Below are 114,352 nucleotides of genomic sequence, written 5' to 3'. Positions count from 1 at the left end.
CGCGTAGGTAGCGGAACCGCTGCTCGGCGGTGAGCGTGGAGAGCAGCGCCTTGCCGAGCGCGGTTGCGTGCGCCCCCTCGTCGAATCCGGGGACCAGGTCCTCCAGGTACGGTGAGCGGGGTCCCTCGGCGACCGCGGTGACCGCCACCTGACCGCCGACGAACCGGCCGAGGTAATGGCTGTACCCGGTCTCCGTGGCAGCGCGGCGGAGGGTCTCGCCGACCGCCGGCGGGCCGCGGAACGCCGCCACCAGCTCCCGGTAACGGTCGGCGACCTCCAGCCCCACGATGTACGTGCCGTCCTCGCGACGGATGACGTAGCCCTCGTACGCCAGTGTGCGGACAAGGTGGTACGTCGTGGCGACTGTCAACTCGCACCGTCGGGCGATCTGCTTGACGGTCAGTCCTCTGGGCGCACGACCGACCGACTCGAGTACTCGTAGCGCGCGGGAGACGCTGCGGATGAGATCCGAAGGTTCCGCCAGGGGGTCGCGCACAACCACCTCCGCCGCCGGGGACTTACACCATATGAAATTCCGAGCCGCCGCGAAACGCCTGTTCGGGTCGAGGATGCCAGATCGTCATCAACGGCCTGTGTACTCACGGACACGATCCGTGGTCCGTGGAGGGGCTGGCGTAGGTTTGCCAGACGATGACCGAGACTGCCGCCACCCCGCTCACCGGCACCGCTCCGACCCGCCCTGTCCGGGCTGGCGCGAGTGCGATCGTCGTCACCATCGCCTGCGTCCTGCCCGTCTTCCTGGTCGGCGGTCTCGCCGTACAGCTGGGCGAGGACCTGCACTTCTCCCCGGCCGGGCTCGGCCTCGTGGTCTCCGTGTACTTCGGGGTGGGCGCGCTCGCGTCGGTGCCGTCCGGCGCTCTCGCCGAACGGTACGGACCGGCGGTGGTCGCCCGCACCGGCATCCTGCTCTCGGCCGCCTGCCTGCTGGCCGTGGCGGCGCTGGCTCACTCGTACCCGGTCCTGCTCGGGCTGCTGGCGGTCAGCGGTGTCGCCAACGCGCTCGGTCAGCTCGCCAGCAACGTTGCGCTCGCCCGGCACGTCCCGCCGCACCGGCAGGGGCTCTCGTTCGGGATCAAGCAGGCGGCCATCCCGGTCTCCACCCTGCTGGCCGGGGCGGCGGTGCCGACGATCGCGCTCACCGCCGGCTGGCGGTGGGCGTTCGTCGCCGCGGGCGCCGCCGCGCTGGCCGCCTTGCCGGCCGTGCCCGCCCGTGAGGGCCGGGAGACGCGGCGGACGCGCCGCACACGGGCCGGTCGGGGCACCGGCGCCCTCGTGGTCATCGGGGTCGCCGCGACGCTGGCCGCGGCGGCCGCCAACGCTCTGGGCACCTTCGTGGTCGACTCTGCCGCCGCACGCGGGCTGGCGCCGGGACTGGCCGGGCTGACGCTCACGCTCGGCAGTGCGGTCTGCATCGTCGCGCGGATCGGCTCCGGGTGGCTGGCCGACCGCCGGTCCGGTGGGCACGTCGTCGTCATCGCCGCCATGCTGCTGGTGGGCGCGGGCGGGCTCGGTCTGCTGGCGACGGCCGGGGCAGTGCCGTTGGTGGCGGGCGTCGTGCTCGGCTTCGGGCTCGGCTGGGCATGGCCCGGGCTGATGAACTTCGCGGTGGTGCGGCTGCACCCGCAGGCACCGGCCGCCGCCACCTCGATCACGCAGACCGGGGTGTACGCGGGCGGCTGCCTCGGCCCCCTCGGCCTCGGTGCGGTGGCCACCCGGATCGGCTATTCCGCCATGTGGAGCACGGCCGCGCTGTCGATGCTCGCCGCCGCGGCCCTCATGCTCACCGGCAGCCGCCTCCTCACCCGCCCCTAACCCCGCCCCAGGTCCCCCGGCGCCCCGCCCCGCCCCGGGTCCCCCGGCTGCCCGCCCCGCCCCGGGTCCCCCGGCGCGACGATCAAGATGGTTGCGTCATCGTCAGCCCGATCTCTGACGCAATCCTCTTGATCACCGCGCTTGATGGCGGAAGAAAGGGGTGGGGGTCAGCTGGTGCGGTCGGCTACGAAGTCGCAGAGGGACTCGAGGGCGCGGCGGGCCGGATTCTCCGGCAGCGGGGCAAGCTTCGAGCGGGCGTCCTCCGCATAGCTGCGGACGGTCTCCCGGGCCCGCTTCATCGCGGGGCTCTCCCGCAGCAGACCGAGCGCCTCGGAGTGCAGATCGTCGTCGGTCACCGCACCGGCGGAGAGGATCTCGCGCAGCCGAACGGAGGCGGCGTCGGAGTCGTCGCCCGACCGGGCGTACAGCACCGGCAGGGTCGGTACGCCCTCACGCAGGTCGGTGCCGGGGGTCTTACCGGACTGGACCGACTCGGACGCGATGTCGAGCAGGTCGTCGGAGAGCTGGAAGGCGACGCCGATCGTCTCGCCGTAGCCGGCCAGCGCCTCGACGTGCTCCGGCGACGCACCGCCGAACAGGCCGCCGAAGCGGGCCGAGGTGGCGATCAGCGAACCGGTCTTCCCGGCGATCACCTCGAGGTAGTGCGCCACCGGGTTCTCACCGGAGCGCGGCCCGACGGTCTCGGCGATCTGGCCGTGCACCAGTTGCGAGAAGGTGCGCGCCTGCAGGCGTACCGCTTCGGTGCCCAGGTCTGCGGCGACGTCGGCCGCCCGGGCGAACAGGTAGTCACCGACCAGGATCGCCACCGAGTTGGTCCACCGGGAGTTGGCACTGGGTGCGCCCCGGCGCACGACCGCCTCGTCCATCACGTCGTCGTGGTAGAGCGTCGCCAGGTGGGTGAGCTCCATCACCACAGCGGCCGGTACGACCGGCGCGGCACCCGGGTCACCGAACTGCGCGCCGAGCGCGACCAGCAGCGGCCGGAACCGCTTGCCGCCGGCCTCGACCAGATGCCGGGCGGCCTCCGTGACGAACGGGTCCGCGCTGGCGACACTCGCCCGCAGCTCGACCTCGACGGCCTCCAGGACGGCCAGCACGGACTCCTCGAGCCGGGGATCGGCGAGATAGAGGCCGAGCGCCCCGAACTGACCCGTGCCATGCCGGTTCCGGCGGCCGCCGGAGCCGGTGGCACCTGTACCCTCGCCAGCCGGTTTCACCACGCCTCAACCATGCCACACGCGTTCGACCAGCCCCGGGCGGGGGATGCGTGCGACGGGCGGCACCGATCGCACTCGCGAGAGACCGTGCGGACACGCGAAGGCCGGTACGCATTGGCGTACCGGCCTTCGGGCGGAGCTGATCGTCATCTGACGAATTCGGCGGCCCCTGTGGCCAGATCGAGCAGCGGCGCCGGAGCGACACCGAGAACCAGGGTGGCCAGCACGCCGATCATCAGCGCCGCCGAGGTGAGCCCGCCCGGCACCGCGACGGTCGGAGTGGATTCACCCGGCTCGGACAGCCACATCATCACCACGACCCGCAGGTACGGGAACGCCAGCACCATGCTGGTCAGCACACCGGCGACCACGAGCCACGCCCGGCCTTCGGCCAACGCCGGTCCGAAGACCGCGAACTTGCTGGTGAAGCCGCTCGTCAGCGGGATACCGGCGAAGGCGAGCAGGATGAACGTGAACACGCTGGCGAAGAACGGTGAGCGTCGCCCCAGCCCGGCCCAGCGGGACAGGTGGGTGGCCTCCCCGTCACCGTCACGCACCAGGGTCACCACGGCGAACGCGGCGAGCACCGAGAAGCCGTACGCGACCAGGTAGAACATCGTGCCGGAGAGTCCGTCCTTCGACGGCGCGAGCACCCCCACCAGCAGGTAGCCGGCGTTGGCGATCGAGGAGTACGCCAGCAACCGCTTGATGTCGGTCTGGGTCACCGCGAGCACCGCGCCGACCAGCATGGTCAGCACCGCCACGACCCCGAGCACCGGCGTGAAGTCCCAGCTGGCGCTGGCGAACGCCACGTGGAAGACCCGCAGCAGGGCGCCGAACGCGGCGACCTTCGTGCAGGCGGCCATGAACGCGGTGACCGGCGTCGGCGCGCCCTGGTAGACGTCCGGCGTCCAGACGTGGAACGGCGCCGCGGCCGCCTTGAACAGCAGGCCGATGGCGAGTAGCGCCATCCCGGCGAAGAGCAGCACCCGGCTGGCCGGCGACTCGTTCACCGCCGCGTTGATGGTGGCGAAGTCGACCCCGGCCGACCGGCCCGGGATGCCGGAGGTGAAGCCGTAGATCAGCGCGACGCCGAAGAGGAAGAACGCCGAGGAGTACGCACCGAGCATGAAGTACTTCAGCGCCGCCTCCTGGCTGAGCAGCCGCCGGCGACGGGCCAGCGCGCAGAGCAGGTAGAGCGGCAGCGAGAAGACCTCGAGCGCGATGAACATGGTCAGCAGGTCGTTCGCCGCCACGAAGATCAGCATGCCGCCGATGGCGAACGTGGCGAGCGGGTACACCTCGGTGGTACCGCCGGCGCTCTCGGCCTGCCGCCGGTCTTCTGCCGACTCGGCGGTGATCGCGGCGTGCGCGACGAACGCTCCGCCGCGCTCCACCGCGCGCTCACCGATCAGCAGCAGCGCCATCGCGGCGAGCACCAGGATCGCGCCCTGGAGGAAGAGCGTCGGCCCGTCCACCGCGATCGCCGAGCCGGCGGTGATCAGCCGGTCGTCGGCGTTGAGCACCACCATGGTCAACGCGGCGAGCACCGCGAGCAGCCCCACCGACAGCTGCACCAGGTGCCGCCTGTGCCGCGGCACGAACGCCTCGACCAGGACACCGACCAGTGCGGCCCCCAACATGATCAGGATCGGGGCGAGCGCCGCGTAGTCGATCGACGGCAGCTTCAGTTCACTCACTGGGCCAACCTTCCGTTCGCGACTGGGTCGCTGTTTGCTCGCGACTGCGGGGCTCGCTCCGCGCGCTCCGCGGGCCCGTGGGTGGACTCGCTCACGGTCGCTCGTTCACTCCTCGCGCTCACCGGCTCGCCTCCTGGACGCTCGTGCCCGGTGACGGGGCGGGGTCGGTCTTGCCGATGTCGTTCATGGTCGCCTGCACCGCCGGGTTGATCACGTCGGTGACCGGCTTCGGGTAGAAGCCCAGCAGCACGATCAGCGCGACCAGGGGCGCGATCACGAACTTCTCGCGCAGGTTGAGGTCACGCCGCATCCCGTCGATCTCCGTCAACGCCGGGTTGAGGGTGCCCTGCGTGGTGCGCTGCACCATCCACAGCACGTACGCCGCCGCCAGGATGATGCCGAGGGTGGCGATCACCGCGACCGGCTTGTTCACCGTGAACGAGCCGATCAGCACCAGGAACTCGGAGACGAACGGCGCGGTGCCGGGCAACGCCAGCGAGGCCAGACCGGCGAAGAAGAGCACCCCGGCCAGCACCGGGACCAGCTTGCCGGCACCACCGAAGTCGCTGATCAACGCCGAGCCACGGCGCGCGATCAGCATCCCCACCACCAGGAAGAGCAGGCCGGTGGCGAGACCGTGGTTGACCATGTAGAGCACCGCTCCGGTGCCGGCCTGGGTGGTGAAGGCGAAGATGCCCACGCCGATGAAGCCGAAGTGCGCGATCGAGGTGTAGGACACCAGCCGCTTCAGGTCGTTCTGCCCGACCGCGAGGAGCGCGGCGTAGATGATGCCGATCAGCGCGAGCGCGAGCGCCCACGGCGCGAACCACTTGGCCGCGTCCGGGAAGAGCGGCAGGCAGTACCGCAGGATGCCGAAGGTGCCGACCTTGTCGAGCACGCCGACCAGCAGCGCCGCCGCACCGGCCGGCGCGGCGCCACCGGCGTCCGGCAGCCAGGTGTGGAACGGGAAGAACGGCGCCTTGATCGCGAACGCGAGGAAGAAGCCGAGGAAGAGCCAGCGCTCGGTACCGGTGGAGATGTCCACCTGAGACAGCGCCTGCCAGTCGAAGGTCTTACCGCCGACCACCCAGAGGCCGATCACCGCGGCGAGCATGAACAGGCCGCCGACCAGCGAGTAGAGGAAGAACTTGACGGCGGCGTACTGCCGCTGGTGACCGCCGTAGCTGCCGATGAGGAAGTACATCGGCACCAGCATGACCTCGAAGAACACGTAGAAGAGGAAGACGTCGGCGGCCGCGAAGACACCGATCATCGTGCACTCGAGGACGAGCAGCAGCGCGAAGTAGGCCGGTACCGACCGCCGAGAGGAATCAGCGTCGTGCCACGACGCCAGGATCACCAGCGGCACCAGCACGGCGATCAGCATCAGCATGACCAGCGCGATGCCGTCGGCCGCGAAGGTGAAGTGGACGCCCCAGTTCGGGATCCACGGGTACGACTCGCGGAACTGGAACCGGTCACCGTCGATCTTGAAGGCGATCCACATCAGGACCGAGAGCACCAGTACGAGCAGCGACCAGCCGAACGCCACCTGCTTGGCCAGGTCCGGCCGCCGCCGCGGCAGGAGAGCCACCACCAGGGCACCCACCAGCGGCGCCACGGTCAGCACCGAGAGGAACGGGAAGTTGGACATTATGCGGCCTTACCTCCGTCGTCACTGCGTGGTCCGCCGGCGGGGGCGGCCGGAAAGAGGTCGATCACGCCAGCCACCCCGCCTGTACGGCCAGGAACGCCGCCACCACCAGCAGCGCGCCGGTCAGGATCGAGGTCGCGTACGACCGGACGAAGCCGGTCTGCAGCCGCCGGAGCCGGCCCGATCCTCCGCCGACAGCGGCGGCGAGGCCGTTGACCAACCCGTCCACTCCCCGGTTGTCGAGGAAGACCAGCGCCCGGGTGAGGAAGATGCCCGGCTTCTCGAAGACCGCCTCGTTGAAGGCGTCCGTGTAGAGGTTGCGGCGGGCGGCGGTGACCAGCACCCCGGCCGGCTGCGGCGCGGTGGCCGTGCCGTTGCGGAACAGGAACCAGGCCAGCCCGGCGCCGAGCACGGTCACCACCAGCGACAGGGTGGTGATCACGATGTGCGACAGGACCGGCTCGTGCTCCGCGTGCTCCCCGCCGAGGCCCGCCGTCGCGGTCAGCCAGTCGGGCACCGAGGTAGAGAGCAGGAAACCCGCGCCGATCGAGCCGATCGCCAGCAGGATCAGCGGAACGGTCATCAGCCTGGGCGACTCGTGCGGGTGTTCGATCTCCTCGGTCCAGCGCTTCGGCCCGTGGAAGGTGAGCACGAAGAGCCGGGTCATGTAGAACGCGGTCAGCCCCGCGCCGAGCAGCGCCGCCCCGCCGAAGAGCCAGGCGGTCCAGTCCTCCCGCTCGAAGGCGGCCACGATGATCGGCTCCTTCGAGAAGTAGCCCGACAGCGGCGGGATGCCGATGATGGCCAGCCAGCCCATCATGAACGTGATCCAGGTGATCCGCATGTGCTTGGCCAGCCCGCCGAAGCGGCGGATGTCCACCTGGTCCTTCATCCCGTGCATCACGGACCCGGCCCCGAGGAACATGTTGGCCTTGAAGAAGCCGTGCGCCAGCAGGTGGATGATGGCCAGCGCGTACGCGCCGCCGCCGAGGCCGACACCGAGGAACATGTAGCCGATCTGGCTGACCGTCGACCACGCCAGCACCCGCTTGATGTCGTCCTTCGCCGCGCCGATGATGCAGCCCAGCAGCAGGGTCAGCGCGCCGACGCTCACCACCACGAGCTGGAGCGTGGTGTTTGCCGAGAAGACCGGGTTGGACCGGGCGATCAGGTAGACACCCGCGGTGACCATGGTGGCGGCGTGGATGAGCGCCGACACCGGGGTCGGGCCCTCCATCGCGTCCGGCAGCCACGCCTGGAGCGGGAACTGGCCGGACTTGCCGGTCGCGCCGAGCAGCAGCAGCAGACCGAGCACGAGTACGGTGCCGCCGGTCAGCGCACCGACGTTCGAGAAGACCTCGTCGTACTGAGTGGTGCCCAGGGTGGCGAACATGATGAAGATGCCGATGGCCAGGCCGGCGTCGCCGACCCGGTTCATCAGGAACGCCTTCTTGCCGGCCGTGGCCGCGCTCGGCCGCCCGTACCAGAAGGAGATCAGCAGGTACGACGCCAGACCGACGCCCTCCCAGCCGAAGTAGAGCATCACGTAGTTGTTGCCGAGCACCAGCAGCAGCATGGCCGCGACGAACAGGTTGAAGTACGCGAAGAACCGCCGCCGGCCTTCGTCGTGCGCCATGTACTCGACCGCATACAGGTGGATCAGGAAACCCACCCCGGTGATCAGCAGTACGAAGACCGCGGCCAGCGGGTCGAAGAGCAGGCCGAAGTCCACGTGCAGGCCGCCGACCGAGATGAAGTCCCAGAGGCTCAGCTCGACGGACTTGTTCTCCAGACCACGCAGCTGGAAGAACGAGGTGAGGCCGAGCACGAACGACGCGCCGATGGCGGTCACCCCGAGCCAGTGCCCCCACCGGTCGGCGCGCCGGCCGAGCAGCAGCAGGATCGCCGCGCTGACCAGCGGAATCGCCACCAGCAGCCAGACGCCGCCGAGCAGGCCGTCCGCCGTCGCGTAGGTGACGGCCCCCGCCGGCTCCGCCGGGGCGTTCGTCAGAATCTCTCCCACCGCAGGCCCCTCTAGTACTTAAGCAGGTTGGCGTCGTCGACGCTCGCCGAGCGCCGGGTCCGGAAGATCGCCATGATGATCGCGAGGCCGACCACGACCTCCGCCGCGGCCACCACCATCACGAAGAACGCCATGATCTGGCCGTTGAGGTCACCGTTGATCCGGCTGAAGGTGACCAGCGTCAGGTTGGCCGCGTTGAGCATCAGCTCGACGCACATGAACAGCACGATCGCGTTGCGGCGGATGAGCACCCCGGCGGCGCCGATGGTGAAGAGGATCGCCGCGAGCACGAGGTAGTAGTCAGGAGTCACTTTTCTGTGCCCTTCAGCGAGGTCTCCTGCGCGGTCAGCTCGCGGACCGGCAGGATGTCCGGCGTACTCCGCTCGGTGAGTCGGCCGTCCGGCAGCCGGGCGGGCGTCGCGACCGAACTGGAGGTGGCGAAGACACCCGGGCCGGGCTTCGGGCCGGGGTAGTTGCCGGGCCGGAAGCGGGCCTTCATGGTGGCGACCTGGTCCATCTTGTCCTGCTTGCGCCGCTCGATGTGCGCCAGCACCATCGCGCCGACCGCCGCCGTGATCAGCAGCGCCGAGGTCAACTCGAAGGCGAAGACGTACTTGGTGAAGAGCAGCCGCGCGATGCCCTGGACGTTCCCCTCGGCGTTCGCCTGCGTCAGGCCGGCCGCCGTGGTGCCCTCCATCGCCCGGTAGACGCCGCCGCCGATCAGGCCGGCGAATCCGAGACCGAGCAGGATCGCGGCGGTCCGCTGCCCGCGCAGCGTCTCGATCAGCGAGTCGGACGCGTCCCGTCCGACCAGCATGAGCACGAACAGGAAGAGCATCATGATCGCGCCGGTGTAGACGATGATCTGCACCATGCCGATGAACGGCCCGGCCTGGAGCACGTAGAACACGCCCAGGCAGAGCATGGTCAGCACCACCCAGAGCGCGGAGTGCACCGCGTTGCGGGCGGCCACCGTCCCGATCGCGCCGATCAGCGCGAGCGGTGCGAGGATCCAGAAGGTGACCTCCTCACCGCCGGACACCCCGCCCGCGGCGGCGAGCACCGTCTGCGTGGTCATGCCTTGTCCCCCTTGCCCGCGGCGGCCCGCTGGGCGTGCTGCTCGGCGCCGGGGAAGGTGACACCGGGGTGCTCCTCCACCTGGTACCGGCCCGGGCTGTTGGCCGCGTGCTCGGCGCCGGCCGAGGTGCCCGGGTTGGTCAGCCCACCGACGTAGTAGTCCTTCTCGCTGTCGCCGAGCCGCATCGGGTGCGGCGGCTGCTCCATGCCCGGCAGCAGCGGCGCGAGCAGCTGCTCCTTCGTGAAGATCAGGTCCTGCCGGTTGTCCCGGGCCAGCTCGTACTCGTTGCTCATGGTCAGCGAACGGGTCGGGCAGGCCTCGATGCAGAGACCGCAGAAGATGCACCGCGCGTAGTTGATCTGGTAGATGCTGGCGTACCGCTCACCCGGGGAGAAGCGCTGCTCCTCGGTGTTGTCGCCACCCTCCACGTAGATCGCGTCGGCCGGGCAGGCCCAGGCGCACAGCTCGCACCCGATGCACTTCTCCAGCCCGTCCGGGTGCCGGTTGAGGATGTGCCGCCCGTGGTAGCGCGGCGCCGGGACCGGCGGCTTGAACGGGTAGTCGGTCGTGACCACCTTCCTGAACATGTGCGAAAAGGTGACCCCGAAGCCCTTGAACGTTCCGGTGATCGCGCCCACGTCACACCTCCCTGGACTCCGAGCCGGCGGTGACGTTGGCCGGCTCCCGCTCGGCGACCACGCGCCTGGTGCGCGGGCTCGGTGGGACCTGAAGGTCCATCGGCGGCAGCGGGAAGCTGCCGTGCGGACGGTTGTTGACCTGCTCCTGGACCGTTTCCTTCGGCTGCGGCCTGCGGCTCGGCCAGAGGAGCGTGAGCAGCAGCAGCGCGCCGGCCGGGATGCCGACCGCGATCAGCTTGCCCTGGGTGTCCCAGTCCTCGATCGACCGCAGGCCGCTGAGCACCAGGATCCAGACCAGGTTGATCGGCAGCAGCACCTTCCAGCCGAACCGCATGAACTGGTCGTAGCGCAGCCGGGGCAGCGTGCCGCGCAGCCACACGAAGACGAAGACCAGGGCGATGACCTTGCCGAAGAACCAGATCATCGGCCACCAACCGGAGTTGGCGCCCTCCCAGAGGGTGATCGGCCAGGGTGCTCGCCAGCCGCCGAGGAAGAGCGTCGTGGTGACCGCGGACATCGTCACCATCGAGACGTACTCGGAGAGCATGAAGAGCGCGAACTTCAGCGAGCTGTACTCGGTCATGAAGCCCGCCACCAGCTCGGACTCCGCCTCCGGCAGGTCGAACGGCGCCCGGTTGGTCTCGCCCACGGTGGCGATGAAGAAGATGACGAAGCTCGGCAGCAGCAGGATCGCGTACCAGCCGGGGGCCGGGATCTGGGTGCCGAAGAGGCTGAGCTGGGTGCCGTCACCCTGCTTCGCGACGATCCCGCTGGTGCTCATCGTGCCGGCGGTCATGAAGACCGCGACGATGCTCAGCCCCATCGCGACCTCGTACGAGATCATCTGGGCGGTGGAGCGCAGGCCGCCGAGCAGCGGGTAGGTGGATCCGGACGCCCAGCCGCCGAGCACGATGCCGTAGATGCCCATCGACGAGCAGGCCAGCAGCACCAGCACCGCCACCGAGACGTCGGTGACCTGCAACGGAGTCCAGTGGCCGAAGATGCTCACCATCGGACCGAACGGCACCACCGACAGCGCGGTGACCGCGCAGATCACCGAGATGGTCGGGGCGAAGAAGTAGACGACCTTGTCGGCCGTCCGCGGGAGGATGTCCTCCTTGAAGGCCATCTTCAGCCCGTCGGCCAGGGTCTGCAGCAGGCCCAACGGTCCGACCTGGTTGGGGCCGGGCCGCACCTGCATGTAACCCACCACGCGACGCTCGAACCAGACGCCGAGCAGGGTGGCCAGGACCGCGAAGACGAAGGCGAAAGCGACCTTGATGAGGACCAGCCACCACGGGTCCTTGCCGAAGTCGGCCAGGGTCGGGTCCTGGGCCAGGTAGACCGCGTTCATCGTGCCCACCTCTCGTTCACGACTGCGGGGCTCACTCGCGCACTCCTCGCGCTCACTGGGACGTACCCCCGGAGTTGAGCAGCGGACCCGGAAGGCCGGCCTCGTCCGCCGCCACCCGGCCCGCGGGAACGGACGCGGTCGGGGCGGGGACGGAGATCCGGACCACCGCTCCGGACGCCGCGCCGAGGCTGCGCCGGACGGTCGCACCGGGCGAGTTGGTGGGCAGCCAGACCACACCGTCCGGCATCTCGGTGATGGCGGCCGGGAGCGTCACGGCACCCCGGTCGGTGCCGACCGTCACCGCGTCACCGTCCGCGACACCCAGCGCCTCGGCGGTGCCCTTGCCGACCCGCACCACCGGCGGGCGGGCGGTGCCGGCGAGGTGCTCGTCGCCGTCGAGGAGGCTGCCCAGGTCGATCAGCTGGTGCCAGGTGGCGAGCACCGCCTCCCCGGCACCCGGCTGCGGCACGGCCGCCGGGTCCACCGACGGGGCGGCGGGACGGGTGGTCCGGGTGGGCGGCAGTGAGCCCAGCTCGCGGCGGATGCTGGGTACGTCGCCGGTGCCCAGCCGCACGTCGAGCTGCGCGGCGAGCGCGTCCAGCACCCGACCGTCGGTCATCGCGGCCGTCTGCAGCACCGCCTCGAAGGTGCGCAGGCGGCCCTCCCAGTCGACGAAGCTGCCCGCCTTCTCGTCCACCGGGGCGACGGGGAAGACCACGTCGGCCCGTCGGGCCACCGCGCTGTTGCGCAGCTCCAGGCTCACCAGGAACGGCACGTTCTCCAGGGCCTGCTCGGCCAGGCGCGGGTCGGCCAGGTCGGCCGGGTCGACCCCGGCCACGACCAGGGCACCGAGCTGACCGTTGGCGGCTGCCGCGAGGATGCCGTCGGTGTCCCGGCCGGCCTGGCTCGGGATCACCCCGGCCGCGATGTCCCAGGCCTCACCCAGTTCGGCGCGGGCGGCCGGCTCGGTGACCAGGCGACCGCCGGGAAGCAGGTTCGGCAGGCAGCCGGCGTCGACCGCGCCGCGGTCACCCGCACGCCGCGGCACCCAGGCCAACTTGGCACCGGTACGCCGGGCCACGTCCACGGCGGCGGAGAGTCCACCGGGCACCTCGGCGAGCCGCTCACCGACGATCAGGATCGCGCCCTCGATGCTCAGCGCCTCGGTGACCGTGGCGTGCGCGGCGAGGACGCTCGCCTCCTCACCCGGCACCACTCGGGCCAGCTTGGCACCGAGCTTCTCCAAGCCACGGGTGGCGAACGGGGCGATCGCGTACACCCGGAGGCCGCGCTTGGTGTACGCCTTGCGCAGCCGCAGGAAGAGGACCGGGCACTCCTCCTCCGGCTCGATCCCGACCAGCACCACCGCCGGCGCCTTCTCCACGTCGGCGTACGTCACGTCGGTGACGCCGGCGACCGAGCTGGCCAGGAAGTCGGCCTCCTCCCGGGAGACCGGCCGGGCCCGGAAGTCGATGTCGTTGGTGTTCAGGGCGACCCGGGCGAACTTCGCGTACGCATAGGCGTCCTCGACGGTCAGCCGACCACCGGTGAGCACCCCGGCACCCTGCCCGGAGTCCCGGGCGGCCCGCAGCCCTTCGCCGGCCACGGTGAGCGCCTCACTCCAGGACGCCTCCCGCAGCTCACCGGTGCGCTCGTCGCGGACCAGCGGGTTGGTCAGCCGGTCGTGCGCGCGGGCGTACTGGAAGCCCCACCGCCCCTTGTCGCAGTTCCACTCCTCGTTCACCGCCGGGTCGTCGCCGGCCAGCCGGCGCAGCACCTTGCCCCGGCGCCAGTCCGTACGCTGCGCGCAGCCTGCCGAGCAGTGCTCGCACACGCTCGGGCTGGAGACCAGGTCGAACGGGCGGGCCCGGAACCGGTACTGCGTGCCGGTCAGCGCGCCGACCGGGCAGATCTGCACGGTGTTGCCGGAGAAGTAGGAGTTGAACGGCACGTCACCGGCGTCGCCCTCCGCACCGTACGCGTCGTCCCGGTAGATGTTGATCTCCTCGGCGGACGACCGGTTCATCAGGTCGATGAACTTGTCGCCGGCGATCTCCTCGGAGAACCGGGTGCACCGCTGGCAGAGCACGCAACGCTCCCGGTCGAGCAGCACCTGGCTGCTGATCGGCAGCGGCTTCGGGTACTCCCGCTTGTGCTCGTGGAACCGCGAGTCCGTCCGGCCGGTGGACATCGCCTGGTTCTGCAGCGGGCACTCGCCGCCCTTGTCGCACATCGGGCAGTCGAGCGGGTGGTTGAGCAGCAGCAGCTCCATGACCCCCTCCTGCGCCTTCTTGGCCACCGGGGAGCTGAGCTGGGTACGGACCACCATCCCGTCGGCGACGGTCTGGGTGCAGGAGGCGACCGGCTTGCGCTGCCCCTCCACCTCGACCAGGCACTGCCGGCACGCGCCGGCCGGGGCCAGCAGCGGATGGTCACAGAACCGGGGGATCTCGGTGCCCATCTGCTCGGCGACCCGGATCAGCAGCGCCCCCTTCGGAGCGGTGACCTCGACCCCGTCGATGGTGAGGGTGACGGTTTCCGGGGCCTTGACGACGTCAGTCATGTGTCGGCCTTTCACTCGCGACTGCGGGGCTCGCTCCGCTCACTCCTCGCGCTCGCATCAGTGGGCCCCAACCAGCTGCTTGTCGGACAGCTTCGGCGCGGTGCGTCCCTCGATGTAGTCGAGGTAGTCCTGCTTGAAGTACTGCAGCGACGAGGTCACCGGGGCGGTCGCGCCGTCACCCAGAGCGCAGAACGAGCGGCCGAGGATGTTGTCGCAGGTGTCGAGAAGGGTGTCCAGGTCCTCGTGGGTGCCCTGGCCGGAGAGGATCCGCTGGTACACCCGGACCATCCAGTAGTTGCCCTCCCGGCACGGGGTGCACTTGCCGCACGACTCGTGGTGGTAGAAGTCCAGCCACCGGTACGTCGCGTAGACCGGGCAGTCCTGGTCGGAGAAGATCTGGGTGGCCGTGGTGCCGAGGATCGAGCCGGCGGCGGCCACCGAGTCGAAGTCCAGCGGCACGTCCAGGTGCTCGGCGGTGAGCAGCGGGGTCGACGAGCCGCCCGGGGTCCAGAACTTCAGGTTGTGCCCGGGCTGCATCCCGCCGGCCAGGTCGAGCAGCTCCCGCAGCGTGACGCCCATCGAGCACTCGTACTGCCCGGGGTTGGCGATCCGGCCGGAGAGCGAGTAGATCGTCGGCCCGGACGACTTCTCCGTGCCCATGCTCTTCCACCAGTCGGCGCCGCCCAGCACGATGTACGGAACGCTCGCGATGGTGCCGACGTTGTTGACCACGGTCGGGCAGGCGTACAGGCCGTGGGTCGCCGGGAACGGCGGGCGGAGCCGGGGCTGGCCCCGGAAGCCCTCCAGCGAGTCCAGCAGTGCGGTCTCCTCACCGCAGATGTACGCCCCGGCGCCGGAGTGCACCACCAGTTCCAGGTCGAAGCCGGAGCCGAGGATGTTCCGGCCGAGGTAGCCCTTGGCGTACGCCTCCTGCAACGCGTTGCGCAGCCGCCGGGCGGCGTGCACCGCCTCGCCCCGGATGTAGATGTACGCGCGGTTGGCGCGGATGGCGTACGCGGCGATGATGACGCCCTCGACCAGCGAGTGCGGGTCGTGCGTCATCAGCGGCAGGTCCTTGCAGGTGCCCGGCTCGCCCTCGTCGGCGTTGACCACCAGGTAGTGCGGCTTTCCGTCACCCTGCGGGATGAAGCCCCACTTGAGGCCGGTCGGGAAGCCCGCTCCGCCGCGTCCCCGCAGACCGGAGTCCTTGACCAGCTGGATGAGGTCGTCCGGGTGGGCCTTGAGCGCCTTGCGCAGCGCCGCGTACCCGTCCAGCTTCTCGTAGGTGCCGATCCGCCAGGCGTCCGGCGACAGCCAGCGCTTGGTCAGGACCGGGGTGAGCTTGGCCAGCGTCTCCCGCCGAGGAGTGGTCACTTCTGGACCCCCGTTTCGCTCGCGACCGCCGGGCCCGCGCCGTCGCCGCCCGACCCGGCCTCCGCTTCGTTGAGATTGCGCTCCTGCGCATCGGCGTCGTCGCCGACGGGCTTGCCGTCGCCGGCCGGCGGGTTGGCCGCCACGCCGGCGGCCTCCGCCTCCTGCGCGTCGCGTTGTGCCGGCGGCACCGTGTCCGCCGGGACCTTGGTGCCGGGCGCGTCCGGAACGGCGGTGCCCGCGTCCGGCTGCCGAGTCTCGGCGGTACGCACCTGCGGCGACTTGTCGTCCGGCGCCGGCACGTCCGGCGCGGTGCTGCCGGTCGCCTGTTCCGGCTCCGCCACCTCCACCCCGGTCGGGGCGGATGCGCCGTCGCCACCCTTGACGGGGGCGGTGGGGGCCGACTTCGCGGCGGCGTCGGCCTTCGCCTTCTCCGCGTCCGCCTTGGCCTTAGCCTCCGCGGCGGCCCGATCGGCCTCCGCCTTGCTCCGGATCGGCGTGTTCGGGTCGAAGCCCGGTACCGAGATGCCGTGCTGCTGGGCGAGGCGCAGCCCACGCAGGCTCGACTCGCCGGGGCCGCCGTCGGCGACCGCGCCCTCCCGTTCGTCGGCGAACCCGGCGAGCTGGACGGCCATCTCCTTGAGCGTGCAGAGCCGGGCGCCGCGGGTCGGCATCGGCCGGCCACCGGCCCGCAACTCGTCCACCACACCGACCGCGGCCTGCGGGTCGACGTTGTCGAAGAAGTCGTAGTTGACCGTCATGACCGGGCCGTAGTCGCAGGCGGCCAGGCACTCGGCGTGTTCGAGGGTGACCTTTCCGTCGGCGGTGGTCTCGTCGTGTCCGACGCCGAGGTGTTCGGCGAGGGTGTCGTAGACCTCCTGGCCGCCGAGCACGTTGCACATGGTGTTGGTGCAGACGCTGACCAGGTAGTCACCGGTCGGCTTGCGCTTGTACATGGTGTAGAAGGTGGCCACGGCGCCCACCTGGGCCTTGTTGAGGCCCAGCACCTCGGCGCAGAATTCCACACCGGCTGGGGAGACGTAACCCTCTTCGGCCTGCACCAGGTGCAGCAGCGGCAGCAGCGCCGAGCGGGACCGGTCCGCCGGATAGCGAGAGATGATCTCCCGCGCCCGCTCGCGGGTCTGTTCGGTGAAGACAGTCACCGGTCACAACCTCCCATTACCGGATCCAGCGAGGCGCCACCTGCGATCACGTCGGCGATCAGGCCACCCTCGGCCATCGCCGGAAGTGCCTGGAGGTTGACGAAGCTCGGCTCCCGGTAGTGCACCCGGTACGGCCGGGTCCCACCGTCGGAGACCGCGTGCACGCCCAGCTCGCCGCGGGGCGACTCGATGCCGACGTACACCTGGCCGGGCGGGACGCGGAAGCCCTCGGTGACCAGCTTGAAGTGGTGGATCAGCGACTCCATCGACTGACTCATGATCTTGGCGACGTGTTCGAGCGAGTTGCCCATGCCGTCGACGCCGATGGCCAGCTGGGCCGGCCAGGCGATCTTCCGGTCGGCGACCATCACCGGGCCCGGCTTGGCCAGCCGGTCCACCGCCTGCTCGACGATCTTCAGCGACTCGCGGATCTCGGCGAGGCGAACCTGGTAACGGCCCCACACGTCACCGTCGGTGTGCGTCGGGACGCCGAACTCGTACGTCTCGTAGCCGCAGTACGGCATCGTCTTTCGCAGGTCCCAGGCGAGACCGGCGGAGCGCAGCACCGGCCCGGTCACGCCGAGCGCCAGGCAGCCGGTCGCGTCGAGCACGGCCACGTTCTTCGTACGCTCGGTCCAGATCGGCTGGCCGGAGAGGAGGTCCTCGTACTCCTTGAGCCGCTTCGGCAGCAGCTTGAGGAAGTCGCGGATCTTGATGATCGCGTCGTCCGGCACGTCCTGCGCCACACCGCCGGGGCGGACGTACGCGTGGTTCATCCGCAGGCCGGTGATGAGCTCGAAGATCTCGAGGATGTACTCCCGCTCCCGGAAGCCGTACAGCATGATCGAAATCGCGCCGAGCTCCATGCCCGTGGTGGCCAGCCAGACCAGGTGCGAGGAGATCCGGTTGAGCTCCATCATCAGCACCCGGATGGTGTTGGCCCGCTCGGTCACCTCGTCGGTGATGCCGAGCAGCTTCTCCACTGCCAGCGAGTACGCAGTCTCGTTGAACAGCGGGGCGAGGTAGTCCATCCGGGTCACGAAGGTGCTGCCCTGGACCCAGGTGCGGTACTCGAGGTTCTTCTCGATCCCGGTGTGCAGGTAGCCGATGACCGAGCGGGCCTCCCGGACCGTCTCGCCCTCCAGCTCCAGGATCAGCCGCAGTACGCCGTGCGTGGACGGGTGCTGCGGGCCCATGTTGACGACGATCCGCTCGTCGTTGATCGGGTCGGTGCCGGAGACGACCGAGTCCCAGTCCCCACCGGTGACGGTGAAGACCCTGCCCTCGGTGGTCTCCCGCTCGGTCGCGTAGTTCGAAGTGGTCACTGGTACGACCTCCGCTTGTCCGGCGGTGGGATTTCTGCGCCCTTGTACTCGACCGGAACACCGCCGAGCGGGTAGTCCTTGCGCTGCGGGTGGCCCTCCCAGTCGTCCGGCATGAGGATCCGGGTCAGGTTGGGGTGACCGTCGAAGACGATCCCGAACATGTCGTACGCCTCGCGTTCCTGCCAGTCCGCCGTCGGGTAGACCGAGGTGACGCTGGGCAGGTGCGGGTCCTCGGCCGGGACGGCCGCCTCCAGCCGGACCCGGCGGCGGTACGTCATCGAGGTGAGCTGGTAGACCACGTGCAGCCGACGCTCGTCCGCGCCGAGGTAGTCCACCCCGGACACTGACGAGCAGAGTTCGAAGCGGAGCGCCAGGTCGTCGCGCATCACCTGGCAGACCTCGGCGATCCGCTCGGGCCGTACGTGCAGGGTCAGCTCGCCCCGGTCGACCACGACCTTCTCGATCGCGTCCGCGAATCCCGGGTACGCCTCCTCCAGCGCGTCGTGGACGTCGTCGAAGTAGCTTCCGAACGGCCGCGACGCGCCGGCGATCGGCTGACGCGGCCGGACCAGGCCGCCGAAACCGGAGACGTCACCGGAGCCCTGGTTGCCGAACATGCCGCGACCGGCCGGGCTGGACGGCGGGTGTTCGGCGGGAGCGCCGCTGGTGGCCCCGGCCGGGGTGACCGGTACCGGCACCCCGCCGCCGGTCGGCTTGTCGTGAGGTGAGGTCACTTCTTCATGCCCCCGTACTGCTGAAGATGGTTCTGGGCCTTCATCCAGTTCTCGATCCGCAGCTGCTCCTCGCGGCCCTCGCGGACGGCCTTCGTCCACTCGGCACGGCGGTCCTTGTCGCTGCGGTACGACGACGGCATCGAGCCGTAGGGGACGACCGGGACGTCGCCGCGCTCCTTGCGCGCTTCGAGCATCTTGCGTCCGGTCGGGCCGAGCGGCTCGTGCATGATCTTTTCGCGGAGCTTGAGGATCGCGTCGATGAGCATCTCCGGCCGGGGCGGGCAGCCGGGCAGGTACATGTCGACGGGCACCACGTGGTCGACGCCCTGCACGATCGCGTAGTTGTTGAACATGCCGCCGCTGCTGGCGCAGACGCCCATCGAGAGCACCCAGCGCGGCTCGGCCATCTGGTCGTAGATCTGGCGCAGGACCGGGGCCATCTTCTGGCTGACCCGACCGGCCACGATCATCAGGTCCGCCTGCCGGGGCGAGGCGCGGAACACCTCCATGCCCCAACGACCCATGTCGTAGTGCGGGCCGCCGGCCGCCATCATCTCGATGGCGCAGCACGCCAGACCGAACGTGGCGCCCCACACGGACGACTTCCGGGACCAGTTGACGAGCTTCTCCACCGAGGTCAGCAGGATGCCGGCGGGGAGCTTCTCCTCGATGCCCATCTGACGTTCCTTCCTCAGTCCCAGTCCAGGCCGCCACGCCGCCACACGTAGGCGTACGCGACGAAGACCGCGACGATGAACAGGACCATCTCCACGAAGCCGAAGATCGGCAGGGCGTCGAACGAGACCGCCCACGGGTAGAGGAAGATGATCTCGATGTCGAAGACGATGAAGAGCATCGCCGTCAGGTAGAACTTGATCGGGAAACGCCCGCCGCCCACCGGCTGCGGGCTGGGCTCGATGCCGCACTCGTACGCCTCGAGTTTGGCCTTGTTGTATCGCCGGGGGCCGGCGAAGCGGGCGGCAGCCACGGAGAACAGCGCGAACGCCGCGGCGAGGGCGAACAGCCCGATGATGGGTGCGTAAGGCGAGAGCGACATCTTCTTCTCCTGCTCGTCCTTCCCTGCCCTCGTTGACGAGAATCACACTATTCACGTCCCCCGAAGTGTTCGCCGCCGGGGGGCGGGTCTGTCCGACCGGTCCGGTCCCTTCGCAGGTCACCGGGGGTCTATGTCATACCGCCGGCGCCACCCGGGTCATCGCATTGATGACCCGGTCCATCGCGTCCCCGCCGCGCGGGTCGGTCAGGTTGGCCAACAGCTTCAACACGAAGCGCATCAGCGTCGGGTGCGGCATGCCGTGCTTCGTCGCCATCCGCATGACCTCGGGGCGGCCGATGAGCTTCACGAACACGCCGCCGAGCCGGTAGTAGCCGCCGAACCGGGCCTTGAGTTCGGTCGGGTACGCCTGCAACGCCCGCTCGCGCTCCACGCCGGCCGGTCGGGCCAACGCCTGCACGACGACCTCCGCGGCCAGCTCGCCGGATTCCATGGCATACGCGATGCCCTCGCCGTTGAAGGGGTTCACCATGCCGCCGGAGTCACCGACCAGCAGCACCCCGCGGGTGTAGTGCGGGACGCGGTTGAAGCCCATCGGCAGGGCGGCGCCGAGGATCGGACCGTCCGCATTGGTCTCGTCGGTCATCCCCCAGTCCTCGGGGGTGTTCGCCAGCCAGTCCGTGAGCAGCCGGCGGTAGTTCGTCTTGCCGAACGCGGAGGACGAGTTGAGTACGCCGAGCCCCACGTTGACCCGACCGTCACCGAGACCGAAGATCCAGCCGTAGCCGGGCAGCAGGTTGTCGCCGCTCTCCTTGCTACGCAGTTCGAGCCAGGACTCCAGGTAGTCGTCGTCGTGCTTGGCCGGGGAACGGTAGTAGCGGCGCACGGCCACCCCGATCGGCCGGTCCTCGCGCTTGGCCAGCCCGAGTGCGAGAGGGAAGCGGCCGGAGACGCCGTCGGCCGCGACCACCAGCGGGGCGTGGAAGGTGGCGGGGGCCTTGTCCGGCCCGACCTCGGCCTGAACACCGATCGCGCGGCCGTCGGCGTCGAGCACCGGGCCGACGACGTTGGTGTTCGTGTGCAGCGTGGCGCCGGCGGCGACGGCGCGCTCGGAGAGCAGTTGGTCGAAGTCCATCCGGGTACGGACCAGGCCGTAGTTGGGGAAGCTCGCGAGGTCGGGCCAGTCCAGCTCCAGCCGGATACCGCCGCCGATCACCCGCAGCCCCCGGTTGTGCAGCCACCCGGCCTCGGGCGAGGTGTCCACACCCATCCGGATCAGCTGGCGCACGGCGCGCGGGGTCAGCCCGTCGCCACAGACCTTCTCCCGCGGGAACTCGGTCTTCTCCAGCAACAGCACCCGTACCCCGTGCCGGGCCAGGTGGTATGCCGTAGCCGAGCCACCGGGACCGGCGCCCACGACGATCACGTCGGCGTCATGCTCCACCGCGGACATCCGCGCCTCCTCCCGCCTGCTCGTGAAATGCTTCACAAGCCAACCGCTGGGAGTCTATGACCGACGTCTCATCCCCGCGTGACCAGGGGGGCCTAAGTTACCGATGTGACACCTTCGGGCGCATCGAGAGCAGTCGGTGTCAGGTTTCTTCGGCGCGACCTCAGGCCCGGCTGGGGGCATCGAGGCCCGCGTCGACGCGGATCGTTTCGGGGAGATGGTCGCGCAGCGCGCCACCGGCCGCGCGGTCCAACGCGGCGAGCACCTCGGCCACCACCTGACGGACGTCGGCCGGGTCGGCGCCGGCCAGCTCCCGCAGCTGCGCGATGAGTTCGGCCGCGTCGTCGTCGGTGGCGTCCACCCGGTCCGCCGGCTCTGGTCCCGTCATGGGGGCGAGCTTACGACGCAAAGTGGACTAAAGACGGATTTTCGCAGAAAAGTGACTGGGTGATTGCGGCCTTCCGACTACTCGCGGACGGCCCGGTGCAGAGCGACGACCCCGCCGGTCAGATTCCGCCAGGCCACCTTCTGCCAGCCGGCCGCGCCGACCCGCGCGGCGAGCGCCGGCTGGTCGGGCCAGACCCGGATCGACTCGGCGAGATAGACGTACGCGTCGGGGTTGCTGGAGACCGTACGGGCGACCGCCGGCAGCGAGCGCATCAGGTAGGAGAGGTAGACGGTGCGGAAAGCCGGGTTGACCGGGGTGCTGAACTCGCACACCACCAGCCGGCCACCGGGCCTGGTGACCCGGGCCAGCTCACGCAGCGCGGCATCGGCGTCGGCGACGTTGCGCAACGCGAAGGAGATGGTCACCGCGTCGAAGCTCGCGTCGGCGAACGGCAGCCGCAGCGCGTCCCCGGCCAGCAACGGCACATTGGGCCGGCTGTGCTTGCCGGCGTACAGCATGCCGAGGGAGAGGTCCGCGCCGACCGCGTACGCCCCGGACTGGGCCAGTTCCTCGGTCGAGACCCCGGTGCCGGCGCCCACGTCGAGCACCCGCTCGCCGGGGCGCAGCCCGAGCGCGGCCCGGGTGGCCCGCCGCCAGAACCGGTCCTGTCCGAAGGAGAGGACCGTGTTCGTCAGGTCGTAACGTGCCGCCACACCGTCGAACATCGCGGCGACCTCGTGCGGCTGCTTGTCCAGGCTGGCGCGCTGGCCGTAGGGGGTGCGACTCACCCCTCCACTCTGCCAGCCGCCCTTCACGGGAGCGCCGGTGGGTTCGACGTACGCGAAGGGGCGAGGTGACGTGCGTCACCCCACCCCTTCTCAGCGGTACGCGTCAATCGGTCGACTTCTCGTCGCCCGGAGCCACCAGCACGACCCGGCGCCGCCGGGACATCAGCATCAGCGCGCCACCGGCCAGCAGGATCGCCCCGCCGATGCCACCGATCAGGCTGACCTGCACACCGGTCACCGGCAGGCCGCCGTCACCACCGCCACCACCCGGGGCCGGGGTGGTGGTCGCCGGGCTCGGGGACGCCGTCGGCTCACCGGTCGGCGTGACGCTGGGCGAAGGGGACGGCGTGGGCTGCGTCGACAGCTCCACGAACGCCTCGAAGAGCGCCTGGTTGTCGCCGAGGTCCACCTCGGTGAAGGCCTTGCGCTGCTGCGCGGTGGCGACCCGCGCCGGCTCGACCGGCTGGCCCTCGGCCACGTCCAGGCTGATCGCGAAGAGCTCACCATCCTTGAGCACCGGCTCGGTGACGTCGTCACCGACCTTCACCCGCACGTCGGTGGTGTAGTACTCCCCCGGCCTGAGCACCGCACCGGGGTCGTCGCAGAGCAACTGGGCCTTGCCGCCGACGGTCTCCTGCTCGACGCAGCCCTCCGGCGTCTGCGCGAAACTCACGCCCGCCGGCAGGGTCAGCACGTACGAGATGCCCGTCGCCTTGCGGCTGCCGCCGTTGTAGATCGCCCAGTCGAGCGGCACGGTCTCGCCGCGTGGCACCGGCTTGAGGTCCGGCTCGTCCTGGACCGCGCCGTTGACCACAACGTTGGCCTGCACGTCCTGCACCCACGAGGTCAGGTCGTAGCCCGGCTTCGTCACGGTGATGTCGTGCACGACCTTCCGGTCATCCGCCTGGTTGTCGGCGTTGGCCGCGCTGACCTCCACCTCCAACGAACCGGCGTCACCCTTCCCGCCCTTCGAGAAGAGCGGAATGCCGAAGTCCTCGACGGTCCCGCCGCGCAGGTCGCCGAGGACGCAGGTGAAGGCGGTACCCGTCAGCTGGCAGCCGTCCGGCACCAGGAAACCGACCTTCTTCGGCCTCAGGCCCGCCGTCTCGACCTTGACCGTCACGCTCTCCGCGTCGACCGCGCTCGTGTTGTTGATCTGGAACTTGAACGGCTTGGCCTTGGCCTCCTTGACGCCCTTGGCCAGGTCGTAGCTCAGCGGGATCAAGTGCAGCTCCGCCTGATCGGCGGCGTGTGCCGGGGCGGCCACGGCGGCCAGGCCGCCGGCCGCGACCAGGGCCACGGCACCGGCGCGCGCCAAGGCGGAGCGGTGGAACGGTTTCATCGGTCCCCCGGGGGAATGAGGAAGAAGAAGTGGCTTCACGAACCCGAGCGGACATTATCGAACGCCGATGTGCCGCGCCAGCGCCGGAGGTGCGAATTCATCCGTCCGTCCGGGGTCGGATCAACGGTGCGGGCGAGATGGTCAGCCATCCCGCCCGCGCCGCTCGGGGCTCCTCCGGTCAGTTGGCCTGGACCAGCGGCAGGGACTTCCCGACACCCCCACCCGGGAGGGCGATCGAGGAGAAGTGCGAGACCACCCGGTCGTCGGTCGGGTCGTCCTCCGGGGTCCAGTGCACGGCGAGCCGGTGGTAGAGCGTGTCCCGCTGAGCCGGGATCCGCCCGGCCGTACGGATCATCGAGATCAGCTCGTGCAGGTTGGACCGGTGCCGGGCCCCGGCCGAGGAGATGACGTTCTCCTCCAGCATGATCGAGCCGAGGTCGTCCACTCCCATGTGCAGCGCGAGCTGGCCGGCGTCCTTGCCGGTGGTCAGCCAGGACGCCTGCAGGTGCGGCACGGTCTCGAAGAAGAGCCGGGCCACCGCGATCAGGCGCAGGTACTCCAGCGTGGTCGCCTGGGTGCGCCCCTTCAAATGGTTGTTCTCCGGCTGGTACGTCCACGGGATGAACGCGCGGAAGCCGCCGGTGCGGTCCTGCACGTCGCGGATCATCCGCAGGTGCTCGATCCGCTCCGCGTTGGTCTCGCCGGTGCCCATCATCATCGTCGCGGTGGACTCGAGGCCCTGCCGGTGCGCCAGCTCCATGACCTCCAGCCAGCGCTCGCCGGACTCCTTCAGCGGGGCGATGGCCTTACGCGGCCGATCGGGCAGCATCTCCGCTCCGGCGCCCGCAATCGAGTCGAGCCCCGCCGCCTTGATCCGGGCGATCGCCTCGTCCAGGCTCACTGCGGAGACCTTGGCCATGTGCAGGATCTCGCTCGGACCGATCGAGTGAATCGCCAGCTGGGGATACACCTGCTTGACCGCGGAGAACAGCTCCTCGTAGTACTCCACGCCGTACTCCGGGTGGTGCCCGCCCTGGAGCATCACCTGGGTGGCGCCCAGATCGACCGCCTCGCCGCAGCGACGCAGGATCTCCTCGGTCGAGTGGGTCCAGCCCTCGCTGTGCTTCGGCGCCCGGTAGAAGGCGCAGAACTTGCACGCCGTCACGCAGACGTTCGTGTAGTTGATGTTGCGGTCGATCAGATACGTGACGATGTTGTCCGGGTAGCGCCGGCGGCGCACCGCATCGGCTGCCTCGCCGAGGGCGTGGAAGGGCGCGTCGGTGTAGAGAAGCAGAGCCTCCTCGGGCGTGATCCGCCCGCCGTCCGCGCCGCGCTGCAGGATGTCGTCGATCTCCCTCACCATCACACCCCGAGCCTACGCCGACCGGCGCAGAGCGCTCTGGACGGGCGTTCCGGGCCGCACATCCCGACCCACTGGTCAGAAAAACAATTTCAAGATCAGAAGAAAGATGTATTCACGTCGTTGACAACTTGGACAAACGTCTATCACCGCTCACCCCTCGGAGGCACAAGTGGGCGACGACCAGGCGGCACTAAGCATCACGGCTCGATGCCGAGAGGATGACGGGCTCACGGAGGCAACCCCCGGCGAACTGCGAGACGAACTCGGTTACAAGAAGCTTGGCCGTTGGGTACTGGCCGAGATTGCAGACACGCTCAAAGCCGCGGGGCTAGGGTTCTTTCCCCCCGAACGGCTCAACGCTGAATTGAATACCGAGCCGCGCCAGTGGCATCTGGATCTACCAGCGTGACGGCGGGTCACGAGCGCGGGTCATCGACGCAGCTCTTCAGCCGGACGAATGCGACGTGCGCGGCGTGCTGGACGGGATTGGGGCCGAAAACCTGGCAGCGCTCAGCCCCGCAGAACGGCTCGCACGCATTCGCGAGATCGCCAACGCGTAGGCGATCGGCAACCAGCACCCGATGGAAGGAGGCGGATGGTGAGCGCCCAGTTGTTCGTGGAGGAGACCAAGGAGCGGGGGTTGCTCATCGCCGTCGCCGTGGTGCTCACGCCGAACCTCGCGCCCGCCTGCAAGGTGATGCTCGGCTGGTCATTGAGCGAGACGACTCGACACTCAAGGCAGATCGCCGACTCTTGTTCGATGAGGTTCAGAGAGCCGGGCTGTCCGACACGCTGCGATACGACCATCTGCGGGCACACGAGGAGTGCCTGCTCGCGATCCCTGACGTGCTCGCGTGGTGCTGGGCCAAACGAGGCCGGTGGAGGGCCGCCGTCCACCGGACGGTGATCGAATCACATCAGCTGTAAAGCGCGAAACCCGGCCCACCCACCGTCCGGAAGGCTGCCGGGTCCACTTCCAAGTGCTACTGCTCTTGGCGGTTGCAGCCGCCCTCCCGTCGCAGTGACCAACAACCCGCTTCGGGGTCACCGTCAGGCGTCGTAGTCGACGACGAGCTTGTCGGTGACCGGACTCGACTGGCAGGTCAGGACGTAGCCGGCGCGGATCTCGTCAGGCTCCAGGGCATAGTTGCGGGCCATCTCGACCTCGCCCTCCACCACCTTCGCCTTGCAGGTCGAGCAGACCCCACCCTTGCAGGCGTACGGCAGCTCGCCGCGAACCTTCAACGCCGCGTCCAGCACCCGCTCGTCACGACGCATGGTGAGGCTCGACGATCGGCCGTCCAGCACGATCGTCACCTCCGTCCCGGCCCCGGCCTCGTCCACGGGCCGGCGCGGCGGCTCCGGCGGGGCGTCGACGTGGAACAGTTCCGTGTGCACCGCCGACTCCGCAACGCCACGCGCGGCGAGCGTTTCCCGGACGTCGACCACCATGCCGTACGGGCCGCAGAGGAACCACTCCTCGATGCGCTCGCCCGGCACGATCGTCTCCAGCAGGCGGACCATCCGGTCGGCGTCGATCCGCCCGGAGAGCAGCGGCGATTCGCCCTGTTCCCGGGAGAGCACGTGCACCAGGTGCAGCCGGGTGGGGTATCGATCCTTCAGGTCGGCCAGTTCCTCGGCGAACATCACGGTGTTCGTGCGCCGGTTGCCGTACACCAGGGTGAAGGTGCTGGCCGGCTCCACGGCGAGCGCGGTCGAGACCAGCGCGAGCACCGGGGTGATGCCGGAGCCGGCCACGATCGCGCCGTAGTGACGGGCGCGGCCCGGGTCGAACGCGGACGTGAAGTGGCCGAGCGGGGGCAGCACGTCGATGGTCTCGCCGCCGCGCAGCACTCCGCAGGCGAAGGTGGAGAAGGCGCCATCGGGCACCTCCCGCACGCCGATCCGCAGCCGGCCGTGCCGAACCAGGTCGTCCGGTGTGGAGCAGATCGAGTACGACCGGCGCACGTCGGTGCCGTCCTCGGCGGCACGCCGGACGGTCAGGTGCTGCCCGGCGCGGAACGCGAACGTTTCCCGCAGCTCCTCGGGCACGGCGAAGGTGATCGCCACGGCATCGTCGGTGAGCCGGTCGACGGCGGCGACCGGGAGCGGGTGGAAGACGGGCCGGCGACGGACCGGCCGGGTGATGGTGACTGTCACAGCGCCTTCAGGTGGTCGAAGGGTTCGGAGCAGGAGCGGCACCGCCAGAGCGCCTTGCACGCGGTGGAGCCGAAGTGACTGAGCTGTTCGGTCTTCGGCGAGCCGCACCGGGGGCAGCGCACCGAGAGGGTCAGCGGTACGACGCCGGGCGCGCGCGCCGGCTGCGGCGGCGCGATGCCGGCGGCGGCCAGCTTCGCCCGGCCGGACTCGGAGATCCAGTCGGTGCTCCACGCCGGGGCGTGGACGGTGCGGACCTCGGCGTCCGGATGGCCGGCCGCGGTCAGCGCGCGGCGGATGTCGGCGCGGATCACGTCCATCGCCGGGCAGCCCGTGTACGTGGGGGTGATGGTGACGATCACCCGGCCGGTCGCCGGGTCCTCGTCGACCGACCGCAGGATGCCCAGCTCGTCGATGGTGAGCACCCGGATCTCCGGGTCCACCACCGCCGCCGCGGCCTCCCTCGGATTCACCGCCGCCGCCCTCCGTTCACGACTGCGGGGCTGTTCACCACGTCGCCCCCGGGTGGGCCCGGTGCAGCACCTGCATCTCGGCGAGCAGGTACGACAGGTGCTCGGTGTGCACGCCGTCCCGCCCGCCGGCCGGCGCCCAGCCGGTCTCCGGCCGGGTCAGCGTGGCCTCGGTCAGCACCGCCGCCACGGTCGCGTCGAACTCCGCCCGCAGGGTGGCCGGGTCGACCGGCGCGCCGGGGGCGGCGGCGAAGAGTTCCGCCACGTACGGCCAGACCTGGTCGACCGCCGCCTGCATCCGGCGGTGCGACTCCTCGGTGCCGTCACCGAGCCGCTTCACCCAGAGCGAGGCGTGATCGAGGTGGTAAGCCGACTCCTTGCGCGTCTTGGACCCGATGGCGGCGAGCCGCTCGTCGGCACACTCGGCGAGCGCGGTGTAGAGCGGCAGCTGGTACGCCGACAGGAAGAGCAGCTTCGCCATGGTGACCGCGAAGTCGTCGTTGGGCTGCTCGACCAGGAGACAGTTGCGGAACTCCCGGTCGTCGCGCAGGTAGGCGAACGCGTCCTCGTCCCGCCCGGCGCCCTCCAGCTCACCCGCGTACGTGAGCAGCAGCCGGGCCGCGCCGAGCTGGTCGAGGGCGATGTTCGCCAGCGCGATGTCCTCTTCCATCTCCGGCGCGCGGGTGGTCCACTCGGCGAGCCGCTGCGCGGCGATCAGCGCGTCGTCGCCGAGGCCGAGGGTGAATTCGAAGGGGCCGTTCACAGGTGCGCCACGCCGTCCGGCACCTCGTAGAAGGTGGGGTGGCGGTAGACCTTGTCGGCCGCCGGGTCGAAGAAGGCGTCCTTCTCGTCCGGGCTCGACGCGGTGATCGCGCTCGCCGGCACCACCCAGATCGACACACCTTCCTGCCGTCGGGTGTAGAGGTCGCGGGCGTTGCGCAGGGCCAGCTCCGCGTCCGGGGCGTGCAGACTCCCGACGTGGGTGTGCGACAACCCGCGCCGCGCCCGGACGAAGACCTCCCACAGAGGCGACGGATCGGTCACGCTGCCACCTTCTCCTTGTTCTCCGCCGCCCGCTTGGCGGCGTACGCCGTGGCGGCCTCGCGTACCCAGGCCCCGTCGGCGTGGGCCTGGCGGCGGTGGGCCATCCGCTGCCGGTTGCACGGCCCGTCGCCCTTGATGACCCGCATCAGCTCGTCGTAGTCGGGCTGGGTGTAGTCGTACGCCTGCCGCTCGTCGTTCCAGCGCAGGTCGGGGTCGGGAATGGTCAGGCCGAGGATCTCGGCCTGCTGCACGCACATGTCGACGAAGCGCTGGCGCAGCTCGTCGTTCGAGAAGCGCTTGATCTTCCAGGCCATCGACTGCGTGGAGTGCGTCGACTCGCCGTCAGGTGGGCCGAACATCGCCAGCGACGGATACCACCAGCGGTCCAGCGCGTCCTGGGCCATCGCCTTCTGCTCGGCGGTGCCGTGGGAAAGTGTGTGCAGGATCTCGTAGCCCTGCCGTTGGTGGAACGACTCCTCCTTGCAGATGCGGATCATTGCGCGGGCGTACGGCCCGTAGGAGCACCGGCACAGCGGCACCTGGTTGACGATCGCGGCGCCGTCGACCAGCCAGCCGATGGCACCGACGTCCGCCCAGGTGAGGGTGGGGTAGTTGAAGATCGAGCTGTACTTCTGCCGGCCGTTCAGGAGCAGGTCGACCAGCTCGTCGCGGCTGATCCCGAGGGTCTCGGCGGCAGCATAGAGGTAGAGCCCGTGCCCGGCCTCGTCCTGAACCTTGGCGAGCAGGATCGCCTTGCGCTTGAGCGACGGCGCCCGGCTGATCCAGTTTCCTTCCGGCTGCATGCCGATGATCTCGGAGTGTGCGTGCTGGGCGATCTGCCGGATGAGCGTCTTGCGGTACGCCTCCGGCATCCAGTCGCGTGGCTCGATCTTCTGGTCCGCCTCGACGACCTCGGCGAAGAACCCCGCCAGGTCGTCGTCGGACGCGGGCGCGCCCCGCCGCTGTCGGGCCGCCGCCTCGCGCAGGGCGGCCTCGGCCGCCTCGACCTCACCGAGCAGGCCGCCGCCGGATGCCTCCTCCGGGGCGCCGAAGTCGTTGCCATACATGACGACAAGTGTTACAGCTCACGACCGGATACACCAGGGGGTGTAATAGGAATCCGAGCACATCTTCCGAATCGGAACGTCGGCCGATCCCCGCCTCCCTTACGGAACTTTTAAGGACAGTCCGGATAACGTGCCTTACGGAACAAAGATGAACCATCCCGTAAGTCGCATAACGGGTCTATATCCCGCCTTCACGGCAACTTGCCAGGTGCCAGGCGCTGGCATATCGCGGCTGCGGACGTAGACTTCCGACGTCGCACCGATCGGCTGGCGACAATCGCCGTCCCCACGGGCTGTGGACCATCCCCGGCCTGGGCGATCAGCCGGGCCGTCCTGACAGAAAGCCGGTCCCCCCGGCCCCTACATCTGGAGCTCACCCACTCATGCGTTCCCGCGTGACCATGGTGCTCGCCGTCGCGGCAGTCCTCCTCGGTAGCGCCTTGATCGTTCCGACCGCCTACGCCCGCCTTTCCAGCGACGGCGGCAGCAGCGGTGGAGGTGGCGGGGCCAGCGTCGCGGCGCCCGCACCCACCCCACCGCCACCGCCGACCCTGGCCGCCGGGCCGGTCTCGGTGGACTTCGACGGCGAGTTCTTCTCGTGGGCCCTCATGGACCGGAAGACCGGCAAGATCTCCGGGTCGAAGAACATGGCCTCGACCAGCTCGACCGAGTCGATGATCAAAGCCTGGATCGTCAGCGACTACCTGCGCCAGCTCGACGACAAGAAGCCTCCGGCCGACATGTTGAAGGCGGCCAGCCTCGCCATCCGGGACAGCAACGACGACGCCGCCAACGAGGTCTACTACGCCGCCGGCGGCTCGTACCAGAAGCTGCCGAACGGCCAGCCGAGCCCGGTGATCAAGCGGGCGATCAGCATCTGCGGCCTCACCGACACCAGGCGCGGCAACGTGCCCAAGTTCGAGGGCTGGTGGAGCTTCACCCGGATGTCCCCGCGCGACGCCGTCCGGCTCGGTGACTGCATCGCCGACGGCAAGGCGGCCGGCCCGAAGTGGACCAAGTGGGTGCTCGACGAGATGAGCAAGGTCCGCGGCAGCGTGAAAGAGCAGAAGAAGGAGTCCGGCGGCGGCAAGTGGGGGATCATCGACGGCCTACCGGCGTCGATCAAGGCACAGGGACCGGTCAGCATCAAGAACGGCTGGACCCAGCTGGCGTACGACAGCAACTGGCACGTCAACTGCCTCGCCGTCACGGACAAGTGGAGTCTCGCGGTGATGATGCGGTACCCGGCCAGTCGCAGCCTCTCCTACGCTGCCAAGGCCTGTGCCAGCGTGGCCACCCAGTTGGTGACCCCGCAGCCCGGCGCCGTGCTCAAGGTGCCGCAGCAGCCGGCCGGGAAGCTCTGATGGCCGGCAACCGGCGCAACCGGGACGCATCCCCGCTGCGGCTGATCGCCGTCGCAGTGATCCTCATCGGCCTGGTGCTCGTATCGCTGCGCCTGCTGCCCGGCTCGCCGTTCGTGTCCCAGGCCGCGGCGACCTGGGGCGCGGGCGCCGGCGAAGATACGCGGGCCACCAACGTGCCCGGCGACCGCAGCAACCGGCCCTCGGCGGAGCCGAGCAACAGCCCGTCCCTGCCACCGCTGCCGTTCGAGGCCAAGGACCTCGACCTCGACATCGAGGGCTGGTACGGATGGGCCGTCCTGGACCGGCGGACCGGCGAGATCATCGGCTCGAAGACCATGGACGAGACCAGCACCACCGCCTCGCTGATCAAGTCCTGGGTCGTCGCCGACTACCTGCGCCGGGCCGACGAGAACGGGCAGAAGCCGAGTGACGCCAAACTCGCCGACGCCACCATGATCATCCGGGACAGTGACAACACCCGGGCCGAGCAGTTCTACAACAGCGTCGGACGGTCCGCCTCGATCAAGCGCGCGATCTCGATGTGCGGCCTCACGGACAGCAGCGTCGCTCCCGACGGCGGCTGGAGCCGTACCGCCCTCTCCCCCCGGGACGTGGCCCGCCTCGGTAACTGCATCGCCGAGGGCAAGGCCGCGGGGCCCGAGTGGACCGACTGGCTGATCAACGAGATGCGCCAGGTCCGCGGCACGGGCGACTTCGGAATCCGGAAGGCGTTCCCGGCCGCGGAACGAAAGCAGATCGCCATCAAGAACGGGTGGATCGACCGGACCAGGGAGCAGGAGATGCACATCAACTGCCTGGCCATCGGCGACACCTGGACGATGGGCGTGATGGTCAAGTACCCGATCGACATGGGCTACGACTACGGCATGAAGAACTGCCAGAAGATCACCGAAGCCCTGCTCCGGGACGCCACCTGACCATCCTGAACGAACGAGAGACCGCCCTGGCCGCAGCGATGGCCAGGGCGGTCTCTCGTCGATGAGGCGGCAGGACGCGCCGAACGCGAGTGGTCAGCCGGCGAAGAAGGCGGGGCCGTCCGCCGGCAGTGCCGGCGCCTCGCCGAGGGCGGCGGCCCGCCGGGCGAACTCGCGCAGGCCGGCGACCTGCCGGTCGCCGAGGGAGAAGTCCAGGGTCCGGAAGTACGTGGCCAGGGTCTCCGCGTCGAACGGCTCCCAGCGGGCGCCCGCCTCCGCGACCTGGTCCAGCTCCGTCAGGGAGAGGTCACGGGAGCGCAGGAACGCCTCGTGCACCTCCTTGACCCGGCCGGGATGGGCCGCCGCGAAGTCGCGGCATACCGCCCAGACCGCGAAGACCATCGGCAGTCCGGTCCACTCCCGCCAGGCCTGCCCCAGGTCGGTGACCTCCAGACCCAGCTTCGGCGCCTCGTAGAGCGCGCGCAGCGCCACGTCACCGATGACCACGGCGGCATCCGCCTCCAGCAGCATCTGCGTCAGGTCCGGCGGGCAGCGGAAGTACTCGGGGCGCACTCCGTACCGCTCGCCGAGCAGCAGTTGCGCGAGCAGCACACCGGTCCGCGAGGTCGAGCCGAGCGCGACCCGGGCACCGTCCAGCTCGGCGAGCGGCCGGGTGGAGACGATGTTGACCGAGAGCACCGGCCCGTCGCTGCCGACCGCCAGGCCCGGCAGGAGCAGCAACTCGTCGGCGTGCCGCAGGTACTCGAGTTGCGAGATCGGCCCGATGTCCAGATCGCCGGTGACCAGCGCGGAGTTGAGCCGGTCCGGCGTGTCCTTGTACAGGTCCACGTCGATCAGCGCTCCGGATCGCATCAGCCCCCAGTAGATCGGGAGGCAGTTGAGGAACTGGATGTGCCCGACCCGAGGGCGGGCGATGCGATCAGCAGCCATGCCCTGACCGTATCCCCGCCCACGGGCATCGGCTCAGCGGCCCGGTGTGGGAGTGGCCAACCCCGCATCCGGCACGCGTGCCGCCTCCGCCCGCTCCTCCGGGGCCGGCGCTTCCGCGCCGCCCCCGACCGGGACCCGACCGTCGCGCTCGGCCCGCGCCGCTTTGGCGAGAGGTACGGCCAGCACCGCGACCGCGATCAGGCCGGCGACCCCGGCGGCGGCCACCAACGGCCGGGGGGCGAGCAGTTCGAGCAGGAACCCGCCCGCCAGGTAGCCCACCATCGACGCACCCTGCACTGCGCCCACGTACACGGCGAAGGCGCGGCCGCGGGCCGCCTCGGGCACGCGGCGGGCCAGCAGCACGTTGCCGAAGACATTGTCTCCTCCGTTGCAGATCCCCCCGGCGAGCCAGATCGGCACCAGCAGCGCCGCCGACGGCACGGCCGCCGACGCCAGGACCGCCAGGCAGCATCCACCGAGCAGCGCGAGATTGCCGCCCGCGAGTGCCGCGTCGCCGCGGAGCCGTCCGGCCACCCGCGCGAAGATCCACGCACCGGCCAGGACACCCAGCGTCCAGCAGCCGGTCACCAGCCCGTACATCGTCGTCGTGCTGTGCAGCGTCTCGCGGATGAAGAAGACCTCCACGACGTTGATGGCACCGACCGCGCCGATCACCCCAGCCACACCGACGACCGTGGCGAGCAGCAGCGGATCGCGGCGTAGCCGCCAGACAGGCGCCGTACCGCCGCTGCCGACCCCGCTCGTCGTCACCGACCTGCGGCCACCCCGCCGGGTACGGATCAGGAGCCCGGCCCCCACGAGAGCGAGGTAGCTGGCCGCGTCGATCAGCAACGGGAGGCGTACCCCGAACCCGCCGACCAGCACACCGGCGAGAGCCGGGCCGGCGAGCACGCCGAGCGTGCCGGCCGACTGTTGCAGGGCGCTGGCGCGGGGCAGGTCCGTCGGCCGGACCATCGCGGGCACCAGGGCGGCGAGCACCGGTTGGGTCACCGCCAGACCGGCGGCGAGGAGCCCGACGAGGAGGATCACCAGCGCCGGTTGCGGGGTGTGCGCGAGCGCCAGGCAGATACCTGCCTGCGCCAGACCGACGACCACCAGCAGCGTGCGGCTGTCCACCCGGTCGGCGAGCCGCCCGGTCAGCGGGGCCAGCGCCACCAGCGGCAGGGTCGCGGCCAGCAGCAGGCCGGAGACGGCCAGGCCGCCGGCCCCGGCGCTCTGCAGGGTGAGGGTGAGCGCACTCGCGGCGAGGAAGTCGCCGCAGCTGGAGATGCCTCGGGCGGCGGTGACGAGCCAGACGTCCGACCAGCGCGACCGAGCAGTTGTGAAAGACATACTTCGAAAATATTCCTTCACAACTGCTCGGGGCAACCCCTGTTCACTCCAGCGGCAGCGCCTTGTAGTGGATCGAGACTGTCCGGGCGTCGGACGGCGGATCGGTACGCGTCCGCTTGCGGTACGGCTCCAGCAGCCGATCCACCGCATCGTTCAGCTCGGCGAGCTCCGCCGCGGTGATCAGAAGCTGGCTGTCGAAGAGCCGGGCGACGTCGTACCACTCGGGCGGCTCGGTCGACGCGCGCCGCAACCAGTTGCGGCTGCGCTCCAGCTCGACGGCGAGGAACGCCTCGACGAGCGCGGTCTGCGCCGCCACGGCCTCCGGCGCGGCGTCGCGACCAGCGTCCACCGTCCAGCTGGAGCCGACGGCCCGCCAGATCCGCTCCCGCGCGTCACCACGGCTCGGCGCCGGCTCGACCAGGCCGGCCTTGGCCAGCTCCCGCAGGTGGTAGCTGGTGGCGCTCGGCGAGAGGCCGACCACCTCGGCGCACTCCGTGGCGGTCGCACCCTCGGCGAGCGCACTCAGTTGTTCCATGATCGCGAGTCGGGCGGGATGAGCCAGCGCCCGCATCACCTGCGGGTCACTGACCATCACTCCGCGTCGCTCGGCAGGCGGCTCCGTCATACCCTCCATGATCCCGGCCGTTGCCCCACCTCGCCGTCCACCCCACCCGGCGCGCTCCCCGAGGGGGCCATCTCGGGGTACGCACCGGACCTGTCGCCCGGTTGCCCTGCCGCCTGGCAGCCCGGCCGCGCGGCAGCCTGGCGGCCCTGCCGCCCGGTTGGCCGGTTGGCCGGTTGGCCGGTTGGCCGACCATCGGACATCACCACGAGGTTGATACCTCTGGGGCATAAATATGCCTGAGAGGTATCAACCTCAACGGAGTTGGTGACGCCGGCGTTCGTGTGCGCGTTGGCTGCCGAGGGGCCGCGCACACGTGTCCGCGCAGGGCGGGCGCCGGATCAAGGCGACTGGCGCGGCAACCGCACGGCGACCGGCAGCGGGCCGCGCACCGGTCCGGAATTCACTCGGCGCCGGCCGCGTCGAGGCGTAAGGTGGACGATCGCGCGCGTTGACGCGCGCCTCCTGCCTATGGGCACAGCCGGCACCGCGTCGACGGAGCGCCGGGCGGCCCAGGTCAACCGATCACACGAACGCACCGGAAGGTCGCCTCGGATGACCCTTGCCGCCCACACGTCTAACGACCCTGCCCGCCTCGATGAGGAACTGACGTCGGAGCGCGCCCACCTGGAGAGTTCCCGAGCGGCGCTGCGCCGGATGCGGGAACGCGCGCAGGCCCTCTTCACCACCGGTGACAAGGTCGCCGGTGACTCGTACACCGCCGAACAGCTGGGCCGCCACATGGCCCGCCGGGTGAAGGAGCTGGCCGACGACCCGAGCACCCCGCTCTTCTTCGGCCGGCTGAACTTCGGCGGGACCGCCGACCGCCGGCACAGCGACGACGCCGGCCCCGACGACGAGGTCGTCGGTGTCTACCACGTCGGACGGCGGCACGTCACCGACGAGTTGGGCGAGCCGATGGTGATCGACTGGCGGGCCCCGGTCTCCCGGTCGTTCTACCGGGCCAGCGCCCGGGACCCGCAGGGGGTGACCGTACGCCGCCGGTTCGGGTTCAGCACCGGCGTGCTGACCAGCTTCGAGGACGAGCATCTGGATCGGGGCGAGGAACTCGGCACCGCGAGCCGGATCCTGACCGCCGAGATCGAACGCCCCCGCGTCGGGCCGATGCGGGACATCGTCGCCACCATCCAGCCGGAGCAGGACGAACTCGTCCGAGCCGACCTCGCCGACTCGATCTGCGTGCAGGGCGCGCCGGGCACCGGAAAGACCGCGGTCGGGCTGCACCGGGCCGCCTACCTGCTCTACCTGCACCGGGAGCGGCTGAACCGGTCCGGCGTGCTGATCGTCGGACCGAACCGGGCGTTCCTGTCGTACATCGCGGCGGTGCTGCCTGCCCTCGGCGAGGTGGAGGTCGAGCAGTCCACGGTGGAGGACCTGGTGGCGCGGGTGCCGATGCGCGCGGTCGACGACGTCGTCACGGCGACGCTGAAGCACGACGTACGGATGGCGGAGGTGCTGCGCCGCGCGCTCGAGATCCACATCGGGGAGCCGACCGAGCCGATCATGGTGTCCGACGGCTCGTTCCGCTGGCGGATCGGGCTGGAGCCGCTGCACCGGGTGCTCGAGGAGACCTGTCAGGAAGGGCTGCCGTACGCCGTCGGCCGTGAGCGGGTCCGGGCGCGGGTGGTGAGCCTGCTGCAACGGCAGTCCGAGGCGCGCCGCGCCGAGTCGCCCAGCGACGCCTGGCTGCGCCGGATGGCGAAGTCACGGCCGGTGACGACCTTCCTCGACGCGGTCTGGCCGGCGGTCACCCCGGAGGGTCTCGTGCACGCCCTGCTCGCCGACCCGGCGGCACTCGCCGCCGCTGCGGACGGTCTGCTCACCGAAACCGAACAGGCGCAGCTGACCTGGGCGAAGCCCCCACGCACCGCGAAGGCGACCCGGTGGACGGCCGCGGACGCGGTCCTCATCGACGAGGCCGCGGGACTGATCGAGCGACCGGCCGGCTTCGGCCACGTCGTCATCGACGAGGCACAGGACCTCTCGCCGATGCAGTGCCGGGCCATCGCGCGCCGCAGCGAGCACGCGTCGATCACCCTCCTCGGCGACCTGGCGCAGGGCACCGCCCCCTGGGCCGCCACCGACTGGCGCGAGACCCTCGCCCACCTGGGCAAGCCGGACGCGGTAGTGGTTCCGTTGACGGTCGGCTTCCGGGTACCGGCCGCCGTGGTCGCGTTCGCGAACCGGTTGCTCCCGGCACTCGCCGTGAACGTCCCGCCCGCCGAGTCGCTGCGCAGTGACGGCGGGCTCGACGTGCGTACGGTGACTGATCTGACCGCTGCGGCGGTGGCCGAGGTGCGGGCGGCGCTCACGCACGACGGTTCGGTCGGTGTCATCGCCGCCGACGACGCGGTGGAGCAGTTGCGGACGGTGCTCGCCGACGCGGGGGTCGAGACCGCGACCGCCGACGACGTGTCGACCGCGGCGCGGGTCACCGTGGTGCCGGCGACGCTGGTGAAGGGCCTGGAGTACGACCACGTGGTGGTCGTCGAGCCGGCCGCGATCGTGGCCGCCGAACCACGCGGCCTGCACCGGCTCTACGTCGTGCTGACCCGGGCGGTGTCCGGGCTGGCCGTGCTGCACCGGGACCCGCTGCCAGCCGCCCTGGCCGGCTGAACGTCCGCGGCTGGGCGGCACCTGGGCGAGGCGCGCACGCGGAGTAGTCGACACGCTGCTCACGGGGCAGCGGGACTGGCATCGGCGGAGTAGACAGAGAGCCGGCAGAGATTCACGGTATCCATGAAGGAGAACCGCATGATCCTGGCGCGCGCCGACCAGGTCTCCCGCCGCTACGGCGACGTGCTGGCTCTCGACCGGGTCGACCTGACCGTCCGTGCCGGCGAGATGGTCGGCCTGCTCGGGCCGAACGGCGCCGGCAAGAGCACCCTGATGAATCTGATCGTCGGTCTGCGCCGCCCCACCTCCGGTCGGGTGGAGGTCTTCGGCGGTGACCCTCGCGACCCGGCGCCACGGCGGCAGCTCGGCATGACGCCGCAGGAGACCGGCCTGCCCGGCACGTTGCGCGTCGGTGAGGTGGTGGACTTCGCCGCCGCGCACTACGCCGACCCGGTGCCCCGCGACGAATTGCTCGACCGTTTCGGGCTTACCGACCAGATCCGGCGGCAGACCGGTGGTCTCTCCGGCGGCCAGCGCCGACGACTGGCAGTGGCGTTGGCCTTCGTCGGCCGCCCCCGGCTGGTGCTGCTCGACGAGCCGACCACCGGCCTCGACGTCGAGGCCCGCCGCACCCTCTGGGCCGCCATCCGCGCCTTCCACGCCGAAGGCGGGACGGTGCTGTTGAGCAGCCACTACCTGGAGGAGGTGGAGGCGCTGGCCAGCCGGGTCGTGGTGATCGGGCACGGTCGGGTGCTAGCCGACGACAGCGTGGACGCGGTCCGCTCCGTGGTCGGCGTACGTCGGGTCAGCTTCGTCGCCGACGACCTGCCGGCGCTGCCCGGGGTGGTGCGGTCCGAGCTGATCGACGGCCGCAACCACCTGCTCACCACCGACGCCGACCAGTTGGTGCGGGACCTGGTCACCGCCGGAGTCGCCTTCACCGACCTGGAGGTACGCCCCACCTCGTTGGAGGAGGCGTTCCTCGCCATCACTGCCGAGGAGTCGCCGAACGGCGACTCCCGTGGACCCCGGCCGGGCGACAGCCCGGTGACGGTCGGGAGCCGGCCGGCCGGCGATGACGACGAGCCCACCACCGCCGCCGCAGGCGGCCGACCGGCCACCGCCTGAGGAGGGGGAAGGGATGCAACTCACCCTGGTCCACACCCGGTACCAACTGCTGGAGACCGTCCGCATCCCGATCGCCGTCGTCGGCAGCGCGTTCTTCCCCGCCGCCGCGATGCTCTTCTTCGTGGTGCCGTTCGCCGGCAAGGACGCCGTCGGGGCCACGTACGCCACCGCCTCGATGGTCACGTTCGCGGTGATGAGCGCCAACATCTTCCAGTACGGCATCGGCGTCGCCGAGGATCGCGCGCAGCCCTGGGATCCGTACACCCGAACCCTGCCCGCCGGGCCGGGGCCCCGGCTCGCCGGTCGCGTGCTGGCCGGGCTCGTCCTCACCTACCTGTCGCTGATCCCGGTGGTGGTGATCGGTGCGACGCTGACCGCCGCGCAGATCACGCCGATGGCGTTCCTGCTGGCCATCGGCACCGTGGCGGTGGTGTCGGTGCCGTTCACGCTGATGGGGCTCGCCATCGGCTACTCACTGCCCAGCAAGGCGGCCATCGTGGTCGCGCAGATCATCTTCTTCCCGCTCGCCTTCGGCGGTGGCCTGCTCTCCGCCCCGGACGAGGCGCCGGGGTTCATCGAGGTGATCGCGCCGTACCTGCCCACCCGGGGCGCGGTCGAGCTGATGTGGGCGACCGTCGGCGACTACCCGGCGCGCCCGCTGCCGCTGACCATGCTGGGCGTCTGGGTGGTGGCCCTTGCGACGCTGGCAGTCTGGGCGTACCGGCGGGACGAGGGTCGCCGATTCAGCTGACGATTTGTCCGTTTCGACCCCGCACGTCGGTCGGGCGGTGCCAGGATTCCGGCAAGGGAGACGTCGTGTCGCCCCGAGCCGAGAGGGGTCGCCGTGAACACCGTCCCGCCGGGTACGCCCTGCTGGGCCGACCTGGCCACCCCCGACCTGGTCGACGCGCGGCGGTTCTATCCGGAGCTGTTCGGCTGGACCGGACGAGTGGCGCCGGAGCCGGAGGCGAGCGGTTACACGGTCTTCCAGCTACAGGGGCGCGCGGTCGCCGGGGCCGGTCCGCCGGCCATCCCCGACCAGGTGCCGATCTGGTCGACCTACATGGCCACCGACGACGCCGACCTGGTCGCCGGACGGGTCGAGCGGGCCGGCGGGCAGGTGGTGGTACCACCGTTCGAGGTGTTCGACCGCGGCCGGATGGCGGTCTTCGCGGACCCGGCCGGCGCGTCGTTCAGCGTCTGGCAACCGTTGGCGATGCCCGGTGGCGAGGTCTTCAACGTTCCGGGCGCGATGGCCTGGAACGAACTGGTCACCCCCGACCCCGAGGGGGCCAAGGTCTTCTACGAGCTGGTCTTCGGCTGGCAGCCGGACGACCAGTTGGTCGGATCGATGACCTACACCGGTTGGCGGCTCGGCGCGCAGATCGTGGCCGGGATGATGCCTCCGCTCGCCGACGACTTCCCGGACGACCTGCCGGCGTACTGGACGGTCTACTTCGCGGTCGCCGACACCGACGCGGCCGCAGCCCGGGCCGCCACGCTGGGCGGGTCCATCCTGGTGCCGCCGAGGGACATCCCGACCGGCCGGTTCGCCGCCCTACGCGACCCCCAGGGGGCCCTCTTCTCGGTCATCGACATCGGCGGCCCCTGACCCCGCACCCCCGCACCCCCGCACCCCCGCACCGCACCGCACCGCACCGCACCGCACCGCACCGCACCGCACCGCAGCATGATCGCGCTCGATCCAGGTTGTAGTGGCCTCGACGCGGCGGGGAGGGCACTAAATCAAGGATCGAGCGCGATCATGACTGCAGGACAGCAGCGACCGCGGGACAGCAGCGACCGCGCGACGGCGACCGGCGGCAGCGCGGAGGGGTCAGCGGCGGCGGACGGGAACTATAAGGGGGCCGTGGTCGCCGTCGACCACGCGGACGCTGGCCTTGTAGTGCTCGGCGAGCAGCCGTTCGGTGAGCACCTCCCGGGGAGTCCCGGCGGCGGCCACCCGGCCGGCCGCTAGCAGCACCATCCGGTCGGCGTACTCGCCGGCGATCGAGAGGTCGTGCATGGTGGCGACCACGGTCAGCCCGTGCTCACGGCGCAACTGGTCGACGAGGTCCAGCACCTCCTGCTGGTGGCCGATGTCCAGCGCGCTGGTCGGCTCGTCGAGCAGCATCAGCGTGGCGCCCTGGGCGAGCGCCCGGGCCAGGAAGACCCGCTGCCGTTCACCGCCGGAGAGGGTCGCGAGTTCGCGCCGTACGAAGCTGGTCAGGTCCAGCCGCGCCAGCACTTCGTGCACGGCGGCCAGGTCGGCGGCCGACTCCCGCCCCAGCGACGGGATGTACGGGGTGCGGCCGAGCAGCACGTAGTCCAGTACCGACATGCCGGGCGGCACCACCGGGGACTGTGCCACCGTGGCCACCACCCGGGCCCGGTCCCGCCGGCGCAGCGACTCGATGGGCGTACCGAAGAGGGTGACGGCGCCCGGCGCGGCCAGCAGCCCGCCGACGGCGCGCAACAGGGTCGACTTGCCGGCGCCGTTGGGACCGATCACGGTGACCCACTCGCCGACGGCGACGGTCAGGTCGACGCCGGCGAGGATCGGCGTGCGGTCCAGGGTGACGTGCAGGTCACGCACCTCGACGGCCCGTGCGGCGCTCACGTGAGCACCCGCCGCGCGGTGCGCAGGACCAGGACGAAGAACGGGCCGCCGAGCAGGGCCGTCACCACACCGATCGGGATCTCGGCGGGCGCGGCGACGGTACGTGCCGCCACGTCGGTGAGCGCCAGGAAGGCGGCGCCGAAGAGCAGGGAGAGCGGCAGGATCACCCGGTAGCTCGATCCGGCGAGCAGCCGCACGGTGTGCGGCACGATGATGCCGACGAAGCCGATCAGGCCGGTGGCGGAGACCGCCGCGGCGGTGCCGAGCGAGGCCGCGGCGATCAGCAGGTAGCGGGAGCGCTGCGGGTGCAGGCCGAGGCTGCTCGCCTCGTCGTCACCGACCGACAGGACGTCCAGTTCCCGGCCGTGCAGCAACACCACGACGCCGGTGAGTACGGCGTACGGCAGGACCAGCAGCACGTCGTGCCAGCCGGCGGTGGCGAGCCGGCCGAGCAGCCAGGAGTAGACCGCCTGGATGCTGTCGGAGTGCCGTTGCAGAAGGTAGGTCTGCCCGGCGGAGAGGAACGCGGAGACGGCCACCCCGGCCAGGATCAGCATGGCGGGCGAACGGTTGCGGCCACCTGCCGCGCCGAGCAGGTAGGTCAACGCCACCGCGCCCAGCGAGCCGGCGAACGCGGCGAGCGGGATGGTCAGCGGCAGGCCGGTGAGCGCACCTTCGGTGCCGGCGCCGCCGAGGGCGATCACCGCGGTCACCGCGAGGCCCGACCCGGCGGCCACGCCGAGCAGGTACGGGTCGGCCAGCGGGTTGCGGAACACGCCCTGGTAGCAGCCGCCGGCCAGGGCGAGCATCCCGCCGACGAGCAGGCCGAGCACCACCCGGGGCAGCCGCAGCTCGGTCACGATCGCGATTTCCCGCTCGTTGAGCCCGCTGTCCAGGTGTACGCCGGGCAGCAGGTTGAGCAGTTCGGCGGCGACGCTGCCCGGCGGGATGGTGACCGGGCCGAGCGACACCCCGGCCACCAGTGCGACGAGCACCGCGACGATCCCGGCGGCCAGCCATCCGGGCCGCAGGCCGGCGGGCCGGGACGGGGTCGGCGTCCCGGCCAGCCGGGTGGGCGGCGCGTCGGGGATCACGGGTGCGACCCTGGTCACCGACGGTGCTCCGTCACGCGGGCACCTTGGCGACCGCGTCCACGATCGACCGGAGCAGGTCGACCACGCGCGGTCCCCAGCGGGAGGCGATGTCGTCGTCCAGCGCGACCACCTGGTTGTTCTTCACCGCGCTGATCCCGGACCAGCCGGCGCGCGCCTTGACCGTGTCGGCGTTCTGCTGGCAGCACTTCGTGTCGGCGAGGAAGACGAAGTCCGGGTCGGCCTTGACGATGACCTCCTGGGAGAGCTGCGGGTAGCCGCCGTTCTTGCCGTCGGCGTCCGACGGGTCGGCGATGTTCTCCAGGCCGGCCATGGCGTAGAGCGAGCCGATGAAGGTCTTGCTGGTCGCGCTGTACAGCTCCGTGCCCAGCTCGTGGTAGTAGGTGAGCTTCTCCGGCCGTTGCGGGAGGTCCTTCACCAGCTTGGCGATTTCGTCGCGCATGCGCTGGGTGAGGTCGGCCGCCTCGGTGGGGTGCCCGGTGAGGGTGCCCAGCTCGGTGATCTGCTGGTACGTGTCGTCGAGGGTGGTCGCCGCCGGCGTGAGGTAGACCGGGATCTTGAGCTTGGCGAGCTGGTCGACGATCTTGTTCCGGTCGTCGGAGATCACCACCAGGTCGGGGTTCCGGCCGGCGATCGCCTCCGCGTTGGGCTGGAAACCGGAGAGGTCGGTCTTCGGCGCGTCCGCCGGGTAGTTCGAGTTGTCGTCGACCGCGATCACCTGCGGGCCGGCGCCGATGGCGAAGAGCATCTCGGTCGCGCTCGGCGTGAGGGAGACGATCTTCTCGGGACGCTGGTCGAGGGTGACCTTGCCGGCGGTGGCCGGGAAAGCGGCGGCGGCCGACTGTCCGGTGTCGGCTTCGGGCGTGTCGTCGGTCTTTTCTGCGCAGGCGCCGAGGGCGAGCGCGGCGATCGCGAGGGTCGCGGCGAACAGCCGAGGGGTACGTCTGGACATCGGTCCTCCTGTCGGTCGAGGAGCGTGGTGCTTCGCCGACAGGGACACAGCGCCCGTCCGCGAGGCGCCCTTCCTCGAGAGCGCGGGTCGCGACCGATCCGCAGGCGACCTGGCTCGTCCCCTCCACGCGGAGGGGTATCACAGTTGCGGGACAGCACCGGAGTCACACCGGCTTCGCTGGGAACGGTCGGTAAGACGGTAGCGCACCGGCCGAGCGGGCCCCATCGATGAAGGGGCCCATCCAGGCGGGTCGATCGTCGGACCGCCCGGAGTCCGGCCCGATCGGTCGTTGGTTACCGAATTGCCCCGATCCGCAGGCGGGTGGGTGGGGCCCCGTCGGGGGCGGGACGGGGCCCCACCGGATCAGGAGGCGGTGATGGTGACGTTGTCCACAGCCGCCTCGACGAGGCTCGCACCCGAGGCGTCCGCCGCCTGCACCAGGATCCGTACGCTCTGCCCGGCGTACGGGGTGAGGTTCAGGTTCGCCACCGCCCAGGAGCCGTTGCGGTTGGTCGCCGAACCGGCCTGGTTGAGCAGGGTGGTGGTGCCGCCGTTGTGCACCACGCTCACCCGGAGGTAGTCGGCCGACGAGGAGTTCGAGCCGTGTGCCAGGTACCAGGCCAGCGAGAGGGTGAGCGTGCCGCTGGACGGCAGCGAAACCGCCGGCGACCGGACGCTGCTCACTCCGCCGTCGAGGTCGTGGTCACCGGCCGAGGTGCCGGCCAGCCGGCCGGTGACCAGGTCGTTGCCGCCGGCGTACGGGGTGAGCTGCTTGGCTCCGCTGGAGGTGGTCGCCTGGGCGGCGCCCCGCTCCCAGGCCCCCAGAGTCGCGGTGTCGGTGCCGGACGGGTTGACGGTCCAGCCGGTGGCGGTCTCGAAGGTGTCCGACCAGACCGTGGTGCCGCCGCCTCCGCCGCAGTACTGCGCCTGCTTGCCGATCGCCCGGTACGGGCAGTCGGCGTACTCGCTGAGCATCAGCACCGCCTCCCGGTTGCGGGAGGTCTGCGCCGGGATCACCTCGTCGGGCGGGTAGAAGCCGCCGCCACCGGCCGACCCCGGGTACATCTCGAAGGTGTACGCCCAGATGCCGTGCGCCGCCCACATCCAGTCGATGCTGGTGCCGTCGGCGATGTAGAGGTCGCTGGACTGCTCCGGCGTGTAGCTGTTCGTGGCCGCCATCTGCTGCCCGATGGTGGCGAAGGTGTTGTACTGGTCGGCCGTCATCCCGCTCGGCGTGTTGGCCGTCGTGTAGCCGAACGGCCAGAGCACGAGCTGCGAGTACGTGTGAAAGTCGATGTTGGCCTTGATCTGCTGCACCCCACCGACCACCCGGCTGTTGACGAAGTTCCGCAGCGCCTGCGTCTCCGGCGCGGAGAACGCCGACGGGCCCCGGTAGGTCTCCGACGAGGCCGAGCCGGACGAGCCGCCGCAGCAGCCCCACTGGTAGCCCCAGTTCCGGTTCAGGTCGGTGCCGATCGCCGAGGAGCCGCTGTTCGGCTGCCGGTTCTTGCGCCAGGAGCGGTAGGAGCCGGTGGCGATGTCGTACTCGCTGCCGTCCGGGTTCACCGTCGGCACGATCCAGATCTCCCGACCGTTCACGATGTTCGTGATCCGCGAGTCGCTGCCGTACCCGTCGGTGAAGAGGTTCAGCAAGTAGATCGCCATCTCCACGGTGAGGTGCTCGCGGGCGTGCTGCTGCGCGTTGAAGAGGATCTCCGGCTCGTTCTCGTCGGTGGTCACGTTGTCGGAGATCTTCACGGCCATCAGGTCGCGGCCCTGGTAGGAGCTGCCGATGCTGAGCTTGCGGGCGATCGTCGGGTGGTCCACGACGACCTGGTTCACCACGGCGGTCAGCTCCGCGTAGTCGTGGTAGTTCGAGTCGGCGGGCGGGAAGGCGAGGGTGCCGACCTCGCCGTGGTCGGGCGCGGGCGGCGCGTCGTCCGGTTCCAGCCGGAAGCCCAGCCGAGTGATCGCGGCGGCCTCGGCCGTCGTGGCCGAGACGTACAGCACGCCGTGCTCGCTGTAGTCGATGGCGGCTCCGGTCCGCGCCACCGCGTTGCGGTCGGCGAGGGTACGCGGGCCGAGCACCCGGTAGGCCGCGGCGGCCGAGCCACCGGGTTCCGGGGCCGGCCGTGCCGAGACCGGCCCGGCGGCGACGGTGACGAGTCCCAGGCCGGCGGCGACGGCGAGCGCCAGGGAGCGACGGAGACGGGTGGGTGTACGGAAGGCCATGGACAACCTCCTCGGGGGGCGGGAGATCCCGCTCGGTGGAGGACACTCCACCACCCGTCTCATGGTCATATCAATATCGGCCAGTGTCTATTCCATGCCAAGCTGATCATCATCTCGGCAATGATTTTCCATCCATCTAGATATGGCGAAACTTCTCTGCGAGCGGGAGACTGACCGGCGACGATGCCCGACCACACCCCCGCGGAGCACCCATGGTCAGATCACGCCTGAGCGTGGCCGCCCTCGCCGGCGTCACCGCGCTCACCCTCCTCGGCACCGCCGCACCGGCGAACGCGGTCTCCCCCGCCGCGACCGTCCAGGCGGCCGGTCGGCCGATCAGCCACGACGAGCAGGTCACCTTCCACGACTGGTCCCGCTACCCCGACTGGCGGCGGGGCAGCCACTCCGGCACCCGTGCCGTACCCGGTGCCCGCCCCGGCCTGACCCTGGCCCGGCCCGCCGGCACCACCGACTACACCGACCCGCACACCGGGGCCACCCGCACCTGGGAGTACGCCACCTGGACCTCCCCGGTCACCGCGGTCGGCTTCGACGCGACCGAACTGGTCGCCTCCTGGAACGCCGAGACCCCCGCCGACACCTGGATCCAGGTCGAACTCCAGGGCGGTTACAACACCGGCGACAAGACCCCCTGGTACGTGATGGGTCGCTGGGCCTCCGGTGACGCGGACATCAAGCGGACCACCGTCAACAGCCAGGGCGACCCGTGGTCGACGATCTGGACCGACACGTTCAGCATCGACGACGCGTCAGCCGGGGTGCTGCTGCGCTCGTACCAGCTGCGGCTGACCCTCTACCGGGCGCCCGGGCAGGCCGCCGCGCCGGTGGTGCACATGCTCGGCGCGATGAGTTCGAACGTCCCGGACCGGTTCACCGTCGCGCCGAGCTCAGGGCACATCGCCTGGGGCGTCGAACTGCCGGTGCCCCGGTACTCGCAGAACGTGCACGCCGGGCACTATCCCGAGTACGACGGCGGCGGCGAGGCGTGGTGCTCCCCCACGTCCACCGAGATGGTGATCGAGTACTGGGGACGGAAGCCGTCCGAGGCGGACACCGCCTGGGTGGACCCGACCTACCCGGACCCGACCGTGAACCACGCGGCGCGGATGACCTTCGACTACGCATACGACGGCGCGGGCAACTGGCCGTTCAACACCGCCTACGCCGCCAGCTTCCCCGGCCTGGAGGGACGAGTCACCCGGCTGCACTCCCTGGACGAGGTGGAACGCTTCATCGCCGCCGGAATCCCGGTCGTGACCAGCCAGTCCTTCCTGTCCAGTGAACTGGACGGGGCGAACTACGGCACCTCCGGCCACCTGTTCGTGGTGGTCGGCTTCACCGCCGATGGCGACGTCATCGTCAACGACCCGGCCTCGTCCAGCAACGACGTGGTGCGCAACGTCTACCAGCGGGAGCAGTTCGAGCAGATCTGGCTGCGCACCAAGCGGATCAACGCCAGCGGTGGCGTCTCCGGCGGTTCCGGCGGCGTCGCGTACCTCATCAAGCCGGTCGACAAGGCCTGGCCGCACGTGCCCGGCTCGACCAACTGGTGACAGCGGACGAGCCCGGCACGGTCGCGGTCGACCGTGCCGGGCTCGCCCGTACGAACTCAAGGAAGTCGGGCCATCCGCCATGCCCGGACAGCCCGACTTCAAGGAAGGCGAGTCGATCACGACGGCGCCGGCGGCGGATCGCCGGAGCCTGCTACCGGGGCTGCCCGTCCTGCCGCTCGCCCTCGCTCGACTCGTCCTCGCCCGCCAGGGCGGAGCGCAGCCGCTGCTTCTCCTCCCGGCGGCGCTGGGCGGCGCCGGCCATCTCCTCGGCCATCTCGTCCCGCCAGCCCTTGAGCAGGAAGAACGAGAGCGCGGCGGAGAAGACCAACGCCAGCATCAGCTTCAGGAAGACGTTGATGTCGACCAGCCAGAGGGCCGCCAGCACGAGGACGAACAGCCCTATCCGCCCCAGTGTGTACTTGACCGCCGCGCTCACCTGCACCACTCCGTTCCCGCTCCGCCGGTCGGTCCGGCGGACGCCTCAGCCCGCGAGGGGCGGTTCAGCCCGTCCGGCGAGCCAGCCAGTGGACGCCGGAAAACCACACCACGGCGTACGCCACCGTGAAGGCGGCCGCCGCCAGCGCGCCGGAGAGCAGCCCCGGCAGGCCCGCGGCCAGACCGGCCACCAGTAGCCCGACGACCACCCCGACCGCGGCGGCGACCAGTCCCGCCAGCACCCGGGCCGCACCGAACTCCCAGGCGCGGAAGTCCTCCCAGAAGAGCCAGACCGGGAGGATCACCGAGAGCCACCCGTTGGCCCGCCCGAAGCCGCCCGACCCGAACGAGGCGAACGCCCAGTCGAACAACACCAGGGCGAGCACCCCGATCACCCAGCCGGCGAGGCTTATCCCGAGCAGGTCGCCGAGGAAACGTATCCGCCCCTCGGCGTCGCGCCGGGGGAAACTGCTCTGCTGTTCAGTCATCGCCCTACGAGAGTACGTGCCCGGTCAGGCCCAGACCCGCTGCGGCTCGGCCCGGCGCTCCGCCAGCGACGGGGCGGCGTCGTACTCGCGCACCACGTTGTAGCGGGTGTCCCGCTCGACGGGGCGGAAGCCGGCCTCCCAGATCAGGTTGAGCAGGTCCTCCCGGTGCATGGTGTTCGGGGTGCCGTACGAGTCCGCGTCGTGCGTGATCTTGTATTCGACGACCGAGCCGTCCAGGTCGTCCGCGCCGAAGTTCAGCGAGAGCTGGGCGACCGACAGGCCGTGCATCACCCAGAAGCACTTGACGTGCGGCACGTTGTCGAAGAGCAGCCGGGACACCGCGAACGTCTTCAGCGACTCGGCCGGCGAGGCCATCGTCGTACGCGCCTGGATCCGGTTGCGGATCTTGCCGTCCGCCGAGTCGACGAAGTCGTGCTGGTAGCGCAGCGGGATGAAGACGGCGAAGCCCCCGGTCTCGTCCTGAAGCTCCCGCAGCCGCAGTACGTGGTCGACCCGGTGCCGGGGCTCCTCGATGTGGCCGTAGAGCATCGTGGCCGGCGTCTTCATGCCCTTGCGGTGGGCCAGCGCGTGGATCCGCGACCAGTCCTCCCAGTGGCATTCGTGGTCGACGATGTGCTGGCGGACCTCCCAGTCGAAGATCTCCGCGCCACCGCCGGTCAGCGACTCCAGGCCGGCGTCCATCAGCTCGTCGAGGATCTCGTCGGCGCTCAGCCCACTGATCTTCTCGAACCACTGCACCTCGGTCGCGGTGAAGCACTTGAGCTTGACGTTCGGCAGCGCCGCCTTCAGCTCCCGCAGCACCTTCGGGTAGTAGCGCCAGGGCAGGGTGGGGTGCAGGCCGTTGACGATGTGCAGCTCCGTGAGCTGCTCGTCCTCCATCTCCTTCGCCTTGCGGACCGCCTCGTCGATACGCATCGTGTAGGCGTCCTTCTCACCCGGCTTGCGCTGGAACGAGCAGTACGCGCACGACGCGGAGCAGACATTGGTCAGGTTCAGGTGCCGGTTGACGTTGAACATCACCCGATCGCCGTTGAGCTCGGTGCGCCGGTGGTGCGCCAGCCGCCCGAGCCAGGCCAGGTCGTCGCTCTCGTAGAGGGCGATCCCGTCCTCCCGGCTCAGCCGCTCTCCGGCGTACACCTTCGCTTCGAGCTCACGCTTGAGTCCGACGTCCATGGCACGTCCCTTCCACCCGCGGTCCCGATCGAGCGTACGACGGGCGGCCGGTGACTCCACCGGCACGGTCCGCGGCCGCGTTAACCACATTCTCAGCCATCCGTAACCCGACCACACATCGACAAGGCTGCGCCGACTGAGGTAAGACAGGGTGGGGAGGGACACACTGAACCCTTTTTCACCCGCTTTGCGGTCCGTTGTGGCCGCGGGCGCGGGTCGGAACACGACGATCCGCGGTGCGGGTTGAAAAGGGTTCACTGGTAGCGTCCCCACGGCCGCGTCCACCCCGGCGCGGTGACTGCTCGGCGGATGGGGAGCGGGATGGTCGGCAGCGAGCACGGGCGACGACGGCGACGGCGGAGCCCGGTGATCTCGCCGGTGTTGCGACCACGACTCTGGGCCGCTCTACTCGGCGCGATAGCCGCCGCGGTGATGGCCGCCCCGGTGTACGCCGCCCCTGCGCCACCCCCCGCCGTTCCGGACTCGGGGGCCCGACCCACCATCACAGGGTCGCTTCAACTGCCCGGCGGCGCCCCCGTCACGACGAACCCGACCACGGGCGCGCCGGGCGGCACCCTCGGCACCGGGCCGCTGGCCAGCCAGATCTACGCCGCCGAGACCCAGGTCGGTCTGCTCGGCGACACACTGCTGGAGCTGCGGCAGAAACGCACCGACGCGGAAACCCAGTTCGCCAACGCCGACCGGGAGCTGAAGCTCGCCCGCGACACGCTGGCCCAGGCCCAGCAGCAGGCCGACCTGGCGGCCGCCGACGCGTTCAAGGCCGCCGCGGCGCTGCCGTCCGCCGAGTTCGCCGAGGAGATCGACGGGCTCAGCCGGCTCCAGCGGATCATTCGCGGTGAGAAGGTCGAGGGCTCCACCACCGCCGCGACCGGCGAGCTGGCCCGCGCCCAGGCCGCCGAGCAGACCGCCTACCAGAACTACACGACGACCGAGGCGCAACTGCGCGCGGTCCGGGCCGAGTTCACCACCAACGAGACGGCTCTGCACACCGCGGAGGCGAAGCTCCTCAAGCTGCGCGAGGACAACGCCGAGCAACTCGTCACGCTCGAACGCCAGCAGGAGGCCGCCGAGCAGCAGCTCGGCGCCGGGTACGTGCAGGGCCAGAGCGCCAACGGGATGGCCGCTCACCCGCGCGCGCTGGCCGCCGTTCACTACGCGCTCGCCCAGCTCGGCGACCCCTACCTCTGGGCCGCGGAGGGGCCGGACCGGTTCGACTGCTCGGGTCTGATGTGGGCGGCCTACCGGTCGAAGGGCGCCGACTACTTCGACCTGCCCCGGGTCTCCCGCGACCAGTACTACGCGACCCGGAGCCGTACCGTGTCGCGCACCGCGCTGCTCCCCGGCGACCTGCTCTTCTTCGCCTCGGGCAGCAGCTGGACGACGATCCACCACGTCGGCATGTACATCGGCAACGGCAAGATGGTGCACGCGCCCACCACCGGCGACGTCGTCAAGATCTCCACCGTCACCTGGTCCCGGCTCTACGCCGCGACCCGCGTGATCGGCGCCGTTCCGGCTCCCACGACGACCCCGAAGCCGTCGACCACCCCGAAGCCGTCGACGACCCCGAAGCCGTCGACCACCCCGAAGCCGTCGACCACCCCGAAGCCCACCGGGTCGCCCTCCGGTTCTCCCAGTGGATCGCCCTCCGGTTCGCCCACGACGAGCCCGACGCCCTCCACCTCGCCGAGCCCGAGCGAGACACCGGATTCCACGCCGTCCACCAGCCCGACGCCGAGTTCCCCTGCCTCGGAATCTCCGTCCAACTCTCCCTCGGCCAGCCGCAGCGCCGAGGCGAGCAGCAGCCCGTCCGCGAGCGGTTCGGCGAGCCCGAGCCGCGACGGCTGAGCCGCAAGCACCGACTCCGGGTGTGCCACCCGGGGAGAATGTGGCACCGTGACACCCAGACACCCGGTTCCGGCCGGGTGCGGGGGTGCAGGCGTGGGCGGAGGGGCGACGATGGCCGAGCAGAAGGATCCGGCGGAGGCGGCGGAATCCGCGGCGACGCCGACGGCACCTCCGGTCGAGCGGCCGGAACCGGAAGCCTCGGCGGAGCCGGCGGCATCGGCTGTCGAGCAGCCGGAACCGGAAGCCTCGGCGGCCCCGGTTCGGGCCCGGGCCAGCGTCACCGCCACCGCGTCGAGCCCGGCCGAAGTGCCGAAGGACGGTCCGAATCCGGGCACGACCTACCGGGCGACCGGCTCCGCCGCACCGACGGCGAGCCCGCACGGTTCGGCAGCGAGCCTGCCGAGCCAACGTGACAGCTCGGGCGGGCCGGCCCGGGCCAGCGCCACGGTCCCGGGTACGACCAGGGTCACCGCCGACGACGCGACACCAGCCGCCCGGGCCACCGCGCCCAGTCCGGCGACGACCGACGGGGCGGCCGCAGCCACCCGGGCCAGCGCCACCGTGCCGACAACCAGCCGGGTGACGGCGCCGCAGGCGCAGGCTGCCAACGAGGCGCGGGCCGGCGCACCGGCGGTCTACCGGTCAGGACCGGTCAACCCCGAGCCCCCCGAGCCGGCACAGCCGCCCGAGCCGGTGCAGCCGCCGAAGCCCCCCACCCCGGAACCGGAGCCGGCACCCGCACCCACTCCTCCGGCACCCGGGCCGATCCCACCGTCGCCGAGGCCGACCCCGCCGACCCCGGGTCCGTACCCGCCCGGGCCGGTACCGCCCATGCCAGGACCGCCGGCACCGCCGCCGGGACCACCGGTTCCGCCGCCACCGCCGCCGCCCGGCCCCACCCCGGCACCGCCGTTCCCGCCGCCTCCCGCCACGTCATGGTCCCCGGCGGCGTCCGCCGGACCGGCCTCGACGCCGGCCGATGGCCGTCGTACCCGCAGCGCTCCGCTGAGCGGCGGTACGTCGGGCAGGCCCCGCACCGGACGGTACGACGGCGGGCCGGACCTGGCCGGCACCGTCTACGGCGGCGACTCCGTCGACGGGCCGGGCTTCACCACCATCGCGCTACCGAACAACGCGGTGGAGAACTCCGGCTCGCTGACCGGGCACATCCTGGCTCAGGGCTGGGCGGACACGCCGACACGGACGGAGCGTTCGCGTACCACCCGGGGGGTGATCGTGCTCGCCACCTCCCTCGGTCTGCTCGTGTTGATCAGCGTGCTGCTCGTACTGGTCGCCGGAGACGCCGTCGACGGGTTCATCGACAACATGCTCAACAGCTGATCAACCTGCGGCGCGGCAGGGCGATCCGACGGTGAGTCCGCCCACTGCGGTTCCACGTGGGTGGCGACTCGCGGTGGTCGCCGTACACTTGTTGTGATCATTCACCTGGCGCGCACCGTGCGCGCCCATGGGCGGTCTTGCGGGCGATTCGCGCGGCGTCGAGCCGCGGCGGGCCATCGCGAAGATGCGCCCCGCTCGAAAGGCACTTCTTGACCACCTTTGCTGACCCCAGCACGTTCCCGTCCGCGTTCGATGCCGTACCGGCCGACCAGCCCATCCAGGAGGACTCCGCGGAGCAGGCCGGCACGCAGGTCGCCGAGGCCCCCCGGGACTTCGCCGCCCTGGGGCTGCCCCAGCCGCTGGTCCGCGCGCTCGCCCGGCAGGACATCACCACCCCGTTCGAGATCCAGAGCGCCACCCTCCCGGACGCCCTCTCCGGCCGGGACGTGCTCGGCCGTGGGCAGACCGGCTCCGGCAAGACGCTCGCGTTCGGCCTGCCGCTGCTCGCCCGCGTCGCGGCCGGTGACCGGGCGCGACCGCTGCGCCCGCGCGCCCTCGTCCTGGTTCCGACCCGGGAACTGGCCATGCAGGTCAACGACGCCCTCCTGCCACTGGGCAAGGCGGTCGGCGTGTTCCTCAAGACCGCCGTCGGCGGTGTGCCGTACGACCGGCAGATCGACGCGCTGCGCCGCGGCGTGGAGATCATCGTCGCCACGCCGGGACGACTCGGCGACCTGATCCAGCGCGGCGTCTGCCAGCTCGACGACGTCGAGATCACCGTGCTCGACGAGGCCGACCAGATGGCCGACATGGGCTTCCTGCCCGAGGTCACCGAGCTGCTCGCGAAGACTCCGGCGGACGCACAGCGGCTGCTCTTCTCAGCCACCCTCGACGGCGACGTGGACACGCTGGTCAAGCGGTTCATGACCGATCCGGTCACCCACTCGACCGCGCCGCCGACCGCCGCGGTGAGCACCATGGACCACCACGTGCTGCTCATCCCGCCGCAGGAGAAGTTCCCGGTGGTGGCGTCGATCGCCGCCCGCCAGGGGCGGACCATGGTCTTCGCCCGCACCCAGCTCGGCGTGGACCGGCTGGTCGGTCAGCTCGCCGCGGTGGGCGTACGGGCGGGCGGTCTGCACGGCGGCAAGACCCAGCGAATGCGTACCCGCACCCTGGCGGAGTTCCGTGAGGGCCGGATGAACGTGCTGGTCGCCACCGACGTGGCGGCGCGCGGCATCCACGTCGACGGCGTCACCCTGGTGCTGCACGTCGACCCTCCGAAGGACCCGAAGGACTACCTGCACCGGGCCGGCCGGACCGCGCGAGCGGGTGAGTCCGGTGCGGTCGCCACGCTCGTGCTGCCGAAGCAACGCCGGACCACCCTCGCGATGATGGAGAAGGCCGGGGTCGCGCCGTCGGAGACCCGGGTCCGGGCCGGCGATCCCGCCCTCGCCGAGCTGACCGGCGCCCGGGAGCCGAGCGGCGTCCCGGTTCGTGAGGAGCCGGAGGAGCCGCGCCGTCAGGGCGCCCGCTCCGGTGGTCAGCGTCGCTTCGGTGACCGCCCGGAGCGCCGCTTCGGCGAGCGCGGTGGCGAGCGGCGGTACGGCGACCGGCCGCGCGGCGAGCGCGTCTCCGCCGGGCGGGACGACCGTTCCGGGTACCGGACGTCGGACCGTCCCCGCGACGAGCGCCGGTACGGCGGCGAGCGTGACGAGCGGCGCCACGGCGACCGGCCCCAGGGCGAACGCACGTACGGCGACCGCCCGCAGGCCGACCGTGGCTACGGCGAGCGCCGGTACGCCGACCGTGCCGGCGACGTCCGGGGTGGCTTCCGGACGGACGGCCGGGGTCGTGACGACCGGCCGCGCGACGAGCGCCGTGGCTACGGTGACCGGGCGCCGGCCCGTACCCACTGATCCCGCGTCGAACTGGACCGGCTGTCGCCCCCGGCTGAAGTGGGCCGGCTGTCGAGGAAGGTCCACCTACGGCATCGACGTGCCGCAGCGCCGTCGCGGAGTTCGCGCTCCGCGACGGCGTTCGCGCATGTGCTGCCGGCAACCGTCCGGTCGCGTAACGTCGGCTCATGCCGAGCATGCCGAAGTCGCTCTTCTGGACCCGGACGGACACGGCCGGCGCCGAGCACGTCCTCTTCGACGACGCGCAGGGTTTGGCGGCCTGCGGCACGATGCTCGCCGTCGACCCGGTCCAGTGGACCGGCCGCTACCAGGTCAGCACCGACCCGGACTGGGCGACCACCCGCGTCGAGGTCGAGGTGGAGGGCACGGGCTGGCTGCGCAGCGTACGGCTGGAACGGGCGGCCGGCCGATGGCGAGTGACCACCGCCGAGCAGGGTGACCTGGACGCGACGCTGGCCGCGGCCGGGTACCCGCCGGCCGGGCTGCCCGGCACCGACGACCCGGACCGGCTGGCCGACGCGCTCGACGTCGACCTCGGCGGCTCCCCGCTGTTCAACGCGCTGCCGGTGCACCGGCTCGGGCTACGCGGCGCGCCGGCCGACCGGTCGCACCGGATCACCGTGGCCTGGGTGCTGATGCCGAGCCTGGTGGTGGTGGCCGCCGAGCAGGTCTACACGTCGCTCGGGCCGGGCCGGGCGCGGTTCACCAGTGACACCTACACCGCCGACATCGACCTCGACGGCGAGGGGTACGTGCTGCGCTACCCGGGGCTCGCCGAGCGGATCGACCCGCGCTGAGCCGGCGGGCCGCCGACGCGATCAGGAGGCGGGCGGGCTGACCGGCCGTGGGCGGTTCTCCCACTTGGTGGAGAGCGCGATGCCGGTCCGGGTGGAGGCGACCCCGGGTGTCCGGTTCAGCCGTACGATCAGCTGCTCCAGCTCGGCGATGGTGCCGACCCGAGCCTTGAGCAGGAACGACTCGACCCCGGCCATGAAGTAGCAGGATTCGATCTCGGGCATGTTCCGGAACGCGGCGAGGACGTCGTCGGTGCCGGCGGCGGAGTCCTCCACGATGCCGATGAGCGCGGTCACCCCGAGCCCGACGGCCTCCGGTTCGACGTCGGCCCGGTAGCCCCGCAGCACGCCGCTGTTCTCCAACTTGCCGACACGCTCGTGAACGGCCGGCGCGGAGAGGCCTACCTGACGCGCGAGCTCGGCGTACGAGAGGCGGGCGTTGGTGCGCAACAGGTCCACGAGGGTGAGGTCGATGGCGTCCACGAATGGTGACCCTAGCCCGTCGGGCGTAACGCGAGGACTTCGGCATCCGTTGCACATGACAGCAGGCAACAGTTCGCGTACCGACCGTCAGAGGAGCGCATCGCCGGTACCATTGACTAACTTCCCACTCAGTGCGTTTTTCGCGTTTGGCGGACAGGCCAGGTCGCTGGTGCTGTAATTGCCATACGTCCCTCATGACGGCTCTGGGCTCGCACCGGCCGGGGGCAGTGTGTTCAGCCGGGGGCTTCGTCGACGCGAGGAGGGGGCTGTGGACACTGGAGATCGCCTGCTGACACCGGGTGAAGTCGCCGCGCTGTTTCGGGTTGACCCGAAAACTGTGACGAGATGGGCAGCGGCGGGCCGGATCGGCAGCATCCGGACTCCAGGCGGGCATCGCCGGTTTCGGGAATCCGAGGTGCGGGCCCTGCTGGAGGGGGAGGGCATGCTGGAGGAGACCGACGAGGCGGGTCGGCCACGAAACACCGGTCCGGCGGCTTCGACCGGTCCCGGTCCGGCCAATGCCGGCATGTATTGAGTTTGGTGCGAGGTAACAGCGTGGGCCGGGCCACGGTGCCCGGTTCGCGTACCGCCTGCGGCCCGGTGATCGGCGATGTCAGTCCCGGGCCGCGCCGAGCTCACCTGACCAACGACGGAACAGCGTGTGTGACACGCCCAGCGCGTCCAGCACCTTCCCTGCCACGAAGTCGATGAGCTGCTGGGCCGAGGCGGACGCCCCGGCACCGTAGAAGCCGGGGCTGGCGGGCAGCACCACCGCACCGGCGTCGTGCAACGCGATCAGGTGCTCGAGGTGGCTTCGGGTAACCGGGGTTTCCCGGGGCACCACCACCACCGGCCGGCGCTCCTTGAGGTTGACCTCCGCCGCCCGTTGCAGCAGATCCTTGGAGAGGCCGATCGCGATGCCCGCGCAGGCCGCGGTGCTCGCCGGCACCACCGCCATCCCACGCACGCGGTACGAGCCACTGCTCGGCCCGGCGGCGAGGTCACCCGCGGGCCAGTACCGCACATCCGCGTCGCCCAGGTCCCGGTCGAGCCAGCCGGCGAGGTCGTCGGCCCAGTGCGCGTCGCGGAACGGGCGGCCGGTCTCGTCGAGCAGCGTGAGCCGGGCCGCCCGCGAGACGATCAGGTCGACCGGCTCTCCCGCGTCGAGCAGCCCCCGCAGGACGGCCGCCGCGTACGGGGTACCGGACGCCCCGGAGACACCGACCACCCATGGCTCACGCATGCCGTCCCGCCTCACCCGGTCAGGCCCGCAGGCCGAGCCGGACCACCAGGTCGAGCAGGGCGAGCACGAACAACGCGATGCCGACGAAACCGTTCGCGGTGAAGAACGCCCGATTGACCTTGCTGAGGTCGGTCGGACTGACCACCAGGTGCTGGTACGCGAAGGCGGCCGCGGTCAGCACCAGGCCGATCCACCAGAGCCAGCCGAAGCCGACCAGCGCGCCGAACCAAAGGAAGAGAGCGAACGTCACCACGTGCGCGATGGTGGAGGCGTGCAGCGCGAAGCGGGCGCCGTACCTGGCGGGGACGCTGTGCACCCCGATCTGCCGGTCGATCTCGATGTCCTGGCAGGCGTAGATCAGGTCGAAGCCGCCGATCCAGAGGCCGACCGCCGCACCGAGCAGCCAGGCCGGTCCGGAGCCGTCGAACGTGCCGGTGACAGCCAGCCACGCACCGACCGGCCCGACCGCCTGGGCGATCCCCAGGATCGCGTGCGGCCAGTTGGTGAACCGCTTGCCGTACGGGTAGACGACCAGCGGCACCACGGCGAGCGGGGCGAGCGCCAGGCAGAGCGGGTTGAGCAGCGCGGCGGCGGCCAGGAAGACCACGATCGCGACCAGCGCGCCCGTCCAGGCCGTCCGTACGCTCACCGCCCCGGTGACCAGTTCCCGCTTGGCCGTACGCGGGTTCCGCGCGTCGATCCGCCGGTCGAGGATCCGGTTGGCGGCCATCGCGAACGTCCGCGCCCCGACCATCGCGATCGTGATCAGCAGCAGGTCGAGCCAGCGCACGTGACCACCGTTGACCTGCATCGCGGTGAGCGCGGAGAGGTACCCGAAGGGCAGCGCGAAGACCGAGTGCTCGATGGTGACCAGCCGGAGGAAGGACTTGACCCTGCCCGGACGTTCCACCGGCGCGTCGAGGACCGCCATCAGATCTCGTACTCCTTCCAACGCTTGTCGACCAGGGAGACCACCTCGGGAGACATCCGCATCTCCTCCGGCCAGCCCCGGGTGTAGCCCTCCTCGGGCAGCTTGCGGGTCGCGTCGACGCCCACCTTGCCACCCCAGAACTGCTGGTACGACGAGTGGTCGAGGTGGTCCACCGGCCCCTCGGTGAGCAGCAGGTCGCGGGCGTAGTCGACGTTGCCGAACGCGCGGAACGCCACCTCGTTGTAGTCGTGCACGTCGCAGTCCTCGTCGACGATCACGATCAGCTTGGTCAGCGACATCAGGTGCGCGCCCCAGATCGCGTTCATCACCTTCTGCGCGTGCTTCGGGTAGCGCTTGCGGATCGACACGATCGCGCAGTTGTGGAAGACGCCGGCGGCCGGCAGGTCGTAGTCGACTATGTCCGGGATCAGCATCTTGAGCAGCGGCTGGAAGATCCGTTCGGTGGCCTTGCCGAGGCCGTGGTCCTCCTGCGGCGGCTTCGACGTGATGATCGAGTGGTAGACCGGGTCACGCTGCATGGTCATCGTCTCGACGTGCAGCACCGGGAACGGCTCGACCGGGGTGTAGAAACCGGTGTGGTCGCCGAACGGGCCCTCCGGCAGCCGCTCGCCCGGCTCCAGGTAGCCCTCCAGCACCACCTGCGCGTTCGCCGGCACCTGCAACGGCACGGTGAGGCAGTCCACCATCTCCACCCGCTCGCCCCGCAGGAACCCGGCGAACAGGTATTCGTCGATGTCACTGGGCAGCGGCGCGGAGGCCGCGTACGACACCACCGGGTCGCAGCCGATCGCCACCGCGACCGGCAGGCGCTGGCCGAGGCGCTCCGCGACGGCGTGGTGCGCGGTGGAGTCCTTGTGGATCTGCCAGTGCATGCCGAGGGTGTTGCGGCCGTGCTGCTGGAGCCGGTAGAGGCCGAGGTTGCGCTTGCCGGTCTCCGGGTGCTTCGTGTGGGTCAGCCCGAAGTTGTGGAAGATCCCGCCGTCGCCGGGCCAGACCTGGAGGCCGGGAAGCCGGTTCAGGTCGACGTCGTCCCCGCGGTACACCACCTGCTGGCACGGCGCGGTCTTCACCTTGCGCGGCGGCAGCGACTTGAGCTGCATCACCTTGCCGAGCCCCTCGCGGATGCCCGACCAGCCGACCGGCAGCTCCGGCTTGATCAACTCACCGATCCGCGCCCCGACCTCGTCGAGCGACTCGACGCCCAGCGCCATCGCCATCCGCTTCTCGGTGCCGAAGAGGTTGATCGCCACCGGCATCTCACCGCGGGTCGGGCGCTCGAAGAGCAGCGCCGGGCCGCCAGCGCGTACCGTCCGGGTGACGATCTCGCTGATCTCCAGGGTCGGGTCGACCGGGACACTCACCCGCCGCAGTTCGCCCGCGCGCTCCAGCGCCGCGAGGAAGTCCTTGAGATCGGTGTACGGGAAGCCACGAGCCGCCATGCCCGCCAGTCTCCCGCACCGGCACCCCGACCATCCCCACCGGGTCGGTGATGTCGCCGACACGCATGATCGACTCGACCTCCGTGAAGTCGCGGTATCCAGCCGCGTCCGACACCGCGACTTCAATGAGGTCGAGTGGATCAATCCCGTGCGGCCCCGCCAGCCCCGCGCAGAACCCGATCAGCGTCGCGCGAGCCGATCAAGTCGGCCGTGCGAGCCTCGGGTCAGCTGAGGCCGCCGTACGAGTGCAGGCCGGTGAAGAAGATGTTCACGCCGAACAGGTTCATCAGCATGGTGAAGAAGCCGAGCACGGCGATCCAGGTCGCCACGTTCCGCTTCACGCTCGGGGTGGCCCGGGCGTGCAGGTAGCCCGCGTACACCACCCAGGAGATGAACGCCCAGGTCTCCTTCGGGTCCCAGCCCCACGGGCGGCCCCAGGCCGCCTCGGCCCAGATCGCGCCGGCGATCACCGCGAACGTGAAGATCGGGAACGCGAAGGCGTGCAGCACGAAGGTCAGCCGCTCCAGCGCGGCCGCCGCCGGCAGCCGCTTCGCCAGGGTGTACGGGAAGCTGCGCTTGCCCGCCTCGTACCCCCGGCGCATCAGGAACGACACCGCCGGCACCACGCCGAGCAGGAAGATGCCGGAGCTGAAGACGATGGTCGAGACGTGGATGACGAACCAGTAGGAGTTCAGGGCCGGGACCAGCGGCACCACCGGCACGTAGAGCACCAGCTCGGCGGTGGCCACCAGCAGCACCATCACCAGCGTGAGGAACAGGCCGAGCTTGCGCAGCGACGGTCGCTTGGCGAGCACCACGAGCCAGGCGGACACACCGATGAAGGTGACCGTGAGCACGAACTCGTACATGTTGCCCCACGGCATCCGGTCTGCGGCGACACCGCGGGTGACCAGGGCGGCGAGGTGCAGCGCGGCGGCGACCACGGTGGCCGCGACGGCGATCCGGCCGGCCAGCCGGGCCCGGCCCGCGGAGCGGCCGTCGGTGACCGACACCGGCGGCACCGGGTCGGTCGGGACGGTGACCGTGCCGCCGGGAGCGCCGACGCCGGCCCCCACGAGTTCCCGGGCGGGGCGCGCGGCGGCGACCCGGACCCGGGCTCGGGCGTTGCCGAGGGCGAATTCGATGGCATGGCTGATCATCGCGACCAGGTACGCCAGGATCGCGAACGTCACCAGTTGGTCGGAGAGTGCGGACATCAGTTGGTCCCTTCCCGCATCCCGGCCCGGTCGCCACCGTCGCGATCCGTGCCGACCCGCTCGTCCGGCCGCCCGTCACCGCTCAGTGCGGCGACGAGCTGCGCGAACTCGTCTGCGAACCCTGGATAGTCGGTGCGCGGCAACCCACCGGCCTCGACCAAACTACTACCGCCCGTCGGAGTTTCGCCTGTCGGGTCCGCCGATTCACCGGACGTCACCCGGAAGAAGACCCGACGCCGGCGACCGAAGAGCGACCCCATCAGCCCGGCGAGCAGGAAGCCGCAGCTCACCAGCAGGATGCCGGATCCGGGGTCGTGCCGTACGGAGAGCGTGATGTAGCGCCGGGTGCCGAGGAACTCGACAGTGCTCCCGTCGTCGAGCTTCCAGCTCTCGCCCTGCTTGAGCAGCTTGTCGCCGACCTGCTTCACCTTGCCGGTACGGATCTGCCGCTGGTCCAGTTCGTAGACCGAGCCGGAGATGCCGGCGTCCATGCCGAGGTTGCCCCGGTACGCGACCAGGTTGAGCATCGGGTTGCGCTCCGTCGGGTACTCCGATCGCACGAACGGCGGGGAGTCCGGCGCGGTCGGCAGGTAGAGGCCGGTGAAGGCCATCTGGAGGTTCGAGTCCCGCTTCCCGGTCTTCGGGTCGATGTTCGCGTCGGGGAAGGCGGCCAGGCCCTCGCTGGTCAGGCCCATGTCACCGGTCGTGAGGAACGGCTCGATGCTGGTCTGGCTGCGCCCGTAGCGGTCGGTGTAGCGGATGATCGGGGCGTATCCGTGGCCGAGCAGGTGCACGTTCGCGCCGTCGAGCCGCAGCGGCGAGTTGACCGAGAAGTTGGCCTCCCGGCTCGCCGCACCGGGTTCGTCCACGGTCACCGTGGCGTTGAAGGACGACGGCTGCCCGGACTCCAGGAAGCGGGCGTCGAACCGGTCCAGGGTCAGGCAGAAGCCGGGCAGCTTGCCGGTGTCCACGCGCGGCCCGAGCTTCGTCTCGGCGTACTGCTGGGCCGTGTTGCAGAACGACTTGTCCTCGCCGGCGACCAGCAGCCGGTTACCGCTCCAGCCGTACCAGTGGCCGAGCGCCACGCCGGCCAGGACGACCATCAGCGAGATGTGGAAGATCAGGTTACCGGTCTCCTTGAGGTAGCCCTTCTCGGCGGAGACCTCGTTGCCACGTACCGTCACCCGCCAGCGGCGGCGGCGCAGCACCTCGGCGATCGCCGGCACGCCACCGACCGGGAGAACCAGCGTCGAATGCTGCGGCAGCCGGTCGAGTCGCTTCGGCGCGGCCGGGGGCTTGGACCGCAGCGCCCGGATGTGGTCGCGCATCCGCGGGGTGAGACAGCCGATCAGCGAGGTGAAGAGCAGCAGGTAGATCGCGGAGAACCAGACCGAGCCGAAGACCTCGAAGCCGCCGATCCTGTCCAGCTGCGGGGCCAGGTCGGGGTGCTCGGTGAAGTACTCGTTGACCTTCTCCGGGCTGATGTTGCGCTGCGGGAGCACCGACCCCGGGATCGCCGCGACCGCGAGCAGGAAGAGCAGTACGAGAGCCGTACGCATGCTGGTGAGCTGCCGCCACGAGTTGCGCAGCAGGGCCAGCAGGCGGTTCGGGCGGCGACGCGGCGCCTCGGCCGGGGTGGCGGGCCGCTCCTCCACGACGGTCATCAGATGCTCACCTCACCCACACCGACGGTGGTCTGCAACCAGATCACGATGTTCGTCCATCCACCGGTGACCAGCGCGAGGCCGATCACGATCAGCAGCACCCCGCCGACCCGGGTGACCCAGCGGCTGTTGCGGCGGATGGCGCGGAAGACCCCCAGCAGGCGCTGGAAGCCCAGCCCGAAGACGACGAACGGTATCCCCAGCCCCAGGCAGTACGCCACGGCCAGCACCACGGCCCGGTCGATCTGCCCGCTGACCGTGGCCATCCCGGTGACGGCGGCGAGTGTCGGGCCGACGCACGGCACCCAGCTGAGCGCGAAGACCGCGCCGAAGACCGGCGCCCCGAGCAGGCCGGCGGCCGGCAGCCGGTGGATCCGCAACTCGCGCTGCATGCCGGGGACGACGCCGACGAAGGCCAGCCCCAGCAGGATGATCAGCGCGCCGATGACGATCTCCAGCGTCCGCTCGTACGCGAAGAAGACCTTGCCCACGCTGGCGAAGAGCACTGCGGTGGCGGTGAACACGACGGTGAAGCCGGCGATGAAGAGCAGCGTCCCGGCGAGTACCCGGCCCTTGACCGCGGCCACCGCGCTCCGGGTCGTACGCGGGCGTACCGCGACGACAACCCCGCCGCCGGAGTCGCCACCGCCCGCGCCTCCCGGCGTCGCCTGCCGTGCCCGCCCTTCGAGGTCGGCGCCGGCCAGGCCGGTGACGTACGAGAGGTAGCCGGGGACCAGCGGGAGCACGCACGGGGAGAGGAAGCTGACGAGACCGGCGAGAGCGGCCGCCCCGATGGCGAGCAGCAGCGGCCCGGACAGGGCGATCTGCCGGAACGTCTCGCCCATCAGTTCGGACCGCTGCTGGTCTGTTCGGCGGCGATCCGCTCGACGATCGGCTTCAAGCCCTCCTGCTTGACCCCGGCCCGGATCACCGTGGCGATCCGGCCCTCACGGTCGAGCACCACCGTCGCCGGAATGGTGTTCGGCGGGATGTCCAGGGCGAGTGCCATCCGGCTGGCCGGGTCGAAGAGGCTCTGGTAGGTGATGCCGAAGCTCTGCTCGAACGCCAGCGCCTTGTCCTTGTTGTCCTGGACGTTGATGCCCAGGAAGGTCACCCCGGCGGCCTTGGTCGCCTGATAGGTGGCCTCCAGGTCGTCGGCCTCGGCCCGGCACGGCGAGCACCACGAACCCCAGAAGTTGAGTACGACCACCTGGCCGCGGGCCTGGGCGACGTCGTAGTTGCCGCCGGTGAGCAGTTCCCCGGCGACCTTCGGCGGCGCCGACCGCTCGTCGGGCGCGCACTCGATGACACCGTCCGGGGTGGTGCCGCAGGACTTCTCCTGGCTCTGCGACGTGCAACCCGCCAACGCCACCGCGGCGACGGTGGCGAGCAGGCCGGCGGTCCACCTCCGGACGCGCATCATCAAGCCCCCTTGGCCGTCCGGGCGGTCGGCGACATGGCGACCAGGTGCGCGGCGGGCTCGGTGTAGCCGATACCGGCCACCTTCGCCCCGTCGAAGTGGAACGAGGTGAGGCTGGCCAGGGAGCACTGCCGCCGGCGCGGGTCGTGCCAGAGCCGCTTGCGCTCGACATACCGGCGCAGCGTCCAGATCGGCAGCTGGTGCGAGACCAGCACGGCCTCCCGCCCCTCGGCGGCGATCCGGGCGGCGTGCAGCGCCGCGAACATGCGCTCCGCGATCGCCTGGTACGCCTCACCCCACGACGGGGTGATCGGGTCGCGCAGCACCCACCAGTTGCGGGGGTCGCGGAACGAGCCGTCGCCCGGGGAGACCCGCTTGCCCTCGAACCAGTTGGCGCTCTCGATCAGCCGCTCGTCCACGCCGACCGGCAGCCCGAACTGGGCGGCGATGGGTTCGGCGGTCTGCTGCGCGCGTTCCAGCGGGCTGGCGACCACGTGCACCACGTCCCGGTCGGCGAGCCCCTGCGCGGCGGCCTTGGCCATCTGCACACCGAGCTCGGACAGGCGGAAACCGGGCAGCCGCCCGTAGAGGATCTTGTCGGGGTTGTGCACCTCGCCGTGCCGGAGCACGTGAACGACCGTACTGCTCACCGCGCCTACCCTCCGTGACCCGCCGCTGCCGCTGCCCGCGCCGCCGTCGGCAGCGCCGCGGCGATCTGTTCCAGGGCGGCGTCATCCAGCGCCGCCGAGACGAACCAGGACTCGAACGCGCTGGGCGGCAGGTACACGCCGGCGGCGAGCATGGCGTGGAAGAACGCCTTGAACGCCGGCACCTGCTGGGTCCGCGCGCTGTCGTAGTCGACCACGTCGGCGTCGGTGAAAAAGATCGAGAACATGCTGCCCGCGTACGACAGCCGGTGCGGGACACCCGCGGCGGCCAGGGCGTCGGACGCCAGCTTGCCCACGACGGCGGCCGTGTCGTCCAGCTTGCGGTAGAGCGCGTCGTCGGCCAGGCACAGGGTGGCCAGGCCGGCGGCGCAGGCCAGCGGGTTACCGGAGAGCGTGCCGGCCTGGTAGACCGGACCGGCCGGGGCGAGCCGGGCCATGATCTCCGCGCGGCCGCCGAAGGCCGCGGCGGGCAGGCCGCCGCCCATGACCTTGCCGTACGTCCAGAGGTCCGCGTCGGTGGGGTCGAGGCCGTGCCATCCGGAGCGGGAGACCCGGAACCCGGTCATCACCTCGTCGACGATGAGCAACGCGCCGTGCGCGTGCGCGATCCGGGCCAGCTCCTGGTTGAAGCCGTCGCGCGGGGCGACCACACCCATGTTGCCGGCGGCGGCCTCGGTGATGATCGCCGCGATGTGCTGGCCCTCGGCGGCGAAGGCCTCCTCCACCGCCCGCAGGTCGTTGTACGGCAGCACGATGGTCTCGCTCGCCGCGGCGCCGGTGACACCGGGCGAGTCGGGCAGACCGAGGGTTGCCACGCCCGAGCCGGCGGCGGCGAGCAGCGCATCCACGTGGCCGTGGTAGCAGCCGGCGAATTTCACGATCTTGGAGCGGCCGGTGAAACCCCGGGCCAGCCGGATCGCCGACATGGTGGCCTCGGTGCCGGAGTTGACCAGCCGCACCTGCTCGACCGGTGTCCGGTCGACGATCTCGGCGGCCAGTTCGACCTCAGCCGGTGTGGGGGTGCCGAAGCTGGTGCCCCGGGCGGCGGCTGCCTGCACGGCAGCGACCACCTCCGGGTGGGCATGACCGAGGATCAGCGGGCCCCAGGAGCAGACCAGGTCGACGTAGCGCCGGTCGTCGGCGTCGTAGAGCCACGGGCCCTCCCCTCGAACCATGAAGCGTGGGGTGCCACCGACCGCGCGGAAGGCGCGCACGGGGGAGTTCACCCCGCCCGGCACGATGGCTAGGGCGCGGTCGAAAAGGGCCTCGGAAGCCGGCGCGTCGGCCGGGTAGCGGCCGGATCCGGCGGACAGGGTATCGGTCACGATGCCGCCATTGTGTCAGCGCCGGCAGGAGAACTGGCAGGCACCCCGGCCTGGGGTTACCGGGCTCACCCCCGGCGGAGGATCGCGCGGTGGCGGCTCCTCGGCGGGCCGGGTCGATCAGATCGGGTTAGGCTGGCCCGGTGGATCGTGCCGAACTGTCCATCACGCTACACCGGGCGGGTGACGAGGCTGTGCTGCGTCTCGCCGGGGAGATCGACATGCTCACGGCCGCCCAGCTCTCGACCGTCGTGAACGAGGTGCTCACCGAGCCGCCCGCCCGGATCGTGCTCGACCTCGCCGGGGTGACCTTCTGCGACTCGCAGGGTCTGGGCACGCTGGTGGTGCTCAGCCGCAAGGCGAGTCACGCCCAGAGCCTCCTGATCCTCACCCACGTGGGCGATTTCCTGCTCCGCGTCCTGGACATCACCGGCCTCCGCTCGGCCCTGATGATCCGCAACGACCAACCCGCCAGCTGACCCCAGGCCTAACCCCGCGCTCCCCCGCCGGCTCCGCGCCTCCCGCGCCGGGCTCCCCGCCCTCGTGCTCTCCTGCGCCGGTGATCAAGAGGTTTGCGGGATGCGCTGTCCGGTTTATCCCCCCAAAGCTCTTGATCACCGAGGCGGCGACGCGGCGGCGCCGGGGGCATCGGGGTGGGGGTGGGGGGTTAGGTGGGGGTGGGGGGTTAGGTGGGGGTGCCCCAGCGGGCTTGTTCCAGGAGTTCCACGGCGTGGTCACGGGCGTCCGGGTCGTCGGTGCGGAGCAGGGCGGTCGCCTCGTCGACCGCGTCGGTCAGCACCCGCCACTGCGCGTCCCGCTCCCGCACCAGGTCGGACTGCGCGGCGAGCTGACGGGTCTTGACCCACAACTCCACGAAGACCGAGACCTTGGCCCGCAGCACCCAGGGGTCGAACGGCTTGGTCAGGTAGTCGACCGCGCCGACCTGGTAGCCACGCAGCGCCAACTGGGCGTCCCGGTCCGCGGCGGTGAGGAAGATGATCGGTACGTGCCGGGTCCGCTCGCGCCGCTTGATGTGGCCGGCCGTCTCGAAGCCGTCCATGTCCGGCATCTGGGCGTCCAGCAGGATCACGGCGAAGTCGTCCACCAGCAGCTGCTTGAGCGCCGCCTCACCGCTCTCCACGGCCACCGCCTGGACCGGCAGGCCCTGGAGGATCGCCTCCAGGGCCATCAGGTTCTCCCGGCGATCGTCCACGAGCAGCGCCTTGGCCATCTGGGTCACGAGTTCTCCTCCGTCCGGCTGCCGCTGATCCAGGACGACATGAGCTCGATCAGCTCGTCCAGGTCGACCGGCTTGGTGATGTAGTCGCTGCCCCCGGCAGCCAGGGCCGACTCCCGATCGCCCGGCATCGCCTTCGCGGTCAGGAAGACGATGGGCAGGTCCGCGAACCGGTGGTTACGGCGGATCTGGCGGGTCGTCTCGTAGCCGTCCTGGTCGGGCATCATGGCGTCCATCAGCACGATGTCCACCTCCGGGTGCTCGGCGAGCAGGCGGACGCCGTCCGCCCCGTTGTCCGAGTACAACACGGTCATACCGTGCAGTTCCAATGCGCTGGTCAGGGCGAAGACGTTCCGGACGTCGTCGTCGATGATCAACACGGTCGCCCCGTCGAGCTGCCGGCTGGTCGGGACGGCCGCCGGCTCGGGCACCTCCAGCGGCGGCATGAGCAGCGACGACGGTAGGCCGGCCCGGGTCGGCGACGGCGGCAGCGGAGCCACCACCGCGTCCGGCGCCAGTACGTCCGGGACGAAGAGCGTGAACGTCGAGCCCTGCCCCGGCGCCGACGCGACCGTGATGGTGCCGCCGAGCAGGCGGGCCAGGTCACGGCTGATCGACAGGCCCAGCCCTGTGCCGCCGTACCGGCGGCTGGTCGTGCCGTCCGCCTGCTGGAACGCTTCGAAGATGATCGACAGCTTGTCGTCGGAGATGCCGATGCCGGTGTCGATCACGGTGAACGCGATCACCTGCTGCGCGTTGGTCAACGTCGGTACGTCGAAGACCGCGCTCTCGGCCGCCGGGGCGATCCGCAGGGTCACCGCGCCGTTGTCGGTGAACTTCACCGCGTTCGAGAGCAGGTTGCGGAGGATCTGCTGCAACCGCTGCGCGTCGGTGACGACCGAGCCCGGCAGGTCCTTGCTGATGCGTACCTGGAAGTCCAGGCCCTTGTCCTCCGCCTGCGGGGCGAACGCCTGCTCGACGTAGCCCCGGATGTCGGCGAACCGGACCTCGGTCGGCTCCACGTCCATCCGGCCCGCCTCGATCTTGGACAGGTCCAGGATGTCGTCGATCAGCGAGAGCAGGTCGGAACCCGCGCCGTGGATGGTCCGGGCGAACTCGATCTGCTTCGGGGTCAGGTTCTGCTCCGAGTTCTCTGCCAGCAGCCGGGCCAGCAGCAGCAGCGAGTTCAACGGCGTACGCAGCTCGTGGCTCATGTTCGCCAGGAACTCCGACTTGTACGCCGACGCGCGGGTGAGCTGCTGGGCCTTCTCCTCCAGGCCCAACCGGGCAAGTTCGATCTCCCGGTTCTTGACCTCGATGTTGCCCTTCTGCTCGGAGAGCAGCGTGGCCTTCTCCTCCAGCTCCGCGTTGGTCCGCTGAAGCTCGGCCGACTGCTCCTGGAGTTCGTGCGCGAGCCGCTGCGACTGGGCCAGCAGCTCCTCCGTACGGCGGTTGGCCTGGATGGTGTTGACCGCGATGCCGATGGTGAGCACCAGCCGCTCGAGGAACGACAGGTGCAGCTCGGAGAAGGAGACCACGCTGGCGAACTCGATCACGCCGAGCAGCTCGCCCTCGAACAGCACGGGGAGCACCACCAGGTCGGCCGGCGGCGTGCTGGCCAGCCCGGAGCGGAGCGTCAGCGCGCCTTCCGGAGCGGCGCTGACCCGGATGGTCCGGCGGCTGAGCGCCGCCTGGCCGACCAGCCCCTCACCCGGCCCGAACGTCACGTCGTGCCCGCGGGCCACGTACCCGTAGGAAGCGGTGAGCCGCAGCCGCATGCTGCCGTCGGAGTTGTCCACCAGGAAGAACGCGCCGAGTTGCGCGTCCACCAGCGGGGTCACCTCCATCATGATCATGCGGCAGACCTCGCCGAGGTCGCGCTGGCCCTGGAGCAGGCCACTGATCCGGGCGAGGTTGGAGTCCAGCCAGCCCTGCTCGGCGTTCTTCTTCGTCGTCTCCCGAAGGGTGACGATCATCTGGTTGATGTTGTCCTTGAGCTCGGCGACCTCGCCCTGTGCCTGAACGTTGATCCGCTGGGTCAGGTCACCCCGGGTGACGGAGGTGGAGACCTCGGCGATCGCCCGCAGCTGGGTGGTGAGCGTGGAGGCGAGCTGGTTGACGTTCTCGGTGAGGTCCCGCCAGGTGCCGGAGACCCCCTTCACCTGCGCCTGACCACCGAGCTTGCCCTCGATGCCGACCTCCCGGCCGACCCGGGTCAACTCGTCGGCGAACGACGACAGCTGATCCACCATCGTGTTGATCGTGTTCTTCAGCTCCAGGATCTCGCCCTGCGCGTCGACGGTGATCTTCTGGCGGAGGTCGCCGGTGGCGACCGCCGTGGTGACCGAGGCGATGTTCCGCACCTGACTGGTCAGGTTCGACGCCATCGAGTTCACGTTGCCGGTGAGGTCCCGCCAGGTACCCGAAACGCCCTTCACCTGCGCCTGACCACCGAGCTTGCCCTCGGTACCCACCTCACGCGCGACCCGGGTCACCTCGTCCGCGAACGACGACAGCTGATCCACCATCGTGTTCACCGTCGACTTCAGTTCCAGGATCTCGCCCTGCGCGTCGACCGTGATCTTCTGCGACAGGTCACCCTTCGCCACCGCCGTCGAGACCTGGGCGATGTTCCGCACCTGCGCCGTCAGGTTCGACGCCATCGAGTTCACGTTGTCGGTGAGGTCGCGCCAGGTGCCCGCCACGCCGCGCACCTGGGCCTGACCGCCGAGTTTGCCCTCAGTACCCACCTCACGGGCCACCCGGGTCACCTCGTCCGCGAACGACGACAGCTGATCCACCATCGTGTTCACCGTCGACTTCAGTTCCAGGATCTCGCCCCGGGCGTCCACGGTGATCTTCTGCGACAGGTCACCCTTCGCCACGGCGGTGGTGACCGAGGCGATGTTCCGCACCTGACTGGTCAGGTTCGACGCCATCGAGTTCACGTTGCCGGTGAGGTCCCGCCAGGTACCCGACACACCCGTCACCTGCGCCTGACCACCGAGCTTGCCCTCGGTACCCACCTCACGCGCGACCCGGGTCACCTCGTCCGCGAACGACGACAGCTGATCCACCATCGTGTTCACGGTGTTCTTCAGCTCCAGGATCTCGCCCCGGGCGTCCACGGTGATCTTCTGCGACAGGTCACCCTTCGCCACCGCCGTCGAGACCTGCGAGATGTTCCGCACCTGAGCCGTCAGATTGCCGGCGAGCTGGTTCACGTTCTCGGTGAGGTCCCGCCACGTGCCGGAGACGCCGCGCACCTGGGCCTGACCGCCGAGCTTTCCCTCGATGCCCACCTCACGGGCCACCCGGGTTACCTCGTCCGCGAACGACGACAGCTGATCCACCATCGTGTTCACGGTGTTCTTCAGCTCCAGGATCTCGCCCTGCGCCGCCACCGTGATCTTCTGCGACAGGTCACCCTTCGCCACCGCCGTCGAGACCTGGGCGATGTTCCGCACCTGAGCCGTCAGGTTCGACGCCATCGAGTTGACGCTGTCGGTCAGGTCCTTCCAGGTGCCGGCGACGTTCGGCACCTCCGCCTGGCCGCCGAGCTTGCCCTCGGTGCCCACCTCGCGGGCCACCCGGGTCACCTGCTCGGCGAAGAGCCGCAGCGTGTCCGTGAGCGAGTTCATCGTGTCGGCCAGCTCGGCGACCTCGCCCCGCGCCCCGACCGTGATCTTCTGCGACAGGTCGCCCTTCGCCACCGCCCGCGCCACCTGGGAGATCGACCGAACCTGGCCGGTCAGGTTCGACGCCATGGTGTTCACCGAGTCGGTGAGGTCCTTCCAGGTGCCCGCGACGCCCCGAACGTCGGCCTGGCCACCCAGCTTGCCCTCGGTGCCCACCTCACGGGCCACCCGGGTCACCTCGTCCGCAAACGACGACAGCTGATCCACCATCGTGTTCACCGTGCGCCCGATGCGCAGGTACTCACCGCGCAGTGGCCGCCCGTCGATCTCCAGCGCCATGTGCTGGGAGAGATCGCCGTCGGCGACCGCGACGATCACCCGGGCGATCTCGGTGGTCGGCCGGCCGAGGTCGTCGATGAGGGAGTTGACCGCCCGGTTGCCCTCGGCCCACGAGCCGTCCAGCCCCTCCTCGTCCAGGCGCTCGGTGAGCCGGCCGTCCCGGCCGACGACCCGACTGATCCGCCGCAGGTCGAGATACTGCCGTTCCTGGAGCGAGGCCACCTCGTTGAAGGCGTCCACGACCTCCCCGACCTGCCCGGCACGTCGGGGCAACCGCACCTTCAGATCACCGCGGCGAACCCGCCGCAGCGCCTCGGTCAGTTCATCGAGGAGCGCCTCGTGGTCGGGCGCGGAGGAGTCCGCCACCGACTGCTTCACCGTGGTCATTCTTCCTCGTCTCAGCTCGGGGGCCACCGGCTCGTGCCAAGATGCCGGCCATCCCATATTGTGCCCGCGGACGCGCCGTTGCCAGGGCGCGTGAACGCTCGCCACGCCCCGGCACCGAGGCGGACGCGCCCGATCCGGGAGCGGGTTGGCAGTCACCGGCGTGGCGGTGGAGGATACGAGAGTGTCGGCGGAGACGAGGCCCGCAACGGCTGGGGGCCCGGACGGGCACCTCCGGCGCGTTCGCCTGCCCGCCGACCGGCGTACGCCCGCGGCCGCCCGCGCCCTCGTCCGCTCCGTGCTGGCGGAGGCACACCTGGACGAACTGCTCAACGAGGCCCTGCTGCTCACCACCGAGCTCACGACGAACGCGGTGGAACATGCCGGCACGGACCTGGACATCGAGGTCAACGCCGACGAGGTCGGGCTGACCGTCACCGTCTCGGATTTCGCGTCCGGCCCGGTCGAGGAACTCATCGTCGGCGTACGCAACGAGGCCAACGAGATCACCGAGGTGGCCGAGCGGGGCCGCGGGCTACTGCTCGTCGATCACTTCTCCAGCCGGTGGGGCACCACCTACCTGCCCACCGGCAAGGGCGTCTGGTTCCGGCTCGACCGGTCGGGCAGCGCCGACGCCCGGCCGGACGCCACGGCCACCGCCTCCGGCACGCTCGGCAACGCCCGCAGCGGCGACGCGACGCCGACAGCCAACTCCGCCCCGAGCGCCGCTGCGGTGAGCGAGCTGATGAAGATCAGCCCCGACACGTACGCGGACGACCCGCTGCCGGACTTCGCCACCAGCCTGCTGGCCCGGGTCGCCGAGATGGTCGGCGCGGCGGGCGGGCTGATCCAGTTGGACCGCGGCGACGGGACGGGCCCCCAGGTGCTGGCCCGCTACGGCCGGCAGCCCCGGGTCGGCAACGAACTGCTCCACGTGCCGTTGACCGTGCACCGCCCGTACGCCGGTGAGCTGGAACTGGACGCCGCACCGTCGGCGTACGCCGAACCGCTGGCCGTACTCGCGGCCGAGCGGCTCTCGCTGCACCTGGAGAACGACCGGCTGCGCCGGGCCGACGTGCGGCGGCAGGCCTGGCTGACGTTCCTCGCCGAGGCGAGCGAACTGCTCGCCCAGTCGCTCGACGTCGAGTTGACCATGGCGCTCATTCCGCAACTGGTGGTGCCCCGGCTCGGCCAGTGGTGCGCGGTGCACACGACCGACGAGTGGGGGCGGCTGCGGCTCGCAGCGGCCACCCACGCCGACGAGTCGGTCCTGGCCCAACTGCACAAGGTGCTCGCCGAGACCGGGCCGGACTCGGTCCAGGCCCGACTGCGTGAGGCGTCGCGCAGCGCCGCACAGGTGCCACTCGGCGGGCCGATGGAAGGCTTCGCCGTACCGCTGATCGCCCGGGGCCAGCGGCTCGGGACGTTGGCCGTCGGCCGGCACCAGCGGCACCGGCACGACCCGGACGAGGTTGCGGTACTCGAGGACGTCGCCCGCCGGGCCGCGTTGGCGATCGAGAACGCCCGGATCCACGCCGAACGCCGTCGGGTGGCGCAGACGTTGCAACAGTCGCTGCTGCCGCCCGTGCTGCCGGTGGTCGAGGGCATCGGGTTCGCCGCCGAGTACGTCCCGACCGGGGGCGACGCCGACGTCGGCGGCGACTTCTACGACGTGGTGCCGCTGCCCGACGGGCGGTGGCTGGTGGTGATCGGGGACGTCTCCGGCAAGGGCGTGCAGGCCGCGGCGGTCACCGGGCTGGTCCGCGACGTCATCCGGGTGCTGGTCGGCGACGGCAAGCCGCTGCCCGAGGTGCTCACCCGTCTCAACGAGACGCTGGTCGAGCGGGGCGGCGGCCGGTACTGCACGCTGGCGCTGGCGGCGGTCGGCCCGGTCGACGGCGACCGGCTGGACGTCTCCCTGCACCTGGCGGGCCACGACCGGCCGGTGCTGCTGCGCGGTGGGGGCGGAGGCACCTTCGTCGGCGCCGGCGGCACGGCCCTCGGCCTGCTCGACCGGATCAGCACACCCACCGCCGAGGTGCCGCTGGGGCCGGGCGACGCGCTGGTCTTCTACACCGACGGGGTCACCGAGCGGCGGCGCGGGCGGGAACTCTTCGGCACCGAACGGCTTCGCGAGGCCGCCATGCCGCTGGCCGGCTACTCGGCCGACGTGGTCGCCGCCCGGCTGCGGGCCACCGCACTGGGTTTCTCGGTCGAGGCGCCCCGCGACGACATCGCAATCCTGGTCCTGCGCAACGAAGCGGCCTGACCGGAACGGCCCCCCGCCTCGCTTGATCGACTCGCCTTCCGTGAAGTCGGGGCATCCACCTGCCGCCAACACCCCGACTTCGATGACCTCGAGTGGATCAAACCAATCCCCGCCTCGACCCCGACCGGCCCCTGGCCTGAGGGCGGATCCGGCCCGCCCGTCGCCCTAGCCCGAGGGCGGCCCCGCCCTCGGCCGGGCCGTCGCCTGGCCCGAGGCGGACCCCGCCGGCCCCGCGCCCCGGCCCGAGGGCGGACCCCGCCGGGGGCGGCAGGCCGTAGGTTGACCTTCATGTCGACAGTCGTGGATGCCGTCGCCGACCTGCCGCGGCTCGTCCGTACCGTTCTGGTCACCCAGCTGGCGGTGGCCGCCGCCTTCGTCGTGGTGGCGGCGCTCTACGTCGGACGGATGGTGACCGCCGGCGTGGGTCCGGCCGAGATGGTCAGCGGGGCGTACCAGCCGAAGGACCTCGTTCCGTTCGGCCTGCACGCCGCGAACCCGTTCTTCTGGCTGTACGCCGTCATCTCGGTCGTCTACCTGATGGGCACCGCGTTCACCGTGCCGATGGCGGTCTACGCCGTGGCGGTGGCGGCCCGGGGTACCGACCGCATCTCCCGGCGCATCCGGGCACTCCTGCTGGTCGGCGCGGGCACGACGACGCTTCTCCTGCTGGCCCGGCTCACCCCGGCCGCCGCCGACATGCACCACTGGTGGCTCGATTGAAGAAGCCCCTCCCCCTCCGCCCAGCTCGATGAAAAGGTTGACGGTGGGCGCGGAGATCGAACTCGCCGGCAACCTCATGATCAACCGGCACGTCCGGGGTCGGAGGGTCAGTCGCCGCCGGGGAGGCGACCGGGGGCGAGTCGGTGGTGCGGGTCGAGGTGCGCCTTGGCCGCGCGCAGCCGGGGCAGCCCGGTCAGCTCACCCCAGAGGTCGACCTCGCGGCGCACCGACGCCGGCGCCGACAGGACCACACACCGGCCCTTGCGAGCCAGCAGCACCCCACGGACGGCGGCCAGGATCGAGGCGACCCGGTCGGCCGGGAGCGACCCCGGCAGTGCCGCGTGCACCACGCCCAGGCCGGCGGAGCCGCGTACGGGCACCGGGGCACCGGCCGCGTCGCGTAGCGCGTAGACGGCCGCGTGCAGGTCGGTGATCGGCACCTCGATGCGCAACGCGGTGTCGCCGGGCCCGAACGGGTACCGCCGCCACCACGGCGGGGCGGAGTGGGTGACCAGGGCACCGTCGATCAGGGACACCAGGCGTTCGGCCCGTTCGACGGCGTCCGCCGGGCCGCCTTCGAGCAGCACCACGACGCTGCCGGCCCGCGACGGGGCGTCCGCCCGCCCGGCCATCGACGGATGCCGCGCCCGGGCCGAGGCCGCCGGGTCGGCCGGGTCGATCGGACGGCGGGGCCGGGGCAGGGCGGGAAGGTCCAACTCGATCGCGGCCGGGTCGAGGCGTGCGGCCAGGACCGTGCGCACCAGGTCGTGCACCTCGAGCGGGGTCCAGACCGGACGGGAGACCCAGAGACGGGTCGCCGGCACCGCCTGCACCCGCAGGGTGGCCGAGACCAGCACTCCGAGCGCGCCCTGCGATCCGCAGAGCAGCCGGGCCAGATCCAGCCCGGGCGCTCCGCCACCGGCGTCGACCAGCTCTCCGTCGGCGGTCAGGTAGCGCAGCCCGACCAGTTGGTCGCAGGGGGTGCCGTGCCGGTGGCGCAGCGGACCGGCCTCGCCGGCGGCGAGTACGCCGCCCAGGGTCGCCCCGGGTGAGGGTGCGTCGACGGCGAGCCGCTGGCCGGTGCGGTCGAGTGTCGCCTGCACCGCGCGCAGCGGCGTGCCGGCGCCCACCTCGGTCACCGGCGCGCCGACCGGTTCGTGGCCGATCCCGGCGAGCCGGCCGGTGTCGAGCATGATGTCGACCTGCTCGGGCGCCGCACCCCAGTCGATCTTGGTGCCGGCGCCGCGCGGAACCACCGTGAGGTCGTGCCGGGCCGCCAACCGGAGCACCTTCGCCGCCGCCTGCGGCCCCCCCGGCACCGCGACCCAGCGGGCAGCGCGCCCGGCCACTTCATCGGCCGGGCCGGCGAACCGGGCGAAGGGCGCCCCGCAGATCTCCGTGAGCCGTTGGGTGATCTCGAGGGCTCCGGACCGGTCGATCGAACTCGCTGCAGCCGCCATGCCGGTCATCGTACATGTGTTCGAAAGCCGCGGTGGGGATTCGCAGCGGGGGTGACGCGCGTACCGGCGACGAGCGGTGGCCGGCCGGTAACGTGGCGGCCGTGACCACCGAGACTTCCCCGCCCGTGGCCAAGCGGGTGCCCGCCGAGCGCAACCACCACGGCGACACCGTGATCGACGAGTACGCCTGGCTGGCCACCAAGGACGGCCCCGAGACGATCGCCTACCTGACGGCCGAGAACGACTACACCGAGGCGCGCACGGCACACCTGGCCGGGCTGCGCGAGCAGCTGTTCGAGGAGACCCGGCGGCGCACCCAGGAGACGGACCTGTCGGTGCCGACCCGCAAGGACGGCTACTGGTACTACACCCGGACCGTCGAGGGGCAGCAGTACGGCGTGCAGTGCCGGCGCGCCGTCCGCGAGGGCGAGACCGAGCCGCCGATGAGCGCCGACGGAGCCCCGCTCGACGGCGAGGAGGTGCTGCTCGACGGCAACCAGCTGGCCGAGGGGCACGACTTCTTCGCGCTCGGCGCGTTCGACGTGAGCCCGGACGGCCGCTGGCTCGCGTACTCGACGGACTTCTCCGGTGACGAGCGGTTCACCCTGCGGGTGAAGGACCTGACCACCGGCGAGCTGCTCCCGGACGAGGTGCCGGACACCTTCTACGGCACCGCCTGGTCCAGCGACGCGTCGGCGCTCTTCTACGTCACCGTCGACGAGGCCTGGCGGCCCTACCGGGTCTGGCGGCACACCATCGGAACGCCGTCCGCGCAGGACGTGGTGGTGCACCAGGAGGACGACGAGCGGTTCTGGGTCGGCGTCGAGCTGACCCGCTCCGAGAAGTTCATCGTCATCGACATCCACAGCAAGATCACCAGTGAGGTGCTGGTGATCCCGGCCGGCAACCCGGCCGGGCTGCCGGCGGTCGTCGCGCCCCGCCGGCAGGGCGTCGAGTACACGGTGGAGCACCACGGCCACCGCTTCCTGATCCTGCACAACGACGGCGCGGAGGACTTCGCGCTGGCGTACACCTCGGCGGACACGCCGGGCGACTGGGTGCCGCTCATCGAACACTCTCCGGGCACCCGGCTGGAGTCGGTGGACGCGTTCGAGAACCACCTGGTGGTCTCGCTTCGCACGAACGGGCTGACCGGGCTGCGGGTACTCCCCATCGGTGGCGGCGACGCGTACGACATCGACTTCCCCGAGCCGATCTACAGCGTCGGCCTGGACGCGAACCCCGAGTACCGGACCGGGCAGATCCGGCTGCGCTACTCCTCGCTGATCACTCCGGACTCGGTCTACGACTACGACCTGGTGACCCGGCAGATGGTGCTGCGCAAGCAGAAGCCGGTGCTTCCCGGCCCCGACGGGCGGCCGTACGACCCGGAGGCGTACGAGCAGCACCGGGACTGGGCGCTCGCCGACGACGGCACCCGCGTACCGATCTCGCTGGTCTTCCGCAAGGGCACGCCCCGCGACGGCTCCGCCCCCTGCGAGATCTACGGCTACGGCTCGTACGAGGCCAGCATGGACCCGTGGTTCTCGGTGGCCCGGCTCTCCCTGCTGGACCGGGGCGTGATCTTCGCGGTGGCGCACATCCGCGGCGGTGGCGAGCTGGGCAGGCGCTGGTACGAGCAGGGCAAGCTGCTGGCCAAGAAGAACACCTTCACCGACTTCGTGGCCTGCGCCCGGCATCTGGTCAAGGCGGGCTGGACGGCGAACGACCGGCTGGTGGCGCGGGGCGCGTCGGCCGGCGGGCTGCTGATGGGTGCGGTCGCCAACATCGCCCCGGACGCGTTCAGCGGGATCGTGGCGCAGGTGCCCTTCGTGGACGCGCTCACCTCGATCCTCGACCCGTCGCTGCCGCTGACCGTCACCGAGTGGGAGGAGTGGGGCAACCCGCTCGACGATCCCGAGGTGTACGCGTACATGAAGTCGTACACGCCGTACGAGAACGTGGCGGCCCTCGACTACCCGGCGATCCTCGCGGTGACCAGCCTGAACGACACCCGGGTGCTCTACCACGAGCCGGCGAAGTGGATCGCCCGCCTGCGCGCGACCGCACCGCAGGGCGACTACCTGCTGAAGACCGAGATGGGCGCGGGGCACGGCGGCCCCAGCGGCCGGTACGACTCCTGGCGTGAGGAGGCGTTCATCAACGCCTGGATCCTCGACCGCCTCGGTCGCGCCTGACCGGCCGGGAGGGGTCCGAGAGGGCCCCTCCCGGCGCGGGGCACACCCGTCAGGCCGGCCCGGCGGTCAGGACAGCGGCCAGTACGGTCGGGTCGGCGTTGCCGCCGGTGACCACGGCGACCGTCCGGCCCTCGGGGATCTCGTGGCTGTGGAACAGCCGGGCGGCGAGGGCCACCGCGCCGCTCGGCTCCACGACGAGCCGGGCTTCACGCACCAGCCGGCCCATCGCCTCCGTGATCTCCTCCTCGGTCACGGTCACGATGCCGTCGAGGCGTTCCCGCAGGTGGGCGAAGGTCAGCTCGGACAGGTTCGTACGCAGCCCGTCAGCGCTGGTCCGGTGGGTCCGTTCGACGTCCCAGACCACCACCGCGCCCGTGGCGAGCGATTCCCGGGCATCGGCGGCGAGCAGTGGTTCGACGCCGATCACCGCGGCTGACGGGCGCAGCGCCTTCACCGCAGTGGCCACGCCCGACGAGAGACCACCGCCGCCCACCGGCACCAGCACCACGTCCACGTCGGGGAGGTCCTCGACGATCTCCAACCCGACGGTGCCCTGGCCGGCGATGACGTACGGATCGTCGAAGGGCGGCACCAGCGCGCCGCCGGTCTCCGCCGCGATCCGCTCCGCCTCGATCAGCCGCCGGGCCGGCGGAACGAGCACGACCTCGGCGCCGCGGGCTCGGATCCGGTCGACCTTCACGGCGGGCGCGCCTTCCGGCACCACCACCGTGCAGGGCACACCCGCGGACCGGGCCGCGTACGCCAGCGCCTGCCCGTGGTTCCCGGACGAGTGGGTGACCACACCTCGTGCGCGGACCGCCGGGTCGAGCCGGGCGACCGCGTGGGTCGCGCCGCGCAGCTTGAACGACCCGACCGGTTGCAGACTCTCCGGCTTGAGCCACGTCTGCGCGTCCCACGGTGTCGGCAGCAGCGGGGTACGGGTCACGGTGCCGGCGATGTCCGTCGCGGCGGCCCGTACATCATCGATCGAGATCAGCTCCATCGCACCATGCTGCCCCGGGAGGGGCCGCGGCGTCGCCTCTCGAGCCTTCAACCCTCACGCTGCCGCGCCGAGCCCGATGATTATGCCGTGCCGCGCCCGATGATCACGCTCAACTATGGAAACAGTGCCCTCCTCAGCGCCCGGAGGCCACTACTTCCACGTTCGAGCGCGATCATCTGCGCGCTCGTGACCGCGCGCCCGGCCGAGCGTGAAGGGTTGTCGCCGCAGTTCAGTGGCCGCGCGGGCCCTAGACTGCGCGGGTGAGCGAGGTCGACGAGGAGCCGGACGCCGCGGAGGACCGGCCGGGCGACGGGACACCCCGGAAACGTCCCGGACTGGTCGTCCTGGCGGTGGTGGTCGCCGCGCTGTTGGTCTGCTGCTGCTCGGCGGTGCTAGGCCTGATCATCTCCTGGTCCGCCGGCCTCTTCCACACGTCGGCCTGACCACCTGCTGGCCTGACCACCGCGGCTGCTCCCCACCGGACATCTCGCCCGGACGGGCAACGGCTCGACACCTGGTCCGAGGGCCGCCCGTGATCGGAGCCGGTCAGCCGATGGCGCTCCAGCGCGGATCGCGGCCGGTCAGGCCGAGCAGCCGGTCCAGGTCGGGCACGGTCGGGTCGGTCGGCACCGGATCGGCGAAGACGCCCATCTGCCGGGCCGTCGGGCCGAGCTGTTCGGTCAGCTGGTGCAGCGCCCCGGTGGCCTCGGGCGCCGGCGCGTACGGCTGGCCGGTCGCGACGGCCAGGTCCCAGCCGTGCACGGTCAGGTCGAGCAGGGCCATCCCGCCCACAGTGGTCTGCGGCATGCCCATCCCGGGCGACACGCCCTCTGAACTCGCCGGGTCGGACCAGGCGACGATCAGTCTGTCGATCTCCACCTCGAACCGACTCCGCCAGTCGTCGGTGAGGTGGTCCGGCTTCTCCGCCCACGTCACGCCGCGCTTCACAGCGAGGTCCTGGAAGTTGACCACCACCTGGAAGAGGTGGTTGAGCAGGTCGTGTACGGAGTAGTCGCGGCACGGCGTCGGCAGGTGGAGCTGGTCGTCGGCGATGCCCCGCACCACCGCGACCGTCGGCGGCACCGCAGCCGCCAGCAGATCGCTAGTCTCTGTGGCCATAGGCCCAGCGTATGAGGGTGGTCTTGAAAAAATGCGACAGCGACCGCGTGGCGACAGCCGGGGAATTCTCGCCCCCGGCCGGTTGCTGCGGCAGGTCCGGTTCCGTCGGCACCTGCCGGCGCCGGTACTACGCCCGTGGGTCGAGCACTACTGGCTCGTCGACTGGGAGCTGACCGAACCGTTCGTGCAGCAGGTCGTACCGCATCCGGCGGTGAATGTGGTCTTCCGCCGCGACGGCGACGGCCTGGAGTCCGGCGAGGTGGCCGGCGTCGGGCTGGCCCTGTTCTCGATCACGTTGACCGGCACCGGACGGGTCAGCGGCATCCAGTTCCGGCCCGGCGGCTTCCACCCGTTCTGGCAGGGCTCGGTCGCCGAACTGACCGGCCGCCGCCGGCCGCTCGCCGAGCTCGCCGAGCACTGGCCGCCGGCCCGCGACCACAGCGGCGGTGCCTGCGACGGTACGGACGACGACCGCTGCGGCCGTCTCGACGAACTGCTCACCGGCTGGAATCCGGAGGCGGCGGCGGATCCCGTCACCGAGGAGGTGATCCGCCTGGTCGAGGAGATCCGCACCGACCGCACGGTACTTCGGGTGGACGCGTTCGCCCGGCGGCACGGGCTCACCACCCGCCGGCTGCAACGCCTCTTCCTGGACCGGGTCGGCGTCGGCCCGAAGTGGGTGATCCGGCGCTACCGGATCCAGGAGGTCATCGAGCAGGCCGCTGACGGGCCGGCACCGGACTGGGCGCGGCTCGCCGCCGACCTCGGCTACAGCGACCAGGCCCACCTCGTGCGGGAGTTCACCGCGGCCACCGGGATGTCCCCCGCCGCGTACACCCGCTCGCTCGCCTGACCCGGCACGCCCGACGTCGATGCCGGCGCCGGCGTCGACCCCGACGTCACGCGGCGCAACCTTGCCTCCGGCCCGGCCACCCCCACTCGGACGCTTTGCTCTGCACCCACATACGCGCCACCTACCCACAGTTACCTTTCGAAGCTGCCCGTGTGCCGAACTCCGCGAAGAAATCACAGGTCAGAGCCGTGGTGCGTATTCGGGTGCAGAGCAAAGCGAGCGAAGCGGGGGTGGTCGACCGGGCTCGCGACAACGCTACGTGTTCAAAGGTCCACGATCACGCTGTGCAACCGCATCGCCAAACGTTCTCACCTGCGCCGCAGGACGACCACCGCGACGTCGTCGTTGATCTCGGGCGGGGCGAGTTCCACCAGCAGCCGCTGGCAGAACCCGTCCAGGTCGTCGTCGACCTGCGCGGCGACGTCCGCCAGCGCCGCCAACCCCTCGTCGATGGTCGCGTCCCGGCGCTCGATCAGGCCGTCGGTGTAGAAGATCAGCGTCGCCCCGACCGGCAGCACGAACTCCAGGTCCTCCGGGCGATCCGCGCGTACGCCGAGCAGCGGCGCGGAGTGCTGGACGAACTCAACCTTGCCGTCGATGCTGAGCACCGGCGGCAGGTGGCCGGCGCTGGCCAGCCGGACCCGCCCCGTCGCCGGCTCCAGCAGCAGCAAGCAGAGGGTCGCCGACTCGTTCGGCAGCAAGGTACGCATCAACTCGTTGACCCGGTGCAGGATCGCGCCCGGCTGGTGCCCCTCGACCGCGTACGCCCGGACGGCGTGCCGGAGCTCGGCCATCACCGTCGCCGCGTGCAGCGAGTGCCCCGCCACGTCACCGACGGCGAGCAGCAGGCGCCCATCGAGCATCACCAGCTCGTAGAAGTCGCCGCCCACCTCGGTCCGCGCGCTGGCCGGCTCGTAGCGCACCGCGAGGTCGAGGCCGTTGATCTCCGGGACCCGTCGCGGGAGCAGGCTGCGCTGAAGCGTCACCGCGATGCGGTGCTCCTCGTCGTACGAGCGCTGGGCCTCCACCGCCGCCGCCAATGCCTGCACGAGCTGCACCAGCGCCGGAGTACGGGCGGTCTGAGTCTTGGTGGGAACCACGACGTAGAGCGGTGGCCGGTCCTCCCGCAACCGGGCGGCGGCCACCGTCACCGTGTCGCCGGCCGGCCAGTCCAGCAGCGCCCATTCGGCCGGATCGGTGACCCGGACCGTCGTGCCGACCGGCACGACACTGTCGTCGTGGACCACCCACGGCACGGTCGTGGCGTCCACACCACGGCCTGCGGCCACCCCGGCGAGGTACTCGCCCTCAGCGGTCTCGGCGACCACCGCCGCCGGGCTCTTGAAGATCTCGGCGGCGCCGGCCGCCGCCGCGTCGAGCAGCTGCCTGAAGGTCGACGCGGCGTGCACCGCGACCGTGGTGTCGGCGAGCGCGAGCATCCGCGCGGCGAGCAGCTCGGCTTGTTGCCGGGCCTGGTAGTAACGCAGCACCGCGTTCGCGGTGGCGATCAGCTCGTCGGGCTCGATCGGCTCGGCGAGGTAGGCGTCCGCGCCCCGCGTCAGTCCCCGGGCCCGGTCCGCCACGTCCACCGCGTGCGCCGACACGTGGATCACCGGTGTCGCCGGACGCAAGTTCTTGATCCGTTCGCAGACCTCGAAGCCGTTCAGGTCGGGCAGCCGGACGTCGAGCACCACCAGGTCGACCTGGTCTGTCTCGACCCGGGTCAGCGCCTCGGTACCGCTCTCCGCCTCGATCACCTGAAAGCCGGCGCGGGTCAGCCAGCTGACCAACAGGTAGCGCTTGGTCCGGCTGTCGTCGACCACCAGCACGGTCGGCTGGGTGGACACGTCAGGCTCCGACCACGGGCAGGGTGACGGTGAAGGTGCTTCCCCGGCCCGGCTCGCTGGTCAGCTCCAGAGTGCCGCCGAGCAGGGTGACGAGCCGCCGCGCGTACGGCAGGCCGAGCCCGGTGCCACCGGCGCGGGTCGCCCCCGGCGCCTGGTAGAACTCCTCGAAGATCCGCTCGTGCAGCTCGGGCGCGATACCGGGACCCGTGTCGGTGACCGTCAACGCCCAGTGGTCGTCCCGTCGCAGCGCGCGCAGCCGCACCTCACCCCGCTCGGTGAACTTCAACCCGTTGTGCAGCAGGTTGCGCAGCACCTGACCGAGCAGCACCTCGTCGGTGCGCAGGGTGGCGGCCGGCGGCTCCTCCACCACCAACTCCACTTCCGGGCGGGTGGCGACCGCGCGCAGCGTGCCGCGCAGCTGCCCGAAGACCGGCCGCAGGTCCACCTCGGCCAGGTTCAGCTCGATCCGGCCGGACTCCGCCTTGGCCAGGTCGAGCAGCTCGTTGACCAGGGTGAGCAGGTCGGTCGACGACGCGCGGATCAGCTCCACCTGCTGCGACTGCTCGCGGGTCAGCGGATCCGACGCGGAATCGGCGAGCAGCCGGCCGAGCCCGATGATCGCCGTCACCGGTGCCCGCAGCTCGTGGCTGACGTTGGCCAGGAATCTGCTCTTGGACTCGCTCGCCGCCCGAAGCTGGGCCGACTTCTCGTCCAGCTCGGCGTAGAGCGCCACCACGCCGCGGTTGGTCTCCTCCAGTTCCTCGGAGAGCTGACCGTAGAGCGCCAGCACCCCACGGTTCGTCTCCTGAAGCTCGTCGTTCAGCACCGCCAGCTCGTCCCGCTGTTGGCGCACCTCGTCGAGGGCCGCGATCAACTGCTGGTTCTGCGCCGCCAACTCGTCCAGGGCGCTGCCCGGGGCGCTCTGGACGAGCTCCGCACGAAGCTCGTCGAGGCGCTCCGGAGTCAGCGCCTGCGCGGTGACCGGGACGCGTCGGGACATCCTCACGACCGTATCCCGGCCGACCCCGATCGTGCCCAGCCTGTCCACGAGCCGCACCACGGCGCCGGACTGCGGCTCGTACCGGTCGTGGGGCAGCGGGCGGACCGGAACCAGGTCCACCCGCAGGTGTTGCCGGCCGTCGGGCGCCTCGTCGACGTGGAACGTCACGTCCGCGCCACCGGCCACGCCCAGCAGGTCCCGGGCCACCTCGCTGAGCGCGGTGGCCACCCGCACCTGGTCCTGATGTTCCAGGCCCACCGCCGCAGCGACCTCCCGGCCCCGTTGGCGCACCACGAAGATGTCGTGCTCGACGCGGAGCGGCATCTGGAGCAGCGGCCGGCGGCCGGGCACGGCGTTCATGCCGGTGCCCTCGCCACCAGCACACAGGCGTCGTCGCGCCGGGTGCCCGCTTCCCGCAGCAGCGTCGCGGCGACCACCAGCGGGGAGCGCTCGACGAGCCCCGGGTAGTCGTCGATCTGCCACCGATCCACCACGCCGTCGCTGTGCATCACGAGCAGGGCGCCCGCGGCGAAGGGATAGTCGTACTCGCGTACCACCGGGCGCTGGTGCCCGGCGATGCCGGGCAGGGAGACCAGACCGCGGCGCCGCCCGTCCGGCGCGATCAGCTGTCCGGCGATGTTGCCCAGGCCGGCGTAGCGCAGGACACCGGCCGACGGGCCCAGCTCGGCCACCGCCAGCGCGGCTCCCCGGGTGTGCGACATGGACCGGTGCAGGTGCTGCACCACCGCTGCCGGCGACCCGGCCGGGGCGGTGTGGAAGGCCGCGATCGCCGTGTCACTCGCGGCGGCGGCCAGCGGGCCGTGCCCCAGCCCGTCGGAGACGAGCACCTGGCGGCGTCCTTCGATCACCCGGACGGCGTAGCCGTCGCCGCTGATCGTCTCGCCGCCGAGCGGACGGGTCAGCCCGCCGACCCAGGGCGTCTCGCCGATCTCCGACGGCCAGACCTGTACGGCGAGGACGGTGCCCCGGCCGGGCAGCGAGTAGCCGTCGAACCAGGTGGCCTGCCGGACTATCGCGCCGAGGCCGATGCCGAGGGTGCCGACCGTCGAGTGGCCGTCCCGGGAGGAGATCGCGAGGTCCGCCATGCCCGGCCCCGAGTCGACGGCGACCAGCTCCACACCCGCCTCGTCCGCACGGCGGACGGGGCGGAGCAGCAGCGTCGGGTCCTCGGCGTGCTTGGCCAGGTTGCTCGTCAGCTCGGCGACGACGATGACCAGATCCGCCGTACGCGCTTCCCCCAGTTCGAGGTGGCGGCCGAGACGCTCGGCAGCCCGCCGTACGACGCTGCCGGTGCTGCCCTGCTCCATCCGGAACCAGAGCCCGTGGTCGGTGACCGCGTCCTCGCTCACCGAGCCCACTTGGTGACGGTGATCCGGGTGCCCTTGCCGATCCCGGTGTCGATGTCGAACTCGTCGACCAGCCGGCGTGCGCCGCTCAGCCCCAGGCCGAGCCCAGCGCCGGTGGTGTAGCCGTCGGTGAGCGCCAGGTCCAGGTCGGCGATCCCCGGCCCGGAGTCGGCGAACACGATCCGCACCCCGCGGCGCCGCCCGTTGTCTACGGTCGTCACCTCGACGCCGCCTCCTCCGCCATAGACCAGCGTGTTCCGGGCCAACTCACTGGCCGCGGTGACCACCTTGGTCTGGTCTACCAGCGACAGCTTCGCAGCCACCGCAACCGTACGCACCAACTGCCGGACGCGTACCACGTCCTCGTCGCTCCGGATCGCCTGTGCCTGCGGCTGACTCAGGTCGATGCCCGTGGTCACGGTGAATCCGTCGTCGCGGGTTCGTCGATCTCGTCGTCGTCCTGCGGTTCGTCGGGGCGCGCGGCCGCGATCAGCTCCATGCCGCGTTCGACGTTGAGCGCGGTCCGGATGCCGTTGAGCGACAGGCCCAGCTCGACCAGTGTGATGGCAACGGCCGGACGCATCCCGACCACGACTGTCTCGGCGTCGAGCACCTTGGAGATCGACGCGATGGTGGAGAGCATCCGCCCGACGAACGAGTCGACGATGTCCAGCGCCGTGATGTCGATGATCACGCCGTGGCTGCCGGTGGACACGATCCGCTCGGCGAGATCCTCCTGCAACTGGAGCGCCGTCTGGTCGGACATGTCGACCTGGATCGACACCAGCAGGATGTCGCCGATCTTGAGGATCGGTACCCGCTCCATCAGGCCCCCCGGCGGGAGCGGCGCGACGTCTCCACGCCGGACAGGCGCAGCACGTGGCGCAACGCGTCGGCGAGGCTCGCCTTGGTGGCGATGTCGCCGAACTCGATGCCGAGCGCCACGATCGTCTGAGCGATCTGCGGCCGGATGCCGGAGATGATGCATTCCGCGCCCATCAGCCGCGCGGCCACCACGGTCTTCAAGATGTGCTGGGCGACCTGGGTGTCCACCGCCGGTACACCGGTGATGTCGATGATCGCGTACGGCGAGCCGGTGTCGACCAGGGTCTGGAGCAGCCGCTCCATCACCACCTGGGCCCGGGCGGAGTCGAGCGTGCCCACCAGCGGCACCGCGACCACGCCGTCCCAGAGCTTGACGACCGGGGTGGAGAGCTCGAGCAGCTGCTCCGCCTGGTCGGCGATCAGACCCTCCCGGGTGCGTACGAAGCTCTCGAAGGTGAACAGCCCCATCTGGTCGATCAGGCCGGAGAACGCCACGAAATCGTGAAGGACGCTCTTGCCGCCGCGGGCCTCCAGCAGCTCCAGCAGCACTTCCTTGAGGGCGTAGACGCTGCTCGCCGTCTCGGTGGCGGAGAACCCCTGCCGGGCCCGCCCGCGGGACAGCTCGCCGAGCACGGCACGCAGCTCGGCGGCGTGCTCGGCGTCGAGGTCGACGATCCCGTTCTCGGCCGTCGTGAGGATGGCCCGATGCAGTTCCTGGAGCTGCCTGCGCAGTTCGGCCTGGCTGAGCCGACCGCGCAGCGACGCCGTCACGGCCTCCGTCCAGCGCTGCGTGACCTGGTCGACGTGCTCGCTCAGCAGAGCTGCGAGCCGGCTGCTCTCCTCGGCGTTCAACGCCATTACCAAACCCCCTCGACCCGGACCGGGCGGACTCTATCACCGGAACCCGCCCAACTACTTGCCGCGAAGCAACGGAATGATGCTGGCCACCAGATCGCCGCGCCCGTTCTGCGTACGGCGGGGATCGTGGGATACCGTTCCACCGATAACAGGAGGTCTGGCGAATGTCCCTGACGGTGCACACGGAACAACGCGGCGACGTGGTCGTCGTGTCGGTCGCTGGCGAGCTGGACATGGCGACCGCACCGCAGCTGCAGGACCAGATCACCGACCTGCTCGACAAGGACCGCAGCCGCCTGGTGTTCGACCTGGCGGAGGTCTCGTTCTGCGACTCCACCGGGCTGTCGGTGTTCGTACGGGCCAAGAACAGCTGCGACGAGGTGGGTGGCGTGGTCCGGCTGGCCGCCCCTCAGCGGGGCGTGCTGCGCATCCTCGAGGTCAGCGGCCTGGTCGAGGTGCTTCAGACGTACCCGACGGTCGACCAGGCGGTCGCCGGGGACCCGACCCCCGCCTCCTCCTGACCGCTGCGACTCAATGCTCGTCCTCGATGTGCCGGGGACGGGCGATCACCATGCCCGCGCTCGCCTGCACCGCGAGGGCGACCAGCAGGAGGACGATCGGCGCGGTCCAGCCGCCGGTCTGCTCGTAGAGCACGCCGACGAGGAACGGGCCGAGCGCCGCGATGAGGTAGCCGGCGCTCTGCGCGAACGCCGAGAGCGCCACCGTTCCCTCCGCCGTGCGGGCGCGCAGCCCGATGGCGGCCAGGATCATCGGGAAGGCGCCCTGGCCGACCGCCAGCAGGGCCACCCAGAGCAGCGCGCCGCCGTGTGGCGCCAACGCCAGTCCGACGTACGCCAGGGCCGACGCGACGGTCAGCCCCAGCACCAGCGGGTGCAGGGTTCGCAGCCGACCGGCCACCGTCGGCATGAGCATGGCGATCGGCACGCCGAGCGCGGTCACCCCGGCGAGCAGCAGGCCGGCCTGCTCGGGCTGGAAGCCGGAGTCGCGGAAGAGCTGGGCCAGCCAGCCCATGATCGCGTAGCCGCTGAGCGACTGCGCGCCGAAGTAGACCGCCATGGCCCAGCCGAGCCGGGTCCGCGCGGGCCGGATCCGGGCCTGGGCCTGCCCGGCCGTGACGGCCGCGGCTCGCGGCGATCGGGCGCGCCGCGCCAACGGCACCCACGGAAGCACCGCCAGCACGGCCAGCGCGGCCCAGACGCCCAGGCCGGCGCGCCACGAACCGAACGCGTGCGCGATCGGCACCGCCGTGGCGGCGGCCACCGCGGTCCCCGCGGTGAGGGTCATGGTGTACGCCCCGGTGATGAGCCCGGCGCGGTGCGGGAAGTGCTGCTTGACCAGCATCGGCAGCAGGATGTTGGCGACCGCGATGCCGGCCAGGGCCAGCGCGCTGGTGAGCAGGAACACCACCGCCGAGTCGGTGACCACCCGCAGCACCTGACCGATGACGAGGACGACCATTCCGGCCACCAGCATCCGGGCGGGCGCGAACCGCCGGACCAGCCACGGGGTGAGCGCCCCGAGTCCGGCGAACGCGATCGTCGGCAGGGTGGTGGCGATGCCAGCCGTCGTGCCGGAGAGCCCGATGCCGTCCCGCACCTCGTCGAGCAGGGCTCCGAGGCTGGTGACGGCGGCGCGCAGGTTGAGCGCGACGAGGAGCATGCCGGCGAGTACCAGCGCCCCTCCGGTGGCTGGACGGCCGGCGGGACGCGGCCCGAGCGCCGGCGACTCCGGGCCGGTGGGCACGTCGGCGACGGTCGCGGAACCGGCGGCGGCCGGTGGGGGCGGCGGTGTCATGCGGTTGAACCTACAATCATGGGATGAATTCCGGGCGGGTGATGTAACCAGTGACACCATCAGTCGATTCCCCACCAGTGCCGCCCCGTGGGCAGCGGATACGCGAGACGATCGCCCAGCTCAGGGAGCGGATCCTGGCCGGCGAATGGCCGGTCGGCAGCCGCATCCCCACCGAGCCCCAGCTGGTCGCGGCGCTCGGGGTCGGGCGCAACACGGTCCGCGAGGCGGTCCGGGCGCTCCAGCACGCCGGGGTGCTGGAGTGCCGCCAGGGCTCCGGGACGTACGTGGTGTCGACCGACGAACTCGCTCCCGTGGTGGCCCGTCAGCTCACCGACGACCGGATGACCGAGGTGGTCGAGGTACGCCGCGCCTTCGAGGTGGAGGCCGCCCGGCTCGCTGCGCTCCGGCGCACCCCGGAGGACCTGGCCGCCCTCGGCGACGCGCTCGCGGCCCGCGAGGCGGCGTGGCACGCCGGCCGGGCCGACGAGTTCGTGGAGGCCGACATCGCCCTGCACACGGCCGTGGTCGCCGCCGCGCACAACCGGATGCTCGCCGAGCTGTACGCCTCGGTCGGCACCGCGCTGCGCAGCAGCCTCGCGCAGACGATCGGCGCGACGATGACCCCGGAGCATCCCATCGACCACGCCCGACTGGTGGACGCGATCCGGGCCGGCGATCCCGAGGGGGCGGTGCGCGAGGCCGCGGCTTTCCTGGAGCCGCTGCCCGAGGCATAGGTTGTCCCGGACGGAAAACCGGACAGCGCGGGAGTACGGATGCTCAAGGGCTTCAAAGACTTCATCATGCGGGGCAACGTCGTCGACCTGGCGGTCGGTGTCGTCATCGGCACCGCGTTCACAGGATTGGTGACCCAGCTCACCGACTCGTTCCTGAAGCCGATCATCAAGTTCGTGGGCGGTGGCGAGGATCAGTTCGCCGGCTCCTGGGAGATCAGCAAGGGCAACTTGGTCACCTGGGCAGACTTCCTCAACGCCCTGATCACGTTCCTGCTGACCGCGGCGGTGCTCTACTTCCTCGTGGTGTTTCCGATGAACAAGCTGGCCGAGCGGCGGCGGCGGGGCGAAGAGCCGCCGCCCGCCGCGCCCAGCGAGGAGGTCAAGCTGCTCACCGAGATCCGCGACGCGCTGGTCGCGGCCGGTCACCGGACGCCTGCGCAGCAACGCGGCGCGCTCGACGACATGCTCGGTCGGCACGAACCGCCCACCGCGCGCTGAACCCGGCGGCGGCACATCGGCCCCTGCGGGATTCCCGCGGGGGCCGCACATTCTCGAACGTATGTTCGATAGAGTCCGCGCATGGAGCAGCGGAAGCACTGGTGGAACGGGAAGTGGGGGCGGCTGGCGCGACGGGACGTGTTCCTCCGCGTGGACGGCGACCGGTGGCACGTCGAGCAGCGGGCCGGCGGCGCCGAGGGCATCTCCCGTTTCTACGAGTACGACAGTGCCGACGAGGCCGAGGAGACGGTCCGCGCGCTGCTCGAGGGCCCGGACAGCTGGCGTGAGTTGTCGCCGCGCCCGCCGGGCGGCTGGGGTCCACCGAGCACCTGACCGCTCAGAAGCGGGCTCACCGGGCGGGTCGACCCCGGGTGGCGTTTAGCGTCGCGTCGCCCCGGGAACCGCGTCGGGATGAGGCAGCAGGGCGACCAGCAGACCATTTCCCGGATCACCACCGGGATGCCGGTGATCGACGCCGACGGAGTCGAGGTCGGCACGGTGGATCTCGTCCAGCGGGGTGACCCGAACGCGGTGACCGTACAGACGCCGACCGCCGACCCGGGCAGCAGCCTGGACGAGCTGATCGAGTCGACCGCGGTCCGGGAGCCGGACGTGCCGGCGGACCTGGCCGCCCGCCTGATGCACGGTGGATACCTGAAGGTGAGCTCCGAGCACGCCGACACCGGGGCGGTCTACGTGCCCGCCGACTGGATCGGCACCGTCGCCGACGGCCGGGTACGCCTCGACGTCCCGGCCGCCAACCTGCCCGCCGAGGAGTGACCCGAACCGGATCGGTCAGCGCCGGCTCAGCACCGGCTCCGCGTCCGGTACGGGATCCGGCTGGGCACGTCGGCGGCGGCGGAAGAGCAGCAGCATCAGGCAGCCCGCGACCAGCCCCCAGAACGCGCCGCCCACGCCGAGCAGGGTCACCCCGGAGGCGGTGACCACGAAGGTGACCACCGCCGCCTCGCGTCGCTCCGGCTCGGCCACGGCCGAGGTCACCGCCGAGGTCAGCGCGGTGGCCAGCGCGCCGAGCAGGGCCAGCCCGGCGACCGCCTCGATCAGCACCGGCGGGGCGATCGCCACCAGCGCGGTGGCCGCCCCGGCACCCAGCCCGAGCAGGGCGAGACCGACCCCCGCCGTCACCGAGGCGATCCAGCGCCGATCGGGGTCGGGGTGGGCGTCCGGGCCGGCGGCCAGCGCGGCGGTGATCGCGGCGAGGTTCACCGCGTGACCGCCGGCCGGGGCGGCCAGCAGGCTGGCGACACCGGTGGTCCGCAGCGCGGCGGTGAGCGGCGGCCGGTAGCCGTAGCCGACCAGCACCGCCGTGCCGGGCACGTTCTGCGCGGCCATGGTGACCAGGAAGAGCGGTAGCGCGAGCCCGACCAGGACCGGCACGTTCCAGGACGGCGGAGTCAGCTCGACCACCGGGCGCAGGCCGACCGCGCCGAGGCCGGCGCCGGACGAGGTCGAGGCGATCGCCGCCACCGCGACCACCAGCGCCCCGGGGACCGCCCAGGGACGGGCGTACCGGTGCAGCAGCAGCCAGGCGACGACCACCGGGCCGGCCAGCCGGGGCACCTCGACCAGGGCGCGTACCGGCGCGACGCAGAGCGGCAGCAGCACACCGGCGAGCATCGCGCCGGCGATCGGTTTCGGGATGGCCGCCACCGCGCGGCCGAGCGGCGGGACCAGCCCGGCAGCCACGATCAGCGCCCCGGAGACGAGGAACGCTCCGGTGGCGGCGGGCCAGCCGCCGGGCACCGGCCCGGTAGCGACCAGCAACGCCGCGCCCGGGGTGGACCACGCGACGCTCATCGGCACTCGGTGGCGCAGGCCGAGCCAGGTGGCGGCGAGACCGCACGCCACGCAGAGCGCCAGCAGCCCGGAGGCGGCCTGCTCGGTGTCGGCCCCGACCGCCCGCAGGCCGGCCAGTACGACGGTGAACGAGCTGGCGAAGCCGACCAGCGCGGTGACCACGCCCGCGAGCACCGGTTGGAGCCGTCCCGCCACGCCATCCTCCCCTCCCACAGCGTTCCGTTTACGGAACGACGATTTGTAGCACCATAGCGAGGTGCCTCAGCCACCACCAGGCCGCCGTGCCCTCGACGCCGATCCGAGCGTGATCGGCGCCCGGGTGCGTGGACTGCGCGAGGAGAAGGGGATCTCGCTCTCCGCGCTGGCCCGGCTCGCCGGAGTGGGCAAGGCGACCCTGTCCGGCCTGGAGAACGGCACCCGGAATCCCACGCTGGAGACGCTCTACGCGGTCACCACCCAGCTCGGCGTACCGCTGACCGCGGTGCTGGCCGAACCGGCCGCGGCACCCACCGTGCACGGCGCGGCGGTGCACGCCACACTGCTCGAGGTGTTCACCGACGCCGACGCGACCTACGAGCTCTACCGGATGCGGGTCACCCCCGGGACCGGGCAGCTCTCCCCGGCGCACCAGCCGGGCGTCACCGAACACGTCACGGTCTTCTCCGGGGTGCTGCGCGCCGGTCCGGCGGACGCGCCGTCGACCGCCGCCGCCGGCGGGTACCTGCGCTGGAACTCCGACGTGCCACACAGCTACGCGGCAGTCGGCGACGAGGAGGTCACCGCCAGTCTGCTGCTGCGCTACCCGCGGCGCTGACGGCCGTCCGCGCCGGACCCGACCGGCGCGGACCCGGGCCGCGCCGGCTCAGCGCTCGACCGGCGCGGGCACCGGGAGCCGCCGCCGTACGGCCCAGAGCGCGACCTCCGTCCGCGAGGCCGCCCCGGTCTTGCGCAGCAGGTTGGACACGTGCACGGTGACGGTGCGCACCGAGATGCCGAGCGCCTTCGCCACCTGCTTGTTCGACATCCCGGCGACCAGGCAGCCGAGCACCTCGACCTCCCGGCCGGTCAGCTCCGCCTCGTCGACCCCGGACGTCCCCGCCGGCAGGGCGGGACGGGGCGCGGACCGAGCCGGCTCCATCGAGCGGGGAGAGCCCGCCGGACGAGCCGACTGCCGGGGGCCGGACGTAGCGATCAGCGTCGCCATCGGTTGACCGGCGTGCGCGGCGAGCAGTTCGGTCAACGCGAACGGGTTGCCGCCGGTACGCCGCCAGACCGCGGCCGCCAGCCGCCCGGACGGTCGCGAACCCGGGTACACCTGGCTCAGCACCTCGGCGACCTCGACGCTGCGCAGCGGCCCGAGATGCTGGCGGACGGCGCCGGGTACGCCACAGAGCCGGGCGAACGCGCGGACCGCGAGGTCGGGCGCGACGGCCTCCTCGGCGGGCCGGGTGGCGACCACGAGCAAGGCGGGCAGTTCGGCGGCGGTGGCCAGCTCGCCGATCAGGTTGAGGCTCGCCGGGTCGAGCGCGTGCAGATCCTCCACCACCAGCACGGCCGGACCGGCGCCGACGAGCAGCCGCACCGTCCGGACGGCGAGCCGGAGCAGGGCACCGGGGGCGTACCGCTCCAGGGGCGAGGCCGGATTCTGGGCCAACCAGGCCAGCGCGTCCGGCGGCAGGTCGAGCAGGCTGGTGTCCCGTCCGCTGAGCACCGCGGCCAGCCAGTCGTACGGGGCGGGACTGTGTACCCGGGCGGCGCCGGAGAGCACCACCGCCGGGCGCGGGGTCAGCGCGTCCAGGGCCGCGGCGACGAGCAGACTCTTGCCCACTCCCGCGCCGCCGGTGACCACCGCCACGGTCGGCGCCGCCCGTCGCCCGGCAACCACGGTGGACCATGCCCGGTCGAACTCGGCCAGCTCACGGGCGCGCCCCACCAGCGACACCGGCATCATTGCTCAACCCTACGCAGTAGTGCGTAGAGACGCGGGTGGGGTGTTCTTGGCAAGCTAAGCGCATGACGCTCATCCTCCGCTCGGCCATCCTCAACGACATCGGCCTGGTCCGGACCAACAACGAGGACTCCGCCCTCGCCGGTGACCGGCTGGTCGCCGTCGCAGACGGCATGGGCGGACTGCCCGCGGGGGAGGTGGCGAGCGAGATCGTCATCCGGATCCTGGACGAGCTGGCTCCGCCGGGCGAGCCGGAGCCCGCCATGGACGCGCTGCGGGCCGTGGTGAGCACCGCCAACCAGCGCATCCACGCCGCCATCATCGTCGACCCGGCCCGCGACGGCATGGGTACGACGCTGACGGCCGCCCTGCTCGCCGGTGAGACGCTGGTGCTGGCGCAGGTCGGCGACTCACGCTGCTACCTGCTGCGGGACACCAAGCTGACCCAGCTGACCCGGGACGACACGTTCGTGCAGGCCCTGGTCGACCAGGGGGCGCTCACTCCCGACCAGGCCCGGCACCACCCCCAGCGGTCCCTCGTGACGCGTGCCGTGCAGGGGGCGGACAGTCCACCGACGATCGGCACGTTGACCGTCCAGGCCGGCGACCGGCTGCTGCTGTGCAGCGACGGCCTCTCCGACTACGTCGAGGACGCGGCGATCGCGGTGACCCTCGGCGCGTACGGCGATCGGCAGCTCTGCGGTGAGCAGCTGGTCAAGCTCGCGCACCAGGCCGGCGCACCGGACAACGTGACAGTGGTGGTCTCCGACGTCACCCTGGTCGCCTGATGGCGGCCGTCCGCCGGATCAGTTCCGAGGAGCGTCTGACCACCAGCTTCGTGCTGAGCGCGTACGCCTTCGAGGCGACTCCGCGTACCTTGCGCCGGGCCGAGGAGTTCCGGAACTACCTGCCGTACAACGAGGGCAACCGGACGCTGATCGTCGAGGAGAACGGGGAGACCCGGGCGGCCGCCTCGGCCATCCCGATGCGACAGAACCTGCGTGGCGCGGTGCTGCCGATGGCCGGCGTCGCGGGCGTGGCGACCCACCCGCTGGCCCGCCGGCAGGGGCACGTCCGGACGCTGCTGCACCAACTCCTCGACGAGATGCGCGACGAGGGCCATCCGCTGACCGCGCTCTACCCGTTCCGTCCCAGCTTCTACGCGCGGTTCGGCTACGTCGGGCTGCCCAAGCCGCGTACGGCCACCTTCTCCCCGGCCGACCTGTCCCCGCTGCTCCGCGCCGAGCTACCCGGCGAGGTGGATTGGCAGCGGATCGGCACCGGCTACCCGGCGTGGCGGGAGTTCACCGAACGCTGCCTGCACGACCGGCACGGGTTCGCGCTCTTCCCCGACTACCGGGACGTCCGGCTGCGCGACGACGACGACCGTTGGCTGCTCACCGCCCGGGTCGACGGAGCACTGGCCGGCGTGGTCACGTACCGGATCGACGAACACGGTGGCGAGCTGGTCGCCGACGATCTGCTGGTCGCCGACCCGTACGCCCGGGCCCTGCTGTTGCAGTTCTTCGCCCGGCACGTCGACCAGGTGGAGCGGGTCAGTGTCCGGCTGGCCGCCGACGAGCTGCCGGAGTTGTGGCTCACCGACCTCGCCGTGCACGTGGAGGCGCGGGTGGCTCGACCGGGTTCCTCTGCTCCGATGGCCCGGCTGCTCGCGCTGGACGCGCTGACCGGTCTGCCGGCCGGTCCGGGGCGGGTACGCGTCGAGCTGACCGGCGACCGCTGGCTGGCGGGCACCCACCTGCTCGACGGCACCACCGGCTCGCTGGAACTCCTCGACGGTACGACCACCACCTCGTCGATGCCGACGGCCACGCTCACCGCCGCCGGGCTCTCCGCGCTGGCGTACGGGGTGCTCGACCCGATCGAGGTTCAGCTGCGTGGGCTCGGGCAGGTGCCGCCCGAGGCCGCCGCCGAACTGCGCCGGATCTTTCCGCGCCAGCTGCCGTACCTCTTCGCCGACTTCTGAGAGTTCCGGCCGTTCCCGGTTTCCGGCCGCGACCCGGTTTCCGGCCGCGTACCGGGTTTCCGGCCGAGTCCGGCACGGGTACGGTCCCGGAGTGCCGGAGTGGTTGCAGGCGGGTGGTTGGGGCTGCTGGTGGCCGCGATCACCGCACTCGCCGCCGGGGCGATCCTCGCGATGATCACCGACACCATGGTTTCCGAGGCGTTCGAGGACGCTCACCTGCTGGTCGGTCTGATCACCGTGGCCGGCTTCCTGACCGCGTACGCCCTGGGCCACGTCTGAGGCCGGCGCTCGCACTGCCGCTCGCATCGATCCGGTCGCGGGCGGCTTAGCATCGGGTTAAGCCGGCCCGGCGCGGCCCTCCGGCACGGCGCCCGCTCCCTAGCATCGTGGCGTGCGCACCAGAACCCCCCTCACCCTCCTCGCCGCCGGCCTCCTCGCCCTGCCCGCCTGCGGCACGGCCGACCCGCCGACGACGGCGCCGCCGGTCACCCCCTCGGTCAGCGTCGGGTCGCCGACCGGCACGCAGCAGGTGGCCCCGGCGGCCCGGACCGGGTTCGGCAGCCCGAGCCCATCCCCGTCGAAGCGGCCGGCGACCGCGTTCCGGGCCGGGAACCCGAAGGGGGACGCGCCGGTGCCGGCCGAGGCGCGAGCCGTGGACACCTCGAAGCCGACCCGGACGGTCGGCAGCGGAACCCCGGCGAGCTGCACGTCAGCCGCCGTGGTGAAGGCCGTCGCGGCCGGCGGCGTCATCACCTTCGCCTGCGGACCGGATCCGGTGACGATCCGGATGACCGCCACGGCCAAGGTACGCAACGCCAACGGGCGGAAGGTGGTGCTGGACGGCGGCGGCAAGGTCACCCTGAGCGGTCAGGGCAAGCGGCGGATCCTCTACATGAACACGTGCGACGAGGCGCAGGGCTGGACCACCTCACACTGCCAGAACCAGGACCACCCGCAGCTCACCATCCAGAACATCACCTTCGCCGAGGGCAATTCGACGGGCGAGCAGGCCGAGGGCGACGGGGGTGGCGCGGTCTTCGTCCGGGGTGGCCGGGTGAAGGTGGTCAACGCACGGTTCGTCGGTAACCGCTGCGACCGTACCGGGCCGGACCTGGGCGGCGCCGCGCTGCGGGTGCTCAGCCAGTACGAGAACAAGCCGGTGTACGTCGTGAACAGCACCTTCGAGAGCGGTTCCTGCTCGAACGGCGGCGCGTTGAGCAGCATCGGCGTGTCCTGGACCGTGCTGAACAGCGTCTTCACCGGCAACGAGGCGATCGGCAACGGCGCCAACCCGGCGAAGTCCGGTACGCCGGGCGGCGGCAGCGGCGGCGCGATCTACTGCGACGGCAACCGCTTCACCGTCCGGATCGCCGGCACGGTGATCGAGAACAACAAGGCCAACGAGGGTGGCGGCGCGATCTTCTTCGTCAGCAACGACCGGACGGGCACGATGACGATCGACGACTCCACGCTCCGCCGTAACCGCAGCGGCCAGTTCGAGACCCCCGGCCACCCCGGCATCTTCTTCCTGGGCGCCCGCCTGACCTGACCCCCCTCCCTGTCCTGTCCTCTCCCCCTCGCCTGTCCGCCCGTGATCATGAAGTTATTGCCCGCCCCATCGGCGTGTCGCGACGATAACTTCATGATCACCGCAGCTGGAGGCCGGTGCCGAGGGTGGGGGTCAGTAGGGGTTTTGTTGGGCGGTGGGGTTGCCTTTCAGGAGGGCGGACGGACGGCCGGGGAGGTCGGGTGCGGCGGACAGGGGCGGACCGGCGGCGTGGGCGCGCTCGGCCATCCCGGTGAAGAGCTCCCTCAGTGCGGCGAGCCCATCGACCCGCGGCTGCCAGCCCAGCTCGGTCTCGGCGCGTTCGCTCGACATCAGCGGCGAGCTCAGCGCCAGCTGCACCCAGCCGGCGTCGATCGGTTGCAGCCGCGCGTACCAGGTCAGCTTCGCCGCCGCGAGCAGCACGGGGGCGGCGATCGGCACGGTCCAACCGTGGAAGTGCCGGGCCACCAGCTCCGGCGTCAGCACCGGGTCCGCGGCCAGGTTGAAGGCGCCGCGCGCGTCGCCCAGGACCGCCCGGGTGTACGCCTCGGCGACGTCGTCGGTGTGCACCGCCTGCATCCGCAGCCGGCGGTGGGTCGGTACGAGCGGGATCCGGTTGAACCGGAGCAGTTGAACCGGCACCAGGGGACCCAGGAAGTAGCGGCTGATCTCGGTGGACGCGTCCCGCTGGAAGTTCAACCCCGGTCGCATCCGCACCACCCGCAGCTCCGGATGCTCCCGTTCGGCGTCGTCGAGCAGCGCCTCCACCTCGGCCTTGTCCCGGCTGTACGACGATTCGGGCACGCCCGTCGCCGGCCAGCGCTCACTCACCGGGTGGTCCTTCGGGCCGGGCGCGTAGACGCCGACCGACGACGCGTACACCAGGGCCGGCACCTTGGCCCGGACCACCGCGTCGATCACCGCCCGGCTGCCGCCGACGTTGGTCCGGTGCAGTACCCGCTGGTCGTGGCTGGGCTGGATCTGCCAGGCCAGGTGCACGACCGCACCGGCTCCGGCGAACACCTCGGCGAGCTGGTCGGCCGCGCCGGGCATGCCGATGTCGCAGGAGTGCCACTCCACCTGGTCGTACGGCTCCCCCGAGTCCGGTCCCGGCAGCCGGCGGACGACCCCGGCCAGCTCCACGTCCCGCTCCCGGCGCAGCCGGCGCAACAGGGCCGTCCCGGCGTTGCCGCTGGCCCCGACCACCACGATCCGCATGCCCGACCGTACCCGCCCAGACCGCCCCTATACGTCCGCATCCGGGTGGACGCCAGTCAGGGACGCGGCGCGTGCCGGATCCAGCCGTGCTTCTCGTCGCGGCGGCGGCCCTCCGTCGCGGCGAGGCAGCGCGGGCAGATCCGACCGACCGGATCCGCGTCGGTGAGGACGTCGGTCGAGGAGTAGTCGAACGGTACGTGCGGAAAGCGCCGCAGCCGGGTGCGGCTCAGCGGGAGCCCGCAGACCGTCTGGTTCTGCCCGGGCAGCCAGGCGTGCACCTCGCCGCCCGGCTCCCGTACGCCGTCGCGGCCGACCTCCTCGCCGGAGGCTGCGACGGCCGGTTTACCGCTCGAACGCATACCGGGCCGGTTCCCCGGGACCGCGATTCCACACCTGGCCCCCAACGCGTCCCGGGTCCTGGGGCGGGGTCGTGCACGGTGCCGTCGGGACGGCAGAGCGCGCCGGCCGGGTGGGTTACCCCACCCGGCCGGCGTCCGGACCCGTCCTGGAAGCCGGCGCGGGAAGGCCGGTGCTGGTCGGGTGCCGGTCTGGGACCTACGGTCTCAGTGCTTCTTGAACACCGGCATGGTGTCCAGCGTGGTGGTGATGTTCTGCGTGGTGCCGCCCCGGTACGTCTTCCCGGTGAAGATGTCGGTCCAGTCGTTGCCCGGCGGGAACCACACCGACGTGGTGGCGGTGTTGCCCGGCGTCGTCACCGGTGCCACCAGGTAGTCCGGCCCGTACAGGTACTCGGAACCGGCGGTGGCGTACGCGGCCTGCTCGTTCGGGTATGCCAGGTACATCGAGCGGACGATGGGCGTACCCGTGCGGGTGGCCTCCTCGGCAGCGGCGTAGGTGTACGGCAGCAGCTCCTCCCGCAGGTTCAGGAACTTCTTGGCCGACGCCTCCGCCTCCGGGCCGTACTGCCAGGGCAGCCGGTCGCTGTGGTTGGAGTGCAGCCGGTCGATCGGCTGGAACGTGCCGAACTGGACCCACCGGGCGTAGAGGTCGTCAGGCAGCTTCGTGCTGCCCGGCTCGCTGCCCGGCTCCTGCAGGCCGCCCGTGTGCCCGCCGATGTCGTGGCTGACCGCAGCCAGCCCGGTCGCGGCCGACTCGCCCGGCGTGTAGCCGACCTCCATCTGCAGCGTCTGCCAGTTGGAGGTGGTGTCGCCGGTGAAGTGCAGCGTGGTGCGCTTGTCGGCCCACGGCCCGGTCGGCACCGGGGTCGGGCTGCTGTAGCCACCGGCCTGCAACGACCCGTACGCCCGGGAGAACGCGAACCCGGTCTTGTCGGCGTACTGCTGGTTGATCCAGGCGTCCGGGGTCACCCCGGCGAGCGAGGACTTCGAGTTGTCACAGCACCAGTCCATCCACCACAGGTCCGGGCCCTTGCTGCCCTTCGGCACCATCTCGTCGTGGAGCTGCATGTACGCCTTGAGCTGGTCCGGGTCGCCGAAGTCGAACGCGTAGCAGTCGGCACCGCCGTTGCAGCCGACACGCTGCAGCTTGCCCTTGGCGGTCGCCTGCGCCCGCGCGAACTTCGGGTCCGAGCCGAGGATGCTCGGGTGAATGTTGATACCGGTGTGCAAGCCCTGCTTCTTGGCCCACTGGAAGAACGCCTTCGGGTCCGGGATCCGGGTGTGGTCGATGCTCCAGCCGTTCCACTTGTCCGGCCCCTTGATGTCGGTGTCGAGGACGAGCACGTCCATCGGCACCCCCTCGGCCTTGGCCTTGGCCACGAGGTCCTGGAATTCGGTCGCGGTGCGGTCGTAGTACTCGGACCACCACACCCCGTACGCCCACTTCGGCAGCAGCTTCGTGGGCCCGGTCAGGGCCGAGAGGTCCGTCAGACCACGGGTGAAGTCCTGCCCGTACGCGAAGACGTAGCCGTCCTGCTCCGCGGCGGGCCGCGGCTTGGTGTTGCGCAGGGCCGAGGCCGAGTCGTCGAGCAGGTACCAGCCGTCCTGGTAGAGCAGGCCCGCACTGGTGAGCGCGGAACCGTTCACGCCGTCCAGGCCCCGGCGGTAGCCGCCGAGCGGCGCGTGCGGGGCGAGCAGCGGAGAGTCGGCGCTGGTGACGGCGACCGTGTCCACGTTGACGTTGCAGCTGGTGTCCGTGGGGCAGCCCAGCGTCACAGTGTTGGTGCCGCGGTCGAGGTGGACCGGGACCGAAACCGTGTTCCAGTAATCCCACCCGCTGGTCGGCGGAAGGGCCGCCGTGACCGGCGCAGCCGTGCCGGCCGTGACCGACATGGTGCGTGTCTGGACCGACTGCGAGCCGGCCTGGCCGTTGGCGTAGCGGACCTGCACCCGGTAGTCACCGGCGGACGGGACGTCGGTCACGGTGAGCGCGACGGCGGACGAGGTGCTCTCCAGGCCGGCCAGGAAGCCCGTGCCGGAAGCACCGTTGTGGTCGTTCGCGGGCTTCGCACCGCCGGTCAGCGCGCCGGTCTCCGCCTCGCCCAGCGTGCCGAACCGCAGGGGCTGCGGCTGGGGCGCGGCCGGCGCCGGGAACGAATCGCCCGGGTTGACCACGGCGAGACTGTCGATGTTCACGTTGCCGGAGTCGCTGGGGCCGCGTACGACACTGATCTCGTGCCGGCCCGCGGTGAGGTCGACCGGCACGCCGGCCAGGTCCCAGGTGTCCCAGTTCGCGGTGGGCGGCAGCGTCAGCGTGGGGCCGGCCTCTCCGTCGACCTGCACCGTCAGGGTGCGGGCCACGGTCTGGCCGTCGCCGCCGGCGCTGTTGGCGTAACGGACGGTGAGCTGCTTCGTGCCGTCACCTGAAGCGTCGAGCGCGAACTTGACCGAGTCGCCGGAGGAGGCGAAACCGGCCGCGAAGCCGCGTCCGGTGTATCCCCGGTGGTCGGTGGCCACGCCGGGACCGTTGAGCTGCAACGATTCGGCCTCGCAGAGCACACCGAACGCGCAGTCCGGGGCGGCGCGGTCGGCCCATGGCCGGCCCTGCACGACCTGCTCACCGGTCTTGAGCTGCACGGTGAGGTTGTCGGCGTTGAACGCCCCCGAGCCGACCCGGTAACGCAACGTCATCGCGCCGGTGTCGATGGTGATCCAGCCGTTCTCGACGTGCTTCGTGAAACGCGTACGGGGGAAGTCATCGCGCCCGATGGCGTTGAACGTGGCGGCGTCGGTGAACTTGCCGTCCTTCTGGTACTCGGTGCGGATCAGGGTCGGGGACAACACCTCGAAACGTGCGTCACCCGACCGTACGGCTCCGTCTTTCGCCTTGTTGGGGCTGGCCTGGGCCGGTGCCGACGGAGCCAGTATCAGCCCCGTGACGAGGATGCCGGCCGTGGCGGCTGCTGTCGCGCCACGGCGGCGTGAATTCCGATAGAGCAACGTGCGCCCCTCGTCTCATATGGAGGAAATGAGTCGATGACAACGTTGTCACTTGCTCGAAACACATGTCAACGGACCTGAGAGGGTGTCAATTCTCTCTTCCATTCGCTCTCCGTCAGCGGCCCCGCCAGTCCGACTGTCGACTGCTGGCGCCGGACATTCCAGTCCGCCCCAAGGGTCGCCTCGGATGCCCTCCTGCCACTGCCGGGCATCCGGCGCGCGGGGGCAGCGCAGCGGGAGGGGCTGTCACGTCCAGCGGCGGCCGGACTCAACTCGACGGCTCATGCGGTAGCCAGCAGGGCCGGCAACTTACGCATGCCATCGGAGACGACGGTGTCCGGGCCTTCCAGCTGAGGTGGGCGCCCGACTGGTGCCGGCTAGTGCGGTGTCCAGGAACGTTGGCGGTGTCGCGGCGAGGTCCAGGCGGCGGTCCGGCAAGGCGGAGTCTGGCCTGGATACCGGTGTTGTATCCAGGCCAGACTCCAACGCGGCCGGTCGTCGTCTGGGCCCGGCGCGGCCCGGTGAACGTTTCTGGACACCGCACTAGGTTGTGGCCTGCGTCAACGAGCAGGTGCAAGGCGCCGTCGGATGAACTTCAGATCGACCCGTGCCGAGGCTCGGCCGCCTGGGTCACAACTTCCGTGCATGGCCGGCAGAGCGGGCCGCGCCGAGCGATTCGACAGCTGTCAGCAGCGCGGCACCGAAAAGCACCGTGTCTTTCAACAGGAATTGCCCCAGCTGAGAGATGCTGAACATCCCCTGCCCTTCCTGCCGGGCCTCAGGCGTCGTGACCAGGAAACTGAGCGTGGTGAGGAACATCCCGGCCGCTCCGAGGCTGCCGATCACCGATGCCCTCGGCGCAAACGGCTTCGCGGCGATCAGGGAGCCCACGGTGATCTCCGTGATCCCGATCAGTCGGTTGAGCTTCTGTGCGCCCAACCTCCGGCGGACCGGCGAGAACATCGGACTCGAAGTCAACAGAGGTTCTACGTTCTCGACCTCGTACTGCTTGAACTTGAGCGCACCGATCCACAAGATGTTCGTCGCCAGTCCGTAACGCAGGACCGAGAAGCCGACGGCGGCGAGGTCATCGGTGGAGGCTTGTCGTATGCCCATCGCTCGCTCCTGGTCGCGGTGTCGGCGGCTGGCCCCGGGAGCCATACCCGCTGGAGCCAGCCACATACCGAGGCACGTCCCACGCCCTTCTTCGGCGTGCACGAACGATCAGCCGCCGGCGAGCTACGTGAGAAGCAGGACCAGTTGCCCGAACGACCGGCCAGGGTTCACGGTTGTCCGGCCTTGCTCGGCCGACCGCGACCCAGTCGGTCACCCGCCTGGATTCCTGCGTGCGAGCAGACGGAGGGTTAGTAGATCGACTAGGAACATGCTGGTGAAACGGGCTTGACGCTGGATCGAGCCGCTCCCAATTGGCGTCCGCGAGAAGCCGGCTGCCCCAATTGCCAGTGTCACGACGGATACGAATGCAGACATGAGAAACACCAGAACGCACGGAATAATAAAAATCGCTTTCGCGGTCTGACCAATCATGCCGTTGGTCGACAGGGCCGTGATCAGTGCGCCAGCTCCGAGCGCGAGCAACAAGCCCCGCCAGGACAGTACGAGTAGACGGTAGGACTTCCGGTTCCTGATTGTGCGCCGCTGACCACTCCAGGATGCCTAGCCGCGTTGCCAACCACCAGACAAAGCCCTCACCGCCAAAAGACGCGCTACCACCGAGCAGTGCCACCGCCTGCCACACCCTAGACGAGAAGATCATGAGCGAGGCGCTCATGCGCGTACTCGTCCCCTAGCCGGCCGCTGGTCGGCCGGCTAGGGGACGAGCCGCCTACAAGGAGCGCCTGTACGGCAGGGACCGTCCTCGTCCGCGACCTCGGACGGCTGTCCGCACTCGGCGGTCGGCGGCCGCCCTCGTCTCGGACGGCTGTTTGTCAGCCGTACCCGGGTGTCGATCTGCCCCATACGATCCTGCTCATGATCGAGTCAGGATTCTGGGCAATCGGCCTGCTGCTGTGCGGCGGCTTCAGTTGCTTGATGCTCTGCGCCGTGGCAGCGGCGTGGGCTGCCTGGCCCACAAGACGAAAGTGATGCTGCCGAGCCGGGCCGCGTCAGACGTTGAACCTTGAACCTATGGATTGCCGGCGAGCCGGTCGGATCGGGTGCGGTGCGGTGCGGTGCGAGGTCATCCGGCCTGCTGGCATGCGTCGCTGACCTGCTGCACCGTGTGTCTGGATCCGGCCGAGACTGCCGGGTTTCCACCACCGGAGGGCGGGGACGCGAGACAGGAAGTGGACCCTGGCTCTCGCCATGACCACAGGGAGGCGACATGAGCTTCGAGAGGGCGACCGAGAACGTCGAGAAGCTGGCCGGCCCGGCCCGCGCCCGTCTGGGCGACATGACCCAGAAGGAGCGGGCACAGGCGGAACAGGTGGCGCAGCGGGACGAAATCCGAGGCAGACGGCCCGGCGAACACGTCCAAGAGGACGCGCGGGACGTGAACGACGATTTCACCAGCTGACCTGCTGTACGGCGGCGACCCCGGCCCGGAGGCCGGGGCCGCTGCCGTACGGGCCAGTGCTGGCAGGGACGCCGCGGCAGTGAGGTACCGGCGGAGATCGTTCGGGACCGGCCCTCGCTCGAGCACCCATTCATCGGCAAGCGACGCCACCACCAGGTCGTCGTGTTCGAACCGCAGTTGGACACCGCCGACCGACAGCTCTGCCGTGTAGCCGTGGATTAGTGAGGCATCGAGCGGCTTGACACCTGTCCGGTCGGCTCGCGCGCCTGGTCCTCCCACTCTCCCCGCTGCCCCGGTCCACGACCGTCCGCGCTTGCTCGCCCGCTTGGCTGCTCGATTGGCTGCTCGGCGAGTCCCGGGGTCCGCGGCCTGTCCACATCAGACGCGGGCGGCGCGCCCAGCTGAAGGCCGAGAACCTGAGGAGGTCGACGCAGCCGGGATCAACCGGGCGGACGTCCCGCTGTCGCAGTAGATCATTTGCTCGTCTCAGCTTGCGGCTTCCTGTTGCTCGGGAAGCGGGAACACCCGACAGCTTTGGGACCTAGCTCGCACCGGACCCGGGATAGGGTCGTCTATGGCTTCGGGTTCTCCCCCCTTCCGGATCTGGTGGTTTCTGATCTCAGTGATCGTGGTGGCCGGGTGCGACTCCTCACCCGAGACCCGATCCGAGCCCTCGCCCGAGGCCTCCGTCTCTGGACAACGGCAGGTAGCTGAGCCTGCGCCGCCTACCCTCTCGGGGTGTCCACCGACCGCCCAGTTGGCCGGGCCCGGGATTCCTCAGGACCGGCAGGGCACCGGTGACGGTGCAACGCTGTGGGCGCTGCCGTTTCCAACGGAGCCGCCTGTGCTGGTGGCCGGCAGGGAGCTCAAGGTGGTCTGGCGCATGACCGGCAGCGGCGACTTCGCGATAAGCGCCACAGGTCCTGAGGGACAGGTCGTCAAGCCTGTCTGGGGCCCCGAGCCGCATGACAGCAGCAACTGGGAGCGGCCGGGCGACGAGTGGGGCACCGGCTGGGTCTTCCCCGGTGCCGGTTGCTGGACGATCAACGCGACGCGAACCGTCGGGTCAGGATCCCTGGTACTGCGGGTCGCCGAATAGCCGGGATGGTTCTCGGAAATACCCACCGGGCCGTCTCCAGCACAGCCCGCGTACCCGGCAACTAAGGTCAACTGACGGAACGCCCTCCAGTTCGCCAGCTACAGCTAAGCGAATTTTCCACGGCCTGGCGATCCAGCTCCTCGCGCTCCGCTACCTGGGCGGCGCGCTCGACCGGTGACGGGCCCTACTGCCGTACCGGCCCTGATCACGGCGTCCGGAAGAGTAGCCAGCGTCGCTGACCTGCGGAAAAGTGGGCCGCCAGGGACTCGAACCCTGAACCTATGGATTACCGGCGAGCCGGCCCGATCGGGTGCGGTACGAGGTCATCCGGCCTGCTGGCGTGCTTCTCGGCCGGGTGCGGCTGGCACGGTTGCTGTACTTCACTGCTGTACTGCTGGCGTTAGATCAGGCGTTGGATGCGGACCTTGGGGCGCTCGTTCCTGAGGTGGCCTTGTTTGTGCTGGCGGACCTGCTCTTCCCAGACCACCTGGTCATAGTCCGGATCCGGCGGGATCCACCGGTGCGAGCCGTCGCTGTAGTGGAACTTCTCGTCACCGGGTCGGAGAATGCTCATCGGGTCCAGCCGACGAATCGGTGGTGCAGGTGGCCGGCGGGGACGTGGGCCAAGTCCTGGGCGGCGTCGACGAGTTGCGCAGCCAGATAGAGGGCGAGTGACGCCGGGGCGCGGTGGTATTCGGCTCGCAGCTCGCGCCGTCGCGTCTGACAGGGCCAGTCGGCACCGCATCCGCCGCATGTCCAGGCCGGTGTGACCGGGAGGTGTGTTGTCATCGCGGCGTCCTCCGCGCCGCCGACCGGGCCTCTGGCGGGGCACCTTGCAGAGCCTGGTCCGACGGCCAGTGGCCCCGGTTGATCGGGATCCGATGCCTCTTGCGGCAGGGCAGTTCGCTTCCGCATCGGCAGACCTTTCGCCACCGCTCCCATGACCAGACCGGCTGGTGCCGCCTGGCCAGGGTGAGCGCAACGGCCACCAAGTACTGCTCATACGAGACGCGAGGCACCGGGTCTCCCTCAGGGGTGGGTCAGCGTCATGGACATGGCGCGCTGCAGCTGCCCCTCGACGTAACGCCGCAGCTCATATCACCGTAACGATGTAGGACTGTAGATACAATAAGATGTAGAACTGTTGGACACGTAGCGTCACATTCGTGATCGACCCCAGTGCGGATCGCGCCGTGTTCCGGCAGCTCGCAGACCTCCTGCGAGACCGGATCACGTCCGGCGACCTTGCGCCCGGGGCGTCGCTACCCAGCGAGCTGCGGCTCGCTCAGGAACACGGACTGAGCCGCACGAGCGTCCGACAGGCGATAGCGCTACTCCGGTCGGAAGGACTCGTGATCGTGGAACCACCGCGCGGCACGTTCGTCCGCGCCGTCGAGCCGACTGAGACGGTGACTCTCCTCAAGGGCGACACCGCCACCGCTCGGATGCCTACACCAGCGGAACGGCGCGAGCTGGAGATCGGTGAGGGCATCCCGGTCATCGTGATCTTCCGCGCTGATGGATCGCGCGAGGTGTTCGCCGCCGACCGCATCCGAGTCGGCCGCTGACCCTGTCGCAACCATCGGCGAACCCCGTCGGGGGGAGGCGGGCACAAGTTGTCAGTCGGTGGCGGCTGCTGCCGACCGATGCTGGTTCAGGCCTGGCGCAAAGCGCTGGTTGATCCGTCGTCCCGGCCTGAATCGTGGCGCTTGCTGCCTCGATGCTGCCTCCAGCTCGTCCTCGCCTCAGCTGACGTTCTCAACCGCCCGTTGGCATCGCAGGGGCAAGCGGGCAGGATCGGCCCGTGGCTCACGAAGAAGACTTTCTCCGCTGCGAGGTGGTCGCATGGGTCAGCCAGGACTTCCCGGGCTGAGTGCGCGTCCTCCTGGTCGACGCTGACGGAAACTCATGGTTCTTCGTCGACAAGGTCCGCCGTCTTCACCAGCCGTCAGCTAAGGGCCGACACTCGTCTGCCAGCACCGGTTCGCCTGCGATGCAGTGTTGCCGGCAACGACGAAGACGGTGCCCTACTCGTCTCTACCCATCCGGATGGGGTCGCAGCAGAGGATGGCCAGACGGTGTTCCAGGTGCGCGAGAACCAGCTGGACCGACACACGGTTTAGGAAGGCAGTTGCGCTGCAAGCTGCAATAGCACTTTGAGCAGCGGAAGCGCTGGTTGCCCGTCACCTACCATCCTTGATCGTTCCGCGCATAGTCCGGATCTTGGCCTCTATCGCTGTGTGACGGGCCAGTGCGGTGCTCCGGCCGGCACTACCATCACCCGATGACGACCGACAGGTGGGCACAGTGGCTGTTGACGCGCCGAGACGGCGGAAGCGCCACCCTGCGCGCCCGGCACGCCCCAGACCTGGCGTGGTTCCGCGACGGCGTCCTGGACCGAGCCGATCTGAAACCCGATGACGTCCTCCTCGACGTCGGATGCGGAACCGGATTAATTGGGTTTGGTGCCCTCGACCGTCTCGGTGCGGACGGCCGTGTCATCTTCAGCGACGTGTCGCAGGACCTGCTCGACCAGTGCCGGCGGATCGCCGACGGCGATGAGCGGTGCAGCTTCGTACAGTCGCCGGCCGAGGACCTTGCCGGCGTTGCGGATGCCTCCGTCGACGTCGTCACCACCCGGTCAGTGCTCATCTACTCCGACCGCAAAGCCGCCGCGTTCGCAGAGTTCTTCCGAGTGCTGCGGCCAGGCGGAAGGCTCTCCCTCTTCGAGCCCATCAACCGCTTCATGCTGCAGCACCGCCCCGACGAACTGTTCGGCTTGGGCGGCTCCCCGGTCGACGACCTGGTCGCCAAGGTCCGCAACGTGTACCGGGGACGCACAGCAGCGGCCGAGCAGCCGATGGTCGACTTCGACGAGCGCGACCTCATCGCCTGGGCAGAGACTTCGGGCTTCGAGGCGGTGGAGCTGGACTACCGCGCCCAGCTCGACGTACCCGCCGAGCCGATCAGCGACTGGGACGCGCTCAAGCGGGTCGCCCCCAACCCCCTGGTCCCGACGTATGGCGAAGCCATCGCCGCCGCGCTGACCAACGACGAGCGCGAGCGCCTCGACGCGCACATGGCTGCCCTGACAGCGGCCAGGACGCCTACCCGCCGCACTACAGCCATAGCGTTCCTACGCGCGCTGCGGCCCTGAGGCGCAGGTCCGGGATTGTCCGCTCCTGCTCGCCGGTTTGGCTGCCTGCTTGGCTGCTCGGGGAGCCCGGACGCCTCGTTTACAAGTTCTGGGCGCGTCGTCCGGCGGGGTCCATCCGTGTCTGCGACCTCGGGCGAATGTCCGCGCCCGACCGCCGGCGGCTGGCCACGTTCCGGATCGTTGCTGTCACCGTAGCTGTCGGCAGCCGTGGCGAGCTGTGCAACCTCAGAGGCGTCTCGGTCGCTCGGCGGCCTTACCCGTCTCGTATGGCAGAGAAATCCCTAGCTCTCGCCAGAGCGTCTGGAGGACCTCCCCCAGCCGACGTGCCTCGTCCGTGGACGTCGGAGCGATCGGCGCTCCAGCCGCAAGATGCTCACCAACGTCGTAGAGCATGTCCGCCAGGTGCTTCGCCGTCATTCGATCGAGCCGGAGGACGATCTCGTCTGCCATGTTGAGACTTTACGGCCGCATCAGAATCCGGCGTACAGGTCGACTCGTCCGTCGCCCAACAGGCCAGCCGCTGTCACACGGCGTCTGGCCTGGCGTTTCTCCGGGTACTGCTGGTTGTCGCCGGTCATCGTTGGTCAGCGTTCGACGGCCCAGAGACGGCCCAGACGGCCCCGAGATGGCCCGAGCTGAGGGCTGCCCCGACTGAGTGGTCCGCGCACCGCGACCCGATCACGTCAGACCGCTTGGTTAACCTTCGCTGCCGATCAACATCGGGGCATCCAGCACGGCAATAGAGCGGCCTCCCTGGTCTGCGTGGGGGTCGGTTCGGGAACCAAACCGGGCCTAACCAGCGTCCAGGCTTCGTCGAGGGGCAAGGTGTGGCCTGTCAGCGTTGATTGAGCAACCCGAGGGGTCGGGCGACGAGCGAGCTTGCTTCCGCTCGACCCCTCGCTTGTAAGGCGCTTCCCGCAAGAGTCTGACTGTCCGCTGACGGCCGCTGAGTCCAGATCGGAGGGGAAGTCCGTGCGAGCGCGTACGGCCACGGCTGCCACCGTTGATGTCAACCGCTGATGTCAAGCCGCCCCTGTCACCGCTCAGGCTCGCCGACTCAGCGTGCGAACATTGCTCGGTGCCTGAGCAGCCGTCGATCGACACCTTTCAGCGCCTCGTCGACAACATCCGTGGCGAACTCGTCGCCATCAGCGTCCCGCTGAACCTGCCGGTGTTGGCCGCTGGATCGGGCACGGATCGGGCACGTCCTTGGGTGAGGCTGAGTCTCTAACCCGCGAGGCGGTGGCAGTTCTACCGAAAGTAGAGCCATCAGCCCTTTGACCTGGATCGCGTCCCTCGGTGTCACTCTGCGGCAGCTTCCGGCCGCTGTTGTGGCCCGGCTCAACTAGTGTCAGCCAGCTGACACAAGGGTCGTGCCACGGCAACAGACGGACAACGATCGACCACCATGGCGGATACCGGCAACTTGCAGCAAGCCATCAACTGGGCGGCGCTTGCACCGAAGCAAACTGAGCTAGACGCCCACTCGGCCCTTGCGCAAACCGCAACCGCATATGCCATTATCGCCGTCGCGCAGGAGCTGCAGGCACTCCGGAAGACCATCGAAAGCCTGCGAACTGCAGTAACCGACCAGGACGGCTTTAGCTCGGCTGATCACCTGCGGGCCATCAACGAGTGGGTAGAGCGGATTGCTAAATCCAATTAGGCGGCGTCTCAACATCCGCCTTGCACGGTAAGCAGGTTCATGGCCCGTGCACACGACACAGAAGCACCGTTCCAAGTTCGAATTTGGAGGGCTGGATGGCGGGCCTGAGTGACGGCTTCGAGAGTTTTCTGGTGCCCTCGGAGCAACAGATTCGGGAGGCTATAACCGAGGGGCTCGTCGTTCTCGACACCAACGTCCTTCTTGAAGCATACCGATTCGCGCCTACCGCTAGAAGGCAGCTCCTCGATGTGCTCATCAACCTCGGAGACCGGCTCTGGATTCCCCATCAAGTAGCACTTGAGTTCCACAAGAACAGGCTATCCGTCATTGCCAGCTTTGATGATTCATATAATGAGGCACTGAAGGCAGTCGACGAATTTCGACTCACTGTCGAAGAGGTCCTAGGCCAGAGAGCGGCAGAGCTAGCGAATAGAGTTAGCCTACCTGAGCGCGAACGGAAATCACTGCTAACCCCCATCCGTGACGCATTAGACCGCACTCAAGAGCATCTTAACCAGATGCGTAAGCGACATGGCCTAGCGCCTGCATCCATAATGGATGATTCGATCCTAACAGCCCTTCGGAAAGTGCTCGACGGTAAGGTCGGAGAGAGTCCACCATCAGAGCAAAGAGACGAGATGATTAAGGAGGCGGCTCGCAGAGCCGCAGCCAAAGTCCCGCCAGGCTACAAAGACTTCGCGACGAAGAGCGATGGGAGCGGAGATTATCTTGTGTGGGCCCAAACCCTCGAGGAGGCGGCGCGCCGGAAGCTTCCTCTCTTATTCGTTACTCGAGACGCCAAAGAAGACTGGTTTATGCGAATAAGAGGAAAAACTATTTGTGGTAGATCAGAACTGATCGCCGAGGCACAACAGGTTGCCGGCGTACGGGCGATCATAATGCAGACCCACACGCTGCTATTCCATGCGCGGTCGTTCCTCCAGCCGGAAATCAGCGACGAAACCATCCGTCAAGCAGCCCACGCGGCCGAAAACGGCGGTTCGCGAGGGTCTAAAAGCCGCGTTGTCATTCGCGCTGACATCTTCCCGCAGATGGTCGAACATCTGGAATCCGAAATTCAACATGCCCTCGCATATCACCAAGACGTCGTCGCTTTTAGGAGAGAGGTTCGACAAGCGCAAGAGGAGGCGACGTTCGACACCGAAGCGGATACTGAATCCGTGACTCGTCACGTCCAGCTCAGTGAAGCACGCCTAGACGATGCCGAAGACCGACTACGTCGCGCCCGGAGGAATCTGGCCATTCTACGAGGCGGGAAGACGGTCGGCCGCGATATCGTGATTAATTGGTCCGGTCCCCCCCAGCCCTGGACATTTAAAGCGCTGGCAGACAAGCTGGGGCGTTCGGCGAGTTAGCCCTCAAACTGCCATCCCGTCTGCCGTCGACCCGCCCTCCTGGGGAGCGGTCCGCCGCCCGGCCCGCCATGACGGGCGGACCTTGACGGCTTGTACGGACGCTGGCGGGCCGGGCGGTGGTCTGCTCGGCTTGCCCGGGTCGATGGCAGGCGGGATGGCTCCCACCGTAACCACCCACGGACCGCGACCCCGCCGACGGAGCCCCAGCCATCCTGGAGCCGGAGCGCCCCCGCCGGAGGCGCAGTGACCGCAACCCCGCGACCGCCGCCAGCTCGTCGACGCGGCCGGCGTGCGCTCCCCTACGCCGCGCGGGCTCGTGGCCGCGCGGCCCGGCCGGCTGCCGGCCCACCACCACCCGGTCAACGCCCCTGTCGTGCTGCGGCGGCCCACCGGGCTTCCCGCTTCCCGCGCCAGCCGCCGGGCATCAGGCGTGACGGCCGCAGAGCGACAGCGGCAGCGGGCGGCGCGCGCCCAGGCGGCGGCGCGTGCGGCCCGTCAAGGGCCGCCTTGATAGACGTACAGAAAGTCCTCCCACACCGGCCGACAGCCGGCCGCCCCACCCCGACCGCAGGAGTCACGACGGGTTGACGTGTCGGTACCCGGTGCTACTCTGACGCTCGTCGAGCACGACAGCGCGGCCTTTCTGCCGGATTGCTGGACTCGACTTCGGAGATGCTGAGCGGCCTTCCTGCCGCTGATGCGGGCCACGTCCCGCCGGCTCTCGATCGCACCGGCAGCTGTGCCGGTATCCCGAATCCGCTGAGCGGCCCAGCACGGTTTTCCCTGCCGTCCACGATGGCCCGGATTCGCGCACCTTTACGGGTGGGGGCAGCCTGCGGCAACCCGCCGGATGCCGACATCCCAGGCTCCCCACCCGTGCCGGCCCACATTGACAGCTCACGAGCGTGAAAGGACATGACCCATCGGCGGGAAGTGGCACGACCACGACTCCGCCCTCCGGCGTCAGCCGCCCTCTCGGCGGTGCCAGGAGACACGACGCACACCACCAGCGGACAGACGTCCACGGCTGGTGGTGCTTCGTCTCCCGTCCCTGCCACCCCCTGAAGAGGAGACAGTCATGTCCACCACCCCGCTCACCCACTACCGCCCCGGTGTCACCGTCGGCCGTGATGCCCAGGTCATGCACCGCGCCGCCTCGCCCGAGTTCTCCGGCTGGCTGGAGCACACCCGCCCCGCCGACGGCTGCTCCCGCCCGATCCGCCTCACCGGCACCATCGCCGCCGTCGACCGGAACACCGGCCGCATCACCGGCCAGCTGCACACCGACGAGCTGCCCGACCGCACGCTCTACAAGGCGTGCGGCAACCGCCGCGAATCGGTGTGCCCGGACTGCGCCTGGGTCTACCAGGGCGACGCCTACCAAGTCGTCTGTCGCGGGCTCACCGGCGGCAAAGGCATCCCCGCCTCGGTAGGCCGGCACCCGGTCGTCTTCGCCACCTTCACCGCCCCGTCCTTCGGCCCGGTCCACCACCGCCACGTCCCTCGCCATACCTGCCGCAGCCGGCAGCGCTGCGACTGCCGGCCCGCTCCCTGCCGCGCCCGGAGCACCGCCGGTGCCTGCCCGCACGGGCAGCCCGCGGCGTGCTTCGCCCGCCACGAGGCCGACGATCCGGGGCTCGGCCGGCCGTTGTGCCTGGACTGCTATGACCACGCCCACCAGGTCGTCTGGAACCACTTCTCTGGCGAGCTGTGGCGACGCACCAAGCAGGCCATCGAACGCCACCTCGCCGCCCTCTGCCGCAAGCGCGGCATCCCCCTCGTCCGGGTCGTCACGGCCTCCGGCAAGGTGCGCTGGGTGCCGCCAGTGCGGGTGTCCCACGGCAAAGTCGCCGAGATGCAACGCCGCGCCGCCGTGCACTTCCACGTCCTGCTGCGCCTCGACGGCATCGACCCCGACGACCCAGACGCTCCCGTGCCGCCGCCGGCCGACATCACCGCCGACGACCTGGAAGACGCGATTCACGCCGCTGCTCGGCAGATCACCGTCACCACGCCACTGCACCCCGACAAGCCCGACGGCTGGTTGGTCGCCTGGGGCGAGCAGGTCGACGTCCGACGCATCAACAGCACCGACGGCGAGCTGACCGACTGCAAGGTCGCCGCCTACCTCGCCAAGTACGCCACCAAGGCCACCGAAGCCACCGGCCACTCGTCCGCCCGGCTCACCTCGGCCACCATCGACGACTACGCCAATCCCGAAGGCGACCACCTCGCCCGCCTCATCGACGCCTGCTGGCACCTCGGCCGCCCCACCCCCACCGACACCAGCAACGGCGCCGCATCCGCCGACCACCATCAAGACAGACTTGACGTCAAACCCAACGTCTACGGCGGCCTGCGCCGCTGGGCGCACATGCTCGGCTTCGGCGGCCACTTCCTCACCAAAGCCCGCCGCTACTCCGTCACCTTCCGCCTGCTCCGCGACACCCGCGCCACCTACCGTCGGGAAGAGGACGACCAACCGGCCGACACGATCACCGTCGGCACCCTCACCTACATCGGCTCCGGCTGGCTCTCCGAAGGTGACGCTTTGCTCGCCAATACCGCCGCTCGGCAGCGGCGCGAGAGCAGACGCATCGGCCGGGAAGAACTCGCGCATGCGGCGTGGCTGGGGGTGGCGGCATGAGCAGGAACCTCGCCCCCCGCTGGTACTCACCCGCAGAAGTCGCCGTCCTGCTCGGTTTCGGTCTGTCCAAGGTCAAGATGAAAATCGCCACTGGTGAGCTGCGCTCCATCAAAGACGGCAAGTACCGCCGCATCCTCCCCGAATG

The 114,352-nt window shown here is 70.7% G+C and carries 107 protein-coding genes (2 of these 107 running past the window's edge); 39 read left to right on the top strand and 68 right to left on the bottom strand.

Translation table 11 applies throughout. The features are described 5' to 3' along the window. Positions 1-496: the 5' portion of an IclR family transcriptional regulator C-terminal domain-containing protein gene (locus ABZS42_RS02795; protein WP_355141842.1), read on the bottom strand. 290 nt of this gene lie to the left of the window's left edge; 496 of the gene's 786 nt are visible here — the first part of the coding sequence; it begins with the start codon at positions 494-496; the stop codon falls past the left edge of the window. A gap of 155 nt (positions 497-651) precedes the next feature. Between ABZS42_RS02795 and ABZS42_RS02790 the strand changes: the two genes are divergently transcribed. Beyond that, entirely contained in the window at positions 652-1,833 is a 1,182-nt protein-coding gene (locus ABZS42_RS02790) for an MFS transporter (protein WP_355141840.1), read from the top strand. A 167-nt stretch (positions 1,834-2,000) separates the two neighbouring features. On the opposite strand, the gene ABZS42_RS02785 is transcribed toward ABZS42_RS02790, so the two are convergent. The 20 genes from ABZS42_RS02785 to mqnC all read right to left on the bottom strand — a co-directional run bounded on the left by ABZS42_RS02785 (position 2,001) and on the right by mqnC (position 25,020). Continuing rightward, on the bottom strand, positions 2,001-3,074 hold the full coding sequence (locus ABZS42_RS02785) for a polyprenyl synthetase family protein (RefSeq protein WP_355141838.1): 1,074 nt from the start codon (positions 3,072-3,074) through the stop codon (positions 2,001-2,003). Positions 3,075-3,217: 143 nt separating this feature from the next. Beyond that, on the bottom strand, positions 3,218-4,771 hold the full coding sequence (gene nuoN / locus ABZS42_RS02780) for an NADH-quinone oxidoreductase subunit NuoN (protein WP_355141836.1): 1,554 nt from the start codon (positions 4,769-4,771) through the stop codon (positions 3,218-3,220). A gap of 118 nt (positions 4,772-4,889) precedes the next feature. Next, a complete protein-coding gene (locus ABZS42_RS02775; RefSeq protein WP_355141834.1) occupies positions 4,890-6,425 on the bottom strand; it encodes an NADH-quinone oxidoreductase subunit M in 1,536 nt (511 codons plus the stop codon). Positions 6,426-6,489: 64 nt separating this feature from the next. After that, on the bottom strand, positions 6,490-8,448 hold the full coding sequence (gene nuoL / locus ABZS42_RS02770) for an NADH-quinone oxidoreductase subunit L (RefSeq protein ID WP_355141832.1): 1,959 nt from the start codon (positions 8,446-8,448) through the stop codon (positions 6,490-6,492). An 11-nt stretch (positions 8,449-8,459) separates the two neighbouring features. After that, entirely contained in the window at positions 8,460-8,759 is a 300-nt protein-coding gene (nuoK, locus tag ABZS42_RS02765) for an NADH-quinone oxidoreductase subunit NuoK (protein WP_076469149.1), read from the bottom strand. Next, a complete protein-coding gene (locus ABZS42_RS02760) occupies positions 8,756-9,526 on the bottom strand; it encodes an NADH-quinone oxidoreductase subunit J (RefSeq protein ID WP_355141830.1) in 771 nt (256 codons plus the stop codon). Before ABZS42_RS02760 ends, nuoK begins: the two co-directional genes overlap by 4 nt. Beyond that, a complete protein-coding gene (nuoI, locus tag ABZS42_RS02755; protein ID WP_355141828.1) occupies positions 9,523-10,164 on the bottom strand; it encodes an NADH-quinone oxidoreductase subunit NuoI in 642 nt (213 codons plus the stop codon). Before nuoI ends, ABZS42_RS02760 begins: the two co-directional genes overlap by 4 nt. 1 nt (position 10,165) lies before the next feature. Continuing rightward, entirely contained in the window at positions 10,166-11,518 is a 1,353-nt protein-coding gene (nuoH, locus tag ABZS42_RS02750; RefSeq protein ID WP_355141826.1) for an NADH-quinone oxidoreductase subunit NuoH, read from the bottom strand. A 52-nt stretch (positions 11,519-11,570) separates the two neighbouring features. Continuing rightward, entirely contained in the window at positions 11,571-14,081 is a 2,511-nt protein-coding gene (locus tag ABZS42_RS02745) for an NADH-quinone oxidoreductase subunit G (RefSeq protein WP_355141824.1), read from the bottom strand. A gap of 57 nt (positions 14,082-14,138) precedes the next feature. After that, entirely contained in the window at positions 14,139-15,455 is a 1,317-nt protein-coding gene (gene nuoF / locus ABZS42_RS02740; protein ID WP_355141822.1) for an NADH-quinone oxidoreductase subunit NuoF, read from the bottom strand. Beyond that, entirely contained in the window at positions 15,452-16,615 is a 1,164-nt protein-coding gene (gene nuoE, locus ABZS42_RS02735; RefSeq protein WP_355141820.1) for an NADH-quinone oxidoreductase subunit NuoE, read from the bottom strand. The genes nuoF and nuoE overlap by 4 nt, the downstream gene beginning before the upstream one ends. Beyond that, entirely contained in the window at positions 16,612-17,940 is a 1,329-nt protein-coding gene (locus tag ABZS42_RS02730) for an NADH-quinone oxidoreductase subunit D (RefSeq protein WP_355141818.1), read from the bottom strand. Before ABZS42_RS02730 ends, nuoE begins: the two co-directional genes overlap by 4 nt. Continuing rightward, a complete protein-coding gene (locus ABZS42_RS02725) occupies positions 17,937-18,674 on the bottom strand; it encodes an NADH-quinone oxidoreductase subunit C (RefSeq protein ID WP_355141816.1) in 738 nt (245 codons plus the stop codon). The genes ABZS42_RS02730 and ABZS42_RS02725 overlap by 4 nt, the downstream gene beginning before the upstream one ends. Next, positions 18,671-19,351 carry an NADH-quinone oxidoreductase subunit B gene (locus ABZS42_RS02720; RefSeq protein ID WP_076469131.1) on the bottom strand — a complete coding sequence of 227 codons (681 nt, stop codon included), beginning with the start codon at positions 19,349-19,351 and terminating at the stop codon, positions 18,671-18,673. The genes ABZS42_RS02725 and ABZS42_RS02720 overlap by 4 nt, the downstream gene beginning before the upstream one ends. 14 nt (positions 19,352-19,365) lie before the next feature. Next, positions 19,366-19,731, bottom strand: a complete 366-nt coding sequence (locus ABZS42_RS02715; RefSeq protein ID WP_076469129.1) for an NADH-quinone oxidoreductase subunit A — start codon at positions 19,729-19,731, stop codon at positions 19,366-19,368. Between the two features lie 133 nt (positions 19,732-19,864). Then, positions 19,865-21,142 (bottom strand): geranylgeranyl reductase family protein, encoded by a 1,278-nt coding sequence (locus ABZS42_RS02710; RefSeq protein WP_355141813.1) that lies wholly within the window; start codon positions 21,140-21,142, stop codon positions 19,865-19,867. Between the two features lie 160 nt (positions 21,143-21,302). Beyond that, positions 21,303-21,527, bottom strand: coding sequence for a hypothetical protein (locus tag ABZS42_RS02705; RefSeq protein WP_076469124.1), 225 nt, complete (start codon positions 21,525-21,527; stop codon positions 21,303-21,305). Positions 21,528-21,604: 77 nt separating this feature from the next. After that, positions 21,605-22,315, bottom strand: a complete 711-nt coding sequence (locus ABZS42_RS02700; protein WP_355141811.1) for a demethylmenaquinone methyltransferase — start codon at positions 22,313-22,315, stop codon at positions 21,605-21,607. Between the two features lie 103 nt (positions 22,316-22,418). Further along, a complete protein-coding gene (locus ABZS42_RS02695; RefSeq protein ID WP_355141809.1) occupies positions 22,419-23,657 on the bottom strand; it encodes an LPXTG cell wall anchor domain-containing protein in 1,239 nt (412 codons plus the stop codon). A 178-nt stretch (positions 23,658-23,835) separates the two neighbouring features. Next, positions 23,836-25,020 (bottom strand): cyclic dehypoxanthinyl futalosine synthase, encoded by a 1,185-nt coding sequence (mqnC, locus tag ABZS42_RS02690; RefSeq protein ID WP_355141922.1) that lies wholly within the window; start codon positions 25,018-25,020, stop codon positions 23,836-23,838. 169 nt (positions 25,021-25,189) lie between these two features. Here mqnC and ABZS42_RS02685 point away from each other — a divergent pair, with 169 nt between their 5' ends. Next, complete coding sequence (locus ABZS42_RS02685; protein WP_355141807.1) at positions 25,190-25,429, top strand: hypothetical protein; 240 nt, start codon at positions 25,190-25,192, stop codon at positions 25,427-25,429. Between the two features lie 641 nt (positions 25,430-26,070). Here ABZS42_RS02685 and paaE read toward each other — a convergent pair. The 5 genes from paaE to paaA are packed head-to-tail and all read right to left on the bottom strand — an operon-like array spanning position 26,071 to position 29,758. Continuing rightward, on the bottom strand, positions 26,071-27,180 hold the full coding sequence (paaE, locus tag ABZS42_RS02680) for a 1,2-phenylacetyl-CoA epoxidase subunit PaaE (RefSeq protein WP_355141805.1): 1,110 nt from the start codon (positions 27,178-27,180) through the stop codon (positions 26,071-26,073). After that, positions 27,177-27,650: a 1,2-phenylacetyl-CoA epoxidase subunit PaaD gene (gene paaD, locus ABZS42_RS02675; RefSeq protein ID WP_355141803.1), complete on the bottom strand. Its 474-nt coding sequence runs from the start codon at positions 27,648-27,650 to the stop codon at positions 27,177-27,179. The genes paaE and paaD overlap by 4 nt, the downstream gene beginning before the upstream one ends. Before the next feature lie 34 nt (positions 27,651-27,684). Next, positions 27,685-28,410: a 1,2-phenylacetyl-CoA epoxidase subunit PaaC gene (paaC, locus tag ABZS42_RS02670; RefSeq protein ID WP_355141801.1), complete on the bottom strand. Its 726-nt coding sequence runs from the start codon at positions 28,408-28,410 to the stop codon at positions 27,685-27,687. Next, positions 28,407-28,691, bottom strand: coding sequence for a 1,2-phenylacetyl-CoA epoxidase subunit PaaB (gene paaB / locus ABZS42_RS02665; protein ID WP_076469106.1), 285 nt, complete (start codon positions 28,689-28,691; stop codon positions 28,407-28,409). The genes paaC and paaB overlap by 4 nt, the downstream gene beginning before the upstream one ends. Continuing rightward, complete coding sequence (gene paaA / locus ABZS42_RS02660) at positions 28,688-29,758, bottom strand: 1,2-phenylacetyl-CoA epoxidase subunit PaaA (protein WP_355141799.1); 1,071 nt, start codon at positions 29,756-29,758, stop codon at positions 28,688-28,690. The genes paaB and paaA overlap by 4 nt, the downstream gene beginning before the upstream one ends. A gap of 383 nt (positions 29,759-30,141) precedes the next feature. Here paaA and ABZS42_RS02655 point away from each other — a divergent pair, with 383 nt between their 5' ends. Next, positions 30,142-31,122, top strand: coding sequence for a hypothetical protein (locus ABZS42_RS02655; protein WP_355141797.1), 981 nt, complete (start codon positions 30,142-30,144; stop codon positions 31,120-31,122). Beyond that, positions 31,122-32,060 carry a serine hydrolase gene (locus ABZS42_RS02650; RefSeq protein ID WP_355141795.1) on the top strand — a complete coding sequence of 313 codons (939 nt, stop codon included), beginning with the start codon at positions 31,122-31,124 and terminating at the stop codon, positions 32,058-32,060. The genes ABZS42_RS02655 and ABZS42_RS02650 overlap by 1 nt, the downstream gene beginning before the upstream one ends. 93 nt (positions 32,061-32,153) lie before the next feature. Here the strand turns inward: ABZS42_RS02650 and ABZS42_RS02645 are convergent, their stop codons facing one another. From ABZS42_RS02645 to ABZS42_RS02635, 3 genes are read right to left on the bottom strand one after another with little or no spacing between them, the layout of a single operon-like run. After that, on the bottom strand, positions 32,154-33,008 hold the full coding sequence (locus ABZS42_RS02645; protein WP_355141793.1) for a menaquinone biosynthesis protein: 855 nt from the start codon (positions 33,006-33,008) through the stop codon (positions 32,154-32,156). Between the two features lie 33 nt (positions 33,009-33,041). Next, entirely contained in the window at positions 33,042-34,361 is a 1,320-nt protein-coding gene (locus tag ABZS42_RS02640) for an MFS transporter (protein ID WP_355141791.1), read from the bottom strand. 43 nt (positions 34,362-34,404) lie between these two features. Then, the gene (locus tag ABZS42_RS02635; RefSeq protein ID WP_355141789.1) at positions 34,405-34,986 is read right to left on the bottom strand and encodes a metalloregulator ArsR/SmtB family transcription factor; all 582 of its coding nucleotides are present in this window, start codon (positions 34,984-34,986) and stop codon (positions 34,405-34,407) included. A 552-nt stretch (positions 34,987-35,538) separates the two neighbouring features. Between ABZS42_RS02635 and ABZS42_RS02630 the strand changes: the two genes are divergently transcribed. From ABZS42_RS02630 to ABZS42_RS02615, 4 genes are all read left to right on the top strand, one after another. After that, positions 35,539-37,620 (top strand): AAA family ATPase, encoded by a 2,082-nt coding sequence (locus tag ABZS42_RS02630; protein WP_355141787.1) that lies wholly within the window; start codon positions 35,539-35,541, stop codon positions 37,618-37,620. A 138-nt stretch (positions 37,621-37,758) separates the two neighbouring features. Then, positions 37,759-38,748, top strand: coding sequence for an ABC transporter ATP-binding protein (locus ABZS42_RS02625; protein ID WP_355141785.1), 990 nt, complete (start codon positions 37,759-37,761; stop codon positions 38,746-38,748). Positions 38,749-38,761: 13 nt separating this feature from the next. Further along, positions 38,762-39,499, top strand: coding sequence for an ABC transporter permease (locus ABZS42_RS02620; protein ID WP_355141783.1), 738 nt, complete (start codon positions 38,762-38,764; stop codon positions 39,497-39,499). Between the two features lie 93 nt (positions 39,500-39,592). After that, positions 39,593-40,360, top strand: a complete 768-nt coding sequence (locus ABZS42_RS02615; protein WP_355141781.1) for a VOC family protein — start codon at positions 39,593-39,595, stop codon at positions 40,358-40,360. Between the two features lie 225 nt (positions 40,361-40,585). Here the strand turns inward: ABZS42_RS02615 and ABZS42_RS02610 are convergent, their stop codons facing one another. The 4 genes from ABZS42_RS02610 to ABZS42_RS02595 all read right to left on the bottom strand — a co-directional run bounded on the left by ABZS42_RS02610 (position 40,586) and on the right by ABZS42_RS02595 (position 45,664). Then, complete coding sequence (locus tag ABZS42_RS02610) at positions 40,586-41,368, bottom strand: ABC transporter ATP-binding protein (protein WP_355141779.1); 783 nt, start codon at positions 41,366-41,368, stop codon at positions 40,586-40,588. Next, a complete protein-coding gene (locus ABZS42_RS02605) occupies positions 41,365-42,459 on the bottom strand; it encodes an iron ABC transporter permease (protein WP_355141920.1) in 1,095 nt (364 codons plus the stop codon). Before ABZS42_RS02605 ends, ABZS42_RS02610 begins: the two co-directional genes overlap by 4 nt. Before the next feature lie 34 nt (positions 42,460-42,493). Further along, complete coding sequence (locus ABZS42_RS02600; RefSeq protein WP_355141777.1) at positions 42,494-43,432, bottom strand: ABC transporter substrate-binding protein; 939 nt, start codon at positions 43,430-43,432, stop codon at positions 42,494-42,496. A 363-nt stretch (positions 43,433-43,795) separates the two neighbouring features. Continuing rightward, entirely contained in the window at positions 43,796-45,664 is a 1,869-nt protein-coding gene (locus ABZS42_RS02595; RefSeq protein WP_355141775.1) for a M14 family metallopeptidase, read from the bottom strand. Positions 45,665-45,876: 212 nt separating this feature from the next. Here ABZS42_RS02595 and ABZS42_RS02590 point away from each other — a divergent pair, with 212 nt between their 5' ends. Next, positions 45,877-47,238, top strand: a complete 1,362-nt coding sequence (locus tag ABZS42_RS02590; RefSeq protein ID WP_355141773.1) for a C39 family peptidase — start codon at positions 45,877-45,879, stop codon at positions 47,236-47,238. Positions 47,239-47,389: 151 nt separating this feature from the next. Here the strand turns inward: ABZS42_RS02590 and ABZS42_RS02585 are convergent, their stop codons facing one another. From ABZS42_RS02585 to mqnE, 3 genes are all read right to left on the bottom strand, one after another. Beyond that, positions 47,390-47,674: a DUF4229 domain-containing protein gene (locus tag ABZS42_RS02585; protein ID WP_355141771.1), complete on the bottom strand. Its 285-nt coding sequence runs from the start codon at positions 47,672-47,674 to the stop codon at positions 47,390-47,392. A gap of 64 nt (positions 47,675-47,738) precedes the next feature. Next, positions 47,739-48,161: a hypothetical protein gene (locus ABZS42_RS02580; protein WP_355141769.1), complete on the bottom strand. Its 423-nt coding sequence runs from the start codon at positions 48,159-48,161 to the stop codon at positions 47,739-47,741. 24 nt (positions 48,162-48,185) lie between these two features. Continuing rightward, a complete protein-coding gene (gene mqnE, locus ABZS42_RS02575) occupies positions 48,186-49,355 on the bottom strand; it encodes an aminofutalosine synthase MqnE (RefSeq protein WP_355141767.1) in 1,170 nt (389 codons plus the stop codon). 321 nt (positions 49,356-49,676) lie between these two features. On the opposite strand from mqnE, the gene ABZS42_RS02570 reads away from it, so the two are divergent. The 4 genes from ABZS42_RS02570 to ABZS42_RS02555 all read left to right on the top strand — a co-directional run bounded on the left by ABZS42_RS02570 (position 49,677) and on the right by ABZS42_RS02555 (position 55,281). Continuing rightward, entirely contained in the window at positions 49,677-51,224 is a 1,548-nt protein-coding gene (locus tag ABZS42_RS02570) for an NlpC/P60 family protein (RefSeq protein ID WP_355141765.1), read from the top strand. A 111-nt stretch (positions 51,225-51,335) separates the two neighbouring features. Next, complete coding sequence (locus ABZS42_RS02565; RefSeq protein WP_355141763.1) at positions 51,336-52,565, top strand: hypothetical protein; 1,230 nt, start codon at positions 51,336-51,338, stop codon at positions 52,563-52,565. A 275-nt stretch (positions 52,566-52,840) separates the two neighbouring features. Continuing rightward, on the top strand, positions 52,841-54,484 hold the full coding sequence (locus tag ABZS42_RS02560; protein WP_355141918.1) for a DEAD/DEAH box helicase: 1,644 nt from the start codon (positions 52,841-52,843) through the stop codon (positions 54,482-54,484). Between the two features lie 167 nt (positions 54,485-54,651). Next, positions 54,652-55,281 carry a putative glycolipid-binding domain-containing protein gene (locus ABZS42_RS02555; RefSeq protein ID WP_355141761.1) on the top strand — a complete coding sequence of 210 codons (630 nt, stop codon included), beginning with the start codon at positions 54,652-54,654 and terminating at the stop codon, positions 55,279-55,281. Between the two features lie 21 nt (positions 55,282-55,302). Here ABZS42_RS02555 and ABZS42_RS02550 read toward each other — a convergent pair whose 3' ends face one another. Next, positions 55,303-55,761 carry an Lrp/AsnC family transcriptional regulator gene (locus ABZS42_RS02550; protein ID WP_355141759.1) on the bottom strand — a complete coding sequence of 153 codons (459 nt, stop codon included), beginning with the start codon at positions 55,759-55,761 and terminating at the stop codon, positions 55,303-55,305. 268 nt (positions 55,762-56,029) lie between these two features. Here ABZS42_RS02550 and ABZS42_RS02545 point away from each other — a divergent pair, with 268 nt between their 5' ends. After that, a complete protein-coding gene (locus ABZS42_RS02545; RefSeq protein WP_355141757.1) occupies positions 56,030-56,296 on the top strand; it encodes a BldC family transcriptional regulator in 267 nt (88 codons plus the stop codon). A 78-nt stretch (positions 56,297-56,374) separates the two neighbouring features. Here the strand turns inward: ABZS42_RS02545 and ABZS42_RS02540 are convergent, their stop codons facing one another. From ABZS42_RS02540 to hemL, 9 genes are all read right to left on the bottom strand, one after another. Continuing rightward, on the bottom strand, positions 56,375-57,004 hold the full coding sequence (locus ABZS42_RS02540; RefSeq protein ID WP_355141755.1) for a UbiX family flavin prenyltransferase: 630 nt from the start codon (positions 57,002-57,004) through the stop codon (positions 56,375-56,377). Between the two features lie 19 nt (positions 57,005-57,023). Continuing rightward, positions 57,024-57,935: a menaquinone biosynthesis prenyltransferase MqnP gene (mqnP, locus tag ABZS42_RS02535; RefSeq protein ID WP_355141753.1), complete on the bottom strand. Its 912-nt coding sequence runs from the start codon at positions 57,933-57,935 to the stop codon at positions 57,024-57,026. Continuing rightward, the gene (locus tag ABZS42_RS02530) at positions 57,935-59,395 is read right to left on the bottom strand and encodes a menaquinone biosynthesis decarboxylase (protein ID WP_355141751.1); all 1,461 of its coding nucleotides are present in this window, start codon (positions 59,393-59,395) and stop codon (positions 57,935-57,937) included. The genes mqnP and ABZS42_RS02530 overlap by 1 nt, the downstream gene beginning before the upstream one ends. Positions 59,396-59,619: 224 nt before the next feature. Then, entirely contained in the window at positions 59,620-60,612 is a 993-nt protein-coding gene (ccsB, locus tag ABZS42_RS02525; RefSeq protein ID WP_355141749.1) for a c-type cytochrome biogenesis protein CcsB, read from the bottom strand. Next, the gene (locus tag ABZS42_RS02520) at positions 60,612-62,276 is read right to left on the bottom strand and encodes a cytochrome c biogenesis protein ResB (RefSeq protein ID WP_355141747.1); all 1,665 of its coding nucleotides are present in this window, start codon (positions 62,274-62,276) and stop codon (positions 60,612-60,614) included. The genes ccsB and ABZS42_RS02520 overlap by 1 nt, the downstream gene beginning before the upstream one ends. After that, positions 62,276-63,121, bottom strand: a complete 846-nt coding sequence (locus tag ABZS42_RS02515) for a cytochrome c biogenesis protein CcdA (protein ID WP_355141745.1) — start codon at positions 63,119-63,121, stop codon at positions 62,276-62,278. Before ABZS42_RS02515 ends, ABZS42_RS02520 begins: the two co-directional genes overlap by 1 nt. Beyond that, positions 63,121-63,696 (bottom strand): TlpA disulfide reductase family protein, encoded by a 576-nt coding sequence (locus tag ABZS42_RS02510; RefSeq protein ID WP_355141916.1) that lies wholly within the window; start codon positions 63,694-63,696, stop codon positions 63,121-63,123. The genes ABZS42_RS02515 and ABZS42_RS02510 overlap by 1 nt, the downstream gene beginning before the upstream one ends. 2 nt (positions 63,697-63,698) lie before the next feature. Then, positions 63,699-64,346, bottom strand: coding sequence for a histidine phosphatase family protein (locus ABZS42_RS02505; RefSeq protein ID WP_355141743.1), 648 nt, complete (start codon positions 64,344-64,346; stop codon positions 63,699-63,701). Positions 64,347-64,351: 5 nt separating this feature from the next. Next, the gene (hemL, locus tag ABZS42_RS02500; RefSeq protein WP_355141741.1) at positions 64,352-65,689 is read right to left on the bottom strand and encodes a glutamate-1-semialdehyde 2,1-aminomutase; all 1,338 of its coding nucleotides are present in this window, start codon (positions 65,687-65,689) and stop codon (positions 64,352-64,354) included. Positions 65,690-65,829: 140 nt separating this feature from the next. Here hemL and ABZS42_RS02495 point away from each other — a divergent pair, with 140 nt between their 5' ends. Then, positions 65,830-66,165, top strand: a complete 336-nt coding sequence (locus ABZS42_RS02495) for an STAS domain-containing protein (protein ID WP_120673764.1) — start codon at positions 65,830-65,832, stop codon at positions 66,163-66,165. Between the two features lie 206 nt (positions 66,166-66,371). Here the strand turns inward: ABZS42_RS02495 and ABZS42_RS02490 are convergent, their stop codons facing one another. Both ABZS42_RS02490 and ABZS42_RS02485 read right to left on the bottom strand, forming a co-directional pair. Next, positions 66,372-66,926 (bottom strand): response regulator, encoded by a 555-nt coding sequence (locus ABZS42_RS02490; protein ID WP_355141738.1) that lies wholly within the window; start codon positions 66,924-66,926, stop codon positions 66,372-66,374. Then, complete coding sequence (locus ABZS42_RS02485) at positions 66,923-71,287, bottom strand: HAMP domain-containing protein (RefSeq protein ID WP_355141736.1); 4,365 nt, start codon at positions 71,285-71,287, stop codon at positions 66,923-66,925. The genes ABZS42_RS02490 and ABZS42_RS02485 overlap by 4 nt, the downstream gene beginning before the upstream one ends. A gap of 181 nt (positions 71,288-71,468) precedes the next feature. Between ABZS42_RS02485 and ABZS42_RS02480 the strand changes: the two genes are divergently transcribed. Then, entirely contained in the window at positions 71,469-73,553 is a 2,085-nt protein-coding gene (locus tag ABZS42_RS02480) for a SpoIIE family protein phosphatase (RefSeq protein WP_355141734.1), read from the top strand. Positions 73,554-73,841: 288 nt separating this feature from the next. Further along, entirely contained in the window at positions 73,842-74,273 is a 432-nt protein-coding gene (locus ABZS42_RS02475) for a hypothetical protein (RefSeq protein ID WP_355141732.1), read from the top strand. A 107-nt stretch (positions 74,274-74,380) separates the two neighbouring features. Here the strand turns inward: ABZS42_RS02475 and ABZS42_RS02470 are convergent, their stop codons facing one another. Next, entirely contained in the window at positions 74,381-75,733 is a 1,353-nt protein-coding gene (locus tag ABZS42_RS02470; protein WP_355141730.1) for an FAD-binding oxidoreductase, read from the bottom strand. A gap of 101 nt (positions 75,734-75,834) precedes the next feature. Between ABZS42_RS02470 and ABZS42_RS02465 the strand changes: the two genes are divergently transcribed. Continuing rightward, positions 75,835-77,931 (top strand): S9 family peptidase, encoded by a 2,097-nt coding sequence (locus ABZS42_RS02465; RefSeq protein ID WP_355141728.1) that lies wholly within the window; start codon positions 75,835-75,837, stop codon positions 77,929-77,931. A gap of 49 nt (positions 77,932-77,980) precedes the next feature. Here the strand turns inward: ABZS42_RS02465 and ABZS42_RS02460 are convergent, their stop codons facing one another. Further along, positions 77,981-78,934, bottom strand: coding sequence for a threonine/serine dehydratase (locus tag ABZS42_RS02460; RefSeq protein WP_355141726.1), 954 nt, complete (start codon positions 78,932-78,934; stop codon positions 77,981-77,983). 260 nt (positions 78,935-79,194) lie between these two features. Here ABZS42_RS02460 and ABZS42_RS02455 point away from each other — a divergent pair, with 260 nt between their 5' ends. Continuing rightward, positions 79,195-79,377, top strand: a complete 183-nt coding sequence (locus ABZS42_RS02455) for a hypothetical protein (protein ID WP_355141724.1) — start codon at positions 79,195-79,197, stop codon at positions 79,375-79,377. A gap of 103 nt (positions 79,378-79,480) precedes the next feature. Here the strand turns inward: ABZS42_RS02455 and ABZS42_RS02450 are convergent, their stop codons facing one another. Further along, entirely contained in the window at positions 79,481-80,053 is a 573-nt protein-coding gene (locus tag ABZS42_RS02450; protein ID WP_355141722.1) for a TIGR03086 family metal-binding protein, read from the bottom strand. A 31-nt stretch (positions 80,054-80,084) separates the two neighbouring features. Here ABZS42_RS02450 and ABZS42_RS02445 point away from each other — a divergent pair, with 31 nt between their 5' ends. Further along, on the top strand, positions 80,085-80,906 hold the full coding sequence (locus tag ABZS42_RS02445; protein ID WP_355141720.1) for an AraC family transcriptional regulator: 822 nt from the start codon (positions 80,085-80,087) through the stop codon (positions 80,904-80,906). Positions 80,907-81,214: 308 nt separating this feature from the next. Here the strand turns inward: ABZS42_RS02445 and ABZS42_RS02440 are convergent, their stop codons facing one another. From ABZS42_RS02440 to ABZS42_RS02415, 6 genes are read right to left on the bottom strand one after another with little or no spacing between them, the layout of a single operon-like run. Beyond that, entirely contained in the window at positions 81,215-82,753 is a 1,539-nt protein-coding gene (locus ABZS42_RS02440; protein ID WP_355141718.1) for a SpoIIE family protein phosphatase, read from the bottom strand. A gap of 1 nt (position 82,754) precedes the next feature. Next, complete coding sequence (locus ABZS42_RS02435; RefSeq protein WP_355141716.1) at positions 82,755-84,113, bottom strand: sensor histidine kinase; 1,359 nt, start codon at positions 84,111-84,113, stop codon at positions 82,755-82,757. Next, complete coding sequence (locus ABZS42_RS02430; RefSeq protein WP_355141714.1) at positions 84,110-85,132, bottom strand: SpoIIE family protein phosphatase; 1,023 nt, start codon at positions 85,130-85,132, stop codon at positions 84,110-84,112. Before ABZS42_RS02430 ends, ABZS42_RS02435 begins: the two co-directional genes overlap by 4 nt. Next, positions 85,120-85,539 carry an ATP-binding protein gene (locus ABZS42_RS02425; RefSeq protein ID WP_355141712.1) on the bottom strand — a complete coding sequence of 140 codons (420 nt, stop codon included), beginning with the start codon at positions 85,537-85,539 and terminating at the stop codon, positions 85,120-85,122. The genes ABZS42_RS02430 and ABZS42_RS02425 overlap by 13 nt, the downstream gene beginning before the upstream one ends. Next, positions 85,536-85,946, bottom strand: coding sequence for an STAS domain-containing protein (locus ABZS42_RS02420; protein WP_355141710.1), 411 nt, complete (start codon positions 85,944-85,946; stop codon positions 85,536-85,538). Before ABZS42_RS02420 ends, ABZS42_RS02425 begins: the two co-directional genes overlap by 4 nt. Next, positions 85,946-86,803, bottom strand: a complete 858-nt coding sequence (locus tag ABZS42_RS02415) for an STAS domain-containing protein (RefSeq protein ID WP_355141708.1) — start codon at positions 86,801-86,803, stop codon at positions 85,946-85,948. Before ABZS42_RS02415 ends, ABZS42_RS02420 begins: the two co-directional genes overlap by 1 nt. 164 nt (positions 86,804-86,967) lie before the next feature. On the opposite strand from ABZS42_RS02415, the gene ABZS42_RS02410 reads away from it, so the two are divergent. Further along, complete coding sequence (locus tag ABZS42_RS02410; protein ID WP_355141706.1) at positions 86,968-87,324, top strand: STAS domain-containing protein; 357 nt, start codon at positions 86,968-86,970, stop codon at positions 87,322-87,324. Positions 87,325-87,334: 10 nt separating this feature from the next. Here ABZS42_RS02410 and ABZS42_RS02405 read toward each other — a convergent pair whose 3' ends face one another. Then, the gene (locus tag ABZS42_RS02405) at positions 87,335-88,483 is read right to left on the bottom strand and encodes an MFS transporter (RefSeq protein ID WP_355141914.1); all 1,149 of its coding nucleotides are present in this window, start codon (positions 88,481-88,483) and stop codon (positions 87,335-87,337) included. A 185-nt stretch (positions 88,484-88,668) separates the two neighbouring features. On the opposite strand from ABZS42_RS02405, the gene ABZS42_RS02400 reads away from it, so the two are divergent. The 4 genes from ABZS42_RS02400 to ABZS42_RS02385 all read left to right on the top strand — a co-directional run bounded on the left by ABZS42_RS02400 (position 88,669) and on the right by ABZS42_RS02385 (position 90,630). Next, on the top strand, positions 88,669-89,352 hold the full coding sequence (locus ABZS42_RS02400) for an FCD domain-containing protein (RefSeq protein WP_355141704.1): 684 nt from the start codon (positions 88,669-88,671) through the stop codon (positions 89,350-89,352). Between the two features lie 39 nt (positions 89,353-89,391). Then, positions 89,392-89,850, top strand: a complete 459-nt coding sequence (gene mscL, locus ABZS42_RS02395) for a large conductance mechanosensitive channel protein MscL (RefSeq protein ID WP_355141702.1) — start codon at positions 89,392-89,394, stop codon at positions 89,848-89,850. 81 nt (positions 89,851-89,931) lie between these two features. Further along, positions 89,932-90,183 carry a hypothetical protein gene (locus tag ABZS42_RS02390; RefSeq protein ID WP_355141700.1) on the top strand — a complete coding sequence of 84 codons (252 nt, stop codon included), beginning with the start codon at positions 89,932-89,934 and terminating at the stop codon, positions 90,181-90,183. A gap of 78 nt (positions 90,184-90,261) precedes the next feature. Further along, a complete protein-coding gene (locus ABZS42_RS02385; RefSeq protein WP_355141698.1) occupies positions 90,262-90,630 on the top strand; it encodes a hypothetical protein in 369 nt (122 codons plus the stop codon). A 15-nt stretch (positions 90,631-90,645) separates the two neighbouring features. Here the strand turns inward: ABZS42_RS02385 and ABZS42_RS02380 are convergent, their stop codons facing one another. Further along, positions 90,646-91,863 carry a benzoate/H(+) symporter BenE family transporter gene (locus ABZS42_RS02380; protein ID WP_355141696.1) on the bottom strand — a complete coding sequence of 406 codons (1,218 nt, stop codon included), beginning with the start codon at positions 91,861-91,863 and terminating at the stop codon, positions 90,646-90,648. Positions 91,864-91,924: 61 nt separating this feature from the next. Between ABZS42_RS02380 and ABZS42_RS02375 the strand changes: the two genes are divergently transcribed. After that, positions 91,925-92,482, top strand: coding sequence for an XRE family transcriptional regulator (locus ABZS42_RS02375; protein ID WP_355141694.1), 558 nt, complete (start codon positions 91,925-91,927; stop codon positions 92,480-92,482). Positions 92,483-92,530: 48 nt separating this feature from the next. On the opposite strand, the gene ABZS42_RS02370 is transcribed toward ABZS42_RS02375, so the two are convergent. After that, positions 92,531-93,619 (bottom strand): AAA family ATPase, encoded by a 1,089-nt coding sequence (locus tag ABZS42_RS02370; protein WP_355141692.1) that lies wholly within the window; start codon positions 93,617-93,619, stop codon positions 92,531-92,533. A 62-nt stretch (positions 93,620-93,681) separates the two neighbouring features. Here ABZS42_RS02370 and ABZS42_RS02365 point away from each other — a divergent pair, with 62 nt between their 5' ends. The 4 genes from ABZS42_RS02365 to ABZS42_RS02350 all read left to right on the top strand — a co-directional run bounded on the left by ABZS42_RS02365 (position 93,682) and on the right by ABZS42_RS02350 (position 97,152). Next, positions 93,682-94,404: a PP2C family serine/threonine-protein phosphatase gene (locus ABZS42_RS02365; RefSeq protein WP_355141690.1), complete on the top strand. Its 723-nt coding sequence runs from the start codon at positions 93,682-93,684 to the stop codon at positions 94,402-94,404. Beyond that, a complete protein-coding gene (locus ABZS42_RS02360; protein WP_355141688.1) occupies positions 94,404-95,603 on the top strand; it encodes a GNAT family N-acetyltransferase in 1,200 nt (399 codons plus the stop codon). Before ABZS42_RS02365 ends, ABZS42_RS02360 begins: the two co-directional genes overlap by 1 nt. Positions 95,604-95,702: 99 nt before the next feature. Beyond that, positions 95,703-95,882, top strand: coding sequence for a hypothetical protein (locus ABZS42_RS02355; protein ID WP_355141686.1), 180 nt, complete (start codon positions 95,703-95,705; stop codon positions 95,880-95,882). 112 nt (positions 95,883-95,994) lie between these two features. Beyond that, a complete protein-coding gene (locus tag ABZS42_RS02350) occupies positions 95,995-97,152 on the top strand; it encodes a hypothetical protein (RefSeq protein ID WP_355141684.1) in 1,158 nt (385 codons plus the stop codon). Between the two features lie 132 nt (positions 97,153-97,284). Here ABZS42_RS02350 and ABZS42_RS02345 read toward each other — a convergent pair whose 3' ends face one another. The 5 genes from ABZS42_RS02345 to ABZS42_RS02325 all read right to left on the bottom strand — a co-directional run bounded on the left by ABZS42_RS02345 (position 97,285) and on the right by ABZS42_RS02325 (position 103,328). Then, positions 97,285-98,367 carry an NAD-dependent epimerase/dehydratase family protein gene (locus ABZS42_RS02345; RefSeq protein WP_355141682.1) on the bottom strand — a complete coding sequence of 361 codons (1,083 nt, stop codon included), beginning with the start codon at positions 98,365-98,367 and terminating at the stop codon, positions 97,285-97,287. 56 nt (positions 98,368-98,423) lie between these two features. Continuing rightward, positions 98,424-98,726: a hypothetical protein gene (locus ABZS42_RS02340; protein ID WP_355141680.1), complete on the bottom strand. Its 303-nt coding sequence runs from the start codon at positions 98,724-98,726 to the stop codon at positions 98,424-98,426. Positions 98,727-98,930: 204 nt separating this feature from the next. Continuing rightward, positions 98,931-101,570 carry a TIM-barrel domain-containing protein gene (locus ABZS42_RS02335; RefSeq protein ID WP_355141678.1) on the bottom strand — a complete coding sequence of 880 codons (2,640 nt, stop codon included), beginning with the start codon at positions 101,568-101,570 and terminating at the stop codon, positions 98,931-98,933. A gap of 786 nt (positions 101,571-102,356) precedes the next feature. Continuing rightward, positions 102,357-102,842, bottom strand: coding sequence for a DUF417 family protein (locus tag ABZS42_RS02330; protein WP_355141676.1), 486 nt, complete (start codon positions 102,840-102,842; stop codon positions 102,357-102,359). A gap of 210 nt (positions 102,843-103,052) precedes the next feature. Next, positions 103,053-103,328, bottom strand: coding sequence for a hypothetical protein (locus tag ABZS42_RS02325; protein ID WP_355141674.1), 276 nt, complete (start codon positions 103,326-103,328; stop codon positions 103,053-103,055). A gap of 742 nt (positions 103,329-104,070) precedes the next feature. Between ABZS42_RS02325 and ABZS42_RS02320 the strand changes: the two genes are divergently transcribed. Then, positions 104,071-104,262, top strand: a complete 192-nt coding sequence (locus ABZS42_RS02320) for a general stress protein CsbD (protein WP_355141672.1) — start codon at positions 104,071-104,073, stop codon at positions 104,260-104,262. An 844-nt stretch (positions 104,263-105,106) separates the two neighbouring features. Beyond that, entirely contained in the window at positions 105,107-105,361 is a 255-nt protein-coding gene (locus tag ABZS42_RS02315; RefSeq protein WP_355141670.1) for a hypothetical protein, read from the top strand. A 400-nt stretch (positions 105,362-105,761) separates the two neighbouring features. On the opposite strand, the gene ABZS42_RS02310 is transcribed toward ABZS42_RS02315, so the two are convergent. Next, positions 105,762-105,935, bottom strand: coding sequence for a hypothetical protein (locus ABZS42_RS02310; protein ID WP_355141668.1), 174 nt, complete (start codon positions 105,933-105,935; stop codon positions 105,762-105,764). Next, positions 105,932-106,150, bottom strand: a complete 219-nt coding sequence (locus ABZS42_RS02305; RefSeq protein WP_355141666.1) for a flavin reductase — start codon at positions 106,148-106,150, stop codon at positions 105,932-105,934. The genes ABZS42_RS02310 and ABZS42_RS02305 overlap by 4 nt, the downstream gene beginning before the upstream one ends. A 377-nt stretch (positions 106,151-106,527) precedes the next feature. Here ABZS42_RS02305 and ABZS42_RS02300 point away from each other — a divergent pair, with 377 nt between their 5' ends. Further along, positions 106,528-106,929 carry a winged helix-turn-helix domain-containing protein gene (locus ABZS42_RS02300; RefSeq protein ID WP_355141664.1) on the top strand — a complete coding sequence of 134 codons (402 nt, stop codon included), beginning with the start codon at positions 106,528-106,530 and terminating at the stop codon, positions 106,927-106,929. Between the two features lie 716 nt (positions 106,930-107,645). After that, the gene (locus tag ABZS42_RS02295) at positions 107,646-108,518 is read left to right on the top strand and encodes a class I SAM-dependent methyltransferase (protein WP_355141662.1); all 873 of its coding nucleotides are present in this window, start codon (positions 107,646-107,648) and stop codon (positions 108,516-108,518) included. A gap of 225 nt (positions 108,519-108,743) precedes the next feature. Here ABZS42_RS02295 and ABZS42_RS02290 read toward each other — a convergent pair whose 3' ends face one another. After that, positions 108,744-108,968 carry a hypothetical protein gene (locus tag ABZS42_RS02290; protein WP_355141660.1) on the bottom strand — a complete coding sequence of 75 codons (225 nt, stop codon included), beginning with the start codon at positions 108,966-108,968 and terminating at the stop codon, positions 108,744-108,746. A 628-nt stretch (positions 108,969-109,596) separates the two neighbouring features. On the opposite strand from ABZS42_RS02290, the gene ABZS42_RS02285 reads away from it, so the two are divergent. The 5 genes from ABZS42_RS02285 to ABZS42_RS02265 all read left to right on the top strand — a co-directional run. Further along, positions 109,597-109,749 (top strand): hypothetical protein, encoded by a 153-nt coding sequence (locus ABZS42_RS02285; RefSeq protein WP_355141658.1) that lies wholly within the window; start codon positions 109,597-109,599, stop codon positions 109,747-109,749. A gap of 177 nt (positions 109,750-109,926) precedes the next feature. Beyond that, on the top strand, positions 109,927-110,184 hold the full coding sequence (locus ABZS42_RS02280) for a hypothetical protein (RefSeq protein ID WP_355141656.1): 258 nt from the start codon (positions 109,927-109,929) through the stop codon (positions 110,182-110,184). A gap of 95 nt (positions 110,185-110,279) precedes the next feature. Further along, positions 110,280-111,560 (top strand): PIN-like domain-containing protein, encoded by a 1,281-nt coding sequence (locus ABZS42_RS02275; protein ID WP_355141654.1) that lies wholly within the window; start codon positions 110,280-110,282, stop codon positions 111,558-111,560. A 1,078-nt stretch (positions 111,561-112,638) separates the two neighbouring features. Further along, a complete protein-coding gene (locus tag ABZS42_RS02270; protein WP_355141652.1) occupies positions 112,639-114,207 on the top strand; it encodes a replication initiator in 1,569 nt (522 codons plus the stop codon). After that, positions 114,204-114,352 carry the 5' portion of an excisionase family DNA-binding protein gene (locus ABZS42_RS02265; RefSeq protein WP_355141650.1) on the top strand. 49 nt of this gene lie beyond the right edge of the window, so only the first 149 of its 198 coding nucleotides appear in the window; it begins with the start codon at positions 114,204-114,206; its stop codon lies off the right edge, out of view. Before ABZS42_RS02270 ends, ABZS42_RS02265 begins: the two co-directional genes overlap by 4 nt.

Origin of the sequence: Micromonospora sp. NPDC005367 (assembly GCF_040606825.1) — a bacterium.
In the GTDB taxonomy this organism is placed as follows: Bacteria; Actinomycetota; Actinomycetes; order Mycobacteriales; family Micromonosporaceae; genus Micromonospora.
This window is presented reverse-complemented; position numbering and strand designations above follow the sequence as displayed.

Coding starts and splice junctions, on each gene's coding strand:
- ABZS42_RS02280 (WP_355141656.1), top strand. CDS start 109,927: ATGGCGGATACCGGCAACTTGCAGCAAGCCATCAACTGGGCGGCGCTT.
- ABZS42_RS02450 (WP_355141722.1), bottom strand. CDS start 80,053: ATGGCCACAGAGACTAGCGATCTGCTGGCGGCTGCGGTGCCGCCGACG.
- ABZS42_RS02720 (WP_076469131.1), bottom strand. CDS start 19,351: ATGGGCATCGAGGAGAAGCTCCCCGCCGGCATCCTGCTGACCTCGGTG.
- ABZS42_RS02475 (WP_355141732.1), top strand. CDS start 73,842: ATGTCGACAGTCGTGGATGCCGTCGCCGACCTGCCGCGGCTCGTCCGT.
- ABZS42_RS02370 (WP_355141692.1), bottom strand. CDS start 93,619: ATGATGCCGGTGTCGCTGGTGGGGCGCGCCCGTGAGCTGGCCGAGTTC.
- ABZS42_RS02555 (WP_355141761.1), top strand. CDS start 54,652: ATGCCGAGCATGCCGAAGTCGCTCTTCTGGACCCGGACGGACACGGCC.
- ABZS42_RS02345 (WP_355141682.1), bottom strand. CDS start 98,367: ATGCGGATCGTGGTGGTCGGGGCCAGCGGCAACGCCGGGACGGCCCTG.
- mscL (WP_355141702.1), top strand. CDS start 89,392: ATGCTCAAGGGCTTCAAAGACTTCATCATGCGGGGCAACGTCGTCGAC.
- ABZS42_RS02305 (WP_355141666.1), bottom strand. CDS start 106,150: ATGACAACACACCTCCCGGTCACACCGGCCTGGACATGCGGCGGATGC.
- ABZS42_RS02775 (WP_355141834.1), bottom strand. CDS start 6,425: ATGTCCAACTTCCCGTTCCTCTCGGTGCTGACCGTGGCGCCGCTGGTG.
- ABZS42_RS02435 (WP_355141716.1), bottom strand. CDS start 84,113: ATGAACGCCGTGCCCGGCCGCCGGCCGCTGCTCCAGATGCCGCTCCGC.
- ABZS42_RS02655 (WP_355141797.1), top strand. CDS start 30,142: ATGCGTTCCCGCGTGACCATGGTGCTCGCCGTCGCGGCAGTCCTCCTC.
- ABZS42_RS02445 (WP_355141720.1), top strand. CDS start 80,085: ATGCGACAGCGACCGCGTGGCGACAGCCGGGGAATTCTCGCCCCCGGC.
- ABZS42_RS02630 (WP_355141787.1), top strand. CDS start 35,539: ATGACCCTTGCCGCCCACACGTCTAACGACCCTGCCCGCCTCGATGAG.
- ABZS42_RS02745 (WP_355141824.1), bottom strand. CDS start 14,081: ATGACTGACGTCGTCAAGGCCCCGGAAACCGTCACCCTCACCATCGAC.
- mqnP (WP_355141753.1), bottom strand. CDS start 57,935: ATGGCGGTCCTCGACGCGCCGGTGGAACGTCCGGGCAGGGTCAAGTCC.
- ABZS42_RS02365 (WP_355141690.1), top strand. CDS start 93,682: ATGACGCTCATCCTCCGCTCGGCCATCCTCAACGACATCGGCCTGGTC.
- ABZS42_RS02385 (WP_355141698.1), top strand. CDS start 90,262: ATGAGGCAGCAGGGCGACCAGCAGACCATTTCCCGGATCACCACCGGG.
- ABZS42_RS02405 (WP_355141914.1), bottom strand. CDS start 88,483: ATGCTCCTCGTCGCGCTCAACCTGCGCGCCGCCGTCACCAGCCTCGGA.
- ABZS42_RS02310 (WP_355141668.1), bottom strand. CDS start 105,935: ATGAGCATTCTCCGACCCGGTGACGAGAAGTTCCACTACAGCGACGGC.
- ABZS42_RS02710 (WP_355141813.1), bottom strand. CDS start 21,142: ATGTCCGCGGTGGAGCATGACGCCGACGTGATCGTCGTGGGCGCCGGT.
- ABZS42_RS02320 (WP_355141672.1), top strand. CDS start 104,071: ATGAGCTTCGAGAGGGCGACCGAGAACGTCGAGAAGCTGGCCGGCCCG.
- ABZS42_RS02340 (WP_355141680.1), bottom strand. CDS start 98,726: ATGCGTTCGAGCGGTAAACCGGCCGTCGCAGCCTCCGGCGAGGAGGTC.
- ABZS42_RS02645 (WP_355141793.1), bottom strand. CDS start 33,008: ATGGCTGCTGATCGCATCGCCCGCCCTCGGGTCGGGCACATCCAGTTC.
- ABZS42_RS02530 (WP_355141751.1), bottom strand. CDS start 59,395: ATGGCGGCTCGTGGCTTCCCGTACACCGATCTCAAGGACTTCCTCGCG.
- ABZS42_RS02625 (WP_355141785.1), top strand. CDS start 37,759: ATGATCCTGGCGCGCGCCGACCAGGTCTCCCGCCGCTACGGCGACGTG.
- ABZS42_RS02760 (WP_355141830.1), bottom strand. CDS start 9,526: ATGACCACGCAGACGGTGCTCGCCGCCGCGGGCGGGGTGTCCGGCGGT.
- ABZS42_RS02420 (WP_355141710.1), bottom strand. CDS start 85,946: ATGGAGCGGGTACCGATCCTCAAGATCGGCGACATCCTGCTGGTGTCG.
- ABZS42_RS02570 (WP_355141765.1), top strand. CDS start 49,677: ATGGTCGGCAGCGAGCACGGGCGACGACGGCGACGGCGGAGCCCGGTG.
- ABZS42_RS02485 (WP_355141736.1), bottom strand. CDS start 71,287: ATGACCACGGTGAAGCAGTCGGTGGCGGACTCCTCCGCGCCCGACCAC.
- nuoH (WP_355141826.1), bottom strand. CDS start 11,518: ATGAACGCGGTCTACCTGGCCCAGGACCCGACCCTGGCCGACTTCGGC.
- ABZS42_RS02790 (WP_355141840.1), top strand. CDS start 652: ATGACCGAGACTGCCGCCACCCCGCTCACCGGCACCGCTCCGACCCGC.
- ABZS42_RS02290 (WP_355141660.1), bottom strand. CDS start 108,968: ATGGCAGACGAGATCGTCCTCCGGCTCGATCGAATGACGGCGAAGCAC.
- ABZS42_RS02640 (WP_355141791.1), bottom strand. CDS start 34,361: ATGTCTTTCACAACTGCTCGGTCGCGCTGGTCGGACGTCTGGCTCGTC.
- ABZS42_RS02415 (WP_355141708.1), bottom strand. CDS start 86,803: ATGGCGTTGAACGCCGAGGAGAGCAGCCGGCTCGCAGCTCTGCTGAGC.
- ABZS42_RS02650 (WP_355141795.1), top strand. CDS start 31,122: ATGGCCGGCAACCGGCGCAACCGGGACGCATCCCCGCTGCGGCTGATC.
- ABZS42_RS02515 (WP_355141745.1), bottom strand. CDS start 63,121: ATGGGCGAGACGTTCCGGCAGATCGCCCTGTCCGGGCCGCTGCTGCTC.
- ABZS42_RS02270 (WP_355141652.1), top strand. CDS start 112,639: ATGTCCACCACCCCGCTCACCCACTACCGCCCCGGTGTCACCGTCGGC.
- ABZS42_RS02595 (WP_355141775.1), bottom strand. CDS start 45,664: ATGGCCTTCCGTACACCCACCCGTCTCCGTCGCTCCCTGGCGCTCGCC.
- ABZS42_RS02620 (WP_355141783.1), top strand. CDS start 38,762: ATGCAACTCACCCTGGTCCACACCCGGTACCAACTGCTGGAGACCGTC.
- paaA (WP_355141799.1), bottom strand. CDS start 29,758: ATGTATGGCAACGACTTCGGCGCCCCGGAGGAGGCATCCGGCGGCGGC.
- mqnC (WP_355141922.1), bottom strand. CDS start 25,020: ATGGTGAGGGAGATCGACGACATCCTGCAGCGCGGCGCGGACGGCGGG.
- ccsB (WP_355141749.1), bottom strand. CDS start 60,612: ATGTCCGCACTCTCCGACCAACTGGTGACGTTCGCGATCCTGGCGTAC.
- ABZS42_RS02705 (WP_076469124.1), bottom strand. CDS start 21,527: ATGACGGGACCAGAGCCGGCGGACCGGGTGGACGCCACCGACGACGAC.
- ABZS42_RS02715 (WP_076469129.1), bottom strand. CDS start 19,731: ATGTCGCTCTCGCCTTACGCACCCATCATCGGGCTGTTCGCCCTCGCC.
- ABZS42_RS02510 (WP_355141916.1), bottom strand. CDS start 63,696: ATGCGCGTCCGGAGGTGGACCGCCGGCCTGCTCGCCACCGTCGCCGCG.
- ABZS42_RS02635 (WP_355141789.1), bottom strand. CDS start 34,986: ATGACGGAGCCGCCTGCCGAGCGACGCGGAGTGATGGTCAGTGACCCG.
- ABZS42_RS02295 (WP_355141662.1), top strand. CDS start 107,646: ATGACGACCGACAGGTGGGCACAGTGGCTGTTGACGCGCCGAGACGGC.
- ABZS42_RS02565 (WP_355141763.1), top strand. CDS start 51,336: ATGGCCGAGCAGAAGGATCCGGCGGAGGCGGCGGAATCCGCGGCGACG.
- ABZS42_RS02275 (WP_355141654.1), top strand. CDS start 110,280: ATGGCGGGCCTGAGTGACGGCTTCGAGAGTTTTCTGGTGCCCTCGGAG.
- ABZS42_RS02600 (WP_355141777.1), bottom strand. CDS start 43,432: ATGTCCAGACGTACCCCTCGGCTGTTCGCCGCGACCCTCGCGATCGCC.
- ABZS42_RS02470 (WP_355141730.1), bottom strand. CDS start 75,733: ATGGCGGCTGCAGCGAGTTCGATCGACCGGTCCGGAGCCCTCGAGATC.
- ABZS42_RS02695 (WP_355141809.1), bottom strand. CDS start 23,657: ATGAAACCGTTCCACCGCTCCGCCTTGGCGCGCGCCGGTGCCGTGGCC.
- mqnE (WP_355141767.1), bottom strand. CDS start 49,355: ATGGACGTCGGACTCAAGCGTGAGCTCGAAGCGAAGGTGTACGCCGGA.
- ABZS42_RS02390 (WP_355141700.1), top strand. CDS start 89,932: ATGGAGCAGCGGAAGCACTGGTGGAACGGGAAGTGGGGGCGGCTGGCG.
- ABZS42_RS02520 (WP_355141747.1), bottom strand. CDS start 62,276: ATGACCGTCGTGGAGGAGCGGCCCGCCACCCCGGCCGAGGCGCCGCGT.
- ABZS42_RS02460 (WP_355141726.1), bottom strand. CDS start 78,934: ATGGAGCTGATCTCGATCGATGATGTACGGGCCGCCGCGACGGACATC.
- ABZS42_RS02580 (WP_355141769.1), bottom strand. CDS start 48,161: ATGACTGAACAGCAGAGCAGTTTCCCCCGGCGCGACGCCGAGGGGCGG.
- ABZS42_RS02360 (WP_355141688.1), top strand. CDS start 94,404: ATGGCGGCCGTCCGCCGGATCAGTTCCGAGGAGCGTCTGACCACCAGC.
- ABZS42_RS02590 (WP_355141773.1), top strand. CDS start 45,877: ATGGTCAGATCACGCCTGAGCGTGGCCGCCCTCGCCGGCGTCACCGCG.
- ABZS42_RS02410 (WP_355141706.1), top strand. CDS start 86,968: ATGTCCCTGACGGTGCACACGGAACAACGCGGCGACGTGGTCGTCGTG.
- ABZS42_RS02540 (WP_355141755.1), bottom strand. CDS start 57,004: ATGCGTGAGCCATGGGTGGTCGGTGTCTCCGGGGCGTCCGGTACCCCG.
- ABZS42_RS02330 (WP_355141676.1), bottom strand. CDS start 102,842: ATGGGCATACGACAAGCCTCCACCGATGACCTCGCCGCCGTCGGCTTC.